119 protein-coding genes and 1 tRNA gene (2 of these 120 running past the window's edge) are annotated in these 108,267 nt (G+C 71.0%); 67 read left to right on the forward strand and 53 right to left on the reverse strand.

The features are described from left to right. Positions 1 to 196: the start of a RidA family protein gene (locus KZ820_RS11695; RefSeq protein WP_183922007.1), read on the reverse strand. It extends 275 nt beyond the left edge of the window; the window shows 196 of its 471 coding nt (coding positions 1-196); the start codon lies at positions 194 to 196; its stop codon lies off the left edge, out of view. A gap of 238 nt (positions 197 to 434) precedes the next feature. Between KZ820_RS11695 and KZ820_RS11700 the strand changes: the two genes are divergently transcribed. Continuing rightward, a complete protein-coding gene (locus tag KZ820_RS11700; RefSeq protein WP_219748786.1) occupies positions 435 to 2,789 on the forward strand; it encodes an endo-beta-N-acetylglucosaminidase in 2,355 nt (784 codons plus the stop codon). 62 nt (positions 2,790 to 2,851) lie between these two features. Continuing rightward, entirely contained in the window at positions 2,852 to 5,716 is a 2,865-nt protein-coding gene (locus KZ820_RS11705; protein WP_219748787.1) for a TonB-dependent receptor, read from the forward strand. Positions 5,717 to 5,747: 31 nt separating this feature from the next. Here the strand turns inward: KZ820_RS11705 and KZ820_RS11710 are convergent, their stop codons facing one another. Beyond that, positions 5,748 to 6,395: an HAD family hydrolase gene (locus KZ820_RS11710; RefSeq protein ID WP_219748788.1), complete on the reverse strand. Its 648-nt coding sequence runs from the start codon at positions 6,393 to 6,395 to the stop codon at positions 5,748 to 5,750. After that, complete coding sequence (locus KZ820_RS11715) at positions 6,392 to 6,673, reverse strand: DUF3572 family protein (RefSeq protein WP_219748789.1); 282 nt, start codon at positions 6,671 to 6,673, stop codon at positions 6,392 to 6,394. The genes KZ820_RS11710 and KZ820_RS11715 overlap by 4 nt, the downstream gene beginning before the upstream one ends. 32 nt (positions 6,674 to 6,705) lie before the next feature. On the opposite strand from KZ820_RS11715, the gene KZ820_RS11720 reads away from it, so the two are divergent. Further along, a complete protein-coding gene (locus KZ820_RS11720) occupies positions 6,706 to 7,068 on the forward strand; it encodes a response regulator (protein WP_219748790.1) in 363 nt (120 codons plus the stop codon). Between the two features lie 196 nt (positions 7,069 to 7,264). Here the strand turns inward: KZ820_RS11720 and KZ820_RS11725 are convergent, their stop codons facing one another. The 4 genes from KZ820_RS11725 to KZ820_RS11740 all read right to left on the reverse strand — a co-directional run bounded on the left by KZ820_RS11725 (position 7,265) and on the right by KZ820_RS11740 (position 11,898). After that, positions 7,265 to 8,212: a 50S ribosomal protein L11 methyltransferase gene (locus KZ820_RS11725; RefSeq protein WP_219748791.1), complete on the reverse strand. Its 948-nt coding sequence runs from the start codon at positions 8,210 to 8,212 to the stop codon at positions 7,265 to 7,267. Continuing rightward, the gene (locus tag KZ820_RS11730; protein WP_219748792.1) at positions 8,202 to 8,897 is read right to left on the reverse strand and encodes an SDR family NAD(P)-dependent oxidoreductase; all 696 of its coding nucleotides are present in this window, start codon (positions 8,895 to 8,897) and stop codon (positions 8,202 to 8,204) included. The genes KZ820_RS11725 and KZ820_RS11730 overlap by 11 nt, the downstream gene beginning before the upstream one ends. Positions 8,898 to 9,164: 267 nt before the next feature. Beyond that, on the reverse strand, positions 9,165 to 10,514 hold the full coding sequence (locus tag KZ820_RS11735; RefSeq protein WP_219748793.1) for a methyl-accepting chemotaxis protein: 1,350 nt from the start codon (positions 10,512 to 10,514) through the stop codon (positions 9,165 to 9,167). A 28-nt stretch (positions 10,515 to 10,542) separates the two neighbouring features. Continuing rightward, on the reverse strand, positions 10,543 to 11,898 hold the full coding sequence (locus KZ820_RS11740) for a methyl-accepting chemotaxis protein (RefSeq protein WP_258048106.1): 1,356 nt from the start codon (positions 11,896 to 11,898) through the stop codon (positions 10,543 to 10,545). A 182-nt stretch (positions 11,899 to 12,080) separates the two neighbouring features. Here KZ820_RS11740 and sdhC point away from each other — a divergent pair, with 182 nt between their 5' ends. The 3 genes from sdhC to sdhA are packed head-to-tail and all read left to right on the forward strand — an operon-like array spanning position 12,081 to position 14,689. Further along, positions 12,081 to 12,509 (forward strand): succinate dehydrogenase, cytochrome b556 subunit, encoded by a 429-nt coding sequence (gene sdhC / locus KZ820_RS11745; protein WP_219748794.1) that lies wholly within the window; start codon positions 12,081 to 12,083, stop codon positions 12,507 to 12,509. Further along, the gene (gene sdhD / locus KZ820_RS11750; protein ID WP_183921998.1) at positions 12,510 to 12,887 is read left to right on the forward strand and encodes a succinate dehydrogenase, hydrophobic membrane anchor protein; all 378 of its coding nucleotides are present in this window, start codon (positions 12,510 to 12,512) and stop codon (positions 12,885 to 12,887) included. It abuts the gene before it with no gap. After that, complete coding sequence (gene sdhA, locus KZ820_RS11755) at positions 12,887 to 14,689, forward strand: succinate dehydrogenase flavoprotein subunit (RefSeq protein WP_219748795.1); 1,803 nt, start codon at positions 12,887 to 12,889, stop codon at positions 14,687 to 14,689. The genes sdhD and sdhA overlap by 1 nt, the downstream gene beginning before the upstream one ends. Here the strand turns inward: sdhA and KZ820_RS11760 are convergent, their stop codons facing one another. Together KZ820_RS11760 and KZ820_RS11765 are read right to left on the reverse strand one after the other, a co-directional pair. After that, entirely contained in the window at positions 14,690 to 15,013 is a 324-nt protein-coding gene (locus tag KZ820_RS11760; protein WP_219748796.1) for a DUF5615 family PIN-like protein, read from the reverse strand. It lies immediately after the preceding gene. Continuing rightward, on the reverse strand, positions 15,010 to 15,243 hold the full coding sequence (locus tag KZ820_RS11765) for a DUF433 domain-containing protein (RefSeq protein ID WP_219748797.1): 234 nt from the start codon (positions 15,241 to 15,243) through the stop codon (positions 15,010 to 15,012). The genes KZ820_RS11760 and KZ820_RS11765 overlap by 4 nt, the downstream gene beginning before the upstream one ends. A 101-nt stretch (positions 15,244 to 15,344) precedes the next feature. Here KZ820_RS11765 and KZ820_RS11770 point away from each other — a divergent pair, with 101 nt between their 5' ends. Further along, positions 15,345 to 15,914 carry an ATP-dependent Clp protease proteolytic subunit gene (locus tag KZ820_RS11770; protein WP_219748798.1) on the forward strand — a complete coding sequence of 190 codons (570 nt, stop codon included), beginning with the start codon at positions 15,345 to 15,347 and terminating at the stop codon, positions 15,912 to 15,914. A 48-nt stretch (positions 15,915 to 15,962) separates the two neighbouring features. On the opposite strand, the gene KZ820_RS11775 is transcribed toward KZ820_RS11770, so the two are convergent. Beyond that, positions 15,963 to 16,562 carry a DnaJ domain-containing protein gene (locus tag KZ820_RS11775; protein WP_219748799.1) on the reverse strand — a complete coding sequence of 200 codons (600 nt, stop codon included), beginning with the start codon at positions 16,560 to 16,562 and terminating at the stop codon, positions 15,963 to 15,965. A 44-nt stretch (positions 16,563 to 16,606) separates the two neighbouring features. Here KZ820_RS11775 and KZ820_RS11780 point away from each other — a divergent pair, with 44 nt between their 5' ends. Both KZ820_RS11780 and KZ820_RS11785 read left to right on the forward strand, forming a co-directional pair. After that, on the forward strand, positions 16,607 to 16,897 hold the full coding sequence (locus KZ820_RS11780; protein ID WP_219748800.1) for a BolA family protein: 291 nt from the start codon (positions 16,607 to 16,609) through the stop codon (positions 16,895 to 16,897). Beyond that, positions 16,894 to 17,604: a glutathione S-transferase gene (locus tag KZ820_RS11785; protein WP_219748801.1), complete on the forward strand. Its 711-nt coding sequence runs from the start codon at positions 16,894 to 16,896 to the stop codon at positions 17,602 to 17,604. The genes KZ820_RS11780 and KZ820_RS11785 overlap by 4 nt, the downstream gene beginning before the upstream one ends. Positions 17,605 to 17,638: 34 nt before the next feature. Here KZ820_RS11785 and KZ820_RS22205 read toward each other — a convergent pair whose 3' ends face one another. After that, complete coding sequence (locus tag KZ820_RS22205) at positions 17,639 to 19,525, reverse strand: DUF3597 domain-containing protein (RefSeq protein WP_308462206.1); 1,887 nt, start codon at positions 19,523 to 19,525, stop codon at positions 17,639 to 17,641. Positions 19,526 to 19,660: 135 nt separating this feature from the next. On the opposite strand from KZ820_RS22205, the gene KZ820_RS11795 reads away from it, so the two are divergent. The 3 genes from KZ820_RS11795 (at position 19,661) to KZ820_RS11805 (ending at position 20,739) form a co-directional block, all read left to right on the forward strand. Beyond that, positions 19,661 to 19,933: a BrnT family toxin gene (locus tag KZ820_RS11795; protein WP_183945828.1), complete on the forward strand. Its 273-nt coding sequence runs from the start codon at positions 19,661 to 19,663 to the stop codon at positions 19,931 to 19,933. After that, positions 19,893 to 20,192, forward strand: a complete 300-nt coding sequence (locus KZ820_RS11800; protein ID WP_219748802.1) for a BrnA antitoxin family protein — start codon at positions 19,893 to 19,895, stop codon at positions 20,190 to 20,192. Before KZ820_RS11795 ends, KZ820_RS11800 begins: the two co-directional genes overlap by 41 nt. Before the next feature lie 67 nt (positions 20,193 to 20,259). Continuing rightward, positions 20,260 to 20,739 carry a hypothetical protein gene (locus tag KZ820_RS11805; protein ID WP_219748803.1) on the forward strand — a complete coding sequence of 160 codons (480 nt, stop codon included), beginning with the start codon at positions 20,260 to 20,262 and terminating at the stop codon, positions 20,737 to 20,739. 100 nt (positions 20,740 to 20,839) lie between these two features. Here the strand turns inward: KZ820_RS11805 and relB are convergent, their stop codons facing one another. The 4 genes from relB to uvrA form a co-directional block, all read right to left on the reverse strand. Beyond that, positions 20,840 to 21,016, reverse strand: coding sequence for a type II toxin-antitoxin system RelB family antitoxin (relB, locus tag KZ820_RS11810; RefSeq protein WP_219748804.1), 177 nt, complete (start codon positions 21,014 to 21,016; stop codon positions 20,840 to 20,842). A 340-nt stretch (positions 21,017 to 21,356) separates the two neighbouring features. After that, on the reverse strand, positions 21,357 to 21,557 hold the full coding sequence (locus tag KZ820_RS11815; protein WP_219748929.1) for a hypothetical protein: 201 nt from the start codon (positions 21,555 to 21,557) through the stop codon (positions 21,357 to 21,359). Continuing rightward, entirely contained in the window at positions 21,532 to 22,077 is a 546-nt protein-coding gene (locus KZ820_RS11820) for a hypothetical protein (protein ID WP_219748805.1), read from the reverse strand. The genes KZ820_RS11815 and KZ820_RS11820 overlap by 26 nt, the downstream gene beginning before the upstream one ends. After that, a complete protein-coding gene (gene uvrA / locus KZ820_RS11825; protein WP_219748806.1) occupies positions 22,077 to 24,998 on the reverse strand; it encodes an excinuclease ABC subunit UvrA in 2,922 nt (973 codons plus the stop codon). The genes KZ820_RS11820 and uvrA overlap by 1 nt, the downstream gene beginning before the upstream one ends. Before the next feature lie 122 nt (positions 24,999 to 25,120). Here uvrA and KZ820_RS11830 point away from each other — a divergent pair, with 122 nt between their 5' ends. The 3 genes from KZ820_RS11830 to KZ820_RS11840 are packed head-to-tail and all read left to right on the forward strand — an operon-like array spanning position 25,121 to position 26,568. Next, positions 25,121 to 25,603, forward strand: coding sequence for a hypothetical protein (locus tag KZ820_RS11830; protein WP_219748807.1), 483 nt, complete (start codon positions 25,121 to 25,123; stop codon positions 25,601 to 25,603). Positions 25,604 to 25,620: 17 nt separating this feature from the next. Continuing rightward, complete coding sequence (locus KZ820_RS11835; RefSeq protein WP_219748808.1) at positions 25,621 to 26,085, forward strand: energy transducer TonB; 465 nt, start codon at positions 25,621 to 25,623, stop codon at positions 26,083 to 26,085. A 45-nt stretch (positions 26,086 to 26,130) separates the two neighbouring features. Further along, positions 26,131 to 26,568 (forward strand): hypothetical protein, encoded by a 438-nt coding sequence (locus KZ820_RS11840; RefSeq protein WP_219748809.1) that lies wholly within the window; start codon positions 26,131 to 26,133, stop codon positions 26,566 to 26,568. Between the two features lie 10 nt (positions 26,569 to 26,578). Here the strand turns inward: KZ820_RS11840 and KZ820_RS11845 are convergent, their stop codons facing one another. Further along, positions 26,579 to 27,310, reverse strand: a complete 732-nt coding sequence (locus KZ820_RS11845) for a DUF5131 family protein (RefSeq protein WP_219748810.1) — start codon at positions 27,308 to 27,310, stop codon at positions 26,579 to 26,581. A 143-nt stretch (positions 27,311 to 27,453) separates the two neighbouring features. Here KZ820_RS11845 and tcmP point away from each other — a divergent pair, with 143 nt between their 5' ends. The 8 genes from tcmP to KZ820_RS11885 all read left to right on the forward strand — a co-directional run bounded on the left by tcmP (position 27,454) and on the right by KZ820_RS11885 (position 36,384). Beyond that, the gene (gene tcmP / locus KZ820_RS11850; RefSeq protein WP_219748811.1) at positions 27,454 to 28,398 is read left to right on the forward strand and encodes a three-Cys-motif partner protein TcmP; all 945 of its coding nucleotides are present in this window, start codon (positions 27,454 to 27,456) and stop codon (positions 28,396 to 28,398) included. A 51-nt stretch (positions 28,399 to 28,449) separates the two neighbouring features. Then, positions 28,450 to 29,118, forward strand: a complete 669-nt coding sequence (gene rpiA, locus KZ820_RS11855; RefSeq protein ID WP_219748812.1) for a ribose-5-phosphate isomerase RpiA — start codon at positions 28,450 to 28,452, stop codon at positions 29,116 to 29,118. Between the two features lie 139 nt (positions 29,119 to 29,257). After that, positions 29,258 to 31,339, forward strand: a complete 2,082-nt coding sequence (tkt, locus tag KZ820_RS11860; RefSeq protein WP_219748813.1) for a transketolase — start codon at positions 29,258 to 29,260, stop codon at positions 31,337 to 31,339. A 230-nt stretch (positions 31,340 to 31,569) separates the two neighbouring features. Next, a complete protein-coding gene (gene tal, locus KZ820_RS11865; protein ID WP_219748814.1) occupies positions 31,570 to 32,679 on the forward strand; it encodes a transaldolase in 1,110 nt (369 codons plus the stop codon). 568 nt (positions 32,680 to 33,247) lie between these two features. Then, positions 33,248 to 33,631: a response regulator gene (locus KZ820_RS11870; RefSeq protein WP_219748815.1), complete on the forward strand. Its 384-nt coding sequence runs from the start codon at positions 33,248 to 33,250 to the stop codon at positions 33,629 to 33,631. 267 nt (positions 33,632 to 33,898) lie between these two features. Continuing rightward, a complete protein-coding gene (gene gorA / locus KZ820_RS11875; RefSeq protein ID WP_219748816.1) occupies positions 33,899 to 35,248 on the forward strand; it encodes a glutathione-disulfide reductase in 1,350 nt (449 codons plus the stop codon). Positions 35,249 to 35,338: 90 nt separating this feature from the next. Then, on the forward strand, positions 35,339 to 35,803 hold the full coding sequence (locus KZ820_RS11880; protein ID WP_219748817.1) for a nuclear transport factor 2 family protein: 465 nt from the start codon (positions 35,339 to 35,341) through the stop codon (positions 35,801 to 35,803). Then, complete coding sequence (locus KZ820_RS11885) at positions 35,746 to 36,384, forward strand: TetR/AcrR family transcriptional regulator (RefSeq protein WP_258048107.1); 639 nt, start codon at positions 35,746 to 35,748, stop codon at positions 36,382 to 36,384. Before KZ820_RS11880 ends, KZ820_RS11885 begins: the two co-directional genes overlap by 58 nt. On the opposite strand, the gene KZ820_RS11890 is transcribed toward KZ820_RS11885, so the two are convergent. The 6 genes from KZ820_RS11890 to KZ820_RS11915 all read right to left on the reverse strand — a co-directional run bounded on the left by KZ820_RS11890 (position 36,381) and on the right by KZ820_RS11915 (position 40,446). Continuing rightward, a complete protein-coding gene (locus tag KZ820_RS11890) occupies positions 36,381 to 36,836 on the reverse strand; it encodes a hypothetical protein (protein ID WP_219748818.1) in 456 nt (151 codons plus the stop codon). The two genes, KZ820_RS11885 and KZ820_RS11890, sit on opposite strands and share 4 nt — an antisense overlap. Continuing rightward, positions 36,833 to 37,630, reverse strand: coding sequence for an FAD:protein FMN transferase (locus KZ820_RS11895; RefSeq protein ID WP_219748819.1), 798 nt, complete (start codon positions 37,628 to 37,630; stop codon positions 36,833 to 36,835). The genes KZ820_RS11890 and KZ820_RS11895 overlap by 4 nt, the downstream gene beginning before the upstream one ends. Beyond that, a complete protein-coding gene (locus tag KZ820_RS11900; protein ID WP_219748820.1) occupies positions 37,617 to 38,138 on the reverse strand; it encodes an FMN-binding protein in 522 nt (173 codons plus the stop codon). Before KZ820_RS11900 ends, KZ820_RS11895 begins: the two co-directional genes overlap by 14 nt. Positions 38,139 to 38,149: 11 nt before the next feature. Next, a complete protein-coding gene (locus tag KZ820_RS11905) occupies positions 38,150 to 39,049 on the reverse strand; it encodes a DUF6662 family protein (protein WP_219748821.1) in 900 nt (299 codons plus the stop codon). A 284-nt stretch (positions 39,050 to 39,333) separates the two neighbouring features. Then, positions 39,334 to 39,789: a vgr related protein gene (locus tag KZ820_RS11910; protein ID WP_219748822.1), complete on the reverse strand. Its 456-nt coding sequence runs from the start codon at positions 39,787 to 39,789 to the stop codon at positions 39,334 to 39,336. Positions 39,790 to 39,990: 201 nt separating this feature from the next. Next, positions 39,991 to 40,446: a copper chaperone PCu(A)C gene (locus tag KZ820_RS11915; protein ID WP_219748823.1), complete on the reverse strand. Its 456-nt coding sequence runs from the start codon at positions 40,444 to 40,446 to the stop codon at positions 39,991 to 39,993. A 99-nt stretch (positions 40,447 to 40,545) separates the two neighbouring features. Between KZ820_RS11915 and KZ820_RS11920 the strand changes: the two genes are divergently transcribed. Continuing rightward, complete coding sequence (locus KZ820_RS11920; protein WP_219748824.1) at positions 40,546 to 42,327, forward strand: ABC-F family ATP-binding cassette domain-containing protein; 1,782 nt, start codon at positions 40,546 to 40,548, stop codon at positions 42,325 to 42,327. Between the two features lie 296 nt (positions 42,328 to 42,623). Here KZ820_RS11920 and KZ820_RS11925 read toward each other — a convergent pair whose 3' ends face one another. From KZ820_RS11925 to KZ820_RS11940, 4 genes are all read right to left on the reverse strand, one after another. Further along, positions 42,624 to 43,325, reverse strand: a complete 702-nt coding sequence (locus tag KZ820_RS11925; protein ID WP_308462207.1) for a DUF2490 domain-containing protein — start codon at positions 43,323 to 43,325, stop codon at positions 42,624 to 42,626. Between the two features lie 202 nt (positions 43,326 to 43,527). Then, the gene (locus tag KZ820_RS11930) at positions 43,528 to 44,154 is read right to left on the reverse strand and encodes an opacity protein (RefSeq protein WP_219748826.1); all 627 of its coding nucleotides are present in this window, start codon (positions 44,152 to 44,154) and stop codon (positions 43,528 to 43,530) included. Positions 44,155 to 44,611: 457 nt separating this feature from the next. Then, the gene (locus tag KZ820_RS11935) at positions 44,612 to 45,310 is read right to left on the reverse strand and encodes a hypothetical protein (RefSeq protein ID WP_219748827.1); all 699 of its coding nucleotides are present in this window, start codon (positions 45,308 to 45,310) and stop codon (positions 44,612 to 44,614) included. Further along, entirely contained in the window at positions 45,307 to 46,512 is a 1,206-nt protein-coding gene (locus KZ820_RS11940; protein ID WP_219748828.1) for a toxic anion resistance protein, read from the reverse strand. Before KZ820_RS11940 ends, KZ820_RS11935 begins: the two co-directional genes overlap by 4 nt. Before the next feature lie 202 nt (positions 46,513 to 46,714). On the opposite strand from KZ820_RS11940, the gene KZ820_RS11945 reads away from it, so the two are divergent. From KZ820_RS11945 to KZ820_RS11975, 7 genes are all read left to right on the forward strand, one after another. Next, entirely contained in the window at positions 46,715 to 46,888 is a 174-nt protein-coding gene (locus tag KZ820_RS11945; protein ID WP_219748829.1) for a hypothetical protein, read from the forward strand. A gap of 6 nt (positions 46,889 to 46,894) precedes the next feature. Then, on the forward strand, positions 46,895 to 47,632 hold the full coding sequence (locus KZ820_RS11950) for a hypothetical protein (RefSeq protein ID WP_219748830.1): 738 nt from the start codon (positions 46,895 to 46,897) through the stop codon (positions 47,630 to 47,632). A gap of 117 nt (positions 47,633 to 47,749) precedes the next feature. Continuing rightward, positions 47,750 to 49,573: a translational GTPase TypA gene (typA, locus tag KZ820_RS11955; RefSeq protein ID WP_219748831.1), complete on the forward strand. Its 1,824-nt coding sequence runs from the start codon at positions 47,750 to 47,752 to the stop codon at positions 49,571 to 49,573. A 311-nt stretch (positions 49,574 to 49,884) separates the two neighbouring features. Beyond that, entirely contained in the window at positions 49,885 to 51,675 is a 1,791-nt protein-coding gene (locus tag KZ820_RS11960) for a PAS domain-containing protein (RefSeq protein WP_219748832.1), read from the forward strand. A 258-nt stretch (positions 51,676 to 51,933) separates the two neighbouring features. Next, the gene (locus KZ820_RS11965; protein WP_219748833.1) at positions 51,934 to 54,465 is read left to right on the forward strand and encodes a sensor domain-containing phosphodiesterase; all 2,532 of its coding nucleotides are present in this window, start codon (positions 51,934 to 51,936) and stop codon (positions 54,463 to 54,465) included. Positions 54,466 to 54,563: 98 nt separating this feature from the next. Next, positions 54,564 to 55,028, forward strand: a complete 465-nt coding sequence (locus tag KZ820_RS11970; protein WP_219748834.1) for a DUF805 domain-containing protein — start codon at positions 54,564 to 54,566, stop codon at positions 55,026 to 55,028. Between the two features lie 21 nt (positions 55,029 to 55,049). After that, the gene (locus KZ820_RS11975) at positions 55,050 to 55,475 is read left to right on the forward strand and encodes a DUF805 domain-containing protein (protein WP_219748835.1); all 426 of its coding nucleotides are present in this window, start codon (positions 55,050 to 55,052) and stop codon (positions 55,473 to 55,475) included. Positions 55,476 to 55,702: 227 nt separating this feature from the next. Here the strand turns inward: KZ820_RS11975 and KZ820_RS11980 are convergent, their stop codons facing one another. Both KZ820_RS11980 and KZ820_RS11985 read right to left on the reverse strand, forming a co-directional pair. Then, on the reverse strand, positions 55,703 to 56,653 hold the full coding sequence (locus tag KZ820_RS11980) for an aldo/keto reductase (protein WP_219748836.1): 951 nt from the start codon (positions 56,651 to 56,653) through the stop codon (positions 55,703 to 55,705). A gap of 67 nt (positions 56,654 to 56,720) precedes the next feature. Continuing rightward, positions 56,721 to 57,047: a hypothetical protein gene (locus KZ820_RS11985; RefSeq protein WP_219748837.1), complete on the reverse strand. Its 327-nt coding sequence runs from the start codon at positions 57,045 to 57,047 to the stop codon at positions 56,721 to 56,723. Positions 57,048 to 57,402: 355 nt separating this feature from the next. Between KZ820_RS11985 and KZ820_RS11990 the strand changes: the two genes are divergently transcribed. The 5 genes from KZ820_RS11990 to KZ820_RS12010 all read left to right on the forward strand — a co-directional run bounded on the left by KZ820_RS11990 (position 57,403) and on the right by KZ820_RS12010 (position 66,765). After that, positions 57,403 to 58,353, forward strand: a complete 951-nt coding sequence (locus KZ820_RS11990; RefSeq protein WP_219748838.1) for an ArsR/SmtB family transcription factor — start codon at positions 57,403 to 57,405, stop codon at positions 58,351 to 58,353. After that, positions 58,350 to 59,291, forward strand: coding sequence for a methylenetetrahydrofolate reductase [NAD(P)H] (metF, locus tag KZ820_RS11995; RefSeq protein ID WP_219748839.1), 942 nt, complete (start codon positions 58,350 to 58,352; stop codon positions 59,289 to 59,291). Before KZ820_RS11990 ends, metF begins: the two co-directional genes overlap by 4 nt. A gap of 157 nt (positions 59,292 to 59,448) precedes the next feature. Next, positions 59,449 to 60,495 (forward strand): homocysteine S-methyltransferase family protein, encoded by a 1,047-nt coding sequence (locus KZ820_RS12000; protein WP_183945858.1) that lies wholly within the window; start codon positions 59,449 to 59,451, stop codon positions 60,493 to 60,495. Between the two features lie 191 nt (positions 60,496 to 60,686). Continuing rightward, positions 60,687 to 63,380, forward strand: a complete 2,694-nt coding sequence (gene metH, locus KZ820_RS12005) for a methionine synthase (protein ID WP_219748840.1) — start codon at positions 60,687 to 60,689, stop codon at positions 63,378 to 63,380. A gap of 106 nt (positions 63,381 to 63,486) precedes the next feature. Then, positions 63,487 to 66,765 (forward strand): autotransporter domain-containing protein, encoded by a 3,279-nt coding sequence (locus KZ820_RS12010; protein ID WP_219748841.1) that lies wholly within the window; start codon positions 63,487 to 63,489, stop codon positions 66,763 to 66,765. 184 nt (positions 66,766 to 66,949) lie between these two features. Here the strand turns inward: KZ820_RS12010 and KZ820_RS12015 are convergent, their stop codons facing one another. Then, complete coding sequence (locus KZ820_RS12015; protein WP_219748842.1) at positions 66,950 to 67,096, reverse strand: DUF2256 domain-containing protein; 147 nt, start codon at positions 67,094 to 67,096, stop codon at positions 66,950 to 66,952. Between the two features lie 111 nt (positions 67,097 to 67,207). On the opposite strand from KZ820_RS12015, the gene KZ820_RS12020 reads away from it, so the two are divergent. From KZ820_RS12020 to KZ820_RS12030, 3 genes are all read left to right on the forward strand, one after another. Next, complete coding sequence (locus KZ820_RS12020) at positions 67,208 to 68,269, forward strand: glycoside hydrolase family 26 protein (protein WP_219748843.1); 1,062 nt, start codon at positions 67,208 to 67,210, stop codon at positions 68,267 to 68,269. Positions 68,270 to 68,379: 110 nt separating this feature from the next. Continuing rightward, complete coding sequence (locus KZ820_RS12025; RefSeq protein ID WP_219748844.1) at positions 68,380 to 68,868, forward strand: hypothetical protein; 489 nt, start codon at positions 68,380 to 68,382, stop codon at positions 68,866 to 68,868. 230 nt (positions 68,869 to 69,098) lie between these two features. Next, positions 69,099 to 69,596, forward strand: coding sequence for a glycine zipper 2TM domain-containing protein (locus KZ820_RS12030; RefSeq protein WP_219748845.1), 498 nt, complete (start codon positions 69,099 to 69,101; stop codon positions 69,594 to 69,596). Between the two features lie 249 nt (positions 69,597 to 69,845). Here KZ820_RS12030 and KZ820_RS12035 read toward each other — a convergent pair whose 3' ends face one another. Continuing rightward, positions 69,846 to 70,745 (reverse strand): Gfo/Idh/MocA family protein, encoded by a 900-nt coding sequence (locus KZ820_RS12035; RefSeq protein WP_219748846.1) that lies wholly within the window; start codon positions 70,743 to 70,745, stop codon positions 69,846 to 69,848. A gap of 100 nt (positions 70,746 to 70,845) precedes the next feature. Further along, entirely contained in the window at positions 70,846 to 71,226 is a 381-nt protein-coding gene (locus KZ820_RS12040; RefSeq protein ID WP_219748847.1) for a hypothetical protein, read from the reverse strand. 138 nt (positions 71,227 to 71,364) lie between these two features. Between KZ820_RS12040 and KZ820_RS12045 the strand changes: the two genes are divergently transcribed. The 3 genes from KZ820_RS12045 to KZ820_RS12055 all read left to right on the forward strand — a co-directional run bounded on the left by KZ820_RS12045 (position 71,365) and on the right by KZ820_RS12055 (position 74,680). After that, positions 71,365 to 73,149, forward strand: a complete 1,785-nt coding sequence (locus tag KZ820_RS12045) for a YbhB/YbcL family Raf kinase inhibitor-like protein (RefSeq protein ID WP_219748848.1) — start codon at positions 71,365 to 71,367, stop codon at positions 73,147 to 73,149. Further along, positions 73,146 to 73,436 carry a hypothetical protein gene (locus KZ820_RS12050; RefSeq protein ID WP_219748849.1) on the forward strand — a complete coding sequence of 97 codons (291 nt, stop codon included), beginning with the start codon at positions 73,146 to 73,148 and terminating at the stop codon, positions 73,434 to 73,436. Before KZ820_RS12045 ends, KZ820_RS12050 begins: the two co-directional genes overlap by 4 nt. A 221-nt stretch (positions 73,437 to 73,657) precedes the next feature. Next, positions 73,658 to 74,680 carry an alpha/beta fold hydrolase gene (locus KZ820_RS12055; protein ID WP_219748850.1) on the forward strand — a complete coding sequence of 341 codons (1,023 nt, stop codon included), beginning with the start codon at positions 73,658 to 73,660 and terminating at the stop codon, positions 74,678 to 74,680. A gap of 94 nt (positions 74,681 to 74,774) precedes the next feature. Here KZ820_RS12055 and KZ820_RS12060 read toward each other — a convergent pair. Together KZ820_RS12060 and folK are read right to left on the reverse strand one after the other, a co-directional pair. Continuing rightward, positions 74,775 to 74,850 (reverse strand) — tRNA-Lys (locus KZ820_RS12060). Next, the gene (gene folK / locus KZ820_RS12065) at positions 74,851 to 75,351 is read right to left on the reverse strand and encodes a 2-amino-4-hydroxy-6-hydroxymethyldihydropteridine diphosphokinase (RefSeq protein WP_219748851.1); all 501 of its coding nucleotides are present in this window, start codon (positions 75,349 to 75,351) and stop codon (positions 74,851 to 74,853) included. A gap of 23 nt (positions 75,352 to 75,374) precedes the next feature. Here folK and KZ820_RS12070 point away from each other — a divergent pair, with 23 nt between their 5' ends. Continuing rightward, complete coding sequence (locus tag KZ820_RS12070) at positions 75,375 to 76,025, forward strand: uracil-DNA glycosylase (protein ID WP_219748852.1); 651 nt, start codon at positions 75,375 to 75,377, stop codon at positions 76,023 to 76,025. 210 nt (positions 76,026 to 76,235) lie between these two features. Here KZ820_RS12070 and KZ820_RS12075 read toward each other — a convergent pair whose 3' ends face one another. The 3 genes from KZ820_RS12075 to KZ820_RS12085 form a co-directional block, all read right to left on the reverse strand. Then, positions 76,236 to 76,859 (reverse strand): phosphatase PAP2 family protein, encoded by a 624-nt coding sequence (locus KZ820_RS12075; RefSeq protein WP_219748853.1) that lies wholly within the window; start codon positions 76,857 to 76,859, stop codon positions 76,236 to 76,238. A gap of 500 nt (positions 76,860 to 77,359) precedes the next feature. Then, complete coding sequence (locus tag KZ820_RS12080; protein WP_219748923.1) at positions 77,360 to 78,031, reverse strand: FadR/GntR family transcriptional regulator; 672 nt, start codon at positions 78,029 to 78,031, stop codon at positions 77,360 to 77,362. An 86-nt stretch (positions 78,032 to 78,117) separates the two neighbouring features. Next, entirely contained in the window at positions 78,118 to 79,500 is a 1,383-nt protein-coding gene (locus KZ820_RS12085; protein WP_219748924.1) for a glycoside hydrolase family 27 protein, read from the reverse strand. A 385-nt stretch (positions 79,501 to 79,885) separates the two neighbouring features. On the opposite strand from KZ820_RS12085, the gene KZ820_RS12090 reads away from it, so the two are divergent. Beyond that, positions 79,886 to 82,780, forward strand: coding sequence for a TonB-dependent receptor (locus tag KZ820_RS12090; protein ID WP_219748854.1), 2,895 nt, complete (start codon positions 79,886 to 79,888; stop codon positions 82,778 to 82,780). A 39-nt stretch (positions 82,781 to 82,819) separates the two neighbouring features. Here KZ820_RS12090 and KZ820_RS12095 read toward each other — a convergent pair whose 3' ends face one another. Then, positions 82,820 to 83,041 carry a hypothetical protein gene (locus KZ820_RS12095; RefSeq protein ID WP_219748855.1) on the reverse strand — a complete coding sequence of 74 codons (222 nt, stop codon included), beginning with the start codon at positions 83,039 to 83,041 and terminating at the stop codon, positions 82,820 to 82,822. A gap of 238 nt (positions 83,042 to 83,279) precedes the next feature. On the opposite strand from KZ820_RS12095, the gene KZ820_RS12100 reads away from it, so the two are divergent. Next, on the forward strand, positions 83,280 to 83,840 hold the full coding sequence (locus KZ820_RS12100; protein ID WP_219748856.1) for a hypothetical protein: 561 nt from the start codon (positions 83,280 to 83,282) through the stop codon (positions 83,838 to 83,840). Here KZ820_RS12100 and KZ820_RS12105 read toward each other — a convergent pair. Further along, positions 83,810 to 85,054 carry an SAM-dependent methyltransferase gene (locus tag KZ820_RS12105; RefSeq protein WP_219748857.1) on the reverse strand — a complete coding sequence of 415 codons (1,245 nt, stop codon included), beginning with the start codon at positions 85,052 to 85,054 and terminating at the stop codon, positions 83,810 to 83,812. The genes KZ820_RS12100 and KZ820_RS12105 overlap by 31 nt on opposite strands. A 157-nt stretch (positions 85,055 to 85,211) precedes the next feature. Between KZ820_RS12105 and KZ820_RS12110 the strand changes: the two genes are divergently transcribed. The 12 genes from KZ820_RS12110 to KZ820_RS12165 all read left to right on the forward strand — a co-directional run bounded on the left by KZ820_RS12110 (position 85,212) and on the right by KZ820_RS12165 (position 93,349). Further along, a complete protein-coding gene (locus tag KZ820_RS12110) occupies positions 85,212 to 86,030 on the forward strand; it encodes a chromate resistance protein ChrB domain-containing protein (protein ID WP_219748858.1) in 819 nt (272 codons plus the stop codon). After that, positions 86,027 to 87,418 carry a chromate efflux transporter gene (chrA, locus tag KZ820_RS12115; RefSeq protein ID WP_308462208.1) on the forward strand — a complete coding sequence of 464 codons (1,392 nt, stop codon included), beginning with the start codon at positions 86,027 to 86,029 and terminating at the stop codon, positions 87,416 to 87,418. The genes KZ820_RS12110 and chrA overlap by 4 nt, the downstream gene beginning before the upstream one ends. Next, complete coding sequence (locus tag KZ820_RS12120) at positions 87,415 to 88,113, forward strand: DUF2490 domain-containing protein (RefSeq protein ID WP_219748859.1); 699 nt, start codon at positions 87,415 to 87,417, stop codon at positions 88,111 to 88,113. Before chrA ends, KZ820_RS12120 begins: the two co-directional genes overlap by 4 nt. 101 nt (positions 88,114 to 88,214) lie before the next feature. Then, complete coding sequence (locus tag KZ820_RS12125; protein WP_219748860.1) at positions 88,215 to 88,691, forward strand: cupin domain-containing protein; 477 nt, start codon at positions 88,215 to 88,217, stop codon at positions 88,689 to 88,691. Between the two features lie 52 nt (positions 88,692 to 88,743). Next, positions 88,744 to 89,319 carry a YkgJ family cysteine cluster protein gene (locus tag KZ820_RS12130; protein WP_219748861.1) on the forward strand — a complete coding sequence of 192 codons (576 nt, stop codon included), beginning with the start codon at positions 88,744 to 88,746 and terminating at the stop codon, positions 89,317 to 89,319. A gap of 172 nt (positions 89,320 to 89,491) precedes the next feature. Continuing rightward, positions 89,492 to 89,947: a globin domain-containing protein gene (locus KZ820_RS12135; RefSeq protein WP_219748862.1), complete on the forward strand. Its 456-nt coding sequence runs from the start codon at positions 89,492 to 89,494 to the stop codon at positions 89,945 to 89,947. A gap of 47 nt (positions 89,948 to 89,994) precedes the next feature. Continuing rightward, positions 89,995 to 90,276 (forward strand): DUF427 domain-containing protein, encoded by a 282-nt coding sequence (locus KZ820_RS12140; protein ID WP_219748863.1) that lies wholly within the window; start codon positions 89,995 to 89,997, stop codon positions 90,274 to 90,276. Between the two features lie 91 nt (positions 90,277 to 90,367). After that, positions 90,368 to 91,246 carry a polysaccharide deacetylase family protein gene (locus KZ820_RS12145; RefSeq protein ID WP_219748864.1) on the forward strand — a complete coding sequence of 293 codons (879 nt, stop codon included), beginning with the start codon at positions 90,368 to 90,370 and terminating at the stop codon, positions 91,244 to 91,246. 161 nt (positions 91,247 to 91,407) lie between these two features. Then, positions 91,408 to 91,602 (forward strand): hypothetical protein, encoded by a 195-nt coding sequence (locus KZ820_RS12150; protein ID WP_219748865.1) that lies wholly within the window; start codon positions 91,408 to 91,410, stop codon positions 91,600 to 91,602. 111 nt (positions 91,603 to 91,713) lie between these two features. Continuing rightward, the gene (locus KZ820_RS12155) at positions 91,714 to 92,181 is read left to right on the forward strand and encodes a PilZ domain-containing protein (RefSeq protein ID WP_219748866.1); all 468 of its coding nucleotides are present in this window, start codon (positions 91,714 to 91,716) and stop codon (positions 92,179 to 92,181) included. 54 nt (positions 92,182 to 92,235) lie between these two features. Beyond that, positions 92,236 to 93,009, forward strand: a complete 774-nt coding sequence (locus tag KZ820_RS12160; RefSeq protein ID WP_219748867.1) for a TrbG/VirB9 family P-type conjugative transfer protein — start codon at positions 92,236 to 92,238, stop codon at positions 93,007 to 93,009. Continuing rightward, positions 92,984 to 93,349: a TrbC/VirB2 family protein gene (locus KZ820_RS12165; protein ID WP_219748868.1), complete on the forward strand. Its 366-nt coding sequence runs from the start codon at positions 92,984 to 92,986 to the stop codon at positions 93,347 to 93,349. The genes KZ820_RS12160 and KZ820_RS12165 overlap by 26 nt, the downstream gene beginning before the upstream one ends. Before the next feature lie 240 nt (positions 93,350 to 93,589). Here the strand turns inward: KZ820_RS12165 and KZ820_RS12170 are convergent, their stop codons facing one another. Then, positions 93,590 to 94,342 carry a ZIP family metal transporter gene (locus tag KZ820_RS12170; protein ID WP_219748869.1) on the reverse strand — a complete coding sequence of 251 codons (753 nt, stop codon included), beginning with the start codon at positions 94,340 to 94,342 and terminating at the stop codon, positions 93,590 to 93,592. A gap of 302 nt (positions 94,343 to 94,644) precedes the next feature. Then, the gene (locus tag KZ820_RS12175; protein WP_219748870.1) at positions 94,645 to 95,565 is read right to left on the reverse strand and encodes a calcium-binding protein; all 921 of its coding nucleotides are present in this window, start codon (positions 95,563 to 95,565) and stop codon (positions 94,645 to 94,647) included. A gap of 309 nt (positions 95,566 to 95,874) precedes the next feature. Between KZ820_RS12175 and KZ820_RS12180 the strand changes: the two genes are divergently transcribed. After that, positions 95,875 to 96,405 carry a PEPxxWA-CTERM sorting domain-containing protein gene (locus tag KZ820_RS12180; protein WP_219748926.1) on the forward strand — a complete coding sequence of 177 codons (531 nt, stop codon included), beginning with the start codon at positions 95,875 to 95,877 and terminating at the stop codon, positions 96,403 to 96,405. Between the two features lie 125 nt (positions 96,406 to 96,530). On the opposite strand, the gene KZ820_RS12185 is transcribed toward KZ820_RS12180, so the two are convergent. Continuing rightward, entirely contained in the window at positions 96,531 to 97,049 is a 519-nt protein-coding gene (locus KZ820_RS12185; RefSeq protein WP_219748871.1) for a hypothetical protein, read from the reverse strand. Between the two features lie 54 nt (positions 97,050 to 97,103). On the opposite strand from KZ820_RS12185, the gene KZ820_RS12190 reads away from it, so the two are divergent. From KZ820_RS12190 to KZ820_RS12200, 3 genes are all read left to right on the forward strand, one after another. After that, positions 97,104 to 97,349 carry a DEAD/DEAH box helicase family protein gene (locus KZ820_RS12190; RefSeq protein ID WP_219748872.1) on the forward strand — a complete coding sequence of 82 codons (246 nt, stop codon included), beginning with the start codon at positions 97,104 to 97,106 and terminating at the stop codon, positions 97,347 to 97,349. 238 nt (positions 97,350 to 97,587) lie between these two features. Beyond that, entirely contained in the window at positions 97,588 to 97,977 is a 390-nt protein-coding gene (locus tag KZ820_RS12195; RefSeq protein WP_219748873.1) for a response regulator, read from the forward strand. 90 nt (positions 97,978 to 98,067) lie between these two features. Continuing rightward, a complete protein-coding gene (locus KZ820_RS12200; RefSeq protein ID WP_219748874.1) occupies positions 98,068 to 98,241 on the forward strand; it encodes a hypothetical protein in 174 nt (57 codons plus the stop codon). On the opposite strand, the gene KZ820_RS12205 is transcribed toward KZ820_RS12200, so the two are convergent. Together KZ820_RS12205 and KZ820_RS12210 are read right to left on the reverse strand one after the other, a co-directional pair. Further along, positions 98,238 to 98,456, reverse strand: a complete 219-nt coding sequence (locus tag KZ820_RS12205) for a hypothetical protein (protein WP_219748875.1) — start codon at positions 98,454 to 98,456, stop codon at positions 98,238 to 98,240. The genes KZ820_RS12200 and KZ820_RS12205 overlap by 4 nt on opposite strands. Positions 98,457 to 98,507: 51 nt before the next feature. Beyond that, complete coding sequence (locus KZ820_RS12210) at positions 98,508 to 98,861, reverse strand: hypothetical protein (protein WP_219748876.1); 354 nt, start codon at positions 98,859 to 98,861, stop codon at positions 98,508 to 98,510. A gap of 447 nt (positions 98,862 to 99,308) precedes the next feature. Between KZ820_RS12210 and KZ820_RS22320 the strand changes: the two genes are divergently transcribed. Both KZ820_RS22320 and KZ820_RS12220 read left to right on the forward strand, forming a co-directional pair. Next, entirely contained in the window at positions 99,309 to 99,575 is a 267-nt protein-coding gene (locus KZ820_RS22320) for a helix-turn-helix domain-containing protein (RefSeq protein WP_373369023.1), read from the forward strand. A 121-nt stretch (positions 99,576 to 99,696) separates the two neighbouring features. Then, positions 99,697 to 99,858: a hypothetical protein gene (locus tag KZ820_RS12220; protein WP_219748878.1), complete on the forward strand. Its 162-nt coding sequence runs from the start codon at positions 99,697 to 99,699 to the stop codon at positions 99,856 to 99,858. A gap of 376 nt (positions 99,859 to 100,234) precedes the next feature. On the opposite strand, the gene trmB is transcribed toward KZ820_RS12220, so the two are convergent. Continuing rightward, a complete protein-coding gene (trmB, locus tag KZ820_RS12225; protein ID WP_219748879.1) occupies positions 100,235 to 100,915 on the reverse strand; it encodes a tRNA (guanine(46)-N(7))-methyltransferase TrmB in 681 nt (226 codons plus the stop codon). Between the two features lie 54 nt (positions 100,916 to 100,969). Between trmB and KZ820_RS12230 the strand changes: the two genes are divergently transcribed. Next, the gene (locus tag KZ820_RS12230) at positions 100,970 to 101,752 is read left to right on the forward strand and encodes a hypothetical protein (RefSeq protein ID WP_219748880.1); all 783 of its coding nucleotides are present in this window, start codon (positions 100,970 to 100,972) and stop codon (positions 101,750 to 101,752) included. Between the two features lie 183 nt (positions 101,753 to 101,935). Here KZ820_RS12230 and KZ820_RS12235 read toward each other — a convergent pair whose 3' ends face one another. The 7 genes from KZ820_RS12235 to KZ820_RS12265 all read right to left on the reverse strand — a co-directional run bounded on the left by KZ820_RS12235 (position 101,936) and on the right by KZ820_RS12265 (position 106,092). Next, positions 101,936 to 102,370 carry a response regulator transcription factor gene (locus KZ820_RS12235; protein ID WP_219748881.1) on the reverse strand — a complete coding sequence of 145 codons (435 nt, stop codon included), beginning with the start codon at positions 102,368 to 102,370 and terminating at the stop codon, positions 101,936 to 101,938. Between the two features lie 88 nt (positions 102,371 to 102,458). Beyond that, positions 102,459 to 102,761, reverse strand: coding sequence for a polyhydroxyalkanoic acid system family protein (locus KZ820_RS12240; RefSeq protein ID WP_219748882.1), 303 nt, complete (start codon positions 102,759 to 102,761; stop codon positions 102,459 to 102,461). Beyond that, positions 102,758 to 103,204 (reverse strand): VOC family protein, encoded by a 447-nt coding sequence (locus KZ820_RS12245; RefSeq protein WP_219748883.1) that lies wholly within the window; start codon positions 103,202 to 103,204, stop codon positions 102,758 to 102,760. Before KZ820_RS12245 ends, KZ820_RS12240 begins: the two co-directional genes overlap by 4 nt. 85 nt (positions 103,205 to 103,289) lie before the next feature. After that, positions 103,290 to 104,903: a cisplatin damage response ATP-dependent DNA ligase gene (locus KZ820_RS12250; protein WP_219748884.1), complete on the reverse strand. Its 1,614-nt coding sequence runs from the start codon at positions 104,901 to 104,903 to the stop codon at positions 103,290 to 103,292. A gap of 32 nt (positions 104,904 to 104,935) precedes the next feature. Further along, complete coding sequence (locus KZ820_RS12255) at positions 104,936 to 105,121, reverse strand: DUF1328 family protein (protein ID WP_183921926.1); 186 nt, start codon at positions 105,119 to 105,121, stop codon at positions 104,936 to 104,938. Positions 105,122 to 105,150: 29 nt separating this feature from the next. Further along, the gene (locus tag KZ820_RS12260; protein WP_183921925.1) at positions 105,151 to 105,648 is read right to left on the reverse strand and encodes a Dps family protein; all 498 of its coding nucleotides are present in this window, start codon (positions 105,646 to 105,648) and stop codon (positions 105,151 to 105,153) included. A gap of 135 nt (positions 105,649 to 105,783) precedes the next feature. After that, entirely contained in the window at positions 105,784 to 106,092 is a 309-nt protein-coding gene (locus KZ820_RS12265) for a hypothetical protein (RefSeq protein ID WP_183921924.1), read from the reverse strand. 175 nt (positions 106,093 to 106,267) lie between these two features. Here KZ820_RS12265 and rpmG point away from each other — a divergent pair, with 175 nt between their 5' ends. Continuing rightward, positions 106,268 to 106,435 (forward strand): 50S ribosomal protein L33, encoded by a 168-nt coding sequence (gene rpmG / locus KZ820_RS12270; protein ID WP_022687989.1) that lies wholly within the window; start codon positions 106,268 to 106,270, stop codon positions 106,433 to 106,435. Positions 106,436 to 106,583: 148 nt separating this feature from the next. Here the strand turns inward: rpmG and KZ820_RS12275 are convergent, their stop codons facing one another. Next, on the reverse strand, positions 106,584 to 106,721 hold the full coding sequence (locus tag KZ820_RS12275) for a hypothetical protein (RefSeq protein ID WP_219748885.1): 138 nt from the start codon (positions 106,719 to 106,721) through the stop codon (positions 106,584 to 106,586). 11 nt (positions 106,722 to 106,732) lie between these two features. Next, the gene (locus KZ820_RS12280) at positions 106,733 to 107,101 is read right to left on the reverse strand and encodes a PRC-barrel domain-containing protein (protein ID WP_183945535.1); all 369 of its coding nucleotides are present in this window, start codon (positions 107,099 to 107,101) and stop codon (positions 106,733 to 106,735) included. Positions 107,102 to 107,205: 104 nt separating this feature from the next. On the opposite strand from KZ820_RS12280, the gene KZ820_RS12285 reads away from it, so the two are divergent. Both KZ820_RS12285 and KZ820_RS12290 read left to right on the forward strand, forming a co-directional pair. Further along, complete coding sequence (locus KZ820_RS12285; protein ID WP_308462209.1) at positions 107,206 to 107,748, forward strand: hypothetical protein; 543 nt, start codon at positions 107,206 to 107,208, stop codon at positions 107,746 to 107,748. A 438-nt stretch (positions 107,749 to 108,186) separates the two neighbouring features. Next, positions 108,187 to 108,267, forward strand: partial view of a class I SAM-dependent methyltransferase gene (locus KZ820_RS12290; protein WP_219748886.1) — the 5' portion only. Its footprint extends 624 nt past the window's final position; only the first 81 of its 705 coding nucleotides appear in the window; its start codon is at positions 108,187 to 108,189; its stop codon lies off the right edge, out of view.

A 108,267-nucleotide genomic window follows, 5' to 3' on the forward strand; every position in this document is an offset into this window, starting at 1 on the left:
CGTCCTGCCCCTGCTCCAGGCTGACGTCGTCGCCGAGCCGGCCGGTGACGACCGCGCCGTCCTTGAAGGGCAGCTGGCCCGAGACGTGGAGGAACCCGCCCGCCGCGACGACGGGGACATAGGCGGCCACCGGGGCGGCGGCCTGGGGCAGCGTCAGGCCGAGCTCGGCGAGCGCGCGGTCGATACGATCGGTCATGCGCTTCCCCTGCGGCGCGCGCCCGCGCGGGTCAAGTCGGCGCCGGTCGGGTCCGGGTCGATGCCGCATCACGCCCAACGCCGCGCCGCATCGCGCCGTGCGAAATTTCTCGCGGCGCGCCGCGGCCGGCACGCCGCCCTTTCTATCATGGGCTCAGTTCGAGTGAGCACGTCCCGGTCCGGCAGCGCGCAGCATGATGCCGGCCAGCGAAGGGGCGGCCGGGAGGGGGTGACGGAACATGGCAGACCAATCCTCGACTGATTCCGCCGTCGCTGTCGCGCACGGTACCGCAGCGATCGCCCGCCGCGAGGTCGTCCTCGCCGGCCTGGGCCTCCTCTCCAGCGCGAGCCTCGCCGCGGTGCTCGGCGGCGGGCGCGACAGCGAGGTTGCGGCCGCTGGCACCGAGGCGGTTGCCGCGATCGAGCGGCGGCCGCCGGGCGCGGGGTCGGTATCGCCCGGCGCGGTGTCGGGTGCGGCGCCGATCCTGCCGATGCTGCCGGGGAGCACGGCGGACGCCTTCGCGCGGCTGATGGCCTATGACCCGGCGGCCGACCCGGACGCGGCCTATTTCCGCTCGGCCGTGCCGCTCGCGCCGCGGATCGCGCCGTTCGCCGCGACACAGGCGCACCCGCGGCTCGACCCGCGCGCCGGCGCCGCGACGCTGGCCACCACCAACCGCACGATCGCGCCCGACGCGCCCGACGTCTGGCGCGCGGTGCGACATGCGACCACCCCGGCGGGTGGCGTCCAGGTGGCGCGGCGGCTGGGTGTGCACGACATCGTGGTGCAATGGGGCGGCACCGGGATCGTCCCCAACCCGGCGCTGACCGACGCGGCGCATCGCAACGGCGCGCTCTGCCTCGGGACGATCTGGCAGCCCGACGCGCGATTGTTCGACGGCAGCGTGGTGCCGGTCGAGCGCGTCGCGGAGAAGCTGGTCGCGCTGGCGCGCTACTTCGGGTTCGACGGCTATTTCGTCAATCACGAGCTCGGCTCGGCGCAGGCCAAGGCGCAGGTCGCCGGGCTCATGGCGGCGATGCACGCGGTGGCGCGGCGCGCGCGCGTCGCGCCGTTCCACCTCCAGCATTACGACGGGCACGGTGACCTCAGGGACCTGTTCGCGCCCGACGCGAGCGGCGCCCCCGCCGCCGACACCGTGATGATCGACCAGGGCTGGAGCGGCTATAACGGACCGGGCGGCTGCTGCACGAGCTGGCCCGCCGACCCGGCGACGCTGGCGGCGGGGGCGAGCGCCTTCCAGCGCACCCCCGCGGACGTCTTCTTCGGGCTGCAGCTCTATCCCGGACCGGGCTTCATCGGCGCCGCGGCGCCGCGCGTGATCAGCCCGGACGGGGGCAGCGGCCGGGAGGGTGGCACCGCGGGCGGCGGGCTCCAGCTCTACTCGGTCGACGACGGCTGCCTCAACCTGTGGCGCGCACGCCAGGCGGGGCGCGGCGCCGCCTTCCTCGACGCGGCCGCCGACGTCGCGACGGTCGAGCGGCTGGTCTACAGCGGCCAGACGCAGAACCCGGCACTGTCGAACGCGCCGAGCGCCGCGCAGCAGGCGGTGTACGACAGCGGGCGGCTCAGCTGGGGCGACACCACCCTCTACCGCCTGTCCGAATGGGCGACGACCGACGGCACGCTCGCGCGCTTCAGCCCCGACCAGGCCGACCTGCCGATCACCTACGGCGTGGCCAATTTCATCGCCGAGCGCTCCGTGATCGGGGCGGCACCGTTCGCGACGCACTTCAACGAGGGCGAGGGCCAGGCCTTCTTCGTCGAGGGGCGACGCGTCAGCGATACAGCGTGGTTCAACCTCGGCATCCAGGACGTGCTGCCGACCTGGCAATGGTGGCGCGCGCCGTTCGAAGGGCTGACCGATCGCGCCGCGGAGGCGCCCGGTCTGCTGGAGGTCGGCCTCGACCAGGCGATCGCCTATGACGGCGGCTCGTCGCTGCGGGTGTACGGCCTGCTCGGCGTCGGCGCGGCGACGCGGGTCCATCTGTTCAAGACCGACATCGCGGTTGCGGGCGCGACCGCGGTCGAGCTCGTGACGCTCGCCCGCGCGGCGGATCGCGCGCGCACCCGGCTCGGCCTGATCTTCGCCGACCGGCCCGACCGGCCGGAGTGGCTGCCGCTGCCGCCCGGCTGGCCCGCCGCGGGCGAGGGCGGCTGGACGCTCAGCCGGCTCGATCTCGGCCGCTTCTCCGGCCGCCGCATGGCGAGCATCCTGCTCGGGTTCGAGCCCGGTGACGGCGGCGCCGCGCCGCTCGACCTGCGCGTCGGACGCTTCGCGATCACCGGCGAGGAACTGGTCTCGCTCGCGCCGCCGCGCGGGCTGCGGCTCGACCGCCGCGTCACCGACGCCGCGACCGGCGCGATCGGGCTCGGGCTGCGCTGGGAGGACGACGGCCGCTTCGACGTCTTCCGCGTCGACGCGCAGGGCGGCGCGCGCCGCTGGCTCGGGCGCATCGACGGCCGGTGCTTCTACGCTCCCGCCGCGCTGCCGGCGGGGACCGAGTCGGCGATCATCGAGGTGCAGGCGATCGGCGACGGCCGGCGCGGCGGCGCGGCGCGGCTCCGCGTCTGATCCGGGGGGATCGCGGCCCGACGCGCGCGCCGGGCCACCTATCAACGAGAGGGGAGAAGAGAATGACCATCCTGCGGCGGCTCGCGCTTCTGGCGAGCGTTTCCACGCTGACCCTGCTGCCGGCCGCCGCTTCGGCGCAGCAGCCCGCCGGGCCGGCGGCGGGCGGCGCACCTTCCCCGCAGGGCGACGAGGCCGCCGCGCAGGAGATCGTCGTCACCGGCATCCGCGCCAGCCTTGCCTCGGCGCTCTCCGCCAAGCGGCTCGCGCCCAACGTGATCGACAGCATCTCCGCCGAGGACGCGGGCAAGTTCCCCGAGGTGAACGTGGCCGAGTCGCTCCAGCGCGTGCCCGGCGTGCAGGTGGTGCGCGGCTTCGGCCTGGGGCAGCAGATCGCCGCGCGCGGGCTGGGGCCCGACTTCACCAACGTGCTGCTCGACGGGCGCACGCTGCCGTCCGACACCGGCGCCTGGTCGGCCGACGGCGGCGGGCGCGGGCGCAGCTTCAACTTCGACGTGCTGCCCGCCGACATGATCTCGCGCATCGACGTCAACAAGACGATGCTGCCCGGCCTGACCGAGGGCGGCATCGGCGCCACCGTCAACATCCTCACCCCGCGCCCGCTGACGATCGGCAAGAGCTATGGCGCGCTGTCGCTCGGCGGCATGGCGGTGGAGCGCGCCCACACCGTACGCCCCAATGTCAGCGGGCTGTATTCCTGGGTTAGTCCGGCCAGAACCGTGGGCGTGCTGGTGTCCGGCTCCTACGCCGACTTCCGCATGTCGGGGGATTATGCGCGCATCAACCAATGGGATGCCGCCGCCTTCCACGTCGTGCGCGGCGGCGCCGCCGCGCCGGTGGTCACCTCGGAGCAGCTCAACGGCCCGCGGCAGGCGAGCTACGGCACCTATGACGGTGGCACGAAACGCTATTTCGGTAGCGTGGCGCTCCAGGTCGCGCCGAGCGACCGGCTGACGCTGAGCGCCGACGGCTTCTACACGCGGCTCGACCAGAAAATCGGCGACTCGATCGTCAACCTCGTGTTCGGCAACACGATCATCGACCCGACGGTGGACCGCGACGGCATCGTCACCGCCGGCACCTATCCCGGCCAGGCGTTCCTGAACGCCCCCGCGGTCGCCGCCGCGCTGGCGGGAAGCCAGGTGGCGCAGCCGCAGAACCTGTCGGTGATCCGCTCGCGCGACCGGCTCGCCGAGAGCTATGACCTCGGCCTCAACGCGGCGTGGCGGCCGAGCGACGCGCTGACGATCACCGCCGACGTCTCCCACGGCCGCGCCACCGGCGACAAGCGCTTCGATCCCTATGTGCTGATCGGCAACTACGCCGCCAACAACGTCAGCTACGCGTTCAAGCAGGGCAACCCGCAGATCGCGACGAGCGACACGGTCTTCACCGATCCCGCGCGGATCCGGCTCGGCTATTCGGGCAATTGGGGGCAGACGGTCGACGATCGCCTCACGGAGGCGCAGCTGGGCGCGCGCTGGCGCCCGGGCGGGTCGGTGATCGGCGCGATCAGCGTCGGGGCGGACTATCAGGACCGTACCAAGGGGCAGGACAATGACAGCTCGCGCTCCGATCCCTACGACACGCTGACCTTCCCGGTCGACCCATCGCTGCTGCGGCCGATGACTCTGGGGGACGACTTCCTGCGCGGTGCGGTCAAGCCGCCGAGCCGCCAGTTCTTCGGCTATGATCCGCACCGGCTGATCGCGTGGCTGTCGCAGCCCGCGCAGCTCGACCGGCGCGGCCAATATAGCAGCAGCTACCTGCCGACGCGCGCCGCCGATGGGACGACCAGCTGCACCGGCAATTGCGCGCTGATCGAGTCCGACCCCAAGATGCCGGGCGGCCCGCTCGCGCTGGTGTACGATCCCGGCGGCAGCTTCGCGACGCGCGAGCGGGTCGCCGCCGGCTATGCCGACGCGACGCTGGGCGCGGGCGCGCTGTCGGGCAATGTCGGCGCGCGCCTCGTTCACGTCGACACCGAGTCGCGGGGATACGGCGCCACCGTCACCGCGATCACGCTGCCGTCGGGCGGCACCAATTACGTGTTCACCTATTCGCCCGCCGGCCCGCAGGCGCAGGGCGCGCGCTACACCGCGGTGCTGCCCTCGGCGAACCTGAGCTACGAGATCACCCCCGAGCTGCTGCTGCGCGGCGCGGTGGGGCGGGCGCTGAGCCGCGCCGACCTCAACGACCTGCGATACGGCGAGTCATGGAGCGGGCAGGCCGGGCGGCTGACGCTGGGGCTGGGCAACCCGGCGCTCAAGCCGCAGTTCGCGACCAATTACGACCTGTCGCTTGAATATTATCTCTCGAAGGTGAGCTACGTCTCGGTCGCCGGCTTCCGCAAGGATCTGTCCGATCTGTTCCAGTCGCGCACCACGCAGGTGACGCTGCCGCTCGCGCCCGAGCGAGTCTTCGTCACCCAGACGGTCAATCTCGCGCGCGGGCGGGTCGACGGCGTCGAGGTGGCGGCGCAATATACGCTGGACGATCGCTTCGGCTGGCTCTCCGGCCTGGGCGCCAGCGCCAATTACACGCATGTCGACGCGAGGACGCGCGATGCCGCGGGCGCGTGCGGCTTCACCGGCATCTCGCCCGACTCGTACAATGCCAGCGGCTTCTACGATAACGGTCGGCTCGAGCTGCGCGCCTCGTACAACTGGCGGTCGCGCTGGACGATGGCGTGCGACTGGAACGGCCCCGGAGTCGACCAGGTCCATGCGGCCTACGGCCAGGTCGATCTCGCGCTGCGCTACGATTTCAATCCGGCGCTGCAGCTGTTCGCCGACGTCACCAACCTCGCCGATGCCGACAATCTGATCTACGGTGGGGTGGAATCGCGCTTCATCGAGCGCGGCATCTCCTATCGCCGTGTCAACGCCGGGGCGCGGCTGCGGTTCTGACGGGCGGGGCGGCGGCGCGCGACCACGATGGTCAGGCCCGTGCCGCCGCCTCCGCCGCCGCCGCGGGCTCACCCGCGGCGAAGCGCGCGTCGATCCAGGCCTCCGCCGCGCGCCAGTCGTCGATCCGCGCGTGCGCCAGCGGCGCGGCGGGCACGCCCGCGGCGAGCGCGGGCTCGGCGATCATGTGGAGCCGCCACACGCCGGGCGCGTGCTTCGCCACCGATTCGTGGTGGTGCGGCAGGTCGTCGACGAAGACGGTGACCGGGTCGCCGTGTTCCGCCACCAGCCGCGCCACCGGGGCGCCCTTGCCGCCCTGGTTGCACTCGACCCGATGCGCGATCCCGAAGCGTTCGAGCTGTTCGACGCGGTGGGTGCGGCACTGGTCCTCGAGGTTGGTGAGGATGACGATGTCGGCGCGCTCGGCCAGCCGCGCCAGCGCCTCGCCGGCGTGGGGCACGAGCGTCTGGCGCGCCATCTCGGCGGGGAAGAAGCCGCCGAGATAGCCGAACATCTCTTCCTGGGTCAGCGGCGCCCCGCCGCGCCGGCGCATGTTCTTGGCCAGTTCCCAGCTGTCATAGCGGAACTCGATGTCGTGCGCTTCGTCGAGCCAGGTGGCGAAGTGGCGCACCATGTGGAGTAAGACCTCGTCGCAGTCGCTGATCAGCAGCGGTCGGGTCATCGTGGCGCTTCCTCCAATCGGGCGCGCGCCGCGACCAGCGCGGCCGGGGTGGTACCGGTCGCCGCGGCGCAGGCGAGAAGATCGGGTTCGTGCGCCTCGAGGAAGGCGAGGCACGCGGCCAGCACGGCAGGGTCGCGCAGCCGCGCGCGCAGATCGTCGGGCGCGAGCCCCGTCACGCCGATCAGTCGCTCGGCGCGCAACGGTTCGTTAAGCGTCCAGGCGAGAGCGTCGAGCGCGATCGTGGCCGCGTCGGGCTGGTTTGGATCGGTTCGGACCATTATCTATCTGGCGTCAGAGGAGAAAGCGGCGCGTGGCCAAGCGGGTGCTCGTTGTCGAGGACAATGAACTCAATCTCAAGCTGTTCTGTGACCTGTTGCGGGCGCACGACTTCGCGGTCGAGCCGGTGCGCGACGGGCGCGAGGCGGTGGAGCGCACCCGCGCCTTCATGCCCGACCTGATCGTGATGGACATCCAGATGCCGCACGTGACCGGCTATGAGCTGATCCTCGAGCTCAAGGCCGACGCGGCGCTGCGGCATATCCCGGTGATGGCGGTGACCGCTTATGCTGGGCGCGAGGACGAGGAGCGGATCCGTGCCGCGGGGGCGGACGCTTACATCTCCAAGCCGATCACCTTGGCGCGCTTCATCACCGCGGTGGGGGCGTTGGTGTGAGCAGCGCGGCGGTGGCGCCCGCGCGCGGCTGAACGACGGCCTCTGCCTCTTCCTTGTTCCCCGGCGGAAGCCGGGGCCCAGGTGGGAAGGCGGCGGTGTGTCTCACCAGCGTCCCCCAACTGGGCCCCGGCTTTCGCCGGGGAACAGGCTTGTTGGGAAAGGTCGAGTTCCACGACCGTCCGCAATCACTTTCACCCTACAGATCGAGCGCCCAGCCGTCGCGCCCGCGCGGGTCGGGCGCGCGTTCGGGGACGTAGCGGGTCGCCCCCGCCGCCAGCCGCAGGATCGTCCAGTCGCCGCGGCGGTCGACCGCCTCCAGCGCGCAGCCGCAGCGCTCGAAGGCGGCCACCACCTCGGCGCGCTGCGTCTCGAGCAGCCCGGCGAGCACGATCGCGGCGCGCGGCGCGGCGATCGCCGCCACCTCGGGCGCCATCGAGATCAGCGGGCCGGCGAGGATGTTGGCGATCACCAGGTCATAGGGCGCGCGCGCCGCGATCGCCTCGGAGAGCGCGCCGTCCGCCACCACCAGCGCGATGCCGTCGACGTCGTTGGCCACCATGTTCTCGCGCGTCACCGCGATCGCGGCGGGGTCGATGTCGGTCGCGGTCACCTGCGCCGTTGGCCAGAGATGCCGTGCGGCGAAGGCGAGCAGCCCGGTGCCGGTGCCGAGGTCGATGACGTCGCTCACCGTCCGGTCGGCCAGCGAGTCGAGCATCGCGAGGCAGCCCGAGGTGGTGGCGTGATGTCCCGTGCCGAACGCCTGGCCCGCGTCGATCAGGAAGGCGCGGCCGCCCGGCGGCGGCTCCACGGGATGCGCGCTGGTGTGGACGACGAAGCGCCCCTCGCTGATCGGCTCCAGCCCGGCCTGGCTGAGCGTCACCCAGTCCTGCGCGGTGAGCGGGGTGACCGCTGGCTCGGCCGCCGCCGCGCTCGGCACCAGCGCGCGCAGCGCGGCGAGCATCGCGGCGTCGGGCTCGTGCTCCATATAGGCGTCGAGCCGCCAGCGCTCGCGGTCGTCCTCGACCTCCTCGCTCGTCATCAGCACCGCGTCGATCGCGAGATCGTCGGCGGCGTCGATCGCCTCGGCCTCGGCGCGGGTGCAGGGCAGGGTGACGCGCCAGCTGTCGATCGCGTCAGCGGACATAGCTGGCCCCGTTCACGTCGAGCACCGCCCCGGTCATCGAGGGCGGCGCCTCGAGCGCGAGGAAGCGCGCCACCGCCGCCACTTCCTCGGGCTGGGCGACGCGGCCGAGCGGGATGTCGGCGAGCAGCTTGTCGCCGCCGCGGCTGGCGAGATAATCGTCCGCCATGCCGGTCATGGTGAAGCCGGGGCAGATCGCGAAGGCCAGGATGTCCTCGCGGGCATAGCCGCGCGCGATCGTCTTGGTCATCGCCACCATGCCCGCCTTGGCGGCGGCATAATGCCAGTGCGCCGGGCTGTCGCCGCGATAGGCGGCGCGGCTGGCGACGTTGACCAGCCGCCCGCCGCGCCCGCCGTGCTGCCAGTGACGCACCGCCAGCCGGCTGAGCTCGGCCGCGGCGGTGAGGTTGATCCGCAGCGTGCGCTCCCAGCCCGCGACCCAGTCGTCTGTGTCGAGTGGGTTGGCCTCGAACACGCCGGCGTTGTTGATCAGCACGTCGACGCGGCCGCCGAGCCGGTCGAGCGCGGCGTCCCACAGGCGCGCGGGGGCGGCGGGGTCGGCGAAGTCGGCGGCGAGGCCGCTCGCGGTGGCGTGGCGCGCGAGCGCGACGTCGGGGGTGGCGTCGAGCGCGGCGGCGATGGCGGCGCCGATGCCGCGGCTCGCGCCGGTGAGGAGGATGTTGACCATGCGCGCCGCGATAGGACGGAAGCGGGGGGCGGGGCCAGAGGGTTGCGCGGGCGGAAGTGAGCCGGTTTGCCTCGAAGCGCTCTCGCCACGAGCGGGCGGTGCTTCGAGACGCCGCTTCGACGGGCTCGGCGGCTCCTCAGCACGAACGGCGGGATATTCTTTCGTTCGCGGCTCGGCGGCTCCTCAGCGGTGGGGTTTGTTGTCCCGTTCGCGCTGAGGAGAGGCTGAGCCCGTCGAAGCCTCGTCTCGAAGCGTTATCGCCCGCCGTTACCCTTCGCTCGCGGAGAAGCTATCCGCCGAGGCGCGCAGCGTGTCGAAGCGATCGCCGATCTGCTCGAAGGCGTGGCCGAGCGAGACGATCTCGCCGGTGACGTCGTTGGTATCCTCGCGGATCGCCGCGATCGTGTGCGACATCGAGTCGGCCGCGAGCGCGGTCTCGTCCACCGCGGCGGTGATCGCGGTGACGGTCTGCGCCTGCAGCTGCATCGCCGCGGTCACCTGCACCGCCGAGCGCCGCACCTTGCCCACCGTGTCCTTGATCGAGGCGGAGGTGTCGACGGTGACTCGCGTGGCGGCCTGGATCGCGGCGATCTTGGCGGCGATGTCGTCGGTGGCGCGCGCGGTCTGGTTGGCGAGGCTCTTCACCTCCTGCGCCACCACCGCGAAGCCGCGCCCCGCGTCGCCCGCGCGCGCCGCCTCGATCGTGGCGTTGAGCGCGAGCAGGTTGGTCTGTCCCGCGATGTCGCGGATGAGCCCCAGGATCGACTCGATCGACTTGGCATGGTCGCTCAGCGCCGCGCTGGCGCTCACCGCGTCCTCGGCCTGGGCGTTGGCGTCCTCCAGCGTGGTGGTACAGGCGCGCATGTCGCTCTGCACCGAGTCGATCGCGCGGATCAGCCCGGCCGCGGTCGCGGCGGCGTCGCGCATCGCCAGCGCCGACTGTTCCGCCGCGGTGGCGACCTCGCTGGTCTTGTCGAGCATGCCGCGGGTCGAGCCCGCCGCGGCGCGCGCCTTCTCGCGCACGATCTGGCCGCGCGCGGCGATCGCGCCGATGCCGTCGCTGATGCTCGAGCGGAACGCCGCCGAGCGCTCGGCGCGCGCGGAGCGGATCGCGTCGAGCGAGAGCTCGCCCAGCCGCGACGCCATCAGGTCCGATTCCATCATCGCCAGCCGCAGCACGACGTTGCTGAGCCGCTCGAGGCGCGTCGCGTCGCCGGCGCAGCCGGCGCCGAGCAGCGCCAGCGTGTGGCCGTGCGCGCGGGTCAGCGCGGCGAGCAGCAGCGTGAGAGGGATGCCGTTGGCCTGCGAGACGTCGACCTGGCCGACCACCATCGCGTGCCAGCGGTCGCTGAACGGCTCGGTGTAGCGCAGCCGCATGTAATGGGTGGCGCGGCCGAGCTGGTCGGCGAGCCGTTCCGGAGGGATGTCCCGCGTCGCCGCGGGCAGCGTCGGCAGCGCCAGCAGATGGTCCCAGAAGGTGCGCGCGACCTCGCGCCACCCGTCGGCGGCGTCGAGCAAAGCGGCGATCTCGCGGCACGCCGGCAGGATGCCGCCGTCCCAGTCGAAGTCGCCGACGCGATCGGCCAGGCCGCGCTCGTCGTGGTGGACCATCCGCATGACGCTCACTCGGGCCGAAGGAAGGGGATCAGGCCGCGACCTTGCTCGCGAACTCGCCGGCATGACCGTCGAGCGCGCCGAGCCGGCCGGCGAGCGAGTCGAAGCCGACGCCGAGCCGGTCGATCTCGGTCGCCACCGTCTCGGTGTCCTCGCGGATCGCCGCGATCGTGTGCGACATCGAGTCGGCCGCGAGCGCGGTCTCGTCCACCGCGGCGGTGATCGCGGTGACGGTCTGCGCCTGCGACTCCATCGCGTGGCGGATCCGCGTCGCCGAATCCTGCACCTCGGCGACGGTGGTGCGGATCGAGGCCGAGGTGTCGACGGTGACTCGCGTGGCGGCCTGGATCGCGGCGATCTTGGCGGCGATGTCGTCGGTGGCGCGCGCGGTCTGGCTGGCGAGGCTCTTCACCTCCTGCGCCACCACCGCGAAGCCGCGCCCCGCGTCGCCCGCACGCGCCGCCTCGATCGTGGCGTTGAGCGCGAGCAGGTTGGTCTGCCCCGCGATGTCGCGGATGAGCCCCAGGATCGACTCGATCGACTTCGCGTGATCGCTCAGCGCGCCCGAGACGTTGACCGCGTCACCCGCCTGGCCGGCGGCGCGGGTCGCGATGTCGGCGGCGACCTCGACCTCGGCGCGCGCGTCCTCGATCGCGCGGATCAGCCCGGCCGCGGTCGAGGCGGCGTCGCGCATCGCGACCGCGGACTGTTCCGCCGCGGCGGCGACCTCGCTGGTCTTGCCGAGCATGCCGCGCGCCGCCGACGAGGCGTGCGAGGCCTGGGCGCGCAGGTCGTCGCCCTCGCGCGTGGTGTCCTCCACCGTCACCGCGATGCCGTCGCGGAACTCGGCGGCGAGCCGGTCGCGCGCCACCTGCGCGCGATGCTCACGGTACGAAGCGTACATCTCCACCGTGATCTCGCCTTCCAGCGCGGAGAGCCGCATCAGCGTGTCGACCATCTCCGGCAGCCGCGGGTCGTCGCGCGCCACCGTCGCCATCAGCACCTCCAGCGCGGCGCGGTCGCTGGCGCTGATCATCGAGAGCAACGCCATCGGGGTGACCTCGGCGGCATAGGCGCCGGCGACCGAGCGCTCGATCGACTCGATCCAGGCGCGCTCGCGCGTGCGCAGGAAGCGGTTCTCGAGGAAGATGCAGCCGAGCTCGATCATCCGTTCGCTCTCGTGCTGTGCCCAGGAACGGCGATCGGCGAAGCAGCGCTGCCACTGCTCCCAATAGGCTTGCGCGATCTCGCGGGCGCGCGGTGACAGCGCCTCCCACACGTCGCGCGATGCCTGGGCCAGCCGCCCGTCGACGTCGAACACGCGGAAGCGGGCGGTGAGGTCGAAGGCGGCGGCGACCGATCCGATCGGCGGCAGGTCGTGGGACAAGGAGCGGCTCCCGCTGGTGTCAGAGTCGCGACCGTAGCTACCGCTCCCGGGTTAACAGTGGGTTAGGCAACCACCGTTGATTCCCCCGGTGAACCCGGCACCAAGCTTGCATCGGCGCGCCGCTGGACGCATAGGCAGCGCCAAATCTGTCCGTCGTTTTCGTCACCCGAGGAACCCAGCGCTTGGCCTCCAAACCCGCCCGCCCGCGCAGCCCGCATCTGTTCAGCGGCCCGCTGCGGCTGCACTATCGCTGGACCCCGGCGATGACCGCCTCGATCTTCCACCGCGTCACCGGGGACGGGATGGCGACGGTCGGCACGCTGCTGCTGGTGTGGTGGCTCGCCGCGATCGCCGCGGGGCCGCAGGCTTACGGAGTGTTCCTCGACGTGTTCACCACGTCGAGCGGCGCGCTGAACCCGCTCGGCTGGATCGTCGGCGTCGGACTGACCTGGTCGCTGTTCCAGCACATGATGAGCGGCATCCGCCACCTCATCCTCGACACCGGCGCGGCGTTCGAGCTGAAGGTCAACCGCACGCTGGCGGTGCTCACCTTCGTGCTGTCGGTGCTGCTCACCGCGGGCTTCTGGTTTCTCCTCGTGGGGATCAAGTAAATGACGACCGAGATCGGCCGCGTCCGCGGGCTGGGCAGCGCGCACGCCGGCGCGCATCACTGGTGGCACCACAAGATCACCGCCGGCACCAATTTCCTGCTGCTGGTGTGGTTCCTGGCTTCGATCGCCATGCTGCCGTCCTATGACCACACGACGGTGCGGCTGTGGCTCTCCTCGGCCTGGGCGGCGGTGCCGATGGCGCTGCTGATCGCCTCGGTCTTCTACCACTTCCGCCTCGGGCTGCAGACGGTGATCGAGGATTACTCGCACAAAGAGAACCGCTTCGTGCTGACGATCCTGCTCAACGTGTTCACCGCCGCGACCGCCGGGGTCGCCATCTTCTCGATCCTCAAGGTCGCCTTCGGAGCCGCCGCCTGATGTCCGACGCGTATAAGATCATCGACCACACCTATGACGCGGTGGTCGTCGGCGCGGGCGGCTCGGGGCTGCGCGCGACCATGGGGATCGCCGAGAGCGGGCTGAAGACCGCCTGCATCACCAAGGTGTTCCCGACGCGGTCGCACACCGTCGCGGCGCAGGGCGGGATCGCCGCTTCGCTCGGCAACAACTCGCCCGACCATTGGTCGTGGCACATGTTCGACACCGTCAAGGGCTCCGACTGGCTCGGCGACCAGGACGCGATCGAATATATGGTGCGCGAGGCGCCCGCCGCGGTCTACGAGCTGGAGCACGCCGGCGTGCCGTTCAGCCGCAACGACAACGGCACGATCTACCAGCGCCCGTTCGGCGGTCACATGCAGAACATGGGCGAGGGTCCGCCGGTGCAGCGCACCTGCGCCGCCGCGGACCGCACCGGCCACGCCATGCTCCACGCGTTGTACCAGCAAAGCCTGAAGTATGACGCGGACTTCTACGTCGAATATTTCGCGCTCGACCTGATCATGGAGAACGGCGCCTGCCGCGGCGTGATCGCCCTGTGCATGGAGGACGGCTCGATCCACCGCTTCCGCGCGCACGCGGTGGTGCTCGCCACCGGGGGCGGTGGCCGCGTCTACCAGTCGGCCACCTCGGCGCACACCTGCACCGGCGACGGCAACGGCATGGCGCTGCGCGCCGGCCTGCCGCTGCAGGACATGGAGTTCGTCCAGTTCCACCCGACCGGCATCTACGGCGCGGGCGTGCTGATCACCGAGGGTGCGCGCGGCGAGGGCGGTTACCTCACCAACTCCGAGGGCGAGCGCTTCATGGAGCGCTACGCCCCCAGCGCCAAGGACCTCGCCAGCCGCGACGTGGTGGCACGCTCGATGGCGATGGAGATGCGCGAGGGCCGCGGCGTCGGCAAGGAGAAGGACCATATCTTCCTCCACCTCGACCATATCGACCCCAAGGTGCTGCACGAGCGGCTGCCCGGCATCACCGAGACGGGCAAGATCTTCGCCGGCGTCGACCTGACGCGCCAGCCGCTGCCGGTGACGCCGACGGTCCATTACAACATGGGCGGCGTGCCGTGTAACTATCACGGCGAGGTCGTGCGGCTGCGCGACGGCGACCCCGATTCGGTCGTCCCCGGCCTGTTCGCGGTGGGCGAGGCGGCGTGCGTCTCGGTCCATGGCGCCAATCGGCTCGGCTCCAACTCGCTGATCGACCTCGTCGTGTTCGGCCGCGCCACCGGGTTGCGGCTGAAGGAGACGCTCAAGCCCAACACGCCGCACAATCCTCTGCCCAAGGGCTCGGAGGAGATGGCGCTGAGTCGGCTCGACCATTTCCGCCACGCGTCGGGCAGCACCCCGACCGCGCAGCTGCGCGGCGAGATGCAGCGGACGATGCAGCGCCACTGCGCGGTGTTCCGCGACTCGGCGCTGCTGGCCGAGGGCGTCGAGAAGATCGAGAAGGTCTATCAGGGCGTGCAGGACGTCGGCGTGACCGACCGCTCGCTGATCTGGAACACCGATCTGGTGGAGACGCTCGAGCTCGACAACCTCATCGGCCAGGCGGTGGTGACGATGAAGAGCGCGGCCAATCGCAAGGAGAGCCGCGGCGCGCACATGCACGAGGACTTCCCCGAGCGCGACGACGCTAACTGGATGAAGCACACGATCACGACGTTCGAGGGCTGGGGCGGCAAGAGCGGCGCCACCGCGATCGATTATCGCCCGGTGCACGACTACACGCTCACCGACGACGTCGACTACATCAAGCCCAAGAAGCGCGTCTACTGATCAGCGGCCCTCGACCAGACGCTCGCCGGCGGCGAGCGCTTGGTCGATCATCGGCCAAGGCGGTGTCAGCCACGCCTCCAGGCCGCGGTTGCTCGCATTGCCGACACGCAGCCACAGCAGAACGAAGCGATCGGGCAGGCGTAGGTAGCGGAAGTCCTCGTCCTTGGTGACAAGTACCGCCTTCAGCGGTTCGGTCGCCCGCGCTATCGCCGCATCGGCCGCAGCGGCGAGGCTGAGGTCGATAACATGGTGAGCGACATGGTCACGCGCTCGGCGGAAGTCGCACAGTCGCGGTGGCAGCTGCGCGTCGACCAGAAAGATCATCCCGCCACGGTGACGACCGGGTGGTCCGCGTTCCGGGCGGCGAAGGCGAGCGCGGCGGCGACATCCTGGGCACTCATATAAGGGAAGTCGGCGACGATCTCGGCGATGCTCGCCCCGTCCGCGAGCATGTCGAGCACGTCGCTGACCCGCACGCGCGTCCCCGCGTTGACGGGTCGTCCGCCGCAGACCGCCGGATCGACGCTGACGCGCGGGTGGACGAGCGAGGTCATGGCCACGAAGATCGGCCGCCGCCCCCGCCCGGTCAAGCGATCCAGCGACTTTCCCGACCCGCGATAGGGAACCCTCATCCTCCCCGTCGCTTACCGCCGCCATGACCGACAGCAACGCGGCGCGCTACCCGCTCCTCGCCATCCCGCACATCCAGCTCCACGGCACCGTGGACGACATGATGTATGCGCGGTTCAAAGAGCAGCTCGCCGCCGTGCCCGCCGAGGGGCCGATCGTCGTCTCGCTCACCACGCTTGGCGGCGACCCCGAGATGGCGCGCGCGATGGGCGACTCGATCCGCCTGCTGCGCGAGTACACCGGCCGCGAGGCGCTGTTCCTCGGCAAGGTCGCGGTCTATTCCGCCGGCGCCACCTTCATGTCGGCCTTCCCGGTCGAGTGCCGCTTTCTCACGCGCAACTCGCGGCTGATGATCCACGAGCGCAGTATGACGAGCACGCTCCAGCTCTCCGGCCCGCTCCACACGATCCCGCCGATCCTCAAGGCCAAGCTCAACGAGATCGCGGATTCGATCCGCATCCAGGAGGAGGGTTTCGCCGATTTGGTCCGCGGCAGCCAGGTGACGCTGGACGAGCTCAAGAAGCGTGCACCCGACAATTGGTATATCGAGGCGAACGAGGCACGCGACCTCGGACTGGTCCTCGACGTCATATGAGATCCTCGCGGCGTCGTCAGCCCCCGCGCTGACCCACCGCGGCGCGCCTCACGCGAACGCGGGCGCCTGGCGGAGCTGGTGATAGGCGCTGATCACCTTGGCCAGCATCGCCTCCTGGCTGCGGTCGCCGCCGTTGCGATCGGGATGGTAGCGCCGCACCAGCTCGGAGTAGCGGCGGCGCAGCGCGGCGCGGTCGGCGTCCGCCGCCAGACCCAGCGTCTCCAGGTTGCGCCGGTCCTCGCCCGACAGCGGCTTGCCATCCGTTCGCTCGGGCGCGGCGGTGCGGCGGAAACGCGCGCCGATCGCGTCGAGCGGGTCGGCGAAATCGGCCCAGCGCGGGCCCTGGTCGCCGCTGCCGGCACGCGCGAACGCCCGCGTCTCGCGCTCCCACCCCGCCAGCGGTCGCTGCGCGTGGTGGATCTCCTCCGCGGTCATCCCGTCGAAGTAATTGTACCCCGCGTTGAACGCGCGGATATGGTCGAGGCAGAACCAGCGGAAGCGCGGCGGCCCCTCGCCATGGCCCGCGCCCTCGAGCGGGGGCGCGCGGAACTCGCCGGCCTCGGTGCAGCCGGGGTGGACACAGGCCTGCGCCGCGCCCTCGACGCGACCGTGGAACCGGGTATGGGGTCGATCCTTGCTGGGCTTCACCTGACTGCCGTCGCTTCCGGGACAAAGGACTGTATATGGGAGCGATGACCGACGCTTCCACCGGGCCGATCGCGGCCGAGATCACCGCCCGTCTCACCGCGGCGCTCGCCCCGTCGCGGCTCGAGGTGATCAACGAGAGCGCGCAGCATCGCGGCCACGCCGGCGACGACGGCAGCGGCGAGAGCCACTTCCGCGTGCTCGTGGAGAGTCCCGCCTTCGCCGGCCGCTCTCGGGTCGAGCGCCAGCGGCTGGTCAACCGCGCGCTCGCCGAGCTGCTCGCCGACCATGTCCACGCGCTCGCGATCCGCGCCACCGCGCCGGGCGAGCCGGCGTGAGCGGCTACCGGCTCTGGTACTGGCCGACGCTCCAGGGCCGCGGCGAGTTCGTCCGGCTCGCGCTGGAAGCGGGCGGGATCGCCTATGAGGACAGCGCGCGGGTGCACGGCGTCGAGGCGATGCTCGCCGACATGGCCGCGCACGCGCCCTTCGCCCCGTTCGCGCCGCCCTACCTGGTGGCGGAGGGGCGCGCGGTCGCGCAGGTCGCCGACATCCTGCTCTACCTCGGCGACCGCCACGGGCTGGCGCCGGGCGACGACGCGATGCGCTATGGGCTCCACCAGCTCCAGCTCACCGTCGCCGACTTCGTCGCCGAGGCGCACAACGTCCACCACCCCGTCGCGGCCATGGCCTATTACGAGGAACAGAAGCCCGAGGCGGCGCGCGCCGCGGCCCAGTTCCGCGACGAGCGTATCCCCAAATTCCTCGATCACTTCGAGGCGGCGACCCGCGCCGTCGCGGGCGAGTGGGTAGCGGGCGGGCGCTGGAGCTATGTCGACACCTCGCTGTTCCAGGTGGTCGCGGGGCTGCGCTACGCCTTCCCGCGGCGGATGGCGACGCTGGCGCCGCATTACCCCGGGCTGGTCGCGCTGCACGACCGCGTCGCCGCGCTGCCCGGGGTGACGGCCTATCTCGCCAGCGAGCGGCGGCTGCCGTTCAGCGAGGAGGGCATCTTTCGCCACTATCCCGAGCTCGACGGCGACTGAGCCGAGCCTCCCCTAGCAGGGAAGGATTTCAGCCTCACCCCCGCAGCGAGTCGGGGACGATGCCGCCGCTCTGCTCCAGCGCGCGCATCACCGCGCGGTGCAGCCAGATGTTCATCTCGGCCGAACCGTCGAGCTGGCCGGTATAGCCGAGCTCGGTGGCGAGCTCCTTGCGGTTGGACAGGCTCGAGTCGATGTCGAGCAGCTTCATCAGGTCGACGATCGAGGTGCGCCAGTTGAGGTCGGGGTTGCCCTTCGCCTGCGCGGTGGCGGTCAGCACCTGCTCGACGTCGACCGGGGCGGCCGGGGCGGCGGGCGTCGCCGGCGCGGCCGGGGCGGCGGGAGCGGCCGGAGCCGCGGGCGTGGCCGGCGTCGCGGGTGTGGCCGGGGTCGCCGGGGTGGCGGGCGAGTCCTTGTGGCCGCCGAACTGGCCGCCGAGCGGGCCCTTGTCGCCGAAGATCGCGCTCTTGATCGCGCCGAAGATGCTCATGGTACCAACTCCCATCAGGTCCTGCTCGTCCCCGGCAACGTCGCGTCGCCACGAAGGTTCACCCGCGCACTCCGCCAGCAGCGCCTCCGCCTCGGCCTTGCCCTCCTCGTAGCTGCCCCAATGGTCGGGATCGATCTCCTCCGGGGTCGGCGGCGTGCGCGCCGCCACGCGGATGCGGCGGATCAGCTCGACCTGGGTCGCGCTGTAAGGCTCGCCGCCGCGGCGACGGTCCCACGCGCCCGCGGCCTGCTCGTCGCGCGTGCTCCGCGAGGTCGGCGGCGCCGGCACGCCCGCGCGCGCGGCGGCGGCGGTGAACCAGGCGTCGCGTGCGTCGAACAAGGCGTCATATTCGTCGTCGTCGTAGCGATCGGGGTTGGGGCCCATCGCGCGCGCCTCGGCCGGGGTGAGCGCGCGCGCATAGGCGCGATCGCCCGGCAGGCCCTGCTCCGTGCCGAAGAAGGCGTAGGGCGGCGGGAAGCGCGTGCGCCAGTCGCGCGCCGCCTCGTCCCACCACACCGGCGCGCCCGAATGTTGCGAATGTTGAGCCTCGGGCGAGTTCTCGGCCGGCGCCGGATCGGGGGCGGGCGGGGCGAGCATGACCAGCCCGGCCGCCTCGGCGCGCGCCCATTGCGCCGCGCTCCACTCGTGACGCGCCGCGGCGTCGAGGTCGGCGACGTCGACGTCCTCGGCGCGCGCGGCGCCGACGCGCTGGAACCGGTCCGCCGCGGCGAGCGCGAGGATCGGCGCGAGCTCGCGCGCGAGCGCGTCGGCGGCGGCGGGGTCGGGCGAGGCCGTGGCAGCGCCGTCGGGCGCGGTGCAGTCGGCGGAGGCGGTGCCGGCGAGCAGATCGCGCAGCGCGCCGCTGCGCCGCGCCAGGAACAGCCCGGCGCGCGCGGCGCCGCCCTCCGCCGCGACGCAGTCGAGGAAGGCGTCGAACTCCTGCGCCACCAGCCGCGCCGCCTGCGCGTCCGCCGCGGGCGCGGACTCGACCTGGCGGTCGAGCCGGTGGAGCAGCCCGAGCGCGAGCCGGTTGTCGTGGCGGTGGCGCGTGACGGTGCTGCCGTCGGCGCGGACAAGGGTCTCGGTCTGGCCCTCGAGCGCGCGCACCATCAGCGTTTCGGCGACGGCCTCGCGCGCGACCAGCGTGGCGGCGCGCCAGCCGAGCGCGAAGGCGCTGCCCTTGGCCGAGCGGCGGAAGGCGAAGGCCGAGGTGGCGGAGAGCCCCACGCGCGCGGCGGCGCGCTCGACGCCATGGCCTTCCGCGATCGCCTCGAGGAAGGCGCGCTGGCGCTCGGCGGACCAGCCGTCGGCGCGGCGCGAGGCGGTGAACGGGGCGGCGAGCGGGTCGGTGGCGGGGTCGGTGGTGGGGGCGGGGGGCGTCTCAGCCCGGCGGGCGGGGGCGGTGATGCCTTCCATCGGCGACATGACGGTCATGGGCGCGGCTCGCTGCGGCTGGTGGAGAGGCGAGGGTGCGCGGTGTTGGAGGGTGTAGGACAGAGACGCCGCAATGGGTCGGCGAAAGACGCGCAGGTGGGCTTGTCGGCAGTTATGTAGCTACATAATGTAGGGATGGAGATCAGCTTCGATCCGGAGAAGCGTGCCGCCACGCTGAGGGAACGCGGACTCGATTTCGCCGACGCCGCCCGGGTGTTCGACGCGCCGAAGTTCGAGTTCGAAGATGACCGCTTCGATTATCCGGAGGTGCGCTGGTCGACGATCGGGCTGCTGGATGACCGAATGGTCGTGGTGATCTGGACCGAGGCCGAAAGTGGCCGTCGTGTCCTGTCGATGAGGAAGGCCAATGAGCGAGAACAAGCACGATATCGCGGCAAGCTCGCTTGATCCGGCGGATGACGCGCCGGAGTGGACGGACGAGATGTTCGAGATCGCCGAGTTCTCGATCGGCGGCAAGGTCATCCGCCCGGCGACGGGCTATCTCGGCCCGAACGGCGTGGTGCGCGGGCGCCCTCCGCTGCGCGCGCGCGCCAAGCAGCAGGTGACGCTGCGGCTCGACCCCGACGTGGTCGAGCGCTTCCGCGCCGATGGGCCGGGGTGGCAGGGACGGATCAACGAGGCGCTGCGGAAGGCGGTGGGGCTGTGATGTCGAACTGCAGCGTCCGCTCGGCCGACCCGTCGTTCGGCAGAATAGTGCGTGCGCGGGGCTGATGGTGGGTGAGCTGAGACGCTACGAGATCTTCGCCGACTATTTCCAGTTCTACCTTTGGGACGGGCGCTACCATCCCGACGATCTCGGCGTCTTCACCGATGAGGAATGCGCGCGGCACGTCAAGGTGGCGCCGCACGTGGTCCTCATCATGCCAGTCCGCAACATGACAGTGCCGGTCCTACTCGACCTATGCGACGCTGCGCCAGCCGATCCCGATCCCATCGAGTGGGATCATGTTGTCGACGTCAGCCTGGCGCTACCGTCGGGCGAGCTGGAGCTAGAAGGTTGGCAGGAAGAGCCGATCGACCGGATCCCGGTCGCGCCGGGCAGCTATCGTGTTCGGGTCTGCATGGCCGGTCTCGACACGCTGAGCGAGAACGGGCTCGAAGGCGACGACCATTATCGACTGACGCTCTGGCCCGCGCCCGAGGCGCCAATCGTCGTCTGGAAACAGCATGCGCCGCTGCCGGATCGATCGTGATCGCGGCGACGCGTTCTCCGTCGAGCGTGTGGTCCGGCCGATATAATCGGACATAGCGAGCCGGTCGGCGTGGCATCGTACGCTCAGACGAGTGGGAGCATCATCTCCCGCGATGCCGCTCGATGATCGCCCGCGCCATCGCCATCACTTCCTCATGCGGGATGCCCGGCTCGGTCGAGGCCATCGCCTTCTCGACCTTGGCGCGGAACCACGCGTCATAGGCGGCGGCCTCGTCGTGCGGCGACACGGTGACCGTGTCGGCTGGTAGCTTCGGCATCACCGCATCATACAGGACGGCGGCGATGCGCGGAAGCGCGCTCGCCGTTCGGCCGCGGCGCATGGCCCCAGGGTGGGGATCGTTGCGAAATGTGCTCCTGCGGAAGCAGGAACCTAGGGTTCACACGCTGCAAGATGTTGCTCTGCTCGGCCCTGGGTTCCGGCGTTCGCCGGAACACGGTCATCAAACCCGTAAGTTGCACAATCTCGCCACGATCCCAGATCGGCGAGGCTCGAGCAGTTCGCTCGGCGAACGAAGCGCCGACCCGCGCTGGGCGATCGCCGCTCCGCTCGCGCCAAGCAGCAGATGACGCTGCGGCTCGACCCCCGTGATGACGTGTCTACCAGTCTGCCCCGAGCTGATGAAGCGCCTCAAGGAGCGCCCGTTTGCTCGTCGATCGTCGGTTGCCGGCGTTTCGCGGCATGTCCGGCTCGCCGAGCTCTTCCCGTCGCACCGACAGACGGGACACGAGATCGTCGTGCGCGATCACACGACCCTGCCAGTCGGCCGCGATGTCAGTCTTCGAGGTCGGCGACGCCATGATCGTCTCCCGCTTCGCGGCGGATACGCTCTTCCAGATAGACTCGATCGAGGTCGGGATGAAGCCGGAACAAGGTTCGCGCCTGGAGCAGCATCTCGGGTGCGGTCCCGGAGACATATTGGCCCATGCGGTCGGCGATCAGGTCCTCCACCGGGATGATCGCGAAGGCGGCCTCGGGTGCCAGCCCGCTGACCAAGAGCAAGCGGCTCCGATCATTGGCGCCGCCGAACGGCGTTGCGGCCACTACCTCGACCCCCAGCCGGAGGTCGGGATGGAGCCAGCCTAGCGTATGACCCACTCCCGCTGGCCTGACGAACCCGAGCCGTACCAGCTCCTCCTCGAGCTCGGCCTGGACCGGCGACGTGAGGTCGAGATCACCGGTCATCAGCGCGCTACCGGAGAAATATTCGGCGGCGGCCCCACCGACGAGGATCGGCCGCGGCAGGCCGCGCGCCCGCATCGCCTCATTCACTCGCGCGAGCAACGCCAACGCGCGCAGCAGCTCGGGCCGGTGCGGCATTACTCCGCCGCCTCGGCCTCCGCCTTCACCCCGGCCCCGCGCTTCCCCAGCAGCGGCTTGAGATACCGCCCGGTGAAGCTCCTTTTCTCCTTCACCACCTCCTCGGGCGTGCCGACCGCGACGATCTCGCCGCCCTTGACGCCGCCCTCGGGTCCCAGGTCGATGATCCAGTCGGCGGTCTTGATCACGTCGAGGTTGTGCTCGATCACCACCACGGTGTTGCCCTGCTCCACCAGCGCATGCAGCACCTCGAGCAATTTGCGCACGTCCTCGAAGTGCAGCCCCGTCGTCGGCTCGTCGAGGATGTACAGCGTGTTCCCCGTCGCGCGGCGCGACAGTTCCTTGGCGAGCTTCACCCGCTGCGCCTCGCCGCCCGAGAGCGTCGTCGCCTGCTGCCCGACCTTGACGTAGCCCAGCCCGACCTCGACCAGCATCGCCATCTTGTCGCGGATCGGCGGCACGTTGGCGAAGAAGCCCGCGGCGTCCTCCACCGTCATGTCGAGCACGTCGGCGATCGAGTGGCCCTTGAACTTCACCTCCAGCGTCTCGCGGTTGTAGCGCGCGCCGTGGCACACGTCGCAGGTGACGTAGACGTCGGGGAGGAAGTGCATCTCGATCTTGAGCACGCCGTCGCCCTGGCACGCCTCGCAGCGCCCGCCCTTGACGTTGAAGCTGAACCGCCCCGGCTTGTAGCCGCGCGCCAGTGACTCAGGGAGTCCGGCGAACCAGTCGCGGATCTGGGTGAAGGCGCCGGTGTAGGTCGCCGGGTTCGAGCGCGGGGTGCGGCCGATCGGCGACTGGTCGATGTCGATCACCTTGTCGAGATGCTGCAGCCCGGTGATCTTGTCGTGCTTGCCCGCCAGCACGCGCGCGCCGTTGAGCTGGCGCGCCGCCCCCGCGAACAGGGTGTCGATGGTGAAGCTCGACTTGCCCGAGCCCGACACGCCGGTCACGCAGGTGAAGGTGCCGAGCGGGATCGAGGCGGTCACCCCGGTGAGGTTGTTGGCGCGCGCATTGTGCACCGTCAGCTTCTTGCCCGAGCCCTTGCGGCGCTTGGCCGGCACGGGCACCGCGCGCACGCCGTTGAGATAGTCGGCGGTGACCGATCCCTCGCTCGCCAGCAGCTCGGGCAGCGTGCCCTGCGCCACCACCTGGCCGCCGCGCACGCCCGCGCCCGGCCCCATGTCGATGACATAGTCGGCGGTGCGGATCGCGTCCTCGTCGTGCTCGACCACCAGCACGGTGTTGCCGAGATCGCGCAGCCGGCGCAGCGTGGCGAGCAGCATGTCGTTGTCGCGCTGGTGCAGCCCGATCGAGGGCTCGTCGAGCACGTACAGCACGCCCGACAACCCGCTGCCGATCTGCGAGGCGAGGCGGATGCGCTGGCTCTCGCCGCCCGACAGCGTGCCCGAGGTGCGATCGAGGTTGAGATAGTCGAGCCCGACATTGTTGAGGAAGCCGAGCCGCTCGATGATCTCCTTGAGGATCCGCTCGGCGATCGCGCGCTGCTGGTCGCCGAGATGGTTCGGCAGGTCGGTGAAGAAGGCGAGCGCGTCGACCACGCTCAGCCGGGTGGCGTGGCTGATGTCCTCGCCCGCGATCTTGACCGCGAGCGCCTCGGGCTTGAGCCGCGCGCCGTGGCAGGTCTCGCACGGCTGCGACGACTGGTATTTGGCGAGCTCCTCCTTGATCCACGCGCTCTCGGTGGAGAGCATGCGGCGGTTGAGGTTGCCGATCACGCCCTCGAACGGCTTCTTGACGTCGTAGCTCTTCTTGCCGTCGATGAAGGTCAGCGTCACCGGCTGCCCTTCCGTGCCGTAGAGGATCTTGTCCGCCACCTCGGGGTGGAGCTCGCCCCAGGGCGTGTCGAGCGAGAAGCCGAGCTCGCGCGCCAGGCTCGCCATCACCTGCATGTAATAGGGCGAGGGCGGGTTGCTCTTCGCCCAGGGCACCACCGCGCCCTTCTTGATGCTGAGCTCGTGGTTGGGGACGATCAGGTCCTCGTCGAACACCAGTTTCTCGCCGAGCCCGTCGCACGCCGGGCAGGCGCCCTGCGGGGCGTTGAACGAGAACAAGCGCGGCTCGATCTCGGCGATGGTGAAGCCGCTGACCGGGCAGGCGAACTTCTCGGAGAAGACGATCCGCCCCGGCGGCGCGTGATCGCCCAGCACGACGCTCTCGGGCGTGCGCGGCTCGACCGGATCGGCCGGGTCGACATAGGCGAGCCCGTCGGCGAGCTTGAGCGCGGTCTCGAAACTGTCGGCGAGCCGCGTCGCGACGTCCTCGCGCACGACCAGGCGATCGACCACCACCTCGATGTCATGCTTGTACTTCTTGTCGAGCGCGGGGGCCTCGTCGATCTCATGCACCGCGCCGTCGATGCGGACGCGGGTGAAGCCCGCCTTCTGCCACTCGGCCAGCTCCTTGCGATACTCGCCCTTGCGCCCGCGCACGACCGGCGCGAGCAGGTACAGCCGCGTCCCCTCGGGCAGCGCCATCACGCGATCGACCATCTGGCTGACCGTCTGCGCCGCGATCGGCAGCCCGGTGGCGGGCGAGTAGGGCACGCCGACGCGCGCCCACAGCAGGCGCATGTAATCGTAGATCTCGGTGACGGTGGCGACGGTCGAGCGCGGGTTGCGGCTCGTCGTCTTCTGCTCGATCGAGATCGCGGGGGAGAGGCCCTCGATATGATCGACGTCGGGCTTCTGCATCAGCTCGAGGAACTGGCGCGCATAGGCCGAGAGCGACTCGACGTAGCGGCGCTGGCCCTCGGCGTAGATCGTGTCGAACGCCAGGCTCGACTTGCCCGAGCCCGACAGGCCCGTGATCACGGTGAGCGTGTCGCGCGGGATGTCGACCGACACGTCCTTGAGATTGTGCTCGCGCGCGCCGCGGACGGAGAGGGTGGTAAGGGCCATGCGGTTGTTTGTTCCAGATTTGTTCGGGCAGGTCCAGCGCCGGGCGCTTGCCCGCGCGATGTGGGACGCTAGGCTGCGGGCGACAAGGCGCGCCGGAGCACGCGCCGGCACGGGAGCGGGCGATGCAACAGGCTGGGCGGCAGGCCGAGCGGCGGGGCGGGCGTGAGCGCGGGCGAGCGGCGCGCCGCGGGGTGACCGCGACGCGCGCGCTGGCCGGCGCGGCGCTGCTGGGGAGCGCGCTCGCGCTCGCCGCCGCGGCGCCGCCCGACCCTGCGCCGCTCGCGCCGCAGGGCAAATGGGTGGTCAATTACGGCGAGCGCGGCTGCGCGATGGCGCGCGCCTTCGGCCCGGCGAGCGCGCCGGTGATCGTGGCGTGGCGCTCGCTGCCGTTCAGCGACCGCGTCGAGCTCAGCGTGCAGCGCCGCCTCGGCCAGCGCGGGCTGCGCCGCGGCGTGCTCCGGATCGCGGTGGAGGGGCGCGGCGACGAGACCAGCTACGAGGCGTTCAACGGCACCGGCGACAAGCGTCGCACGCTGCGCGGCTGGACCAGCCCGGCGCTGTTCGCGGACCTGCCCGAGCGCGCGGTGCTGACGCTCACCCCCTGAGCGAGCCCGCGCTGGCGGTGTCGCTGGTCGGCACCGCGCGCGCGCTCGCCGCGCTGGCGCGCTGCAACGACGATATCGCGAAGACCTGGGGCATCGCACCGGGCGAGCGCGAGGCGGTGGCGACCGAGGCGCAGCCGCGCGGCGACCCGACGCGCTTCGTCGGCCCCGCGGATTACGCCAAGGCGGCGGTGGCGCGCGGCGAGCTTGGCACCTCGGCGCAGCTGTGGACGATCGACACCGACGGGCGCGTCAGCGCGTGCCGCACCGTGATCCCGAGCGGCAGCGAGGCGCTCGACAAGGCCGGCTGCGACGCGGCGCGGCTGCGCGCGCGGTTCACCCCCGCGATGGGGCGCGACGGCCGGCCGATGACGAGCCACACCACCCAGGTGATCAAATGGGAGCTGCGCGGCGCCTGGCAGGACGATCCCGCCTATCGCGCCTATGTGCGCCAGCGCCGCGAGGCCGCGCGCGCCGAGGGTTGATCGCCCGCGCCCGTGTCTTACCTCTGTGGCACACAGGAGGTGCGCATGGGCAAGAAGAAGGGTGCGGACGGCAAGGGTTCCGGCGGGGGCTCGGGCGGGCGCGCCGGCAAGGACGCGGGCAAAAGCACGGGCCGGTCGGCGAAGCTGCCCAAGGAGCTGTTCGGCGTGAAGCTGCCCAAGGAGCTGCGCCGCCAGGGCGAGGCGTGGATCGAGCGCGCCCAGTCGCCCGCGGGCCAGCAGGCGATCGCGAGCGCGCTGACCGCGGTGGCGGGCGTCGCCGCGAGCGCGGTCGCGGCCAAGGCGGCGGAGAAGGCCGCGAAGAGCGCGGCGCCGGCGGGAGGCGCGGGCGAGGCGCAAGGTGCGGGCGCGGGGGCCGCGGCGGCGGGCGCCGGCGGTGGCCAGCGCACGCGCGAGCAGGAGATCGGGGACGCGGTGACGCGGGTGGCGACGGCGTTCTTCGGTGGGTTGAAGGGGCGGGGGTGAGTGGCTTGAACTAAGCCACAGAAGCCGTGGGCATCTCGTTCCACTCCCGTCCGTCAAGTTCTCGGCCACCTGACTTTGGCCGGAAACCACCCCACTGCTTGAAAAAGAACGGTACTGATTGCCTTGAACACTCGTCGCGGACCTCACGCGCCCAATCGATGTGCATTGGGCGCGCACGCGCGCCACTTTCCCCACCGGCGATGACCCAATGGATGCCTTCAAGGTTCATCGCGCCAACAGCGCCGATCAAGGGTTCAATCGAAAGGAACCTGACTGCCTCCGGAGATTGGCGAAGGTGCTCAATACGCGACTTGGCCTCGGCGCTCTCTACAGAAACTCCGATCCAAATATGCGACGGGACCGCAGCTGCTTGGTAGCGCTGCTTTAGATAGTCCCTCAGCAACGATGATCGCTTTGTAAGAACTTGAAAGGTATGCCAATCAGCCCTTTCCATGGTGGTGAAGACACCATCGATGAAATCTTTTGGAATGGCTTTGTGAAAAAGATCGCTCATCGAATTCACGAAAATCATGCGCGGGCGACGCCACGCGAACGGCTGCTCTAAGCGCTCCGGGCGCAACTGTAAGTCGAAGCCATTTTCAAAGGGATGGCCGGGAACCCCTCGGAATCTCTCGGCGAAGCGGGCAGCATAGCAATTTTCACAACCGGCCGTGATCTTTGTGCATCCGGTCACGGGATTCCACGTCGAATCGGTCCATTCAATTGCACTATCGTGTGCCACGCTACTTCCATCCTCAGCGGAACATCGGTAGAACAATGCCACTTACCGAATCGCGATGCAAGGGCAGATCGGCTTGCAGCTGCCTACTGTCCTGGAGCTTGCAACCATAGTAGCTGCAAACACGAGCTCGTGGAGCTTTGCTGATGACATTTGATGACCGGGTTGAGCATAGCTTTGGTGGTAGCTGGACTGAGGTCAAACTAAACGCAGTAGCTGATTACCTACAGTTTTTTACCACGGCGTTGCGTAACGTCCCTAAGCCAGAAGATCCCTTTGAGACTTGGTACGTAGACGCTTTCGCTGGAACCGGCGATCGAACCGTCGAGATTGAAACTGGCGGCCTTTTTGAAGGTAGTTACGGTTTGGTCGAGCGTGGTCGGCTCGAGGGCTCCGCGCGGCGAGCGCTAGCCGTCGATCCACCTTTCAAGCATCTTGTTTTGATTGAGAAAAATGCTCGACGCTTCTCTGCTTTGTCCAGAATCAGGGACGAGTACCCTGAGCGAGACGTAAGATGCCTTCGTGGCGACGCCAACGTTGAGCTTCGGCGTCTCTTCGCTGAGGGGCCGTGGATCGATCGAAGAAGGGCAAGCTTGCAGCGAGCAGTTGTTTTTCTGGACCCGTACGGCATGTCTGTGGAGTGGTCGACGTTGCGCTTGTTGGCCGATACGAGGCGTGCGGATGTCTGGTATCTTTTCCCTCTCCATGCGGCGCTTAGGCAGCTAAGTCACAATCACTCTGCGCTGGATCGGGGTAAGCGCGAGGCTCTAAACGAGGTTTTCGGTACGGCTGACTGGGAAGATCACTTCTATCGGTTCAAAGCACAGCATGGCGATCTTTTTAGTTTCGCTCCCGATCCCTCGCTGAACCGTCTGGCTGACGCTGAGAAGGTCGAGGAGTTCGTTGCGGAGCGATTGCGTTCTATATTCAGCTTTGTGTCTATGCCCATCCCGCTGCTTGCCAAGCGCAAGCTTAGAATGTTTTCGCTCTTTCTCTTGAGTGGCAATCCAAGTGAGAAGGCGATCTCTCTGATCAAAAAGGGCGTCGACGCGCAGGTGAAGAAGTATGGAGGCGGCCGCTTTCGGACATAGCTGAGCTTATCAATCTTGGCCGTCCGTTCCGCTGCGGATATTGAGTTCCCCATGCCCAACGACAAACGCCTCGCCGCCGAAGCCGCCGTCGCCGAGGTCACCCCCGGCCTCCTGGTCGGCCTCGGCACCGGCTCCACCGTCGCCTATTTCATCGACGCGCTCGCCGCGCGCGTCCGTGACGGGCTCGCGATCCGCGCCGTCGCCACCAGCCTCGCCAGCGCCGAGCGCGCGCGCGCCGCGGGCATCGCGATCGACGACTTCGCCGATGTCGCCCACGTCGACCTCATCGTCGACGGCGCCGACGAGCTCGACCCGCATTTCTACGCCATCAAGGGCGCGGGCGGCGCGCTGCTGCGCGAGAAGATCGTCGCCGCCGCCTCGGCGCGGATGGTGGTGATCGCGGACTCCTCCAAGCAGGTCGCCGCGATCGGCGCCGCCAAGCTGCCCGTCGAGGTGATCCCCTTCGCGCGCGCCTTCGTCGCCGCGCGGCTCGCCGCGCTGGGCGCCGCCACCATCCAGCGCGACTCGCTCACCGACAACGGCAACCTCATCCTCGACGCGCGCTTCGCGACCTTCCCCGAGCCGCGCGACCTCGCCCGCGCGCTCGACGCCACCCCCGGCGTGATGGGGCACGGCCTGTTCCTCGACGAGGTCGACGCGGCGTACGTGGCGCAGGGCGGCGTCGTTACGCGACTGGAACGCGCGGCGACGAGGCGTTAAGGATGCGGTGAATCGGGCAACCGGCGGTGCGCCGGTGCGTTCGATCGCGCGAGGTCCGGGGCGGTGACGTGCCCGGCGCGCGCCGTTCTTCTCACGGTGTGACCTAACCTGTTGCGACGACACGAAGCGAGGGGCTGACATGACTGATACCGCTACCATCAACGCGGACGTCCACGAGGACGGCAGCCCCGAGCGGCTCCAGATCGACACGATCCGCACCCTGTCGATGGACGCGGTGCAGAAGGCCAACTCGGGCCATCCCGGCACGCCGATGGCGCTCGCGCCCGTCGGCTGGACGCTGTGGACCAAATTCCTCCGCTACGACCCGCGCCACGCCGACTGGCCCAACCGCGACCGCTTCGTGCTGTCGGTCGGCCACGCCTCGATGCTGCTCTACTCCTTGCTGTATCTCGCCGGGGTCGAGGAGATCGACGCGGAGGGCAACAAGACCGGCCAGCCCGCGATCAGCCTGACCGACATCGAGCAGTTCCGCCAGCTCAACTCCAAGACGCCGGGTCACCCCGAGTATCGCCACACCACCGGCGTGGAGACCACCACCGGCCCGCTCGGCGCGGGCTGCGGCAACTCGGTCGGCATGGCGATCGCCGAGCGCTGGCTCGCGGCGCGCTACAACCGCCCGGGCTACGACCTGTTCTCGCACGACGTCTACGCTCTGTGCGGCGACGGCGACATGATGGAGGGCGTCGCGGCCGAGGCGGCGAGCCTCGCCGGGCACCTGAAGCTCAGCAACCTGTGCTGGATCTACGACAGCAACCATATCTCGATCGAGGGCGGCACCGATCTCGCGTTCGACGAGGACGTCGGCGCGCGCTTCCAGGCCTATGGCTGGAACGTGATCCACGTCGACGACGCCAATGACGTGGCCGCGCTGACCAACGCGATCGAGACCTTCAAGGCGACCGACGACCGGCCGACCTTCATCGTCGTCCACTCCGTGATCGGCTGGGGCAGCCCGCGCGCCGGCACCGAGAAGGCGCACGGCGAGCCGCTCGGCGCCGAGAACGTCGCCAAGACCAAGGAGGCCTATGGCTGGCCGGTCGACAAGGACTTCTACGTCCCCGCGGGCGTGAAGGAGGCGTTCGGCGAGGCGGTGGCGTCGCGCGGGGCCGCGGCGCGCGACGAATGGGTCGCGCTGTTCGACCGTTATCGCGCCGAGTTCCCCGAGCAGGCGGGCGAGCTCGACCTGCTGCTCAAGGACGAGCTGCCCGAGGGCTGGGACAGCGAGATCCCGACCTTCGACGCCGACGCCAAGGGCGTGGCGAGCCGCGACGCGGGCGGCAAGGTGCTCAACGCGATCGTCAAGAAGGTGCCGTGGCTGGTCGGCGGCTCGGCCGACCTCGCGCCCTCGACCAAGACCGACGTGAAGGGCGCGCCCTCGTTCGAGGCGAGCAACTATGGCGGGACCAACTTCCACTTCGGCGTGCGCGAGCATGCGATGGGCGCGGTGGTCAACGGCATGGCGCTGTCGCACCTGCGCGCCTACGGCTCCACCTTCCTGGTGTTCCTCGATTACATGCGCGCGCCGGTGCGGCTGGCGGCGATCATGGAGATCGGCGCGGTCTACGTCTTCACGCACGATTCGATCGGTGTCGGCGAGGACGGCCCGACCCACCAGCCGATCGAGCATCTCGCGACGATGCGCGCGATCCCGGGGCTCGACACGATCCGCCCGGGCGACGCCAACGAGGTGGCGGCGGCGTGGCGCGCGGTGATGAAGTCCGCCGACCACCCCACCGCGCTGGTGCTGTCGCGCCAGGCGCTGCCGACGCTCGACCGCTCCACGTACGCCAGCGCGGACGGGGTCGAGCAGGGCGCCTATGTGCTGGCGGACTCGGCCGAGGGTGGCACGCCCGACGTGATCCTGATCGCGACCGGCTCGGAGGTGAGCCTCGCGGTCGCCGCCTATGAGCAGCTCACGGGCGAGGGCGTGAAGGCGCGCGTCGTCTCGATGCCGAGCTGGTTCCGCTACGAGCGCCAGGACGCCGCCTACAAGGAGAGCGTGCTCCCCAAGGCGGTGACCGCGCGCGTCGCGATCGAGATGGCGGGCTCGCTCGGCTGGGACCGCTATGTCGGCCTCGAGGGGCGGCAGATCACCATGTCGACCTTCGGCGCCTCGGCCCCGCTGGCGAAGCTGCAGGACAAGTTCGGCTTCACCGTGGAGAATGTCGTCAAGGTCGCCAAGGAGGCGATGGGGCGGTAATTCGGGGCGGGCGTCGACCACCGCGCCCGCTTGACTGCCACCACGGCGAAAACCGGGGTCCAGTTGGGGGACGATGGTGGGACTCACGGCGGCCTTCCCACCTGGACCCCGGCGTTCGCCGGGGTGGTGGATGGGGAGGGAGCGAAGCCGCCGTCCCGCCCGCACAGGCTTATTCTACGCCCCCGCCGCCCCTATATCGGCGGGACGCGCGACGAGATGGAGGAAGGCGAGTGAGCAAGCTACAGGACCTCAGCAAGGCGGGCACCGCGGTGTGGCTCGACTTCGTCGACCGCAAGTTCCTCGAGCAGGGCGGGCTGCAGAAGCTGGTCGATAACGACGGGCTGACCGGCGTCACCTCCAACCCGACGATCTTCGAGAAGGCGATGGGCGCGGGCGACGCCTATGACGACGGCTTCGCCGCGTTCGACCGCGCCAACCCCGGCGCCGAGCCGATGGCGCGCTACGAGGCGCAGGCGATCAAGGACATCCAGGCGGCGTGCGACACGCTGCTGCCGGTCTACCAGCGGCTGAACGCGGCGGACGGCTATGTCAGCCTCGAGGTCTCGCCCTATCTCGCGCTCAAGGGCCCCGAGACCGCCGAGGAGGCCGAGCGGCTGTGGCAGGCGGTCGATCGCCCCAACCTCATGATCAAGATCCCCGGCACCGACGACGGCGTCCGCGCGATCCGCGACACGATCGCCAAGGGGATCAATGTCAACGTCACCCTGCTGTTCGGCGTCGAGGCCTATAAGAAGGTCGCCTACGCCTATGTCGAGGGGCTCGAGGAGCGCGTCGGCAAGGGCTTGTCGATCGACAGGATCGCCAGCGTCGCCAGCTTCTTCGTCAGCCGCATCGACAGCAAGATCGACGACAAGATCGACGCCGGCGTCGGCGGCGACGAGGCCAAGGCGCTCAAGGGCAAGGTCGCGATCGCCAACGCCAAGCTGGCCTATGCCTGGTACGAGGAGTTCATCGCCTCGGAGCGCTGGCAGAAGCTCGCCGCCAAGGGCGCGCGCCCGCAGCGGCTGCTCTGGGCCTCGACCGGCACCAAGAACCCGGACTACCCCGACACGCTCTACGTCGACCAGCTGATCGGGCCCGACACGGTCAACACCATGCCCCCCAAGACGATGGACGCCTTCCGCGAGCGCGGCACCGTGGCGCAGACGCTCCAGCAGGACGTCGACGACGCGCGCCACGTGATCGCCGAGCAGGCGCGGCTCGGGCTCGACCTCGACGCGGTGACCAAGGAGCTGGTCGACGAGGGCGTGGCGAGCTTCTCCAAGTCGTTCGACGACTTGCTCGCGGTGATCAAGTCGAAGCAGCCCGCCGCGGCGTGATGCCGGGGTGAGCGGGGAGGGGAGCGGCGGACGCGGTAGCGGCCGGCGCTCCCCTGCGGACGGCGGACGATCGCGGCCGGCGCTGCTCTCCCGGCAGCGGCATCTCGCGGGCGAGCGCTAAATCGCCGCTCGCGCCTCCGTGCTTTTTCTCCCTTCCTCGCCGAAGCCCCGTCATCCCCGCCCCTTCCCGTCGTCCCCGCGGAGGCGGCGATCCAGACGCGCCGACGGCGCGCCCCCCTTCGACAGCTCCGTGCGTCTGGATCCCTGCCTGCGCAGGGATGACGAGGCTGGCGCTGCGACGCCTCCCCCACTCCCCCGAATCATGACGATCGCCTTGGCCGCGCACGTCCGAGCCCTGGGCCTTCGACGCCGCAGCCGCAGCCCACCCCCGCTCCCCCCCGCCGGAACTGCGGACTCCGCGCCACACCCGCGCTTGTAAATTACCGTCGCGTCAAGTTCGGAGCGGCGGCGCTCCTGTCCCGCCTTGACACGCGCCTAGCCAGCGGCAAGACATCGTCGAGTGGATGACTTTATACGATGAACGGTGTCGCACGGGGCTTTGCACGGGATGTCTGACGACCAGCGCGCGCCAGTGATCCTGGTGGTGGACGACGAGCCGCTGGTGCGCAGCACCGTGTGCGAGCAACTCCAGAGCACCGGCTACAGCGTCCACACCGCCGCCTCGGGCGACGAGGCCTATGACATGATCAGCGAGGGCGTGCATTTCGACGTGCTGCTCACCGACGTGCGCATGCCCGGCACGATCGATGGCTTCGGGCTGGTGCGTCGCGTGCTCGCGCTGCTGCCGGGCGCACGCACGATCGTGATGTCGGGCTTCGTCGGCGACGACCATCTCGAGACCCGCGCCGCCGATCGCTTCATCGGCAAGCCCTTCACCATGGCGCGGCTGCAGCGCGAGCTGAGCGACCTGCTCACCTCGGGAGCGTGCTGAGCGCGCACCCCTTTCCTGAGCGTGCGTGCGGCCCCATCTGACGGCGCATCCCTGCTCGGCAGAAGGTTATCGGATCGCTGATAGGCGCCTGCGCACGCAGGAGCCCAGAGCCGCGAGGATCTCGCTCCGTTATCCTGGGCTCCTGCGTCCGCAGGAGCACGGTTGAGCTTGGTGGGGCCGGCGTCTAGCAGCGCCGGGACCGCAGCGCGCCGCATCGACGCCACGGCGCGCGCTTCCGTCTTCCCGCGTCCACGGAGCCGCCGACCCATGCCCGACTACGATTACGACCTCTTCGTCATCGGTGCCGGCTCCGGCGGCACGCGCGCGGCGCGCGTCGCCGCCGCGCACGGCGCCAAGGTCGCGGTGGCGGAGGAATATCGCGTCGGCGGCACCTGCGTGATCCGCGGCTGCGTGCCCAAGAAGCTGCTCGTCTACGGCGCGCATTTCGCCGAGGACCTGCGCGACGCGCGCCACTTCGGCTGGGACGTGCCGAGCGACTGCGCGTTCGACTGGCAGCGACTGCGCGACAACGTGCTGCGCGAGGTCGATCGTATCAACGGCGCCTATACCCACACGCTGGAGAACGCCGGCGCCGAGATCATCCACCAGCGCGCCACCGTCTCCGGCCCCAACGAGGTGACGCTCGGCGACGGCACCACGCGCAGCGCGAAGACGATCCTTATCGCGGTCGGCGCGCATCCCGCGGTGCCGTCCTGCCCCGGCCACGAGCACGGCATCACCTCGAACGAGGCGTTTCACCTCGACGCTCTGCCCAAGCGCGTGCTGATCGCGGGCGCGGGCTATATCGCCAACGAGTTCGCGGGCGTGTTCCACCAGCTCGGCGCGCACGTCATCCTGATGAACCGCACCAAGGAGATCTTGCGCGGCTACGACCTGCAGATCCGCGATCGGCTGCTCCAGATCAGCATGATGAAGGGGCTGGAGTTCCGCTTCGACGCCACCTTCGAGGGCATCGAGAAGATGGACGACGGCTGCCTCAAGGTCAGCATGAGCGGGCACGAGCCCGCGATCGTCGATCTCGTGATGTTCGCCACCGGGCGCCGCCCCAACACCGCCGGGCTGGGGCTCGAGTCCGCCGGGGTCGAGCTCGACGAACAGGGCGCGGTGAAGGTAGACGACGACAATCGCTCGACCTGCCCCTCGATCTTCGCGGTGGGCGACGTGACCAACCGCATCCAGCTCACCCCGATCGCGATCCGCGAGGGCCAGGCCTTCGCCGACCGGCTGTACGGCGGCAAGGACACGCGCGTCGACTATGACAACGTGCCCTCCGCGGTGTTCAGCCACCCCCCGATCGCGGGCGTGGGACTGACCGAAAGCCAGGCGCGCCAGCAGCTCGGCTCGGTGAAGGTCTATTCCTCGGACTTCCGGCCGATGAAGAACGTGCTGGCGGGGCGCGACGAGCGCGCGCTGTACAAGATGGTGTGCGACGGCGAGACCGACCGCGTCGTCGGCATCCACATGATCGGGCCCGACGTGCCCGAGATCATCCAGGCCGCCGCGGTGGCGGTGAAGGCGGGGCTGACCAAGGCGCAGTTCGACGCCACCGTGGCGCTCCACCCGACCATGGCGGAGGAGCTGGTGCTGCTGCGGTGAGAGGGCGGGGCGCCGCGCCCCCCGCTCAGGCCATTGACACGACGCAGGCTCGCTTGTACCGATCGGTACAACTTAGCGAGGAGATAGCCGATGTCCCGCCCACCCGTTCCCCCGTTCACCGCCGACACCGCGGCGCGGAAGGCCCGTCTCGCCGAGGATGCATGGAACAGCCGCAATCCCGTGACGGTATCGCTGGCCTACACGCCCGATAGTGTCTGGCGGAACCGCAGCGAGTTCCTGACGGGGCGCGAGGCGATCGTCGCCTTTCTCGCACGCAAATGGGAGCGGGAGCTCGACTATCGCCTTATCAAGGAAGTGTGGGCGCATGACGGGAACCGGATCGCGGTCCGCTTCGCGTATGAGTGGCGCGACGCCGCCGGGCAATGGTACCGCGCCTATGGCAACGAGAATTGGGCGTTCGACGGCGACGGTCTGATGACGCGCCGCATCGCCTCGATAAACGACCGCCCGATCGCGCCGGAAGAGCGCAAGTTCCATTGGCCGCTGGGACGGCGCCCGGACGATCATCCCTCGCTCAGCGAGCTCGACCTCTGACCGCGAAGCGCACCCTCAGCGATCGCGCCAGCGCCCTCCCGGCGCTGGCGGAGGCATTCCGCGAGCATGGCTTTGAGGGGGCCAGCCTGACCATCCTCTCGCAGGCGACCGGCCTCGGAAAAGGCAGCCTCTACAACTTCTTCCCCGGCGGGAAGGAGGAGATGCTGGCTGCGGTGCTCGCCGACATCCACGCCTGGTTCGCGACTCATCTGTTTGATCCGCTCGAGCGATCCGACGATCCGAGAGCGGCAATCCGGTCGATGATCGAGCAGGTGACCGCCTACTTCCGTTCCGGCCAGCGCGTGTGCCTCGTCGGCTCGATCAGTCTGGGCGCGTCGGGAGGCGGCTTCTCCCACCGGGTGAGCGCCTATTTCGCACGGTGGATCACGGCCTTGGCGGAATGTCTCGAACGCGGACGGGTGGCGCCGACGGCGGCGCGCGCGTTCGCCGAGGAGACGGTCTGCGCGATCCAGGGGGCGATCATCCTGTCGCGGGCGCTCGGTGACGAGGCGATCTTCGGCTCGATCGTTGGTCGCCAGGAGAAGGTGCTGCTCGACGCCATGGCGGCGAACCGATCCTAACCGTCTGAGCTGGCGAGGCGCCGCGTCCGTGCTCTCACGCCGCCGGCCCTCCGCCGCCACCGATGCGCCACGAACAGCGGCAGCGCCGCGAGCCCCACCGCCCAATGCGCCAGCGCCACCGCGGCATGCGCGTCCTCGTCGGCGAGGTAGTAGAGCAGGTCGCCGCTGAGCGCGAGCGCGACCGCGGTGCCGAACAGCGCGCCGCCCGACCAGCGCCGCCGCCGCGCGCGCCAGCCCGGGACGACGTGGAGGCCGTAGAGCAGCCCGAGCAGCGCCACCGTCGCGGTCGCCGCCACGGCGTGCGCGCGCAGCGCCCAGGGCTCGGCCGCGCTCGGCTCGGGGCCGAAGGCGCCGGCGCGCTGGCCCCAATGATGCAGCACCAGCCACGCCGCGCCGCTCGCCCACAGCAGCGCCAGCACCGCCTGGGCGAGACGACGCAGCCCGCGCGTCACGCCACGATCTCCTGCCAGGCGCGGCCGGGGCGGTGGAGGAAGGCGCGCGCGCGCAGCCGTGCGACCAGCGGCCCCGCCGCCGCGCCGCGCGCCAGCACCACCTTCGTCAGCGCGTCCGCCACCGCGCAGCGGGGCGCGGCGACGCTGGCGAAACCGGGTGGCAGCGGCGCGCCGGTGACCGGATCGCGATGCTGCGGCGCGCCGCGGTCCGCGGTCGCGGCGACGACGTCGCTGCTGGCGAGCGCACCGTCAGCGATCAGCACCGCGACCGGCGGCGCGGCGTGGCGCGGCGCCAGCGCGACCCACTCGTCCGACCCGAAACTGCGCAGGTCGCCGCCGGCGTTGACCGTGGCCGACGCCACGCCGGCGCGGCGCAGCGCGGCGATCGCGCGATCGACCGCATAGCCCTTGGCGATCCCGCCGAGGTCGAGCCGCAGCGGCCGCGTCACCGCCACCGCGCCGCGCGCGACGCGCAGGTCGCGCCATGACGCCGCGCGCGGCGCCCCCGCCGGCGCTGGCACGACCGGGTCGAACGCGCCGTCGCTGGCGCGTGCCAGCGCCAGCGCGAGCCACAGGCAGCGCGCGGTGAGCGGATCCACCGGCGCGCGCTCGCCCGCGCCGAGCCGCGCCACCGCGGCGATATCGCTGTCGTCGCGATAGGCGCTCAGCCGCGCCTCGACCGCGGCGACCGCGGCGAAGGCGGACTCGACCGCCCGCTCCAGTTCGTCCGCCCCCTCGGCGCGCACCGCGACGAGCGTGCCGAGCAGCGGGCGCGCGCGCTCAATGCGGCGCAAAGACGATCCGGTCGGTGGCGAGCAGCCGGCGCACGCCGTCGGCGACGTGGCGCGCCGAGAGCGTGCCGCCCGAGTTGTTGCGGATGTCCTGCCCCAGCGCGAGCGGCGCGCCGTCGCGCTTGCCGGTGAACTGCGCGCGCCACGCCGGGTCGCGCACCTGCCCGCCATAGCTCTCGCGATAGTCGAGGATCTCGAGCGCGCGCACCGCGCCGGCGGGATCGAGCGCGAGCGCGAGCGTGATGTTCTCGTGCTTGCCCAGCACCTGGTCGACGATCAGCCGCGCGCCGTCTGGCGCGCGCCAGCTGTGCACGGTGCGGGAATGAACGCTCACCCCCGAGCGCGCGCTGATCGCCGCCGCCTGCGCGTCGGTCAGCACGCGGTCATCGCGCACCAGCGCGACGCCGGGGAAGAGCGCGGCCCTGGCCTGGTCGACCGTCATAAAGGTGGTCGCCCAGGCCGGGCTCGCCAGCACCGGCGCGGCGGCGAGCAGGACGAAGCGGCAGCGCATCCTCGCGGGCCTCAGAAGGGGATGCCGTATTTCAGCGTCAACTCGTCGCGCTCGTGGCTGCGCAGGAAGAGGTGGCGGCCGATGTCGCGCCCGTCCTCGTCATAGCCCGGGTTGCCCGCGACCTGGTGGAGCCAGCCGAGCGTCGCCCAGCCGTGCTGCCCGGCAAAGTGGAGCGACGGCCCGACCCAGTAGACCGAATGCTCGTGATGGGTGAAGTTGCCGTATTCATTGTGGTTGCGTCCCTCGACCCCGAGGTAGACCTTGGGCGCGACGCGCGCGGTGACGCCCAGCTCGTTGTTCCAGTCGAGCTCGCTGTTGGTGTCGTCGCGCCCGGCGAAGCGGATCGACTCGGCCTCGAGCACGAGGTTGTACGCGACGATCACGCGGTCCTCGGCGAAGTTCTTCTGGACGATCGCGCGCGTCTCCAGCTCGAACGTGCCCGGCGCGTAGCGCAGCCCATTGTGGAGATCGCGGAAGTCGTACTCGGGCTCGAGGTAGAGCGCGAGGCCCCAGCCGCCCTTGTTCTTGTACGGGCTGAGCGCGCGATAGACGAACTCGGCCGAGACGCTCTGCGGCGAGAAACGATGGCGCGTGAAGCCGGTGTCGGCGCTCGGGTCGTCGTCGTCGGGCGCGCCGGTGGCGTGCATCCGGTTCGAGTTGACGTAGAGCGACGCTTGCAGATCGTCGGTGACGCCGACCTCCAGCTCGCTGCGGAAGTCGGTGGCGTCGTAATGGCCGAAGCGGCGCCCGGCGCGCTCGCGCACCACCTGCTCGACCTCGACATGGCCCTTGGGCGTGAGATCGGTGGTGTAGAGCCGCGAGAACATGCCCTCGCCGGCGCGGGCGGGCGCGGCGGCGAGGCACGCGCCGGCGAGCAGCGCGGCGCCGAGCGCGCGCGCGTGAGATGTCATACGGAAGGTCCCCCCGTGTCGGTTCTTGCGATCGGCTCGCATGTATTCGGGGGAGGGCGAGGGTCACAAGCGACGGCTGACCCGGGGTGGGGAGCGGGGGCCTGCTGCGTGGCGGGCGAGAGGCTCGGCGCCGCTTCTCCTTTCCTCCGTCATCCTGAACTCGTTTCAGGATCCACCGGCCCGCGGGCGCCGCCGCGCCTGAATGTGCGGCACCGTGGATCCTGAAACGAGTTCAGGATGACGGCAGTGTGCGGCGGTGCGACGCACGGCCGCGCCGCGTCCCCTCATCCCGTCCCGAACGGCAGGATCGTCTCGTAGCGCGCCAGCTCGGGTGCCCCCGCGACGGTGGCGCCGCGGCGCAGCAGGAAGGCGTGGCGGACGATCTCGGCCTGCTGCTCCAGCCCGTAGCGCTCGAGCGGCCAGCCGGGGTGGATGGTGTAATGGTAGCGGCAGAAGGGATGGCGCGCGAGCGGCAGGCACACGCCGCGCTGGTGCTGCCACACGTGGCACAGCTCGTGGACGAACAGCCCCTGCAGCCCGAGCGGCGCGGCGGCGAAATCGTCGCGCCACAGCTCGCCCCTGGGGTGGAAGTGGATCGTGCCGCGCGGCGCCATCACCACGTCGCGCGGCTGGAAGAAGGCCCATCGGCGTCGCGCCAGCCGCACCGGCGCATAGTCGATCGAGTCGCCGTAGACCGAGCGCGCGAGATCGATCTCGCCGGGGGTGAGTGGGCGGGTCATGCGCGAGTGAGACGGGCGAGGCGGAGGTTAAGGCGCACGATCCACCTTTTCCGTTCCCCGGCGAAGGCCGGGGCCCAGCTGGGAAGGCCGTGGTGAGACTCACCAACCTTCCCCACCTGGGCCCCGGCCTCCGCCGGGGCACTGCGGGAGGCGGCGCCGACACCCGCCCTCACGCGCAACGACGCGTCGCCCACCGCGCCCTCACTCCGGCGCGGCATCGCCCGCCGCGATCACGCGCGCGTCGGCGCGCAAAGCGCTGCCGTCGGCGAAGCGCAACGTCAGCGGCAGCGTGCTCCCCGGCGCGACTCCGGCGGGCAGGCCGAACAGCATGACGTGCTGCGCGCCCGGCGCGAAGGCGACGCTGCCGCGCGCGGGCACGCGCACGCTCGGCAGCGAGTCCATCGTCGCCATGCCGTTCCCGGTCATCCGGCTGGTGTGGAGCTCGGCGCGCGCCGCGCCCGGCGCCTCCACCTGCACCAAGGTGGCGTCCGCGGCGCCGCCGTGCAGCAGGAAATAGCCCGCCGCCGGCCGCCCCGGCACCGCCGCGAGCCGGACATAGGCGTCCCCGACCGCGGGCGCGCTCGGCTGCGCCGAGCAGGCGGCGAGCGATGCGGCCGCGAGCAGCGGCGCGGCGAAGGTCCATCGGCGTGCGGTCACTCTGGTCTCCTCGGCCGTGCGGTGTAGGTGTCGCGGCCCCGGCCGGCAAGCATCGCCCCCGCCATTGCCAGCCGCGCCCCCGCCACCTAGGTCCGCGCGATGGCCGCACCCATCCTCTCCTACGAAGACCTCGGGCTGGTGCAGGGCGCCGGCTGGCTGTTCCGCCACCTCGACCTGTTCATCGGCGAGCGCGACCGGCTCGCGCTGATCGGGCGCAACGGCGCCGGCAAGTCCACCCTGCTCAAGCTGATCGCGGGCGCGATCGACAGCGACGAGGGGCGCCGCACGATCGTGCCCGGCACCAAGGTGGTGATGCTCGAGCAGGACCCGAACCTCGCCGGCTTCGCCACGCTGGCCGACTATGTCCTCTCCGGCGAGCACCCGCCGCAACCCTATGAGGCGGAGGCGATCGCGGGTCAGCTCGGCATCGACCTCACGCGCGAGGCGCGATCCGCCTCGGGCGGCGAGCGCCGCCGCGCCGCGATCGTCCGCGCGCTCGCGCTCGACCCCGACGTGCTGCTGCTCGACGAGCCGACCAATCACCTCGACGTCGCTGCGATCGAGTGGCTGGAGGACTGGCTCAAGCGCTTCAAGGGCGCCTTCGTCGTGATCAGCCACGACCGCACCTTCCTCACCCGGCTGACGCGCCAGACCCTGTGGCTCGATCGCGGCGAGCTGCGCCGCGCCGAGGTCGGGTTCGGCGGCTTCGAGGCCTGGACCGAGCAGGTCTATGCCGAGGAGGAACGCAACGCCGCGCGGCTCGACGCCAAGCTCAAGATCGAGGAGCATTGGCTCCAGCGCGGCGTCACCGGGCGGCGCCGTCGCAACCAGGGCCGGCTCGCCAAGCTCAAGGAGATGCGCGCCGAGCGCGCCGCGATGACCGGCCCGCAGGGCGCCGCCGCGCTGTCGATCGCGAGCGACGACGTGAAGACCAAGGTGGTGATCGACGTCGAGCACGTCTCGAAGAGCTACGGCGAGCGCGCGATCATCCGCGACCTGAGCTTACGCGTCGCGCGCGGCGACCGGATCGGCATCGTCGGGCGCAACGGCGCGGGCAAGACCACGCTGCTGCGGCTGCTCACCGGCGAGATCGAGCCGGACGCGGGCACGATCCGCCGCGCCAAGACGCTCGACGGCATCGTCATCGACCAGCAGCGCAGCCTGATGGCGCCCGAGAAGACCGTGCGCGACGTCGTCGCCGACGGCGGCGAGTGGATCGACGTGCTCGGCACGCGCAAGCACCTTCACGGCTATCTCAAGGAGTTCCTGTTCGATCCCTCGCTCGCCGAGGCCAAGGTCGGGACGCTCTCGGGCGGCGAACGCTCGCGGCTGCTGCTGGCGCGCGAGTTCGCGCGGCGCTCCAACCTGCTGGTGCTCGACGAGCCGACCAACGACCTCGACCTCGAGACGCTCGACCTGCTCCAGGAAGTGATCGCGGATTACGAGGGCACGGTGCTGATCGTCAGCCACGACCGCGACTTCCTCGACCGCACCGTGACGGTGACCCTGGGGCTCGACGGCTCGGGCCATGTCGACGTCGTCGCGGGCGGCTACGAGGATTGGGAGCGGCAGCGGCGCCCGCGCGTCGAGGCGGCGCGCAAGCCAGCGGCGAAACCGGCGGCCGCGGCACCGCCGCCACCGCCGCCGGCGCGGACCAAGCTCAGCTACAAGGACCAGCGCGACTATGAGCTGCTGCCGAAGCGGATCGAGGAGATCGACGCGACGATCGCGCGCGACGAGGCGGCGATGGCGGATCCGGGGCTGTACGCGCGCGACGCGGCGGCGTTCGACCGGCTGAGCAAGGGCATCGCCGCGCTGCGCGACGAGAAGGAGGCGGCCGAGCTGCGCTGGCTCGAGCTGGCCGAGAAGGTCGAGGGCTGAGGGGAGGCGGCCGAGGGGGTGATCCGGTGCTTTCGGGAAGGGGTAAGTCCGCGACTAGCCTGCGTCATTCCGACCTGGGGCGTCCATCGGAACAGGTTTGAGCCGGGGATCAGAAGCCCGGGCCGATAGGGCGGACCATACTCGTTCGGTCTCCCCCTCCCCTTCAGGGAAGGGGTGGGGTGGGGCGCTCCCACAGGCGGCACGCTCGTTGGAAGGCCCCACCCCCGGCCCCTCCCCTAAAGGGGAGGGGTGCCGCGTCAAACGCAGGAAGAGCTGCCGGCCGTGCCCCCACCGCCTCAGTCGTGCAGGATCGGGCCGAGCGCGTTGATGGTCAGCTGCAGGCTCAGCGCATGTTCCATCTGCGGCCGCGCGCCTCCCAGCCCGAAGCGATATTGGTTGAGATAGCCGATATCGAGCATCACCTTGCGGCGGACGAAGGGCAGGGTGACGCCCGCCATGTTGCGCATCCGCTCATAGCCCGAGCGCTGGCCCCAGGCGGTGCTGTTGGGGACGATGAAGCTCTCGTGGCTGGCGTAGAGCGCGTAGCCGCGCGATCCCAGCGGGTGATTGTAGCGTGCCAGCGGACGGACGCGGACACCGATCTCGCTGCCGCCGGGGTTTAAGCGCTCGTCCACCCGCAGCCGCCCGAGCAGCCGCCCGCGGGTCAGCACCACCTGCTGGCGCAGCCGGTTCTCGTGCACCGTCGGCCCGGTGGCGCTGTACAGCCCGACGTAGCGGTAGCCGACGCCCAGCTCGATCGCGGAGCTGAGCTTGTAGCCGAGCAGCCCGCCGACCTCGGTCTGGGTCAGTCCCTCGATGCGATCGCCCCAGCGTCCGATCTGCTCGAGCGTGACTCGCACCTCCGGCGTCAGCGGCACGACGAGGTTCACCTGCTCCCACAGCTGGCGGTCCTCGACCTGCGCGGCGGCGGGCGCGGCGCAGAGGAGCAGGGCGGCGAGCGGCGCCGAGAGCAGCACCGCCGCGCGACGAGATGGCACCACCGAACCGTTCCTCCCCCGGATGAGCCGCGCGGCGCTACACGCGCCGGCGCCCGCTTGCCAGGGGAGAGCCGCGCGGCTGCGCCGATGCGGAACACAGGAAAGGGCGAGGCCGTCGCCGGCCCCGCCCTCTCTCTCCCCCGCACGGGACGCCACTGGTGCGGTCGGTCGCGCTAGGCTCCCTTCGCGACCGAGACCGGGATCAGAAGTGCGCCACGATGCCGAGCGTCGGGCGGAAGCTGTTGGTCCAGCCGAAGGTCGAGACCTCGCCGCGCAGGCGGATGCCCGAGTTGCCCGTCAGGCCGCCGAGACCGATCTCCTTCGGGCCGACCTCGAAGCCGATGCCGTAGGTGACGTCGTGGAAGTCACGATCGGTGTTCACGCGCTTGTCGAAATTGACCCACTGGTAGCCGACCTTGCCGTAGATCAGGCCGCTCTCGCCGGCGCGCAGGCCGAAGCGGCCGGCGGCGCCGTACTGCCAGTCGATGTCGCCCGAGATGCCCTTCGCGACATTGCCCTCGGCGCCGACGAAGAAGGCGCCGAGCGGCACGTTGGCACCGACCAGGCCCTCGACCAGCGAGCCGTTCAGCTTGTTCCGGTTCGGCGCACCCGCGACGCTGTCGGTCTGGAACTCCTCCCAGCCGCCGCGCACCGCGACATAGGGCTCGAAGCCGAACGCCTTGCTGCCGTCGGGCGCCTGCGCGGTCGAGCTGTCGACCGGGGCGCTGGTGGGCGCACTGGTGTCGGTCGCGGTGGCGTCCTGCGCCAGCGAGGGGGTGGCGACGAACGCGGCGGACGCGGCGACGGCCGCAAGAACGAGCTTACGCATACGGGTTCCTCAAGATCAGTTTCGTTGTCCGGTGTATGACGCCGCAGGCGCCCGGACCGGGGACCCACTGAACCGCGCGCGTCCGGCTTGGTTGCTGCGAAATCGTGCTGCGATGCGACGTGATCCCGAGGTGTGGCCGAAGTGACACGCTTTCTGTCGGGAAGATGAACGCGACCGCGCCATTGTGGCGGAGATCGGGCGGCGATGCGGCGGGCGCGCCGCGGTAGCGGCGGGCGTGAGGCGGGGGTGGTACGGGCTTCGCGGCGGCTCGGAGGGTCGCGCGCGGCCCGGGCGGGGGCCGCTCACCCCACCGCCGATATCGCCGCGCGGGCGGGGATTCATAGACGCTGACGTCGCGCCTCTCTCACTAAGGTCCGCGCTGGATCCCCGCCTCCGCGGGCATGACGATGGAAGGAGGGGGGCAGCCGGCTGAAGCGACCGGCCCGCTCAGCCCCGCTTACTCCGCCTCGTACTTGATCTCCAGGTAGCGCCGCTTGGTCGCCAGCGCGTCGAGGTCGCCCTGCGCGAGTTGCTCGCTCGTGGCCGCCAGCTCGCGCTCGATCACGCCGAGCCCCTCGACCAGCTGCTGGTCCGGGGTGCGGCCGCCGCGCGCGGTGCGGCGCAGGTCCGGCGGGACGCGCGCATAGTCGCGCACGAAGTCGGGGAGCTGCTCGCCGATCAGCCGGCGCATGTCGGCCGCGGCGGGGGAGCCCTCGTCGAGCGCGGCGAGCTGGACGCCGAGCGTGTCGAGCCTTTGCTCGATGCGGTCGACCACCGCCAGCGCGGGCGCGGGCAGCGCGGGGCGCTGCGCGTCGAGCCAGCGCGCGGTCTGCGCCGGCAGCGCCTTCAGCTCGGAGCGCGCCAGCCGCTCGGGCGTCGGCACCGGGGTCGCGGGCGCGAAGGCGATCGCCAGCGTCGCCGCCAGCATCACCATGATCGCCGCCACGCCGCCGAACAGCCCGACGCCGAGCAGCGCCGCCGCCAGCAGGATCGCGCCGTTCACCGCCGCGATCAGCGCCAGCCGCGCCTTCGCCCCACCGCGCCCGCGGCGGGCGCGGCGCTGCACCGTCAGCACGCCGCGCCCGCTCACCCGGTCCGCCGCGGCGCGCGCGCCGGCGATCGCGGCGTCCGTGTCGTGGCTCGGCGGCAGCGTCACAGCGCCTCCAGCTTGAACTGCTCGGCCGGACTGGCGAGGCTGTTGCGCGCCGCGCCCTCGGCGCGTGCTATATAGCCGCGCGACTTGTCGACCTCGCGCCCGAGCGTCTCCACCGTGCTCTTCATCGTGTCGAGCGACTTGAGCTTGAACGTGTCGATCGCGTCCATCGTGTCGTAGATGTTCTGGAAGGCGCGCTGCAGCGTCTCCAGCGGGATGGTCGAGGCCGCGGCCTGCTCGTGGATCGCGGCGGTGTTCTGGCGCAGCAGCTTGCCGGTCGAGTCGATCAGCCCCGCGGTGGTGGCGTTGAGCTGGGTGACCTGCTCCAGCACCAGCTTCTGGTTGGTCAGCGCCTGCGCCACCGTGACCGCGGTGCGCAGCGCCGCCACGGTGGTGGTGCTGGCGCGGTCGACGCCCTTGATCAGCTCGACGTTGTTCTTCTTGACCAGGTCGAGCGCGAGATAGCCCTGCACCGTCACCGCCATCTGGGTGAGCAGGTCCTGCGTGCGCTGGCGCGCGTAGAACAAGGCGGTCTCGCGGATCGCCTTGGCCTTGGCGGGATCGGTGGCGTCGAGCTCGTTGGCCTTGTCCTCCAGGCGCGCGTCCATCGCGCGCGCGAGGTGGATCATCTGCTCGAGCCGTCCCATCGAGGCCCACAGGTTGGCGCGCTCGGTGTCGATCGCGGCATTGTCCATCAGCAGCTCGTCCTTGCCCGAGCCGAGGCTGCGCAGGATCGCGGCGATGTGCGTCTGGCTGCTCTTATAGCCGTCGAAATAGTCGCGCATCTTAGAGCCGAACGGGATCACGCCGAACAGCTTCTGCGGCTTGGAGAGATTGCCGCGGCGGCCGGGATCGAGTTGCTCGACGGTGCGGCGCAGCTCGGCGAGGTCCTTGCCGACGCCGGCCTCCTTGTCCATCGCGCGCACCGGGCGATCGAGGAAGCGGTTGGACTGGCCCGCGGCGTCGCGGATCTCTTTCTGTCCCATCGCGGTGATCGCGTCGACGCGCTTGCCGAACTCGGGTGAGTTGACGTCCTCGGCGAGCAGCTGGTCGACGAAGGCGTCGACGCGCTTCTCCAGCTCGCTGCGCGTGCCGGGGTCGACGGGCACGAGCCCGGCGGCGCGCTCGCTGGAGACCGCGGGGACGGGGTCGGGCGGGGTCAGCGTCAGCGCCGGCTCGGTGTCGGTACCGGGGGAGGTCGCCATGCTCGTCTCCTTCGTGCGTCGCGCGCTCTTGTCTCGCGGTGGCGCGCGCTGTTCAAGTGTGTTGTGTATGTAAGACGGTGCGGCGGGCTTGTCGAGGTGGTGGGGCGTGGATCTCACCGCCGTGGCGGGTAGCCCAGAGCGGCGTCGCCCCCTTCCTCGCGCCGCGTGTCTAGCTTACCTTGAGGGTGCGAGGGGCGGCGACATGCGGGTGAATTCGGACGAGGCGATCCGGCGCGGGATGCTGGTGCACCGGCGCTACGGCAGCTGGAACGCGGTTCGCGCGGCGATCGCCGAACGCGAGCGGACATCGCTTTATAGCCAGGCCGCTGAGCCACAGATGAGCGAACCGCGAAGTTCCGCGCAGCGACGCGGCTGATCTCGTGTGAACTGGGGCTATCCGCTCCTCGGCACGCTCGTTCTTCTGTTCCCTGGCCTCTGCGCGTGGCTGGGACTGCGCAGCGGTAGCCGAATCGACTATCTCAGCCCCTTGCCCGACCGGCCGAACTCGACCTCTACCCTTTTCGTCATCCTCGCCGGCGCGCTACTCGCGCACGTGGTCGGTGCGGGCCTGTTCGCGGTACAAGAGCTTTATTGCCGTCGCGCGCCTTGCCTGCGCCTGCCCGTCGATCCGAACGTCTACAAGGCCATGCTACGGCATGACCAAGTGTTCGCCGGCACCAGCACAGCGATCGCGCTCGCGCTGCTGTTCTTCACGCTGCTCGGTCTCCTCAGTGCCGCATCGTTTCAACGGGTCGCGCGATCGGTGCCCCTGTCAGCGGTGATGCGCCCAGAGCTCCACGGCTGGGTCCGCATGATCGCCGCCGGTACGGCCGACCCCGACAGGCTGGTGATCGCCTCGGTGCTCACGAGGACCGGACACAATGGTCGCTTCGCCGGCTATGAAGGCATCGTGCACCAGTTCACGCTCGACGAGGATGAGGTGGTGGCCATGATCGTCCTCGCCGAGGCAGATCGCTTCCTCATCGAGATCGGCGACACCGCCGCGTCGCGACATCATGTCGAGGACCGGTCGATGTCGCTGGTCCAGCTACAGCAGGCGGAGATCGCGAACGTCGCCTTCGACGTGATCGACCTGCGGGCGCTGCGCCAGCCCGCCTGACCCGTCCCGCCCGCGTGCACCATGCTGCGGCCGCGAAGGCTGGCGCCAGCGCGCGCTTTCGGCTATGCGCGCCGGCGACATCGCCTGCGGCCGCCGCGGGCCACCTCAGGAATCCGTATGAACCTGCGCAACATCGCCATCATCGCGCACGTCGATCATGGCAAGACGACCCTCGTCGACCAGCTCTTCCGCCAGTCGGGCACGTTCCGCGACAACCAGCGCGTCGAGGAGCGCGCGATGGACTCGAACGATCTCGAGAAGGAGCGCGGGATCACCATCCTCGCCAAGCCGACCTCGATCGTGTGGAACGACACGCGCATCAACATCGTCGACACCCCCGGCCACGCCGACTTCGGCGGCGAGGTGGAGCGCATCCTCTCGATGGTCGACGGCGTGATCCTGCTGGTCGATTCGTCCGAGGGCGCGATGCCGCAGACCAAGTTCGTCACCGGCAAGGCGCTGGCGCTCGGCCTGCGCCCGATCGTGGTGGTCAACAAGATCGACCGCGCCGACGAGCGCACCCAGGAAGTGCTCGACGAGGTGTTCGACCTGTTCGTCTCGCTCGAGGCGAACGACGAGCAGCTCGACTTCCCCGTGCTCTTCGCCTCGGGGCGCAACGGCTATGCCTCGACCGACCCGACCGCGCGCGAGGGCACGCTGACCCCGCTGTTCGAGAAGATCGTCGAGCACGTCCCCGCCCCCAAGGTCGACCTCGACGCGCCCTTCACCTTCCTGGTGACGCTGCTCGACCGCGACAATTTCCTCGGCCGCATCCTGACTGGCCGGGTCAACTCGGGCGTGGTCAAGCTCAACCAGCCGATCCACGCGCTCGACAATGACGGCAACGTTGTCGAGGCGGGGCGCGCCTCCAAGCTGATGTCGTTCCACGGGCTGGAGCGCGTGCCGGTCGAGGAAGCGCGCGCGGGCGAGATCATCAGTCTCGCCGGCCTCACCGTCGCCACCGTGGCGAACACGATCGCCGACACTTCGGTGAGCGAGCCGCTCCACGCCCAGCCGATCGACCCGCCGACGCTGTCGATGCGCTTCGCGGTGAACGACTCGCCGATGGCGGGGCGCGAGGGCAGCAAGGTGACCAGCCGCATGATCCGCGACCGGCTGCTGCGCGAGGCCGAGTCGAACGTCGCGATCAAGGTGACCGAGGCGGCCGATCGCGACAGCTTCGAGGTGGCGGGCCGCGGCGAGCTCCAGCTCGGCGTGCTGATCGAGACGATGCGCCGCGAGGGCTTCGAGCTCGGCATCAGCCGCCCGCGCGTGCTGTTCGGCGAGGACGAGGACGGCAAGAAGACCGAGCCGTACGAGACCGTGATCATCGACGTGGACGAGGAATATTCGGGCACGGTCGTCGAGAAGATGAACCTGCGCAAGGCCGAGCTGACCGACATGCGCCCCTCGGGCGGCGGCAAGACCCGCATCACCTTCTCCGCGCCGAGCCGCGGCATGATCGGCTATCACGGCGAGTTCCTGTCGGACACGCGGGGCACCGGCATCATGAACCGGCTGTTCGAGAAGTACGGTCCGCACAAGGGCGCGATCGAGGGCCGCAAGAACGGCGTGCTGATCTCCAACGGCGCGGGCGAGGCGCAGGGCTATGCGCTGGGCCCGCTCGAGGACCGCGGCATCCTCTTCGTCGGCCACGGCGAGGCGCTGTACGAGGGCATGATCATCGGTGAGAACGCCAAGACGGACGACCTCGAGGTCAATCCGATGAAGGCGAAGCAGCTCACCAACTTCCGCGCCTCGGGCGGCAAGGACGACGCGATCCGCCTGACCCCGCCGAAGAAGATGACGCTGGAGCAGGCGATCGCCTATATCGACGACGACGAGATGGTGGAGGTGACGCCCAAGTCGATCCGCCTGCGCAAGCGCTACCTCGACCCGCACGAGCGCAAGCGCGCCAGCCGCGCCAAGGTCGCGGCGTAAGGGGAGGGGGCGTTTCGCCCCCTCCGTCGCTTGTCGCACTGGAACGGGCGACGAACACCTCGATCCTCCCCTCTCAGGGGAGGTGTCAGGCCGTAGGGCCGACGGAGGGGTGACTCGGCCGGTGAGGGACGAGTGACTCACCCCTGGCGATACCCCTCCGTCAGCGCTGCGCGCTGCCACCTCCCCCTCGCAGCGCTGCGCGCTGCCACCTCCCCCTCGCAGGGGATGATGTGCGGGCGCTTGCCGAGGCTAAAGCCCACCTAGGTTACCGCCATCTTCCGCGCCGCCGGCAAACCGGCTAACGCGGCAGAATGTCCGCCGATTCTGTCCCCTCCGATCCGTCCAGCCACGATGACGTGGATCCCACGGGGCTCGCCGCCGGCAAGCAGGCCGAGGGCACGATGGACACCGGCGCCAACGAGCCGATCGAGCGCAGCGGTCTGCATCACTGGCGCGAGAGCACGATCACCGATCCTGACCTGAACGACCGCGGCGGCGTCTTCTTCGCCGCGATCGAGATGACGCGGATGCCGATGATCCTCACCGATCCCAACCTGGACGACAATCCCATCGTCTTCGCCAACAAGGCGTTCCTCGACCTGACCGGCTACGAGGAAGAGGAGATCCTGGGGCGCAACTGCCGCTTCCTCCAGGGCTCGCAGACCGATCGCAACGCGGTGGCGGAGCTGCGCCACGCGGTCGAGAACAAGTCCGCGGTGGCGCTTGAGCTGCTCAACTATCGCCGCGACGGCACGCCCTTCTGGAACGCGGTGTTCGTCGGCCCGGTCTACGACACGGGCGGGACGCTGCGCTATTTCTTCGCCAGCCAGCTCGACGTCACGCGCCGGCGCAACACCGAGCAGTCCTACCGGCAGGCGCAGAAGATGGAGTCGATCGGCCAGCTCACCGCGGGGCTGGCGCACGACTTCAACAACCTGCTCCAGGTGGTCAACGGCAACCTCGAGCTGGTCGCCACCGCCAAGGATCCCGCGCGCGCGCAGCGCTACGTCGCCGCGGCGCAGTCGGCGGCCGAGCGCGGCGCCAAGCTGACCCGCCAGCTGCTCGCCTTCGCGCGCAAGACCCGGCTGGAGCCGCGCCCGCTCGACCTGACCCAGCTCGTCTCCGAGTTCAGCGACCTGATCGAGAGCTCGGTCAACAAGCAGGTCGAGATCCATCTCAGCCTGCGGCGCGGGCTCGCGCCGGTGGTGGTCGATCCCGACCAGCTCGAGATGGCGCTGCTCAACATCGTCAACAACGCGCGCGACGCCATGCCCGACGGCGGGCTGGTGACGATCGCGACCCGACCGCTCAAGCTCCAGCCGGTCGAGAATGGTGACGGCACCGGCGGCACCGCGCTGCGCGACGGGGTCGAGCTCGCCGCGGGCGACTATGTCGTGCTCGAGGTGCAGGACGAGGGTCATGGCATGTCGCCCGAGGTGATCGAGCGCGCCACCGAGCCCTTCTTCACCACCAAGGGCGTCGGCAGCGGCACCGGGCTGGGGCTGGCGATGGCGAGCGGCTTCGTGCGCCAGTCGGGCGGGCGGCTCGAGATCGAGAGCAGGCCGGGTGAGGGCACCACCGTGCGCATGCTCTTCCCGAGCGGCCACGCCGAGAAGCGGGAGCCGGCCGCGCCCGAGCCGCACGTCGCCGCCAGCGCGATCGTCGATCCCGACACCGCGCGGCACATCCTGGTGGTGGAGGACAGCGACGAGGTGCTCGCGATCGCGCGCGAGATCCTCGAGAGCGCGGGCTATCACGTCTCCACCGCGGCCAACGGCGAGCAGGCGCTGCGGCTGTTCGACGAGATCCACCCGCGGGATCGAGTCGACCTGCTGTTCACCGACCTGGTGATGCCGGGCGGGATGAACGGGCTGGTGCTGGCCGACGCGGTGGTCGAGCGCGACGCGTCGGTCTCGGTGCTGATGACGACCGGCTACAACGAGGAGCTGGTGATCAACGGCCCGCGCGCGCGCGCCACCGACGTGCTGAGCAAGCCCTATCGCCGCGCCGAGCTGCTCGACCGCGTCAGCCAGGCGCTCAACCGCCGCGGTGAGCGCGGCAGCCGGCGCCGACGCTCGGATTTCGGCGCCGCGCAGGTCTGACTCGCGCGACCGTCGCAGTCGCGGGCTTGATCGTGATCAATCTAGCGGCGCGTCATCGCCGTTACGCCGCTCGCCGGCGGCGCTCATCGCGGCCAGCGTTGGTATAAACGGCTTAACGCTGAGCGTTCAGGATAGGGCTTGCTTTGGTTGCTTCACGGAAACTCCGTGAAATCCTGTAAATTACTCATTTCGACGAGACGTGGGCCGAACCGCGGCGGCGCTATTGGTTTCGTAAACTGTTGCTGGCACGACTCGCCCATGAACGCGGCTTCGTCCCTCCATGCCAAGCGCGAGCGCGAGCGACTCGGGGCGCTCGCGCGGCTCCAGACCCTCGACACGCTGGCGGAGCCGATCTTCGAACGGGTCACGCGCGTCGCCGCGCTGGTGATGGGCGTGCCGTACAGCGCGGTGACGCTGCTCGACCAGCACCACGCGCGGTTCACGTCGCATTTCGGCCTCCCCTCGTGCGAGCTGCCGCGCGACGATTCGCTCTGCGCGCATACCCTGGCCTCGACCGAGCTGATGGAGGTGCTCGACCTCGCCGGGGATCCGCGCTTCGTCGATCACCCGATGGTGGCGGGGCATCCGGGGCTGCGCTTCTACGCCGGCGCCCCGCTGGTCACCTCGGACGGGCATCATCTCGGCTCGCTCAACGTGCTCGACTCGCGCCGCCGCGCGCGCCTGTCGCTCACCGAACGCGAGGCGCTGATCGCGCTCGCGCAGATCACGGTGGAGCTGATCGAGACGCGGTTGGCGCGGTCCGCCGGCGAGATCGCGCGGCAGATGGTGGAGAGCGCGCCGGTGGCGGTGCTGTACGCCGACATCACGGGGAAGATCATCTACGCCAACGCGCTCACCGCGGCGATGCTGGGGACGCACCCGCTCGAGCTGATCGGCCGGCCGGCGGAGTCGCTGCTGCCGCGCTGGCACGAGGAGGTGGCGACGCTCGCGCAGGATACCGGCGCCAGCACGCATCACGCCAGCGAGGCGCGCCACGCCGCGGGGTGGACGATCCCGGTCGAGCTGACGCTGTCGAGCTGCAAGCTCGGCGAGCAGATCGGCGGCTATGGCATCGTGATGCGCGACGAGAGCGCGCAGCGCGCACTGGAGCGCGAGAATGCCGAGGCGCACGCCTTCCTCGACACGATCATCGACCATCTGCCCGCGATGCTGTTCGTCAAGGACAGCGCGACCGGGCGCTACCTGCTGACCAACCGCGCCGGCGAGGAGCTGATGGGGCGGCCGCGCGAGGAGATGATCGGGCGCACCGCGCGCGAGCTCTATCCCGCGTGCGGCAGCGCCTATGAGGAGCAGGACCGCGCCGCGCTGGCGAGCCCCAGGTCGGAGCAGCGCTTCGAGAATGAGTTCACCCGCCCCGACGGGCGGCGCGTCAGCCTGCGCACCACGCGGATCGTGCTCGACGGCCCGGACCGGCCCGCGCAATATCTGCTCGGCCTGTCCGAGGACGTCACCGAGGTGCGCCGCGCCGAGGCGGAGATCCTGCGGCTGGCGCATTTCGATTCGCTCACCGGGCTGGTCAACCGCCACAGCTACGTCGACCGGCTCAACGAGCTGATGGCGTCGGGCACCGAGCTGGCGCTGCTCGCGATCGATCTCGATCGCTTCAAGTCGGTCAACGACCAGTTCGGCCATGTCACCGGCGACCTGGTGCTCGCCGCGGTGGGCGAGCGGCTCCAAGGGCTGATCGAGCCGACCGACCTGGTCGCGCGCGCCGGCGGCGACGAGTTCATCGTGCTGGTGATCGGCGACGCCCCCGCCGCGCGCGCGCGCGCCGTGGCGGAGGCGGTGGTCGCGGCGATGGCGCAGCCGTTCCCGACCCCGATGGGCACCGCGCATCTCGGCGCCAGTGTCGGCATCGTGCTGGCGCCGACCCATGCCGCCACCACCTCCGAGCTGCGCCACTGCGGCGACGTCGCGCTGTATCAGGCGAAGAGCAGCGGGCGCGGCGCGATCTGCTTCTACCACCCGTCGCTGGACGAGGCCGCGCGCGACCGTCGCGCGCTCGAGCTCGACCTGCGCGCGGCGATGGAGCGCGGCGAGATCACGCTGATGTACCAGCCGGTGCTCCGGGTCGACACCGGCGCGATGGCGAGCGCCGAGGCGCTGGCGCGCTGGACCCACCCGACGCGCGGCCCGATCCGCCCCGACCTGTTCATCGCCATCGCCGAGGAGAGCGGGCTGATCGTCCCGCTCGGCCGCATGCTGCTGCGCCAGGCCTGCGTCGACGCCGCCAGCTGGCCCGATCACCTGGCGGTCGCGGTGAACCTCTCGCCGGTGCAGTTCCACGCCGGCGACGTCTACGACACGGTGATCGCGGCGCTGGCGGACAGCGGGCTGCCGCCGCACCGGCTCAAGCTGGAGGTGACCGAGAACGTCGTGATGCACGACGTCGAGCGCACCTTCGTCGAGCTGGAGCGGCTGCGCGCCGCCGGGATCAAGATCCTGATGGACGATTTCGGCACCGGCTATTCGTCGCTCAGCTATTTCGAGCGCTTCCCGTTCGACAAGGTAAAGATCGACCAGTCGTTCGTGCGCGGCCTCGACACGTCGCGCGCGGCGGGGGCGATCATCAAGGCGATCGTCGGCCTCGGCGAGGCGCTCGGCATGGCGATCGTGGCCGAGGGCGTGGAGACGTGCGCGCAGCGCGACGCGCTGGTGCTGGCGGGCTGTACGCACCTCCAGGGCTATCTGTTCAGCCGCCCGGTGAGCTCGGCCACCATCGCCGCGTTGGGGGCCGCCGGCCCCGGCGCGCGCTCGCTCGCCGCCTGAGCCGCGCCGCTACATTTCGTCGAGCGCGCGACACGCCCGGTCGTGCCGCGCGCCTATGATGCCCTCAGGGCTCGCCGCGCGGCGGGAGGGGGGTGCGAGTGGACGAGTGGATCCGGCCGTGGCGGCTGTACGCGGACTTCGGCGGACGCGCGACGCGGCGCGACTATTGGTTCTTTCACCTCGGCGCGGCGGGCGTGCTGGTCGCGGTGGGCACCTTGTCGCGGCTGGTCGAGGATTCGCTCGCCTGGCTGATCGCGGCGCTGCGGCTGGGTGAGAGCAACGCCGCCGCGCTGCTGCTGTTCGCGGTCATGCTGATGCCGCTGCTGGCGGTGCCGATCCTGCTGGTGCCGAGTCTGGCGGTGAGTGCGCGCCGGCTGCGCGACCTCGGCCGCTCGCCGCGCTGGCTGCTGCTGCTGGCCGTGCCGTTCGGCGCCGTCGCGCTGCTCGCGCTGCTCGGGCTCGGCCGCGGGGTCGCGGCCGGCGTCGCAACATCGCCGCCCCCGCCGGTCGCGCTCGGCGCCGACGTCTACGAACTCGCCGAGCACGCGCGCCTTCCCGCCTGAGTCACGACGATGGAGGTTCCGATGCTGCCCGCTTATGTCACACGACCCTTCCGGCTCTACGCGGTGTTCCGCGGGCGGTCGACGCGGCGCGAATATTGGTGCTTCGCGGCGGTGGCGCTGATGGGGATGCTGGTCGCTCTCGCCGTCGCCGAGGCGCTGGAGCGTGCGCTTCCCCTCGGCATCGCCACGAAGGACCTGATGGTGCTCCTTTACCTGCCCGTCGTGGTGGCGCTGGGCGTCCCCGGATTGGCGGTGAAGGTCCGCCGACTGCACGATATCGGCCTGTCGGGCTGGTGGCTGCTGATCGGCTTCGTGCCGCTCGTCGGCGGTCTCATCGACCTGTTCTTCGGCCTCAAGCCCGGCGACGCCGGCGAGAACCGCTTCGGCGCCGATCCGCGCGCCACCGGGCCGGCCGCTGACGCACCCGCGGACGTGGCGGCGGGCTGACCTCGGCCGCATGGCTACGCGAACCATCCTCTCCTGAGGAGATGCTCGCGAGACGCGTGTCATCCCGGGCTCGCTGCGGGATCGATCGCGCCGCGAGGGCCTAAGCCATTGCTTCTGCCGAGCTATGGATCCCGGCTCCAGGCCGGGATGACGGTGGGAGGCGCCAGCACAATGAGGCAACCATCCCCTGGCGGGCGAGGATCAGCTGGCCTCGCCGCGCCCCTCTCTCACGCCCCCGCGTCGGTGAGCCGCTCGAGCTGGTCGGGCGAGAGCGTCAGCGCGATCGCGCCGAGCAGCTCCTCGATTTGTCGCGCCGAGGTGGCACTCGCGATCGGCGCGGTGACGCCCGGCTGTGCGATCAGCCATGCCAGCGCGACCTGCGCCAAGGTCGCGCCGGTCTCCTCCGCGACCGAGTCGAGCGCGGCCAGCACCGTGGCGCCCTTGCCCTCGAGCAGCTCGCCCATCTTCGCCCCGCGCACGCTCTGGGAGAGGTCGTCGCGCGTGCGGTACTTGCCGGTGAGGAAGCCCGAGGCGAGGCCGTAATAGGGCACCACCCCGATATTCTCGGTGACGCAATAATCCTGCAGCTCGCCCTCGAACTTGTGGCGGCTGACGAGATTATACTCGGGCTGGAGCACCTGATAGTGCGGCAGCCCGGCGGCGCGCGCGCCTTCCACCGCCGATTTCAGCCGGGCGGCGTGGAAGTTGGAGGCGCCGAGCACGCGCACCTTGCCCGCCTCGACCAGCCGGGCGAACGCCTCGGCGACCGCCTCCTGCGGCTGCGCCTCGTCGTCGCGATGCGCGAAATAGAGGTCGATCCGGTCGGTGCCGAGCCGCCGCAGCGATGCCTCGCACGCCGCCGCGATCCGCGACGGCGCCAGCGCCTCGCCGCCCTCGCCGGGCAGCATGCCGACCTTGGTGGCGATCAGCACGTGGTCGCGCTGGCCGCTGGCGCGAAGCCACTCGCCGATGATCGTCTCGGACTCACCGCCGCGATGGCCGTCGACCCAGGCGGAATAGACGTCGGCGGTATCGATCATCGTGCCCCCGCCCGCGACGAAGGCGTCGAGCACCGCGAAGCTGGCAGCGCGATCGGCGGTCCAGCCGAACACGTTGCCGCCCAGCACCAGCGGCGCGATCTTGAGGTCGGAGGCGCCGAGGCGGCGGAGGTCGGTCATGCGGTCGTCCCGGGCGGGTGATCGCCGCCGCGCGCGACGGGCGCGGCGGCGACGGGGTCGGTCAGGCTCAGTTGTCGCGCAGCTTCTCGCCCGCGCGCACCATCGCGTTGCCGGTCGCGTCGGCGGCGCGGTCGCCGGTGTTGCTGAGCGCGTCGCCGGTGCGATCGCCCGCGTTGCGGAGCGCCGCGCCGGTGCGGTCGAGGCTGTTCTCGGCCGAGTTGAGCGCACGGTCGGTGGCGGCATCGACGTCGTCGACCGCGTTCGAGGTGGTGGCGGCGGTGTCGGCGGCCATCGTGTTCGCCGCCGCGGCGGACTGGTCCTGCGCCTTCTCGCTGCAGGCCGCGAGGCCCAGCGCGGTGGTGGCGGCGAGGGCGGCGATCAGCGTGCGCTTCATGGACATGATTCCCCTGTCGTTACGCCGGCACAATAGCCGGGGATGGGGCGCGAACGCGGCAGCGGGGGGAAAGGGTCCAAGGGCGCGGGTCCAAGCGAAGGGATGGGACGCTGCTCCCTCCCCTTCAGGAGCACGGGGTCGGCCATGCCCCCGGCATGGCCTGAACAGCGCGGGGCGCTGTTCACCCCGAGCTGGCCGGGGTGGGGCCTGTCCACGAGCGCGGCGTTCGCGGAGAGCCCCCACCCCCAACCCCTCCCCTGAAGGGGAGGGGAGATGAACCCCCGAACCTCCGTTTCCCCATCCCGCCATCCATCGTTTGACCTCATATAAAGATATCTTTATATCTGCTCGCCGGATGAAACACGCCCTCGCCATCTTCAGCGCGCTCGCCGACCCGTCGCGGCTGCGCATCGTCGCGCTGCTCGGCGCGATGGAGCTGTCGGTCGGCGAGCTGGCGCAGGTGCTGGGGCAGAGCCAGCCGCGCGTGTCGCGCCACGTCAAGATCCTGTGCGACGCCGGTCTGGCCGAGCGGCGCAAGGAGGGCAGCTGGGTGTTCGTCGCGCTCGGCGACCGCGCGCGGCTCGCGCCCGTGCTCGCCGCGCTCGACTCGCTCGGCGTCACCGAGGAGGCCGCGGCGGATCTCGCGCGGCTGGCGGCGGTGCGCGCCGACCGCGCCGCCGCGGCGGCGGGCTGGTTCGAGGCCAACGCCGCCGAGTGGGACGCGATCCGCTCGCTCCACGTCGCCGAGGAGCAGGTCGAGGCGGCGATGCGCGACGTGCTCGCCGACGCGCCGCTCGGCCGGCTGATCGACATCGGCACCGGCACCGGGCGGATGATCGAGCTGTTCGCGCCCGCCGCCACGCACGCGCTCGGCATCGACAAGAGCAGCGAGATGCTGCGGCTGGCGCGCGCCAAGCTGGGCGAGCAGGGGCTCGCCAACGCCGAGCTGCGCCAGGCCGATCTGTACGCGCTGCCGCTCGGCGACGGCGCGGCGGACGTCGCGATCCTGCACCACGTGCTGCATTTCGCGCAGCAGCCCGGCGCCGCGATCGCCGAGGCGGCGCGCGTGCTGGCGACGGGCGGGCGGCTGCTGATCGCGGACTTCGCGCCGCATGACCGCGAGGAGCTGCGCGCGCGCGACGCGCACACGCGGCTGGGCTTCGCCGACGCGCAGATCGAGCGCTGGTTCGCCGCCGCCGGGCTGCTGCCGGCGCGGACCGAGACGCTCGAGGGCGGCGAACTGACGGTGAAATTGTGGCTCGGCCGGAAGGCCGGCGAGCCGTGGCGAGAGGTGAAGGCGGCATGACATTCTCGGTCAACCAGCTCGAGGAAGCGCGCCGCGCGCTGGACGCGCCGCTCTACGCCGACGTCGGCGGCGACGTGGACGTCAGCTTCGAGTTCTCGCCGCCCAAGAGCGAGAAGTCGGAAGAGACCTTGTGGCAGTCGATCGAGACGCTCTGCCCGCTCGGCCCGCGCTTCCTCTCGGTCACCTATGGCGCGGGCGGGTCGACGCGCGATCGCACCCACGCCACCGTCGCGCGGATCGCGCGCGAGACAGCGGTGCCCGCCGCGGCGCATCTCACCTGCGTCGAGGCGACGCGCGAGGAGATCGACGCGGTGGCGCAGGAATATTGGGCCGCGGGGGTGCGCCACATCGTCGCGCTGCGCGGCGACCCGCCCGCGGGCGCGGCGGACTATGCGCCGCATCCCGGCGGCTATGAGAATGCCGCCGCGCTGGTGGCGGGGCTGCGCCGGCTGCACCCGTTCGAGATCTCGGTGGCGGCCTATCCCGAGTGCCACCCCAGCTCGGCCGATCTGGCGGGCGACCTCGACAATCTCAAGCGCAAGCTCGACGCCGGCGCCAACCGCGCGATCACGCAGTTCTTCTTCGAGGCGGAGACCTTCTTCCGCTACCGCGACGCGGCGGCGGCGGCAGGGATCACGGCCGAGATCGTCCCCGGCATCATGCCGATCGGCAGCTTCGCGGGCGTGCAGCGGATGGCGGCGATGTGCCGCACCGACGTGCCGGGCTGGCTGGTGCGGCTGTTCGAGGGGCTCGACGATCTGCCCGCCGCGCGCCAGCTGGTGGCGGCGACGGTGGCGGCCGAACTGTGCCGCAAGCTCTACGCCGGCGGGGTGAAGCAGCTCCACTTCTACACGATGAACAAGGCCGAGCTGAGCTACGCGATCTGCCACCTGCTGGGGGTGCGGGCGGCACCGCGGCGAGCGGCAGCGGCGGCGTGAGCGCAGCGCGGGCCGGCCTCTCACCCGTCATCCCGGCGCAGGCCGGGATCCGTGGTGCCGCGCGCGCCACGGCCACGGTGCACGCGGCCCGCTCGACCCCGGCCTTCGCCGGGGTGACGGATGCTCTGTAAACGATGACGACCGGCAGGACCTTATCATGACCCCACGTGACACCTTCCTCGCCGAGGCGGCGAAGCGGATCCTGATCACCGACGGCGCCTTCGGCACCGAGATCCAGAACTGGAAGCTCTCCGAGGCGGACTATGCCGGTGCGCTGACGCTGGGCCACGACCAGAAGGGCAACAACGACATCCTCGCGCTGACCAAGCCCGAGGTTCCCGAGTCGATCCACCGCGCCTATTTCGAGGCGGGGGCGGACATCGCCGAGACCAACACCTTCTCCGCCAACCGCATCAGCCAGGCCGACTACGGCGCCGAGGGGCTGGTGCGCGAGATCAACGTCGAGAGCGCGCGCCTCGCCCGCCGCCTCGCCGACGAGTTCCAGGCGAAGGACGGGCGCCCGCGCTTCGTCGCCGGCGCGATCGGGCCGACCAACAAGACGCTGTCGCTCAGCCCCGACGTCAACGATCCCGGCTACCGCGAGATCGACTTCGATTACCTCAAGGACGTCTATCGCGAGCAGATCGACGCGCTGGTCGAGGGCGGCGCCGACTTCGTGCTGATCGAGACGGTGTTCGACACGCTCAACGCCAAGGCCGGGGTGATGGCGGCGATCGAGGCGGGCGAGGCGCTCGGGCGCGACCTGCCGATCATGCTGTCGATGACGCTGACCGATCTCTCCGGGCGCAACCTCTCGGGGCATACGGTGGAGGCGTTCTGGCACGCGATCCGCCATGCCAGGCCGCTGACGATCGGGCTCAACTGCTCGTTCGGCGCGGAGCAGCTGCGCCCGCACGTGCGCACGCTGAGCGCGATCTGCGACACGCTGATCATGGTCTATCCCAACGCCGGCCTGCCCAACGAGCTCGGCGCCTATGACGAGGCGCCCGCGACCACCGCGGGGCTGGTGGCGGAATGGGCCGAGGCGGGGCAGGTCAACGTGCTGGGCGGCTGCTGCGGCTCGACCCCGGCGCATATCGCCGCCATCGCCGAGCGCGTCCGCGGCGTCGCCCCGCGCGCGATCCCCGCGCCGCCGGTGCAGACGCGGCTCGCCGGGCTGGAGCCGTTCACCATGGCAGCGTGACGTACGGCGCTCCCTCCCCTTCAGGGGAGGGCCGGGGTGGGGCGTCGGCGTCTCACCGAGACCGGCGCGCCCGAAGAACCGCCCCACCCCAATCCAGCGGCAGGGTGGTTAGGCCCCCGGCCTAACCAAAAACACGCTGGGCGTGTTTTAACCTGCCGCTCCTGAAAGGGAGAGGGGCTAGAGAGAATGACATGACCGCATCCTCCACCCGCTTCGTCAACGTCGGCGAGCGCACCAACGTCACCGGCTCGGCGGCGTTCAAGAAGATGATCATGGCGGGCGACTATACGCGCGCGGTCGAGGTCGCGCGCCAGCAGGTCGAGAACGGCGCGCAGGTGGTCGACGTCAACATGGACGAGGGGCTGCTCGACGCGCACCACGCCATGACCACCTTCCTCAAGCTGATCGCCGCCGAGCCCGATATCGCGCGCGTGCCGATCATGATCGACAGCTCGAAGTGGAGCGTGATCGAGGCCGGGCTCAAGTGCGTCTCGGGCAAGCCGATCGTCAACTCGATCAGCATGAAGGAGGGCGAGGACCAGTTCCTCCACCACGCCCGCCTGTGCCGCAACTACGGCGCCGCGGTGGTGGTGATGGCATTCGACGAGGTCGGTCAGGCCGACACCCAGGCGCGCAAGGTCGAGATCTGCGCGCGTGCCTATGACCTGCTCACCGGCATCGGTTTTCCGCCCGAGGACATCATCTTCGATCCCAACGTGTTCGCGGTCGCCACGGGGATCGAGGAGCACAACAATTACGCGGTCGACTTCATCGAGGCGTGTCGCGAGATCAAGGCGCGCTGCCCGCACGTCCATATCTCGGGCGGGCTCTCCAACCTGAGCTTCTCGTTCCGCGGCAACGAGCCGGTGCGCCGCGCGATGCACTCGGTGTTCCTGTACCACGCCATCCCCGCGGGCATGGACATGGCGATCGTCAACGCCGGCCAGCTCGACGTGTACGACGCGATCGACCCCGAGCTGCGCACCGCCTGCGAGGACGTGATCCTCAACCGCGACCCCGAGGCGGGCGAGCGGCTGGTCGCGCTGGCCGAGCGCTTCCGCGGCACCGACGCGGTGGCCGAGAAGGCGGCGCAGGAGTGGCGCGGCTGGGACGTGGTCAAGCGGCTCGAGCACGCGCTGGTGAAGGGGATCGACGCGCACGTCGTGGACGACACCGAGGAGGCGCGCGCCGAGATCGCCGCGCGCGGCGGTCGCCCGATCGAGGTGATCGAGGGCCCGCTGATGCAGGGCATGAACGTGGTCGGCGACCTGTTCGGCTCGGGCAAGATGTTCCTGCCGCAGGTGGTGAAGAGCGCGCGCGTGATGAAGAAGGCGGTGGCGCACCTGCTGCCGTACATCGAGGCGGAGAAGGCCGCGGGCGGCGCCGAGCAGCGCGGCAAGGGCCGGATGGTGATCGCCACGGTGAAGGGCGACGTCCACGACATCGGCAAGAACATCGTCGGCGTCGTGCTCCAGTGCAACGGCTTCGAGGTGATCGACCTCGGCGTGATGGTGCCCTGGTCCAAGATCCTCGAGACCGCGCGCGAGCAGGACGCCGACATGATCGGCCTCTCCGGGCTGATCACCCCCTCGCTCGACGAGATGGTGACCGTGGCGGAGGAGATGCAGCGCGCCGGCATGACGATGCCGCTGATGATCGGCGGCGCCACCACCTCGAAGGTGCATACCGCGCTGCGCATCGCGCCGGCGTACACCGGCCCGGTGGTGCACGTGCTCGACGCCAGCCGCGCGGTCGGCGTGGCCACCGCTCTGGTGTCGGAGACGCAGGCGGAGGGCTTCGTCGCCGGCGTCGCGGCGGAATATCAGGCGGTGCGCGACGCGCGCGAGGGCAAGGGCGCCAACGCGCTGCTGCCGCTGGAGGAAGCGCGCAAGCGCGGCTTCGCGGCGGACATGGCGCTCAAGGCGCCCCCGGCGAAGAAGCCCGGCGTCCACGTCTACGACGCCTGGGACCTCGCCGATCTCGCCGACTATATCGACTGGACGCCCTTCTTCCGCGCCTGGGAACTGGCGGGCAATTACCCCGCGATCCTCGACGACGCGGTGGTGGGCGAGAGCGCGCGCTCGCTCTACGCCGACGCGCGCGCGATGCTCGACCGCATCGTCGCGGAGAAATGGCTCACCGCGCGCGGCGTCGCGGGGCTGTGGCCGTGCCACCGCCACGACGACGACGTGTGGGTGCACGACCGCCACAGCGTCGACACGCGCTCGCCCGACGGCGGCAGCGTGCCCGCCGGCATGCACACCCCCGACCTCGACCGTCGCAACGAGCATTCGACGCGGCTGCCGTTCCTGCGCCAGCAGATCGCCAAGCGCGAGGGGCGGGCGAACATGTGCCTCGCCGACTTCGTCGACCCCGCGGGCGACTGGATCGGCGGCTTCGCGGTCGGCATCCACGGCATCGACCCCCATCTCGCGCGCTACAAGCAGGACAACGACGACTATAACGACATCCTGCTCAAGGCGCTGGCGGACCGGCTGGCGGAGGCGTTCGCCGAGCGGCTCCACGCGCACGTGCGCACCGATCTATGGGGCTATGCCCCCGACGAGCAGCTCACCAACGAGGCGATGATCCGCGAGCAGTATCGCGGCATCCGCCCCGCGCCGGGCTATCCCGCCTGCCCCGAGCACAGCCTCAAGCGCACGTTGTTCGACCTGCTCGAGGCGGAGAAGAACGTCGGGCTCGAGCTGACCGAGAGCTACGCCATGCTGCCGACCGCGGCGGTGAGCGGCTTCTATTTCGGCCACGCCCAGGCGGAATATTTCGGCGTGGCGCGGATCGGCGAGGATCAGGTGGCGGATTACGCGCAGCGGCTCGGCGTCGACGTGCGGCAGGCGACACGGCTGCTGCGGCCGAACCTGGATTGAGCGCGCGGGCGCCCCATAGCGGGTAGGTAAACGGGCGCGCCGCCCGGCGCGCGACGCCGCTCCTTCTATCCTTCGTCCTGACAACGGGGCATCGGAAGGAAGACGGATGCGAGCAGCCGGTGCGCGGAGCGGGCGCGCGCTCCTCTTGCTGGGCACGGCGCTGATCGCGGGGCCGGTCACGGCGCAGGTGAGTTCCCAGGCGGCGGCGCGTCGGTTCGGCGGCGCGCCCGACATCGCCGTGGTCGATGCCGTCACGCCCGACGGGGCGGTTGATCCGGCCGACATCAACGGCGTGGGGCAGATCGTGATCGATCACGGCTGGGCCAGCGGCTATTGCACCGGGACGCTGATCGACCCGCGAACGGTCCTCTTCGCCTCGCACTGCGTGAACGGGGACGGGGGCGACACGCCGCAGGACGCGTGGCGCTATGGCAGCGCCGCGGGGCAGATGCCGGTCGCCTTCGCGCTCAAGGCGAACAACGAGGCCGGCGTTCACCGATGGGTGACGACGGGTGAGGGGCAGCACCGGACCGACCCGAGCAACGCGATCTTCTCGCTCAATCAGGTCGTCTATCATCCCGGTGCGGTGAGCATGGGGATGGATCTCGCCGACGTGCAGGCGGACATCGCGATCGGGTCGCTCGACGCGCCCGCGAAGGGCATCCCGACCCGGACGTTGCTGTTCTCGCCCTTGCCCGCGCCCGCCGCGATCGATGCGGCGACCGGGACGGGCTACCACGTGAATGTCACCGGCTATGGCGTTCACGGCGACGGCGGTAGCGGTTATGCCGGGTTCGACCTGCGCCGGCGCTCGGCCGAGAACATGATCGGGCTGCTCACCTCGCTCGACGAGGTCGAGGCCGAGCTCGGCATGCCGCGCGAGGGCCTGCACCAGAACCTCTACTTCCTCGACTTCGACGATCCGCGGCGGCGCGCCACGGGCGACATCAACGTCTTCCGCGATGACGCGCTGCCGGGTGAGGGCGTGCCCGGGTTCGGCGACTCGGGTGGGCCGCTGATCCTCGATCGCCGCTACGCCGAGAAGACCGTCATCGGCGTGCTCTCGGCCGGGCGCTGGCCCGACGACATGCCGCCGGGCAGCTACGGCACCTTCGCTTTCTATCAGCCGCTCTATCTCTACTGGGACTATATCGTCGCCAGCAATCCCTACCGCTACGTCGGCGCGCTGGCGGGCGACGGGCGGTGGAGCGACCCCGCGCACTGGCAGACGCGGGTCGATCCCGCGTATCGCGTGATCGCGGGCGACGGGCTGGTCAACGCGCTGCCGGACGCGTCGGGTGCCGGGGTGGCGCCCGACGCGCATCGGTTCGGCCAGATCTGCGATCAGGAGCCCGCGCTCGGCGTGGATCGCTGCTACGACGTGCGCACGCACGTCCGCTACGACCATGATCGTGCAGCGGGCGTCGCGGGCGATCCGCTCTACCGCGCGGGAAGGCACGCCCGAGCCGCCCCGCTCCCCGCCCCGACGCTCGCCAACGGCCTGCCCGGGGCGACCGGCTTCGTGCCCGACAACGTCGACCCAGATGCGGCCACCCGCCGCAGCGCGCGCTATTTCGACGTGACGCTGTCCGCCCCCGGCACCACCACGCTCGACACCAGCGCCACGGTCGACAAGGTCACCGTCTCGGGCAGCGGGGCGCGGCTGTCGGTCGCGCCGGAGGGCCATCTCACCAGCCTGATCGAGGTCGACCAGCTCGCCGGCTTCGTCCATGTCGACGGCACGCTGACCACGCCGGGCGACTATCTGCTCGTCGCCGGCCGGCTCTCGGGCAGCGGGCGGATCGAGACGCCCTATCTCACCAGCGCGGCCGGCGTGATCGTGCCGGGGCAGGTGGGCACGATCGGCACGCTGCACGTCGGCGGCAATCTGGTGCTCGCGTCGAAGAGCCTGCTGCTGATCGGCGTCGGCGCGGCGGGCGCCGCCGACCGGGTCGCGGTGGAGGGCAAGGCGAACCTCGGCGGCACGGTCGCGCTCGCGCCGGTGGCGGGGCATCGCGTCCGCGCCGGCGACGTCTACACGATCCTGACCGCCGATGACGGCCTCACCGCCCGCTTCGACTCGGCGGCGCGGCTGAGCGCGATCCTCGCGCCGACCTTGCTCTACGACCACACGAGCGTGCGGGCGCGCGTCGACGCCGGGCGCTACGCCGACGTGGTCGCGTCGACGCGCGCGCAGCGCGGTTATGCCACCCTGCTGGATCGCGCGCGGCCGCACGCGGCGGCGCTCGCCGGCGTCTATGGCGTGCTGGACCTGCAGGACGCGCCGACGATCCAGCACACGCTGGAGGCGCTGGCGCCGCGCGCCGAGGGCCTCGACCGCGCGCTTGGCGCGCTCGCGCTCGACACGATGGCGCGCTTCTATCGCGCCAGGCTCGCCGCCGCCGACCCGCGGCGCGGGGCGGCGGGCGCGGGGCAGCTGACGCTCGCGGGCGAGCCGATCCAGCTCGCCGCGGCCGAGGCGGCGCGCCTACCGGGCCAGCCGCCGATCGCGAGCGACACCGCCGCCACCGTCGCGGCGCCGACGCGCCTGCCCGACAGCGTCGCGGCCTATCTCGCGGGGGGCTATCTCGACGGCAGCGCCGCCGCGACCCGCACCGCGCTCGCGCCGCGCGGCCGCGATCCGCTGTCGGGCTGGTATCTCGCCGGCGGGCTGGAGAGCGCGGTCGACGATCGTGCGCTGGTCGGGCTGGGCCTCTCGTTCACCCGCGTGACCGGCAGCACCGCGGTGGCGGGGCAGAGCGCCGAGGGCGAGCTGTACCAGGGCACGCTCTACGGCAAGCTCGCCGCCGCCAACGGATTGTACCTCGACACGCAGGAGAGCGCCGGGCTGTGGCGCCATGCCACCCGACGCACCGCCGACCTGATCGGCAGCGCCACCACGCTGCGCAGCCGCGATCACGCGCTCGCTTATGGTGCGGAGGTCGGTGCCGGGCACGACGGCGCGGTGGGAAGGCTGCGGGTCGGGCCGCGCGTGGCGCTGCGCGCGAGTGCGCTCGATCTGGGGCCGGTGAGCGAGACCGGCGGCGCCGCGGCGCTGCGGCTCGATCGCCGTCGCTACGCCAGCGTGCAGGGACGCGCCGGCGTGGCGCTGTCCGGCGGGGGCACGGTGCGGCCGTGGGCGTCGGTCTATGTGGTGCACGACTTCCGCGATCCGTCGCCGCTGCTCGGCGCCTCGTTCGCCGCGGTGCCGGACACCGACGTCGCCTTCGCGCTGCCCGGGCGCGACCGCGACTGGGGCGAACTCGGCGCAGGCATCGCGCTCGATACCGGGCATGCGACGCTGACGCTCGGCGCCGATACCACGCTTCGGCGGCAGGACGTGCGCGATCAGGCGTACCGCGCCTCGGTACGGGTGCGTTTCTAGAATCCTGTCCATCCGAGTCGAGACCTGCTTCCGCGCATGCGGGAGCCCAACGCCTCGAACGCCGTTACCGCGGCGCCGGGCTTCGGCGTCCACCGGAGCACGCCTCAGCGTCGATGAAGCGGCCGCGGCGCGCCGCGGCGGCGATCGTCAGACCCGTCGGCGCCACGCGGCCGCTCCGCGCGGCTCACGCCTCGCGCGTACCCACCCCGCGGCAGCGGTCGGAGCAGTAGCGCACCTGCTCCCAGTCGCGCGCCCATTTCTTGCGCCACGCGAACGGGCGGTGGCAGCTCGCGCAGATCTTCTCGGGCAGGTGCGGTTTGCGATGCGCCATGCGGCACCAACACGCGAGCGCGCGCGGCGCTCCGCGGCGGTGCTAACCGGATGACAACTTCGCTCCTTTACCAGCCGGCGCACCGCTTCCCGAGAGTGATCGCGCGCCGCCATGACCCAGATCCGTTCCCTCGCGCCGCTCGCCGCGGTGTTCCTGCTCGCCGGCTGCGGCGGCGGCAGTGGCCAGACCGGCGCCGCCAGCGCGGTGACGGTCGTGCCCTCCGCCGCGCCGGTCGCCACCCCCGCGCCGACGCCGTCGCCGACGGCGACCCAGACGCCGACGCCCGCTCCCGCGCCGACCCCCACGCCGGCGACGGTCGCGATCCCGCCCGCGGCGGCGCCCAGCTTCCAGTCGGTGGTCTATGTCGGCAACGACGTGCCCGACCTCGCCGCCTATGAGGCGTGGCTCGGCCGGCCGACCGACGGCGTGCAATTGTTCAGCGGGCGCAACGGCTGGGCCGACTGGTCCGACTCGATCGGCTGGCTCGCCGACCGCTGGAAAGGGGTCGCGCGGACGCGTTACTGGTCGATCCCGCTGTTCGCCGAGGGCGGTACGCTCGCCGCCGCGGCGGCGGGCGACTATGACTCGCGCTGGCGCGGCGCCGCGGCGACCTTGCTCGCCGCCAGCCCGGGCGACTCGACCATCGCGGTGCGCACCGGCTGGGAGTTCAACGGCGACTGGCAACCCTGGGCGGCCAAGGGCAAGGAGGCCGACTATCGCGCCGCCTATCGCCGCTTCGTCGCCAGCTTCCGCGCGGTGTCGGACCGCTTCCGCTTCGAATGGACCCCCAACGTCGGCGACTTCGGCACCAACCCCGAGGACAGCTATCCCGGCGACGACGTCGTCGACCTGATCGGCATGGACTTCTACTACAATCACGAGTGGGACCCGGCCGACCCGGTCGCCGCCTTCAACTACAAGGTGTCGGAGCGCTACGGCCTGGCCTGGCACCAGGACTTCGCGGCGCGCCACGGCAAGCCGACAGCCTACGCCGAATGGGGCGTCAGCCGCGATTCGGACGCGCCCTACGTCACGCTCGCGCTCGCCTGGTTCGCCGCGCACCAGGTGGTCTACGCGTCCTACTGGAACTCGAACGCGGCCTATGCGGGCAAGCTGAGCGAGGGCCAATATCCCGCGGTGGCCAGCGCCTATCGCGTGCTGGGCGCGCGGTGACGGCGAGCAAGCGGTTGGAAAAACGTTGATCCTTTCGCCGGGCCGGTTGCGCTCGGGGCGGCGCCGCGGCTAAGCGCGCGCCGCTCCCTTTCTGGGAGCAAGGGGGATCCATGCGTTCATATCGTCTCGCGGCACTCGCCGCCGCGCTCACGTGCCTCTCCGCCCCGGCGGCGGCGCAGCTCACCGCCGAGGCCAATGGCGCGCGCGCCGAGGACCATTGGGGCGGCGAGCTCGGCGTCGGCTATGGCCTGGGGATGGCCGGCTTCAAGCTCACGCCGATGGTCGGCGCCTTCCTCTACGCCGGCGACACGGACCGCTACGTCCGCGACGACAACGGCGGCAACGCGCGCTGCCGTGACAGCGCGACCGGGCGCTACGCCGACGACGACCGTTGCGACAACACGGTGGTGAAGCCCTATGCCAAGCTCGAGGCCACCTATGCCGTCCCGTTGGTCGCGACGCTGGGCGCGGGGCTGCGCGTGAGCGAGGCGGACACCACGCCGTACGGCACGGTGGCGTTCACGCTCGCGCCGCTGGTGAAGCTCAAGGGCAACGTCGGCGACGGTTATTACGCGCTCGGGCTACGCGTCGGGCTCTGATCACCCTTTCGGGCCAGTGTGCCGGCGGTGCGACGTCGCCCCGCGTCGCGGTCCCGGCGAAGGTCGCGCGCGCCGTCAGTGACTTGCGGGCTGAACCCGCGCGACGCGCGTGGGCGCGGCTGAACCGCGGCTAACGCGCGCATTCAGCCCGCGCTCAAGCGCCGGCTTCTATCACGATCCTCGTCGCGGCCCATCGGGGCACGGCGGGGTGAGGGACAGGAGCTGGAGTGATGCTGGGGAAATTCTCGGTCGCCATGGGATCGGTCGCGCTGGCGGTGGCGGCGCTCACCCCGGTGGCGGCGCAGGCACAGCGCTACCACGAGCGCGAGGTCTACGAGCGCGACTATGACACGCGCGACGACGACCAGCGCCGCTACGACGACGACGGCTACCGCGACCATGCGCGCGCCTATCGCCGCGCCTACCGCGACGGCTGGAACCGCGAGCCCGCCTATGGCTACGACGACCGCGACCGCGGCTATGAGCGCTACGAGCGTCGCGTCTACGACGACCGCGGCCGCTACGACGACCGCCGCTATCGCTACGGCGGACGATGCCAGAGCGGCACCACCGGCTCGATCGTCGGCGCGATCGCGGGCGGGCTGCTCGGCCGCACGATCGACCGCGGCGGCGACCGTACGCTGGGCACGGTGCTCGGCGCCGGCGCGGGCGCGCTCGCGGGCAATGCGGTGGAGCGCGCCGACAACGGCGACTACTGCCGGCGGTGAGGCGGGGAAGGGGAGGAGCGGGGTGCACCGCCCCGCTGCCTTTCTCCTTCGGCCGATGCGAGCCCCCTCTACTAGCCCTACCGTCATCCCGGACGGGGTCCGGGATCCACGGGTCCGCGTACCTGTCAGGCGTTGCTCACGCGGAAGGCTGGATCCCGGACCACGTCCGGGAAGACGCAAGATGAAGGGCGGCAGGGAAGGTGTTCCGCTCGCTTTCGCGGAGACGGCCGGAGGTACCTTGCCACCAGCTCACCCCGCCGCCTCGGCGTGGCGCACGATCTCCTCGCACAGCGCGTGCGTCCGCAGGATCGCGTCGGCGTCGACCGGGCGGCGCTCGCGCGCGGCGGTGAGGAAGGCGTCGCACATCGCCTCGAAGCCGCGCTGACGCGCCACCGCGGTCCAGTCGCCGCGCCGCCGTCGCTGCTGCGTCCCGGCCGTGTCGATCCGCTCGGCGAGGTCGAGCACAACGTGGCGCTCGCCCGCGCCGATCACGTCGAGCCGCTCCTCGTCGAGCCCGCTGTCACGGTGCATCAGGCCGATCGCGCCGAAGCCGTCGCCCGCCAGCGTGAGCGTGACCGCGTGGAGCAGCCCGTCCGCCACCTGCGTCTCGATCGCGTGCCGCCGCACCGCGCCGGGCACGAGGAAGAGCAGCGTGTCGACGACGTGGATGAAGTCGTCGAACACCACCCGCCGCGCGTGATCGGGCTGGCGATGGCGGTGCTTCTCCAGCGTGATCAGCGTGCCGCGGCCGCGCAGCGCGGCGTAATCGGGGGCGAAGCGGCGATTGAAGCCGAGCACGAGCGGCGTGTCGCGGCGGCGCGCCCGGTCCACCAGCGCCTCCGCCGCGGCGAGCGTGTCGGCGAGCGGCTTGTCGACGAAGGTGGCGACGCCGCGATCGAGCAGCGCCGCCACCAGTTCCGGGTGCGCGGGCGTGGCGGCGTGGACGAAGGCGGCGTCGAAGCGCGTGGCGGCGAGCGCCGCGTCGAGGCTGGCGTGGTGATGCGGCAGACGGTGCTGGCGCGCGACCTGGTCGCGCACCGCGGGATCGCGCGTGGCGACGTGCAGCTCGATGTCGCCGCGTGCCGCCAGCACGGGCAGGTACGCCTTGCGGGCGATGTCGCCCAGTCCCACCATCAGCACGCGCATCATCGTCTCCGCCGGTCGCGACCGTGCCGTAGCAAGCGACCGGCGCGAGCGGCAGATGGCGCGTGCGGGCGGGCGAAAGTCCTTCTCCCGCCCGCCGCGCGGCTCACTTCCTGGTGCGCGCGCGCTTCGGCGCCGCGGCGGCGGCGGTGTCCTCCTCCTCGTCGGGCTGTTCCTCGCCCGCCTCGGTCAGCGCCTCGCCGAGCGCCTTGAGCTTGTCCTGCTGCTTGTCGGCCTTGTCCGCGATCTTGGTCGTCGCGGCGCCGAGGCGGTGGAGCAGGTCGTGCACGCGGTCGGCGTCGGGCTCGTCCTTCTCCAGCTGCTTGCGCAGCGAGGCGAGGTCGCGGAGGATGCCCTTGGCGCCGGGCGTGTCGACCTCGGCCAGCGCGGCCTCCCAGTCCTCCACCATCGTCGCACCCTTGGCGGGCTTGGTGCTCTCCAGCCCGCGGTTGATCGCGTTCATCGTTCCGGCGAATTTGACGGCCATGGGGCTTCCTTCTCATCGCCGGGTCAGTCCGGCGCTCGTCAACGACGCGTGCGCGGAAAAGAACCCAAGTCTTTCAACTAAATCAGCCGGAGCCGCGGGCGCCGCGACGCATTATGCCTGTGTCGCCACCGGGAGACGATGATGAAGGCCGCGCTGCTCGCTTATGCCCTGTTCCTCCCGCTGAGCGCGGCGGCGCAGAGCAGCCCCGAGGACGATGACAAGCGCCCGGTCGCCGCGCATTTCTACGAGCTCACCCCGCGCACGCCCGGCGCCGACTTCGCCGCCGCGCTGCGCGTGCCGCGCGGCTATCGCGTCGCGACGTGGGCGAGCGACCTCGGCAACGCGCGGATGCTCGCGGTCGCGCCCGACGGCTCGGTGTACGTCAGCCGCCGCTCCGAGGCCGACATCATCCGCCTGGTCGACGCCGACGGTGACGGTCGCGCCGACGGCCCGCCGACCGTGATCGTCAACCGGCCGGGACTGCACGGGCTGACGATCCACGGCGGGCAGCTCTATTTCATGACCGCGCACGAGGTGTTCCGCGCGCCGCTCCGGCCCGACGGCGGGATCGGTGCGGTGGAGACGCTGATCGACGACCTGCCCGACGCCGGGCAGCACCTCAACCGCACGCTCGCGGTCGGCCCCGACGAGATGCTGTACATCAGCGTCGGCTCGACCTGTAACGCGTGCGACGAGTCGAGCCAGGAGAATGCGACGCTGCTGCGCGCCAGCCTCGACGGCAAGCGCCGCTCGGTGTGGGCCTCGGGGTTGCGCAACACGATCGGTTTCGGCTGGCACCCGCGCACCGGCGCCTTGTGGGGCTGGGACCAGGGGATCGACTGGCTCGGCAACGACATGCAGCGCGAGGAGATCAACCTGATCGAGCGCGGCCACCGCTACGGCTGGCCCTATGTGTTCGAGGACGGGAAGCGCAACCCGCAGGACGAGCCGCCCGGCGGGCTCACCGCGGCGCGCTGGGCCGCCGCCTCGACCGCACCGACGCTGATGCACGTCGCGCACTCGGCCGGGATGCAATGGGCCTTCCACCCGGGCGGCGGCTTCGGCCCCGACGCCGCCGGCGACGCCTTCGTCGCGCTGCGCGGCAGCTGGAACCGCAAACCCGCCTCGGGCTACGAGCTCGCCCGCGTGCGCTTCGACGCCGCCGGGCGCCCGACGCGCGTGGAGAGCTTCGTCAGCGGCTTCATGAGCCGCGACGGCACCAGCCAATATGGCCGCCCGTGCGGCGTGGCGGTGCTGCGCGACGGCTCGCTGCTGCTCTCCGACGACGCCAACGGCATCCTCTACCGCATCAGCTACGACGGCGCGGCGGGGCAGGCCGCGCCGCTGGCGCCGCCGGCGGGGCCGATGCGCGAGCAGGCGGCGCGCGGCACCGACGTGCCGCTCGCGCTGGCGCGGCCCGAGACCGCGGCGCGCGGCGCGACCTTCAAGGTGACCGCCGACGCCTTCGCCGACCAGGGCATGATCCCGCGCGAGCACAGCGAGTACGGCCTCGGCATCTCGCCCGCGCTGCGCTGGGGCGCGGTGCCCGGCGCGGCGAGCTACGCGATCCTGGTCGAGGATCCCGACGGCTCGGCCAAGCCGGTGGTGCACTGGCTGGCGTGGAACATCCCGGCGGGCACGCGCGCGCTGCCCGCGGGGCTGCAGGAGCGCGATCGGCTCAGCGGCGGCGCGCTGGAGGGCATGATGCAGGGCGCGACGACGCGCGGCACGGTCGGCTGGTACGGCCCGCGCCCGCCGAAGGGGGATCGACCGCACCCCTACCACTTCCAGGTGCTGGCGCTCGACCGCGCGCTCGACCTGCCGCTCGGCGCGACGCGCGACCAGCTGCTCGCCGCGGCGGCCGGGCACGTGCTCGCGCGCGGCGAGACGGTGGGGCGCTACGCCGAGGCGGCGGCGCGATGACCGAGGACGCCGCGCGCGCGCTCCTGCGCGACGATCAGCCCCCCGCCGCGGGCGGTCTCCTCCGCGCGTTGTGGCACGGCGCGCGCGGCGAGTGGGACGCGGCGCACGCGATCGCGCAGGACGATCCGAGCGCCGCGGGTGCCTGGGTCCACGCCTGGCTCCACCGCGTCGAGGGCGACGACGCCAACGCGGGCTATTGGTACCGCCGCGCTCGCCGCCCCGTCGCCGCGGGGCCGACCGACGCCGAGGCGCGCGCGATCACCGCGGCGCTGCTAGGCGAGAGGTAGGCCATTCGACCGATCCTCCCCTGCAAGGGGAGGTGGCAGGCCGTAGGCCTGACGAAGGGGTGTCCACGTCGGCGACGTCGCGCCCCCTCACGCCGCGCGTCACCCCTCCGTCAGCGCTGCGCGCTGCCACCTCCCCTTGCAGGGGAGGATCGTAAGCCTCTTGATTATCGGTACAAGCTAGCACCAGCGGATATCCCGCCGCGCCCGGCGGTTCACTCGGCATGCCCCGCCTCCCCCTCGCCGCCGCGCTCTGCCTCGCTCCCGCCGCCGCGGTCCTCCCCGCGACCGCGTCCGCGCGCGACGTCGCGCTCGGCGCCGACCTCGAGCGCTTCGCCTATCCCGCGCCGGTGCACTGGTTCGCCGCCGAGTCGCAGGGCGCGCGCGTGCGGATGGCCTATCTCGACGTGCCGCCGTCCGCCGCGCCCAACGGCCGCACGGTGGTGCTGCTCCACGGCAAGAACTTCTGCGCCGCCACCTGGTACGACACCGCGCGACGCCTCGCCGCGGCGGGCTATCGCGTGATCGCGCCCGACCAGATCGGCTTCTGCAAGTCCTCCAAGCCAGCGGGCTATCAGTATAGCTTCCATACCATGGCGGCGCTGACGCATGGGCTGCTGGAGCGCGCGGGCGCGGGGCGGGTCGTGCTCGTCGGCCATTCCACCGGCGGCGTGCTCGCCGTGCGCTTCGCGTTGCTCTATCCCGACCGGGTCGAGCGGCTGGTGCTGGTGAACCCGCTCGGGCTCAACGACACGCTCGCCGAGAGCGTGCCCTACACCGACCTCGGTGCGCTGCGCGCGGAGGAAGCGAAGACCAGCGCGGCGACGATCAAGGCCTATCAGCTCCGCAACTATTATCACGGCGACTGGCGCCCCGGCTACGATCGCTGGGTGGCGATGCTGGCGGGGCAATATGCCGGCGCCGACGGCGACCGGGTGCGCGACGCGCAGGCGCGCCTGTCCGACATGATCCAGACCCAGCCGGTCGCCGCCGAGCTGCCGCGGCTGACGGTCCCGACCGTGCTGCTGATCGGGCAGCGCGACCGCACCGCCTTCCGCGCTGGCTCGGCGCCGCCCGAGCGACGCGCCGCGGTGCGCACGGTGCCGCAGGCGGCGGAGCAGGCGGTGGCGCGCATCCCGGGCGCGCGGCTGGTGCGGCTCGACGCGCTCGGCCATGCGCCGCAGGTGGAGGATCCGGACGCCTTCGGGGCGGCATTGCGGGACGCGATCGCGCCGATCGAGCGCTGAGCGGGCGGCGCCGGCGTGGCGCCGCGACGCTGTCGCCGCCGGCGTGCCAGACCGCGACACGGCGAGCGGCGGGGGACGAAAAGGGAGTGCCGCGTGGTGGGTCCGCCGGGGCTCGAACCCGGGACCTCTCGATTAAAAGTCGCTTGCTCTACCGACTGAGCTACGGACCCTCACGCGGTGCGCGCCGGCCTAGGCACCGCGCGCGGCTTGGTCAACCGGGCATGGAGCTGGCGCAGCGTCCGCCCGCTCGCCGGGTCGCGCCAGCGCGGTGCCAGCGCGGCGGCGGGCGCCAGCACGAAAGCACGCGCGCGATAGGCGGGGTGCGGGATCGTCAGCCGCGGCGAGCGCCACCGCCCGCCCGACCACAGGATCACGTCGAGGTCGATCACGCGCGCGCCCCAGCGCCGGCCGCGGCGCCGCCCGAACGCGCGCTCGATCGCCTTGAGCCGCGCCAGCAGCGCCTCGGGTGCCTCGTCGCTCGCGATCAGCGCCGCACTGTTGGCGAAGGTGCGGCTCGACGGGCCGAGCGGCGCGCTGGCACAAATCGGCGCCGCGGTGCCGCCGAGCAGCGCCAGCGCCGCCGCCACTTCCGCGCGCGGCGCGCCGTGACGACCGCGCCGGTTGCTGCCGACGCCGATGAGATAGCGCTGCGCGTCGCTTGTCCGCTCCATGCCGCTGCGCCTATCGCACCGCGATGGACTTGGCACCCTCTCCGCTCGCCGCGACCGAGCCGCCGCGCGACTGCCCGCGCTGCCCGCGCCTCGTGGCGCTGCGCGAGCGGCTGCGCGTCGAGCAGCCCGACTGGTGGAACGCACCCGTGCCCGCACTGGGCGAAGCGGCGGCGTGGCTGGTGATCGTCGGGCTCGCGCCCGGCCGCACCGGCGCCAACCGCACCGGTCTCGCCTTCACCGGCGACGCCGCGGGCGCGCTGCTCTTCGCGACGCTGGCGCGCCTCGGCCTGGCGAGCCCCGATCCGGACGGCGGCGCGCCGACGCTGGCGGGCGCGCTGATCCTCAACGCGGTGCGCTGCCTGCCGCCCGAGAACAAGCCGACGCCCGAGGAGGCGCGCGCGTGCCGCCCCTTCCTCGCCGCGGGGGCGGCGGCGCTGCCCGCGGTGCGCGTGTACGTCGCGCTGGGGCAGCTGGCGCACCAGTCGACGATCAAGGCGCTCGGTGGGCGGCTGCCGAAGGCACGCTTCGCACACGGCGCCGAGCACCGCCTGCCCGACGGGCGCGTGGTGATCGATAGCTACCACTGCTCGCGCTACAACCAGCAGACCGGGCGGCTGACCCCGGCGATGCTCGAGGCGGTGTTCGCGCGCGCGGTCGCGCTACGCGAGGGCTGAGGGGAGGCCCGTCGCGAGGGCGGGCCGTGGTGTCGCGGACGCGGGAACCCAGGCCCGAGCAGAGCAGTCGTGAGTGGCGAGCGCTTCCTTCATCCTCCGGCAAACGGCCGAACTCAGCGACATGGCTTCCTCTTGCCGGGCGCTACCCGGGAAGACGTCTCCACTCGATGTCACAGCTACCTCCCGCGCGCGCGGCAGCACCGACGCCGCTCAGCTCGGGTGCGCCTCCGTCTCGGCCTCGGCGCGCGCCTCGACCCGGCGTTCGACCGCGCCGCCCGCCGCCGCCATCGCCCAGCTCGCCAGCCGTTCGGAGAGCCAGCCGATCGCCGCGCCCGCGACGACGTCGCTGACGTAATGCGCGCCGCGCGTCACCTGGAGCGCGCCCGCCGCCCCCGCGGCGAGCCGCGCCGGCACGGCCGCGCCGGGCAATTCGTGGCGCACCGCCTCGGCGATCGCCACCGCGCCGGCGGTGTGACCGGACGGGAAGGCGTTGCGCGTCGTGTCGTCGGTGCCATGGCCTTTCTCCACCGTCGGCCGATCGCCCGCTTCGTTGGGGCGGACGCGGTCGACGCTCGCCTTCATCACCGTCTTGAGACCGGTGGCGAGCAGGTGGCTGGTGACCATCCGCGCGCCGCTGCGCGCGATCGCCGGCCGGCGCAGCACCGCCCCGAGCGCGAGCGTGCCGAGCCCGAGTGCGAGCAGCGGCGGCTCGTCGGTCGCCTTGGCGAGCGGGGTGAGCGCGCGCACCGCGTCGCTGCCGGCGAGCGCGCGCGCCGGGGCGAGTGCGTCATGCTCGCGCTTCGCCGCCTTCTTGACCGCCTTCTTCTTGCCCATCACGCCGTTCCCGCTCCTGTGTGTCGCGGGCGCCAACGGTCGCGCGAGGGCAGGGGTTGCGGCCCGGCCCCGCCCTACCGGCGTTATCTTGCAAACGTCTCGGGATCCGTGGTGCCGCGTCCGCATCGGCGCGGCACCCGCGGCCGGTAGGCCCATGTCCGTGATGCTCATCGTCGCGGAGGCGGCGCGTCCTGCCCGTCGTCACCGGCGCGACGCGAACTTCGAGGTGGCGCGAGGGCCGCGGAACACCGCAGGTGCAGGCCCGCCCCTTGTGGGTCCGCACCGGTGTATCCTCGAACGGGTTCGGGATGGCGGCAGATGGCGAACGAGGGGCCTGCCCTCACGCGCGCGCTACAGCGCGGCGGTAAAGGGCCGTGCGTCGTGGTGAACCAAGGGAGTTCCGCACGGCCCAGTATCGCCTCGCGGCGACGATCCCATTCATAATGGAGCGAGCCGCTCGAGTCAGACACATTTCGGACGTAATCGTGCCGAAGTGAGACTCACCCCTCGATCGCGTCGGTGAGCGCCGCGCGCGTGTCGGCGAGTGCGAGGTCGACCAGCCGGCGCATCGCCGCCGCCGCCTGGACGGTGTCGCCGTCGGCGATCGCGTCATACACAGCGGCATGTTCGGGGATCGGATCGCGCGGCAGCGCGCGGTCGCGCTGCTTGAGCTGGGTGGTCCAGGCCACCGCCGCGGTGATCCCCGCCGACAGCGTCACCAGCGCGTCGTTGCGCGAGGCGGCGAGGATCGCGCCGTGGAAGTCGCGGTCGGCGGTGAGCCCCGCCTCGGTCGACAGCGTGTGCCGCCGCATCCGCCCCAGCGCGTCCTTGAGCGCCTTGAGATCCTCCCGGTCGCGGCGCTCGGCGGCGAAGGCGGCGGCGGCGGGCTCCACCACCGAGCGCAGCTCGAACAGGCTGCGCAGCAGCGCCATGTCGGGTTTGTCGGCGAAGGCCCAGGCGAGCACGTCGGGGTCGAGCATGTTCCAGCGCCGCCGCGGCAGCACGCGCGTGCCGGTCTTGGGGCGGCTCTCCACCAGCCCCTTGGCGATCAACCCCTGCACCGCCTCGCGATAGGCGCCGCGCGAGACGCCGTTGGTCTCGGCGAAGACGACCTCGCCGGGCAGCACGTCGCCCGGCGCATATTCGCCCGAGAGGATCGCGCGCCCCAGCATGTTGCCGATCGCGCCGCGCCAGCGCCGTCCGGTCGACTGCAGCGCGGCCTCCTGACCGGGTAGCTCGTTCACCGCTCTCTCCTCCGTCACGCCGCGGACAGCCGATACAGGCCCGCGCCGTGCGAGGCGAGCGTGCGCGCGAGCCGCCCGCTCGCGCTGCCGTCGTCGTGCCCCGACCACAGGTCGCGCACGCGCACCGCGCCGGTGAGGCCCAGCTCGCGCAGCGGCAACGCCACCTCCTTCGCCTTGTCGGTGGTGTTGAACAGAGCGACATAATGGTCGCGGCTGCCCTCGGGCCGCGCCGACCAGATCCGCGTGCCGTCGGCGATGAAGTGCGGGCGATTGTCGGTGCTCGCCTGGTTCACCGCCAGCACCTCGCGGTTGGTGAGCAGCGCCAGCGTCGGCGCGTCGAGGTGGCGCAGGTCGCCGCCCATGATCAGCGGCGAGCGCGCGATCGACCATAGCGTCATCAGCGTGCGCTGCTCGTCGGGGGTGAACTTGGTGTCGCGCTTGCCCAGAGCGAGCCGGCCGAGCGGCAGCATGTCGGCGTCGGGCCAGCCGCCGGGGCGGCGCCACTGATTCCAATTCTCGAGCCGGGTGAACTGCGCCTCCAGCATCGCCCATTCGTCCCAGAAATCGTCGCTGATCCGCCACATCTGCGCGAAGTCGCGGACGTGCGCGCCGCGCGCCACCGGGGTCTCGCCGGGCGAGAGGCTGAGCGTGATCGGGCGGCCGCAGCGCTGGATCGCGCGATGCGCCGCCTCGATCTCGGGCGCGTGCGAGTCGTACGGGCGGCTCATGTCGTCCATCTTGACGAAGTCGACGCCCCAGGAGGCGTAGAGCGCGAAGACGCTGTCGTAATAGGCCTGGGCGCCGGGCTTGCTCATGTCGACGCCGTACATGTCGGGGTTCCACGGGCAGATGCTCGACGTGTCGGCGACGTCGGCGGCGCGCAGCCTGGTGCCGAACACGGGCAGGTTGCGCTTCACCGCCTCGCGCGGGATGCCGCGCATCACGTGGATGCCGAAGCGCATCCCCATCGCGTGCACCGCCGCGGCGAGCCGGGTGAAGCCCGAGCCGTCCGCACTCGAGGGGAAGCGGTTGGACGCGGGGATGACGCGGCCGTTCGCGTCGAGCGTCGGTGTGGCGATCTTGTTGTATTCGTAGCTGGTGGCGTTGGGCTCATACCATTGGATGTCGACGGTGAAGACGTCGTAGCCGAACGGCAGCAGCTTCTCGCGCATGATCGCCGCGGTCTCGCGCGCCTGCGCCTCGGTGATCGTGGTGGCGAAGCTGTTCCAGCTGTTCCACCCCATCGGCGGCCGCGGTGCGAGCGCGGCCCCGGAACCCTTGGGCGCGTCGGCCGCCGCCGGCACCTGCTGCGCCGTCGCCGGCAGCGCGGTCACGGCGGCACCGCCGAGCCCCGCCGCGAGCATCGCGCGCCGGCTGAGTCGCACCTCGTCCATCATCCTCTCCTCCCGCTCGCGCGGCGGCTGGCCGGTGACCGGCTCCCTGCCCACGATCTCGCGGCCGAGCGTATCAATACTCAAACAATTGTCGAGAGTGTTCGCGAGGGGCGATCGGCGCCGGCATAGGAGCGGCGGCCGCAGGTCGCTGGAAGGGGGCTCCCGCAGGCGTTGCGCTTCGTGGAGTGTCCCCTCCGCGACCGACCCGCTGCCGGCGATCCTCCTCCCCCGGGCGAGGAGGATGTGTCCGCTTCTCGCCCCCGGCAGGTCCCAGCGACCGTCGTCTGAATTGACCGAAGCGGGTAACCCGGATCGCTTGACACCCCACTACTCATACAAGATGATCAATCGGGCGAGGGCAGAAGACCCCGCACATCGGGAGAGGATCATGAGAGCTCGTCTGCTCGCGGGCGCGGCGCTGTTCGCCTGCGCCGCGTCGCCAGTGATGGCGCAATCGTCAAACGCCAACTCGGTCGCCCCCACCGGCACGCCCCAGGCGGACACGCCCGCCGAGCCGCAGGGCCCGTCCGAGACGCCGCCCGGCGCGGCGCCGCAGGACGGGGTCGAGGACATCGTCGTCACCGGCATCCGCAGCAGCCTGCGCTCCTCGCTCGCCACCAAGCGCAACGCCGAGAACATCGTCGATTCGATCACCGCCGAGGACACCGGCAAGTTCCCCGACACCAACATCGCCGACTCGCTCCAGCGCATCACCGGCGTGGCGATCGATCGCTCGGGCGGCGAGGGCCAGTTCATCACCGTCCGCGGCCTCGGCCCCGAGTTCAACACCGTGCTGGTCAACGGCCGCATCATGGCGACCGACAATCCGGGGCGCGAATTCTCGTTCGACGTGCTGTCGTCCAACCTCATCCAGCGCGTCGACGTCTACAAGACCTCGCTGCCACAGCTCCAGGAAGGCGGCATCGGCGCGACCGTCAACGTCGTCACCGCGCGACCGCTCGACGGGCGCGCCGGCTTCCACGCCACCCTCGCGGCGGGCGGCATCTATGACTCGCTCGCCGACAAGGTGAGCCCCGACTTCTCGGGCATCGTCTCCTGGACCAACCCCGACAAGACCTTCGGCGCCCTGCTCTCGGCCTCCTACACCAACCGCAAGAGCCAGCTCGACTCGGCGCGGATCGGCGGCTGGATCCTGGGGTCGCAGGGCTTGATCGACGGCACCGCCAGCTCGACCGGCCTGACTACCGACGCGCTCGTCGACAGCCCGAACGACATCCACATCCCGCGCGAGTATAATTTCGACCGCGAGGAAGACACGCGCGAGCGGATCAACGTCGCGGGCTCGATCCAGGGGCAGCTGACCGACCGGCTGCTGCTGACGGTCGACGGCATCTACTCGCAGTTCAACGTGTCGCAGTACACGCGGCGCTACGGTGACTTCTTCACCGAGCGCTTCGTCGGCGTCGAGACCGACGCGAACAACACCGTCACCGGCTTCAACCGCCCCGGCTCCAACTTCCTCGCCGCGAACCCCGGGCTGCTCGAGCCGGTGCCCGGCGTGTCCGACACGCGCGTGACGCGGCAGCAGAACGACAATATCGTCTGGACCAGCCAGCGCGAGACCGAGAGCTACCAGGTCGGCGCCAACCTCGCCTGGGACGTCTCCGACCAGCTCAAGCTCAAGCTCGACGCCTCCACCACCAAGGCGACGCAGCGCAACCCGTACAAGTTCGTCGTCGTCGGCTCGCTGGCGCAGACGTCGGTGCGGTTCGATCTCAACCCGGAGAACGACCTGCCGGGCCTCACCAACCTCGGCCCGATCACCGACGCCAGCCTGCTGCGCGCGCATTTCGCGCAGAACGACCTCACGCGCGTGAGCGACAAGGGCAGCGAGTTCCACGCGGACGGCGAGTGGACCGCAGACCGCGGCATCCTGCAATCGCTGATGTTCGGCGCCTCCTACAACCAGCGCCGCAAGGTGCGCACCCGCTCGGACAATTCGGACACGGTCTGCACCTATTGCGGCTATGACATCCCGATCCCGTCCAACCTCGTCCAGGCCTATTCGCTCGGCAACTTCCTGCCCGGCGCCTCGGGCAGCGACGCGCTGCCGAAGGACTTCTTCACCTTCAACCAGGAGGACATCTTCGCCTTCCTGTCCGATCCCGCCAACCTCGTGCGCCCGCGCCAGGGGCGCACCGCGGAGGAGCAGGCGGCCGAGGCGGCGCGCGTCGAGGCGCTGGCGGGCGGTCCCTATGGCCGGCGTGACCGGCCCAACGCGCGGCTCGACGTCGAGGAGAAGGTGGTCGCGGCCTATCTCAACGCCAATTTCAAGGGCGACGAATGGTCCGGCAACATCGGCGGGCGCTTCGTCAGCACGCGGCTGCGCTCGGCCGGGTTCGGGCAGCAGATCGTGCGCATCTTCGTCAACCCGGGCGACGACAATCTGAACTTCGTCTACACCGACCCGCAGGCGATCAGCGTCCGCAACAGCTACACCGATTTCCTGCCCTCGGCGAACATCAAATATGCGATCACGCCGAAGATGCTCGCGCGCGCCGCGGTGTCGAAGACGGTGACCCGGCCGACGCTCACCTCGCTCGGCGTCGACAACAGCTACGGCGGGCGGCTGACCAACGCGACCTCTAGCGGCGGCAACCCGGCGCTGCGCCCGTTCAAGTCGACCAACTATGACGTCTCGCTCGAATATTACATCACCGACGTGAGCTACGTCAGCGTCTCGGGCTTCTACAAGGCGTTCACCGACTTTCTCGAGAGCCAGACGCTGCCGGTGACGATCGCCGGCTTCGACTTCCTCGACACGCGCACGCGCAACGGCCAGAGCGGCTCGATCGCGGGCGTCGAGGTCGGCGGCCAGTACACGTTCGACCGGCTGCTGCCCGGCGCGCTCGGCGGCTTCGGCGTCGCCGGCAATTACACCTATGTGTCGAGCAACGTCGAGCGGGCGGAGGGCAGCGGCACCAACGCCAACAATTGCGGCTACAACGGCCTGTCGCCGCACTCCGCCAACGGCAGCCTGTTCTACGAGAAATACGGGCTCCAGGCGCGCGCCTCGTACAACTGGCGCTCGTCGTTCCTGCGCCAGTGTTTCGGCGCGGCGTCACGGCCCGAGAACCGCGCCGCCTACGGCCAGCTCGACATGAGCGTCTCCTACGACGTCACGCCGGTGTTCCAGGTGTACGCGCAGGGGGTCAATCTCACCAACCAGTACGTCCACGATTACTCGGTGATCGAGGACCGGCTGCTGATGCTGCAGAACACCGGCTCGCGCTACCTGTTCGGCGTGCGCGCCCGCTTCTGACCTCTTCGGTCCTCCCCGCCCTGCGGGGAGGACCTTCGCTCAGCCGCGCGTCTTGATCACCGTCTTCTGCGCGCGCGCCTGCTTGGCATAGTGATGGTGCGCCACCGCGCAGCCGGCCGCGGCGCCGAGCACCGCATGGCCCTTGCCGACGAAATGACCCGCCACGCCGCCCGCCGCCGCGCCGCGCACACAGCCCTTGGCGAGCGCGGGCGAGGCCGTGGCCAGCACCAGCGGGACCGCGAGAAGAGAGAGCATCCGCATGAAAACCTCCGTCGTTCAGTGATGCCCTGTTGTACGCGCCGCCGGCCGCGGTGTTGCGTTAAACTTCGGTCATGTCGCGGCAGCCTTCGCCGGGGTCAGGGCAGCCCGACGCGCCCCCGGCGAGGCGCCGGCCGGCGGCGATCCGTCGCCGCGTCGCGGCGCGGCGCGTGACGCTCGATCCGTTGACCTCTCGGTAAGGTTCGCGGCCTAGCTGGCGCTGCGGGGCACGGAGGCGCATTTGGCAATCTTGGACTCACTCGCCGGCTTCATCGACAATAATGGCCTGGCGGAGGCCTTCGCCGCCAAGGCGGAGGATCCCGCCAAGGCACGCCGCCCGCTGCTCGACGGCATCCGCCGCGCGCGCGAGCAGTTCGCCGCACGCGCGGGAGACGGCGCGCGCGTCGGCAGTCGCTGGTGGCAGGTGCAGAACGGCGTGGTCGCGCTCACCGTCAAGATCGGCGGCGACGTGCTGCCGCTCAACGGCGCCGCCACCAATCACCTGCCCGAGGGCGTGTTCGCCGCCTTCCTCGACGCGCTCGAGCGGGCGGTCGAGGCGGGCGAGCTCGACGAGGCGCTGCGCGCGCGCCAGGCCGAGCGCGCGCGCCCGGCGCGCGGCGCGGAGCCGGCGCAGCGCCAGCGCGTCCCCGGTCGCCACCCCAGCAACGACCGCGAGGACTGGGACAGCCTCACCTGGGCCGAGCGGCAGAAGGTCAGCGCCTTCTACCGCGAGGGCCGCAACCCCGACGGCAGCGTCATCGCCACCGCCGGCTACAAGCCCGACGCGCCGATCGCGGGCTGAGCAGCGCGCTGAGCACCGGGCGGCATCATATAGTCGCGCGTGAGCGGCAGCGCCTCGCGGCGGCGGGTGAGCTGGATCTGATAGTTGAGGTGCCCGTCGTGGCGGAAGGCGACCAGCGCGCCCGCCAGGTAGAAGCGCCACATGCGATAGAAGCGCGCGTCGTAGAGCGCCTCGATCGCCTCGCGCGCGGCCTCGACGCGCGCGAGCCACCGGTCGATCGTCAGCGCGTAATGCAGGCGTAGCGTCTCGACGTCGGTCACCCATAGCCGCGCGTCCTCGATCGCGGGGGTGATCTGGCTGAGCGCGGGGACGTAGCCGCCGGGGAAGATGTAGCGCGCCAGCCAGCGGTCGGTCGCGGCGGGGCCGTCGGCGCGGCCGATGGTGTGGAGCAGCATCACTCCGTCCTCGGCGAGCAGCGCGCGGCAGTGGCGGAAGAAGGCGCCATAGTGCGGCGGCCCGACATGCTCGAACATGCCGACCGACACGATCCGGTCGAACGTTCCGCGCACGTCGCGATAGTCGAGCAGCTCGAAGCGGACATGGTTCGCCACCCCGGCTTCCTCCGCGCGCCGCCGCGCCACCGCGAGCTGCTGCTCGGAGAGGGTGATCCCCAGCACCTCGACGCCGGCGACGCGGTGCAGGTAGAGCGCCAGACCGCCCCAGCCGCAGCCGATGTCGAGCACGCGGTCGCCCGCGCGCAGCGCGAGCTTGTCGGTGATGTGGCGCAGCTTGGCCGCCTGCGCCTGCTCCAGCGTGGCGTCGGGCGCGTCGAAATAGGCGCAGCTGTAGTGCAGGTCGGGATCGAGGAAGAGCGCGTACAGCTCGGTCGAGAGGTCGTAATGGTGCGCGACGTTGCGGCGCGCGCGGCGGCGCCAGTTGATCCCGGTGAGCAGCGCGCTGCGCCGCCACGGCCGCCACCAGCGCAGGTCGGCGGCGGCGTCGTCGTCCCAGTGGGTGTTGCGCCCGATCAGGTCGAGGAAGCCGCGTATATCGTCGCCGTCGATCACCATGCGCCCGTCGACATAGGCCTCGCCCAGCGCCAGCGCCGGGTCAAGCGCGGCGCGGCGCGGCGTCGCACGGTCGCGGAACCGGATCGTCGCGTCGGGCGCGGCGGGCGCGGGCTCGCCGAAGCGGTGCGTGCGCCCGGCGGCATCGACCACCACGAGCACGCCGCGCCGGATCAGCCGGCGCAGCAGGAAAGCGAGCAGCCGCATCGCCGCAGGCTAGCCGAGACGCGGCGCGCTGCCAACGCGGCGCGCGGCTTGACAGCGCGCGACGGCGGTGGCTGATTGCGCGCCATGGGGGCTGCGACCTCCCCATGAGGCGTCAGCCGAAGGTTCGCGTCCTGCATCATCCTGCCGAGGACGCACCGTGCCCGCTCTTCACGCCATCTCCCCCGACACGCTCGCCCGGCTCGTCGCGCTGCCCGGCGCCCCGGCGATCCTCGACCTGCGCGACGCGCCCGCCGCGACCCTCCCCGGCGCGCGCGTGCTCGGCGTCGCGACGCGACCGACCGCGCCGGCCGGCCGCGCGGTCGTGGTGGTGGACGAGGCGGGCGGTGCCGCCGCGGCCGCGGCGGTCGCGCTGCTGCGGAGCGACGGCGTCCGCGCCGAGCGGCTGGAGGGCGGCTTCGCGGCCTGGGCGAGCGCGGGACTGCCGACGGTGGCGCTGGCGCATCTGCCGCCGCGCCACGACGACGGCCGCACCTGGTGGGTCACGCGCGCGCGGCCCAAGGTGGACCGGATCGCCTGCCCCTGGCTGATCCGCCGCTTCATCGATCCGGACGCGCGCTTCCTCTACGTCGCGCCGGGCGAGGTGCTGGCGGTCGCGGCGGCCGAGCGCGCCGAGCCGTTCGACGTCGCGGGCGAGGGCGTGGTGTGGACGCACCGCGGCGAGCGCTGCAGCTTCGACGCGCTGGTCGACGGCTTCGGGCTCGTCGGCCACGCGCCGCTCGCGCGGCTGGCCGCGATCGTGCGCGGCGCCGACACCGACCGGCTCGATCTCGCGCCGGAAGCGGCGGGGCTGCTCGCGCTGTCGCTCGGCCTGTCGCGGCTGCACGACGACGACCACGCGCAGCTCGAGGCGGGGCTGACGCTCTACGACGCGCTGTATCGCTGGTGCCGCGACGCGCAGGGCGAGCGCCACGACGCGCGCTCGCACCGGCCCGCGCACGCCGCGGTGACCGCGTGAGCGCGCGCGTTCCCGCTGCGGCCGGGCGCCCCGCGCCGGTGACGCTGCGCGCCGCGACCCGCATATGGTGGCGTATCGCGCTGCTCTCGTTCGGCGGCCCGGCGGGGCAGATCGCGGTGATGCACCGCATCCTGGTCGACGAGCAGCGCTGGATCGGCGAGCAGCGGTTCCTCCACGCGCTCAACTATTGCATGCTGCTGCCCGGCCCCGAGGCGCAGCAGCTCGCCACCTACGTCGGCTGGCTGATGCACCGCACGCGCGGCGGCATCGTCGCGGGCGTGCTGTTCGTGCTGCCCGGCGCGGCCGCGATCATGGCGCTGAGCTGGGTCTATGTCCTCTACGGCCGCGTCGGCATCGTCGCCGCTTTGTTCTACGGGCTCAAGGCCGCGGTGCTCGCGGTGGTGCTGCAGGCGGTGGCGCGGATCGGCACGCGCGCGCTGCGCAGCACGCCGGCGCGGCTGCTCGCCGCGCTCGCCTTCGTGCTGATCTTCTTTCTCGGCGCGCCGTTCCCGCTGATCGTGCTGGGCGCCGGCCTGATCGGCTGGTGGTCGGCGCGGCGCGGCGGCACCGCCTTCCGCCCGGGCGGCCACGGTGGATCGGGCGGCGCGGGGGTGGCCGACGCCGACACGCTGCTGGGCGAGGACCTGCCCGCGCACGCGCGCCCGGGCTGGCGCACGACGCTGCGCACGGCGTCGCTGTGGCTCGCTTTGTGGCTGGTGCCGGTGGTGGCGCTGCGCGTCGCGCGCGGCCCCGACGACGTGTTCGCGCGCGTCGCCACCTTCTTCGCGACGATGGCGACGGTGACCTTCGGCGGCGCCTATGCGGTGCTCGCCTATGTCGCGCAGCAGGCGGTCGAGCATTACGGCTGGCTGGCCCCGCGCGAGATGCTCGACGGGCTCGGCCTCGCCGAGACCACCCCCGGGCCGCTGATCATGGTGCTCCAGTTCGTCGGCTTCCTCGCCGCCTATCGCGATCCCGGCGGGATGGCGCCGCTGCTCGCCGCGACTCTGGGCGGGCTGCTCGCCACCTGGGTGACGTTCGCGCCGTGCTTCCTGTGGATCTTCCTCGGCGCGCCCTTCATCGAGCGGCTGCGCGGCAACGCCGCGGTCGGCGGCGCGCTGGCGGCGATCACCGCCGCGGTGGTCGGCGTCGTGCTCAACCTCGCCTTGTGGTTCGCGCTGCACACGCTGTTCCGCGCCACCGTGGCCGTGCGCGCGGGGCCGGTGCGCTTCGACGCGCCGGTGCTCGCGACCCTCGACCCGTATGCGCTGGCGCTGGCGCTCGCCGCCGCGGTCGCGCTGTTCCGCACGCGCGCGGGCGTGATCGCGACGCTGCTGGCGAGCGCGCTCGGCGGCCTCGCGCTTCACCTCGCCGGAGTATTGCCATGAGATCCTCTCCTCTCGCCCACGCCGTCCTCGCAGCGCTCACGGGGGCGATCGGGCTCGTCGCCGCGACGCCCGCACGCGCCGAGGACGACGCCCAGGCCTGGGCCGCGGTGATCGCCTCGGGGCCGGTGCGCGGCGACCTGTTCCTGTGGCTCGAGGGGCAGGCGCGCGCCACCGACGAGGTGGGCGGTGGCAGCCAGCTGATCCTGCGCCCCGCGATCGGCGCGCGGATCGGGCGCGACGCGCATGCGGTGGCGGGCTACGCCTTCGTCCGCACCGACCCGGCGGGGGGCACGCTCAGCCGCGAGCACCGGCCGTGGCAGCAGGTGCAGTTCGCGCCGGTCCGCCACCGCGACGGCACGCCGCTGCTGATCAGCCGCACCCGGCTGGAGCAGCGCATGGTCGAGGGGCGCGACGGCACCAGCTGGCGCCTGCGCCAGTTCGTCCGGCTGCAGCTGCCGGTGCGCGGCGGGAGCCCGGTGCAGCTGGTCGGCACCACCGAGGGCTTCGTCAACCTCAACGCGACCCGCTGGGGCGTGCGCGACGGCGTCGACCAGTGGCGCACCTTCGTCGGCGTGGGCTTCCCGGTGCTGCCGCGCGCGCGGCTCGAGCCCGGCTATCTCAACCAGCGGATCGTCCGGACGGGCGAGGACCGCGTCAACCACGTGCTGAGCGCGACCTTGTTCGTCCGGCTCTGATCGCGGGCGGTGCAAGGCCTCTGGCGGGCGGCGCGCGAGACCCCTGGCGCGGTGCGCGCGCGGGTGCGACAAGCGGCACCAGGATAGAGGAGAGGTCAGCGATGCGGCGGATCATCGGGACGATCGCCATGGCCGCGGCTTGTGCGCTGCTCGTCGGCGCCAGCCCGCCGGGCACGACCGAGGTGGCGAGCGGCGCGGCGGTGCGGGCGCAGGTCGCGGCGATGCTCGCCGAGATGCGCCCCGACCAGGGCTTCCTGTGGCGCCCGCTGGTGCGCGACGGCGCGCGCGTCGCCGCGATCGAGGTGTGGAAGAAGCCCGGTCGCCCCGCGGTGCACCCGGCCGAGGCGGAATATGCGACGGTGCTGGAGGGCGCGGGCACGCTGGTGTCGGGCGGCACGCTCGTCGCGCCGGTCACGCGCCCCAACGGCATGATCGAGGGCGAGCGGATCGCGGGCGGCACCACGCGCGCGCTGGCGCCGGGCGACGTGCTGCTGATCCCCGCGGGCGTGCCGCACTGGTTCGGGATCACGGGCGATCGCCTGGTGCTGCTCGGCACCAAGCTGCCGGCGGAGCGCTAGGGTCGTCGCCGCCCCCCTTGCGCCGCGTCGCGCCGGGCGGCACGGGGCGGCGATGCACGCCGACACCGACCTGGAGACCGCGCTGCTCGGCCCGCTGCTGGCGGAGCGGACGTGCGGCGACTGCACCGTCTGCTGTACCGTGCTCAAGGTCGCCTCGCCCGATTTCAGCAAGCCGGCTGACACGCCGTGCGCGCACCTCGGCGCGGGCGGCTGCACCATCCACGCGGTGCGCCCGCGCATCTGCCGCGACTGGTATTGCGGCTGGCGGCGCGTCGCCGCCATGCCGGATGCGGCGCGGCCCGACCGCTCCGGGCTGCTCGTCTCGCTCGGCTTCGAGCGCGCGCCGCGCAACTGCCTCGAGGGGGTCGCGATCACGGTGCGGCGGCTCGAGGGCAGCAGCGCGATCGAGGACGGCACCGCCGCCGCGGTGCTCGATGCTTTGTGCGACCGCCTCGTCCCGGTGTGGTTCAGCGACGGCGCGCGCAAGATGCTGATGCACCCCGAGGCCGAGGTCGCCGGCCACGTGCTCGCCGGCACGCCTCCGCCAGCGCCGCTCGCCGCGGAAGTGGCGGCGTGGCGCGCGCGCTACGCCGCGTTCGCGGCGGCGCCGCCGGACGAGGCGCCCTAACCGTCTAGGCCGCTCGGCATCGCTTTGGCCGAGTTGGAAATTTTCTCCTCACCCACGTTACTGATCGAGTCGATCGGGCGGTGTAGCGTGGCGCCATGCTGGAGCCGAGCTGCCCGATCACGCGCGACCCGCCGGGCGTCCCCCGCGGCCGCGCGCACCGGTCCGGCCGGCGATGAGCGCGCCGGTCGCGCTGTCGCCCGCGCAGGTGGTGCTGGTACGCGCCAGCTACGCCGCCATCACGCGGCTGGAGCAGGATTACTCGGCGCGCTTCTATCACCGGCTGCTGGAGCGCCATCCCTTCACCCGCGCGCTGTTCCCCGACGACCTGACGCGCCAGATCAGCGTGTTCCGCCTCACCGTCGACGCGCTGATCGCGCAGCTCGACCAGCCCGAGGCCCAACCCGGGGCGGCGCGCGCCGCGCTGGCCGAGCTCGGCCAGCGCCACGTCGGCTACGGCGTGCTGACGCACCATTACGCCTATGTCGGCGAGGTGCTGCTCGACACCTTCGCCGAGATGGCGGGCGACGGCTTCGACGCCGCGACCCGCACCGCCTGGGAGGCGCTCTACGCCGCCGTGGCGCAGGCGATGCTCGACCCGCCCGTTCCCGCGGCCGAGCGCAAGCCTTGACGGTGACGACCGGCGTGCCGACCTAGGTCGTCGACGGGAGACAGCGGATGGTCGAGGCTCGGTGGAACGGCGCGCTGATCGCGCGCAGCGACGACACCGTCGTGGTGGAGGGGAACCATTATTTCCCCGCCGAGGCGGTGGACGCCGCGCTGCTGCGCCCGAGCGACACGACCTCGATCTGCCCGTGGAAGGGCGTCGCGCACTACCACAGCCTCAGCGTCGACGGCGCCGACAACATCGACGCTGCCTGGTATTATCCCGATCCCAAGCCCGAGGCGGCGGCGATCCGCGATCGCATCGCCTTCTGGAAGGGCGTCACGGTCGGCTGACCCGCGACGGCGTCGCGTCGGCGGCGCGCGCAGGCGAACACGGGCGGTCAAGCACCACGCGCCACGACGCCTACTCGCGCGTTGGCGGCGCATGAGCCATCACCACGACCGCTATGCCTATCGCCCGATCGTCGATCGCCCCGTCTACGACTGGCCCGGCGGCCGCCGGCTCGCGATCTATCTGGGCGTCAACCACGAGGTGTTCCGCTTCGGTGAGGGGCTGGGTGCGCAGCTCGCCCCGGCGCAGGGCGAGCCCGACGTGCTCAACTACGCCTGGCGCGACTATGGCAATCGCGTTGGCGCGTGGCGCCTGTTCGACCTGTTCGATCGACTGGAGCTGCGCACCACCGCGCTGCTCAACGCCGAGGTGCTCGATCTCTGCCCCGGTCTCGCCGAGGCCTGTCGTGACCGCGGGGACGAGATCGCGGCGCACGGTGCCAGCAACGCGCAGGCGCAGGGCGAGATGGGGCGTCGCGGCGAGGCGGCGATGATCGCGCGGGTGACCGAGCGGCTGGCCGCGCTCGGCGTGACCCCGACCGGATGGCTCGGCCCGTGGATCTCCGAGAGCGAGCGCACCCCCGACCTGCTCGCACGCCACGGCTATCGCTACGTGCTCGACTGGGCGCACGACGACCAGCCGACGCGGCTCTCGACCCGCCACGGCGGATTGCTCTCCATCCCTTACTCGCAGGAGATCAACGACATCCCCGCGATCGTCGCGCGCCACCAGGAGGCCGAGACCTTCGCCGCGATGATCCGCGCCGCGGTGGCGCAGCTGCTCTCCGAGTGCGACCGCCGCCCGCTGGTGCTCGGCATCGCGCTCCACCCCTACATCATGGGGCAGCCACACCGCACGCCCGCGCTCGCGCGCGTGCTGACCGAGCTGCGCGAGGCCGACGATCCGCGCATCTGGTGGACGACCGCGGGCGCGATCGCGGCGCATGTCGAGGCGAACGACCTGGCGGCGTGAGCGCCGCGTCGGCGTCCGGCGACATACGCCCCGCATTGATCCGCGCTCCCGCCGCGCGCGGCGAAGCTAGGTCGCTGTCGGCACGCGATGATTTAGGTTGAGTGGGCGTTAACTAAGCGTAGCATCATCGGCGCCCGATGATCGGGCGGGAGGATGGTCCGATGCGTTCGCTCTCTTTCGTCGTCGCTGCCGCCGCGCTGCTCGCGGGCACCGCGCCCGCGCTCGCCGCGCCGTGCAAGGATCCCAAGACCGGCAAGTTCGTCAAATGCGCCACCGCCCCGGCCAAGGCGACCAAGTGCAAGAACGCCAAGGGCCAGTTCGCCAAATGCGGCACGCCCGGCGCCAAGCCGGTCTGAGCACGACGCTGACGGCCGGGCCGCGCCGTCCGTTCCGGCCGGCATCTCGACGTAAACTACGGAATGTTAAGGTAAGGAGTTCAGCCCTATTCCATAGCGGATAGGAGAGAGATGATCGAGGTCGCCGCCCGAGTTTATCGCACGCGTCGCGCCGGTGAGCGGTACGACACGGACGCGCCGACGACGCTGCGCGGCGCGTCGCAGGTGCCGCTCGACGTGGTGGTCGACCAGATCTCGCTCTCGGGCTGCCATATCGTCACGCCCGAGGAGGTGAGCGTCGGCGAGCTGATCTCGCTCGGCATCGCGGGGCTGGGGCGGGTCGAGGCGCTGGTCGTGCGCCGCACCCGCACCGGCTACGGCTGCGCCTTCATCAGCCACGTGCCCCCCAGCCTGCTCGCGCGCGTCGGCGAGGACACGCCGGTGGTGGCGCTGTCCGACGACCGGCCGCTCCACGTCTTCGACGCAGACGCCGACGTGCCCGACGTCGAGAAGCTGCCGATCCGCACGCGCTTCCTGCTGATCGCCGGCTTCTGCGCGCTGAGCTGGATCGCGATCATCACCTTCATCGCCGCGATCTGAGGCGCGCGCGCGACGCGTCTATAAGAGAGAGAGCGGCGCGATCGGGACGAGGCGGTGGGGCGAGGGGCGGGGATCGGTGGGCGAGCCGGCGGCGGCCTCGGCCGCACGCTGCGCTGCGCCGTCGCGCTGGCATTCGCCGCGCCCGTCGGCGCGCAGACCGGCGACTCGCGGATCCAGTCGATCGCTTACCGCGACGACCAGGTCGTCCGAGTCCGCGCCGCGCCGGGCTATCAGGTGACGATCGAGCTCGCCTCCGACGAGCGGGTCGGCACCATCGCGCTGGGCGACGGCGCGGCCTGGCAGGTGACCGCGAACAAGGCGGGCAACCTGCTGCTCGTGAAGCCGCTCCAGCTCGACGCGCCGACCAACATGACGGTGGCCACCGACGTGCGGCGCTATCATTTCGAGCTGGTCGGCGTGGCGGAGCCCGGCGGTGACCTGCCCTTCGCGATCCGCTTCCGCTACCCGGCCGGGCCGGGCGCCGGCGGGTTGCCGGGCGGCAGTGTCGCGGCGACGGGGCCGATGATCGCGGACTATCGGCTGAGCGGCCAACGCGCGCTCTACCCGACGGCGATCAGCGACGACGGCACCCGCACCTTCATCGAATGGCCCGCGGACGGGCCGCTGCCCGCGGTCTATCGCCGCGACCGCGGCACCGAGACGCTGCTCAACGGCAACATGCGCGGCACGTTCTTCGTGCTGGACGAAGTGGTCGCCGAGCTGGTCTTCCGGCTCGACCGGCAGCGCGCGCGCGCGGCGCGGCTGCCGCCCGCCGCCGCTCCCTCCGGCCCGGCGCGACACGATGATCGTCACCCCGCCGCTCGCTGACCCGGCGCCGGGCGCACCGCTGGCGGACGCGGCCGCATGGGTCGGCGCGGTCGCGACCGGCGAGCTCGCCGCCGGCGCGGCGACGCTGGCGGTCGCCGCGCTCGGGCTGCTGCTGCTGCAGGGGCGGCTGCCGCTGCGTCGCGCGGGGCGCGCGCTGCTCGGCTGTTTCCTGATCTTCGGTGCCGGCCCGGTCGCGGCGGGGCTGCTGCGCGCCGCCGCGGCGGCGCCCGAGCGCGAGGCGGTCGTGGACCTCACGGCCGCACCGCCCCCGCGGCTCGCCGCGCCCGCGCAGCCCGAGGAATACGACCCTTACGCCGGCGCCGCGGTGCCGGTGCGGTGAGACGCGCCGTCGAGGGCAAGGGGGTCCCACACGCGATACATGGCGCCGCTATCGAGCGCGGGCGCGGCCGTCCGGAAGCGGGAACCGGCCCATCGATAGGGCTGCGCCTGCATGCCGCGCTGCCCGCCGATCTCGATGCTGTAACAGCGTCGTTGCCAGAGCCGCGCGCTTCAAGGCCGGAAGCCTTACGTCAGCTGCTTCGCAGCGCGAAGAAAGGACGAGCAAGCCTCGCTACCGCGATCAGCCCCCGCTTTTCGACAGCACGAAGGCGGCGAGGAAGCCGACAACCGCGATCAGCCCGGAATAGTCGTGCGTGGCCTCTGTCGCCTCCGGGATCATCGTGTCGACCAGCATAGCCAGGATCGCACCGGCGGCCACAGCGGTCACAGCAGCGATGACGTCCGGACTGCTACCCGCGAGCGCGACGTTGCCGACCAACGCAGCGATCGCTGAGGCAAGCGCGATCCCGCCCCACACGCCGAAGATGTACGCCGCGCCGCGGCCAGACGCCTTCATGCCGGCCGCGCTCGACAATCCTTCGGGCACATTCGACAGGAAGACCGCGCCGACGGTGACCGCGCTGACGCCGCTTCCGCCGAGTAGACTCACGCCGATCACCACTGACTCTGGGATGCCGTCGAGCAGCGCACCTATGGCGATGGCAGCGCCAGAGTTGCTCTGCGCGTCAGGCTGGCTCTCGTCCGGGTTCGAGCCTGAGCGCTTGCGATGCCGAGCGCCGCGCCGGGAGACGATGATGTTCGCAGCGGTGTAGACGATCGCTCCGCCGAGGAAGCCGGCGGCGGTGGAGTCAAAGCCACCTCGCTCGAAGGCCTCATCCATCAGGTCGAAGGCGACGGCAGAGATCAGCACGCCAGAGCCGATCGCCATGATGGATGCGATCAGTCGCTGCGGCAGCGAGGCGACGTACGCGATCGCGGCGCCGAGGACGAGCGCGGAGCCCCCGACCAGACCCCAGAAGAAGGCTTCCCACATACTGGCACGCGCCCGCTCGCAGAGGATGACAGCCGCCGAACGATGAGCACGCGCAGAAGGCTCCGGCGTCGGAAAGTCTCTGATCTAGAGAAACTTACACATTCGCTTCGGAGGGCGCTCGTATCTGCCCGCATGATTGGCGCCGGTTAGTGCTTGGCGGGACGATGCGTGGTGACGCGCAACCTGCCGGTTAGTGGCGGTGACGGTAGCGGAGGCTTCCAGACCGCTGCGCGCTGTCGCCTGGCGCTATCCCCAACGCCGCACCGCCCATGTTATCGCGGCGACCGGGCGCCGTTTCGCTGCTAGGTCCACCAGGAGAAGAGGCTGAAGTCAGCGGCTGTGAAGGCGAACGGCTTGGAGGGATCGGTGAGTATCTCTATCGCATCCTTCGGCGCGCCGCCGAACTGCGACATATCGATAGTGACCATGCCGGTTGTCGCGTCCCGGGAGGTCGCCGCTAGCACCTTGTCGAAGGTCGCGTACGTGAAATGCCAAAGATCGATCTTGTCCTCGCCTTGAACGAAATCGATGATCCGATCACGATTGTCGCCGTACGAGAACGTGAAGACGTCGGCTCCTCCGCCTCCCACCAGGCGATCTTTACCCGCCCCGCCACCGATGACGTCGATTCCCGCGCCGCCCCAGAGCTGATCCGAGCCACCGCCGCCGTAAAGGACATTGCCATAGTTGCCGCCTTGGATCACGTCATTGCCGTTGCCTCCGGCAAACCCGGCGATCTCGATGCCAGTGATGATCGTGCCATCCGCCAGCGTCTGCACCCTATCAGGTGACGTGAAATCGATCTTCAATCCGATCGCGCTGTTCGTGCGGTTTATGCTCGCAGTGTCGATACCGGAGCCGCCGTCTAGCAGCCCGGGGCTGATGCTCCAAAGTGTGTCGTTTCCGGCGCCGCCAAGCAGCCGATCGAAGCTCGTATCTGAAAAGTTGCCGTCCGATCCAATGAGGTAGTCGTCACCGTCATCGCCCGAAAGGATGTCAGCGCCAAACCCGCCTGTGATCGAGTCATTGCCCTCTCCGCCAAAGAGGTGATCATCACCTGCATCACCGTTGATGTAGTCGACGTCGGCGCCACCAAGAATGAAGTCGTTGCCATCACCGCCGGACAGGTAGTCGACCCCCGCTCCGCCGTATATGTCGTCGTCACCGCTTCCGCCGCGTAGCTCATCGCTGTAGATCGTGCCGATCATGACTTTGCCGATCATCGCTTTCCTCCCCGCCCAGGTTACCGGCTACTCAGCAGTCGCCGAATCGGCGCGAGGACGTTAGAAGATGCCACTCAGCTCGAAAGCGTGTCAAAGCGGGTAACTCGTTCGCTACCCTTATTTGCGGCAGAGTAGGGAGTTTCTCACAACTGAGAGAATGAGCGCTGCCGACTTGCTGTGCGACGCTGTGGCAAGGAGGCGTCTGACTCGCCCAACTGTAAGCTTTGTACGTTGGCGCACCGAGCCGGGCGTGAGACAAACGCCGGATTGCTTGGGGCCTCTAGAGGATTGCCTGTGAGACATCGCTTGATGCAGCTTGCTTTTGCGAGCGCCGCTTTTCTGCCGGGCGTGTCGAGCGCGACCGTTTTTGAGCGGACCATCAGCGTGACGGCGACGCGTTTCACGTCGTTTGAAAACACGATCTCGCCGTACGACGAGCTGTCACTGCTGCTCACCGTGATCGTCGACACTGAGAGAGGGCTCGTCAGCTCGGCGATCGACTCGTCGACGCTCGGATACCCGCTTCAGGTCAGTTACGTCGGTTCCTTCTACGACTACCTTCAGGTAGCGACCACGCCGGTGTCGCCGTTCGGCCTCTACGTTCGCCCAGGCTTGAGTGAATTCGGCTTCACCTTGACCGGCCTAGGTTCGGGCAATCTCGGCCCTGGGAGGGTCAGCTACAGCACGTCCGACTCATCGGCAGTCTGGTACGCAGATAGCGTTGACGTGAAGCTGGTCTCTGCTGCCGTGCCTGAACCCGCCTCGTGGGCGATGATGATCCTTGGCTTCGCGGCGATCGGCTACGCGATGCGCCGTAAGACGGTGCTGCGCTTCGTCTGACACCCGGGTTATGGACGATGCAGGCCGATGGAGCGATCCGGCAGCCTCCATGGGAGCGGAACGGGCACGCACGATGGCGTGCCCGATCGCTCGATCAGGCCTTCTCAAGCCTAGTCGAGCGCGGCTCACCGAAATTCCGCCCAGACCGGATGCCCGGCGTCGACCAGCTTGGTGACGATCCACCGCATCGCCTGTAGCGCCGGCCCGTGAGGCTTGCCGCGGCCGGTCTCCGCCGCGATCCAGAAGGTCACCAGCAGCTCGCGGTCAGGCAGGTAGGGGCGTAGCACGCGCAGGGCCAACCGGGTCGCGGGCACGCAGACGTCCTCGTCCCGCGCGCGTCGGCTCGCGTCATCGAGCACGGCCAGCGCCAGGTTCATCAGCAAGGCCTGCGACCGGCGCGCCCGCCGCGCCATGTCCTCCTGCCCGAACGGCACGCCGTCCACCCGCGTGTCGTTCGCCCCGCACGCATGGCACTGCATGCCGTGCCGCACCGTCTCCCACTCCATGGAGAGCCGGCGGAAGCGGCGGTCGATGATCAGCTCCTCCAGGTCGTGCTGCTTCACCGCCTTGCACGCCCGGCAGGTCACGCGCACCGCCCCCTCGACTCGACGAAGATCCTGCAGCGTTTTCGGGGAGCCGACCATGCCCGCAGCATACGGAACAGGGCGTGAACAAAAAGGCTGGTACGACTCGCTGGCTTGCGTCATCTGGAGGCGATGAGTGCCCGCGAGAACCTCATCCGAGTCGCCGCCGAGCGCGGCGAGAGCCTGACGCACCTGTCCGTGAAGGTCGGTCGCAGCCCCGGCTACCTGTCCCGCTTCATCAGCCGCGGATCGCCGCGGCGGCTGCCCGATGTCGAGCGGCGGCACCTCGCCATCGTGCTGGAGGTCGACGAACGGCTGCTAGGTGCGCGCGACCCGTGGGCGCCGGGAGAGCCGGCATGATGCACGATCAACTGCCTCACGCTCGAGCCGTGAGAGGCGCTGGCCCTGGCCACAAGGCTTCTGAACGCGGTCTTGGACGCGGAAGAGGGCAATGATCTTGGCTTGGTGGAGAGGCCGTGAGCGTTCGCGAGCATGGCTCGGCGGTGCGCGAGCAAGTCCAGCCTAAGCGGACACGAAATCCTTTGACGACCAGGGCGCTCGCCAGCCTTAGTAGATAAGATGACGAGGAGAGCTAGCCGTGGCTGAGGAAGCTGCGTTCATCCTTTTGGTCGAGGACGACCCTGACATAAGCGCCATAGCGGTGATGGCCTTGCACCTTGATCCAAATCTTACAGTTACGTCGATGCGAACTGGCGCTGACGCGCTTCACCACCTTCAGCATGCGCCGAAACCGGACCTTATATTAACTGACAACAACCTCCCGGATATGGAGGGTGTCGCCCTGGCTCGGGCGATCAGGCGAGCCATGAGCGAGCCGCCCCCGATCGCATTCTTCACGTCATCGGTGCGCGCCGTTGACATCGGGCGCTACGCAGCCGCCGGGGCTGTCGGGACCATCGCCAAGCCCTTCGATCCGATCGGGTTGGCCGCGCAGGTTCAGGTGCTTCTCCGTTCGACTTTGGCCTAAGTCGCGGCATCGAAAAGCCGCCAGGCTCGTAGGGGCTTCGTTCAGCATCGCATGCTAGCAGCTGCCGCTCCCACGACGAAAGGCTCCGACATGAACGACCGGCCGGACCTAGAGGAAGCATTCAGCGCTGCCTTTCACGAGGCGTTCGGCGGCCGCGCGGTCGAGGTGGCGGAGAGCCAGCGCGACCAGGCTGACGGCATCGTTCGAGCGCGCTGGCAGCAGGTGATCGACGTGATCTTGCCGTTCGCCGCTCTACCAGCTTAGGCGGCAAGCCTGCGATCGACGGCCTCTCCGATCTCGTCCCAGCGCTTGGCCGTGGCGAGATCATGCGCGCGAATGGCCGCTATGATCTGATCGACGACCTGCTGGCGCGCGCGCGACCCGTGTCGCGCACCGAGGGCTGCCGCTGTCTGCTCGATGTCATTGTCGTTTGAGGAATGCACTCGGCCAAGATGGTCACCCAGCGTGAGCGGCGCCACTGCCAAGTTGCCCAGGTGATCCCTCCACGGGACGTCGGGACACCATGCCTGTCAGCTGCCCGCGCGCTGCGCTGACGCCGCGAGCTGATCGAGCTTCCACAGGCTGATCTCCAGGAGGAGGCCGCGTTGGCTCTTGCCGAACGCGCTGAGCGGGACACGCGCTTGGCTATGCGCCGTCCTCACGACAGCCTCGCGACCAGTGACGTAGGCGATGGTGCCGATCGGGGGCCCGTAGATGCTGCTCACCTTGGCACCCACGACGATGTCCGCCGCCGTCGCTGGCGCGGCTGGCAGGAAGCGGGGCTCGCTGGCGCGACCCGCGTAGCTCCACGGGCTTGGCCCGTACGAACCCGAAGACGTTGAGGGAAGCGGCGGCAGCGGCTGCGGCGTCGAGGACTGAGCCATGGCAGCTCCGGTCAGCGCGGTGGAAGCTGCGAACGAGACGAGGTAAGCTCGGCTATACATAGCACCCCCTGCTTCAGCAGATCGCCTGTGCCGGGATGGTCGCACCGCCCTTCGAGTCGGGCAAGCCAGTGCGTGGGGTCATCGTGCTGGGCGAGGGTTAGCTCGTCACGGCCAGCACACGAATGTGACAATCCTTTGCTGGGCGGCTCATCTGCTCTGCGATTGATTAACCCACGTTGGCAGAGCGCATCCGACGAGCCGAAGTCTCGTACCTGCGCATAGGTGCCTCGCGTGCGCCTCGAACGGAGATCTCAGCGTGCAACTATCTACAATGCTTCCCACTGCTTACGATGTATCAGCATCATCGCACATGGCGGTAGTCGCGGCAGCGACATACGGTAGGCTGAGCGTTGCGCAATGAGCATAGACCATCAGATCGAGGGCACAATGGCCCATGCGCAGCGCGCTGCCATTCAGTCGGCGCTACGTCTTTCGGGGTACAACCTCAGTGCAGCGGCTGAGCGCCTTCGGATAGGCAGAACAACACTGTACCGTCTCATCGACCAGTATGAAATTAAGTTCGATGAGGAGGCTCGCCGGTCGGGTGCGCCCCGTCGGAGGCGCTCTGTCGCGAAGTCCCAGCCTCGAGTGACGCTGGTCGACGGCAACTGGTACCTCGTGGAGCAGCGCGACTCCGCAGCGAGACGGGCTTAGCGTCAGCGTCGCCTCGCGGACCCTCGTTCCCACTCCGGGGCAACAGGCACTAGAAAAGCTCGCGCGGCCCGGCACTTGCTCCCGCAAATCCCGTTGATGCGACGTGACTGACGATCGCATAGTGGCCGTGGCGCTCTTGACCCAGCGCGACCTGAACGTCCTGGGACAGGGCTTCAGGCAGAGCTACCGCGTGCACGGCACGGAGGGGTTTGAGGACCTGCTGGCTGAACTTGACGACATCGAGCCGATCGAGGTGGCGCAGGAGCGTAGCGGCGAGCGCTGACGGCCCAAACGTCTCTCGCCTTCGTCATGTCGAGCAAGCCGGTTCTGATCGAGCGATCAGGGACGGCGTCTGAGGCAGCTGTGCCCGCGCCAGTGGCGCTCCCACTTCAGCACCGTCCCGCTCGCGACCATGGCGCAGGAGACATCACCCGCGGCGAGGTGCACCGGGCAGCTGGTCTCAGGCCCTTGTCGTTGCCGAGGAGGGCGCGGACCGCCGCAGGCCGACCCCTTTTCGTTTCTGAGCTTCGGCGCCCGCGCACAAGGGGCGCGGCCTGCGCAGTGGTGAGAAGCTGCTGCATCTGTCCTCTCTCCTTCCCACGTCTTGCGGGAACTCACGTTCGGCATCGCCGAGGGATGGGACGAACGTCTCGATGGTGTCAGACGCGAATGTACCTGAAATACCAGACCTCATGCCCCTGGCGCCGCGCCTTGCGCTCGTAGCGCGTCTCGGGCCAGTCGGCCGGGCGCTCGAGGAAGTCGGCGGAGGACGTCGCGGTCCAGCTGAAGTCGCGGCGCTGGTCCATGATCATCATCGCCCAGCGGCAGTAGGTCGGGTCGTCGGTGCCGAGCCGGAACTCGGCGCCCGGCTTGAGCTTGCGCGCGATCAGGTCGAGCGGGCCGTGGTTCATCATGCGCCGCTTGGCGTGGCGCGCCTTGGGCCAGGGATCGGGGTGGAGCAGATAGACCCGCTCGAGCGACTCGTCGGGCAGCCGTTCCACCGCCTCGAGCGCGTCGCCCATGTGGATCCGCACGTTGCCGAGCGCTCGGTCGCGCACGTGGCCGAGCGCGCCGACCACGCCGTTGAGGAAGGGCTCGCAGCCGATGAAGCCGGTGCCCGACGCCGCCTCCGCCTGCGCGGCGAGATGCTCGCCCGCGCCGAAGCCGATCTCGAGCTGGAGCGGGCGGTCGTCGCCGAACAGCACGCGCGAGTCGAGCGCGCCGCTCTCGGGCAGCGCGAGGCGGGGCAGCAGCTCCTCCACCAGCGCGGCCTGGCCGGCGCGCAGCGCATGGCCCTGGCGGCGGCCGTAGAGTCGCCGGATCGTTGTGGGATCGTTCATGCAGCGCCGCCTATCGCCTCGCGCGCCAAAACGAAACGCGGGAAACGGAGGACGATGATGCGGGCCTGGTGGATCGGCGCGATGACGGCAGGGATCACGGCGGGCGCGGTGGCGCTGCCAACGGCGGGCGTGGCGCAGCTGCGCGCGCTCGGCGCGGTGTCGATGCAGCGCGTCGACGGCGCGTGGAAGCCCGCCGCCTTCCTGTGCGACTCGACCGACCGCGACTGGGCGATCGCCATGTCCCCGCCCGACCGCGACGGCCAGGTGACGCTCACCAGCTACGCCAAGCCCGGGCTGGCGACGCATCGCGCGACGGTGCGCGTCGGCCAGGGGGACGCGGGCATGGGGCACGTCTGGTACGCGCTGACCAACGCCGCGGGACGCGAGGTCGGCGCGGTCGAGACGATCAACCCGCAGATGGTCGAACCCGGCGCGACCACGCCGACGGTGGTGTCGCTGCGCTACGGCCCCACCACCAGCCAGTGCCGCTTCGCCGCGCAGACGCGCGTGCTGGGGGTCACCGCCAAGCGCTCGATCCAGGTCACCGGCGACGCGCGCGGCGGCTATCGCTACTCCAGCTACAACCACGATGCCGAGCTCGGCGCGGTCGACGTGCCCTGGGGTGGCCGCGGCACGCGCGCCTCGCTGACGATCGACGGCGGCCGCGTGATCGACTCCTCGCGCGAGCGGCGCACCTATCAGTTCGAGCGCGACGGCTTCGTCTATCGCGTGATCGCCTCGCTCGAGCCGGCGCAGGGCGGCGGCGCGGTGCAGGTGTGGCGCGACGGGCGACTGCTGCTGGAAGAGCCGTTCGCGGCCTATACCGCGGCGGGGTGATGGGGCGCGCGCGCGCCAGTGGCTGAACCCGATCCGGCATCCACCGGCCCGCCCGCGACGGCGCTCGGGCGACGCGGCTTGGTGGGTGTCGAGCCGAGTGCAGGACGACGGCACATGTGGGGGGGGGGCAGCGTCGGTGCCCGTCGGCGCGGCGGGGGATAGGCGGGCGCCCGATGGCGGATCTCAGCGCCCCGGCGCGCGCCGACCGAAGCTGCCCGGTGCGACGCGGCGTAGCGGTGCCACCGCCGGCGGGAACTTCTCCAGCAGCCGCTGCACGCGATAGACCACCTCCTCCGGGTCGCACGGCTTCTTGAGATAGTCGTTGCACCCGGCGAAATAGGCGAGCTGCACGTCCTGGTCGTTGCGCCGCCCGGTCAGCATCAGCACCGGCAGGTCGAACAATTGTGGCGACTTGCGCAGTTCCTGCAGCAGCAGCACGCCGCTCAGCTCGGGCATGCTGCAGTCGAGCACGACCAGATCGGGCCGGCGCGCCTTGATCGCGCGCAGCGCGTCGCGGCTGTCGGTCAGCGCGCCCGCGGTGTGTCCGGCCGCGCGCAGCGCGTCGCACACCAGCTCGCCCCAGATGTCGTCGTCGTCGGCGACGATGATATGCGCCATGGCCCCGTGGTCTCCGAGAAGACGCGCGGGATGCCATCAAATGGCGAACGCCCGGTTAACGATGCGGTGGGCAGCCGTGGCGCCGCCCTCAGGAGAGCAGTTTCGGCCAGTCCTTCTGGAGCTTCTCGCGCAGCGGCTCGGCGAACATGGCGAGCAGCCCGGGCAGCTCGAACACCGCGTGGACGTTGCTGTCCGCCACGTCGAGCCGCACGCCGACGCGCTGCCCCATGCCCTCGACGGTGAAGTGGAGCGTGTCGCCGTCCCAGCGATGCTCGGTGACGTGGCCGCCGGGGACATAGCCGGCGAGCTTGCCGAACCCACCCTCGATCCGCTGCTTGGCGCCGTCGCGGCCGAGCTGGTGCGGCAGGTCGACCTCGACCGGGCGGCTCATGCGACCGCCTCCGGCACGCGCGCGGACGTGGCGAAGAGCTGCGAGTCGTCGGCGAAGGCCTTGAACTCCAGCGCGTTACCGCTGGGATCGCGGAAGAACATGGTGGCCTGCTCGCCCGGTTGGCCCTGGAAGCGGACGTGCGGCGCGATGCCGAAGCGCACCCCCGCCGCCTCGACGCGCGCGGCGAGCGCCTGCCAGTCCGCCATCGTCAGCACGATGCCGAAGTGCGGCACGGGCACGTCATGGCCGTCGACCGGGTTGGTCACCGCCACCGGCCTCGCGGCGGGATCGAGGTGCGCGACGATCTGGTGGCCGCCGAAGTCGAAGTCGATCCAGGACTCGCTCGAGCGTCCCTCGGCGCAGCCCAGCACGCCGCCGTAGAAGGCGCGCGCTTCGGCGAGGTCGTGGACCGGGAAGGCGAGGTGGAAGGGGCGCAGGGTCATGGTGAAGCTGTACCTCATGCGGCGCGGCCGGGGGAAGGGGCGAGCGGGTCGCATGGCCGCGCGCGCTCGGCGAACGGGATGACGCTCACGTCACCAGCTTGCGCAGCGCCGCCAGCGTGTCGGCCTCGGCGGCGGGCTTGTCGGTGCGGATCCGCGCGATACGCGGGAAGCGCATCGCCAGCCCGGACTTGTGCCGCTTGGACTCATGGATCGAGTCGAACGCCACCTCGAGCACCAGCGACTTCTCCACCTCGCGCACCGGACCGAAGCGGTTGAGCGTGTGCTGGCGCACGAAGCGGTCGAGCTGCGCGATCTCCTGGTCGGTGATGCCCTGATAGGCCTTGCCCACCGGCAGCAGCTCGCCCTCCCCGGCCTGCTCGCCCGTCCAGCAGCCGAACGTATAGTCGCTGTACCAGCTCGAGCGCCGGCCGTTGCCGCGCTGCGCGTACATCATCACGCAGTCGGCGGTGAGCGGGTCGCGCTTCCATTTGTACCACAGCCCGGCGCGGCGCCCCGCGACATAGGGCGAGTCGCGGCGCTTGAGCATCACGCCCTCGATCGCGGCGTCGCGCGCGCCGGCGCGGATCCCCTCCAGCGCGGTGAAATCCGCCGCCGCGATCACGCTGCTGACGTCGAAGCGGGTCGGGTCGAGCCGGGCCGCGAACGCCTCCAGCCGCGCGCGCCGCTCGGTCCAGGGCAAAGCACGCAGGTCCTCGGCGCCGTCGAACAGGATGTCGTAGAGCCGGACGAAGGCGGGCGCTTCCTCCAGCATCTTGGCCGAGACGACCTTGCGCCCGAGCCGCTGCTGCAGCGCGTTGAAGCTGCCCGCGCCCTCGCCCTCGCCCTCGCCCAGCCGCGCCCCCTGCGCGTCGCCACGCACCATCAGCTCGCCGTCGACCACGCCATAGGTCGCGAAGGCCGCGGCCACGTCGGGGAAGGCGGCGGTGACGTCGTCGCCGGTGCGGCTGTAGAGCCGCGTCGCACCGGCGACGTGGACGAGCTGGACGCGGATGCCGTCCCACTTCCACTCCGCGGCATAGTCGGCGAGGTCGACGCGCAGGTCCTCGAGCGGATGCGCCAGCATGAACGGGCGGAACACCGGCACGTCCGCCGGGGTCGGCTGCTCGCCGGTGCCCTCGGCCCAGGCGAACAACGTGGGGTAGGGCGGGGCGAGCCCGTGCCACACCTCTTCCACCGCCTCGACGTCGAGCCCGAACGCGTCCGCCAGCGCCTGTTTCGCGAGCCGGGCGGAGACGCCGACGCGCAGCGCGCCGGTGGCCAATTTGAGGAGCGCGAACCGTTCCTCGGCGTCGAGCCGGTCGAGCATGGCCGCGAGCGCGGCGGGCGCGTCCGAGCGCGAGAGGTGCATGAGCCGGTCGACCACCGTGCCGACGGTCAGCGGCGTGACGTCGGTCGGCGGCACGTCCGGCACCGGCCAGAGCAGCGCCACGGTCTCGGCGGTGTCGCCGACATAGTCGCGGCTCATCCGGAACAGCACCGGGTCGACGCGCGACTCGATCAGCGCGCGGATCAGCGCCGGCTTGACCGCTGGCAGGTCGAGGTCACCGGTCAGCGCCGCCATCGCCCAGCCGCGGTCGGGATCGGGCGTGGCGCGGAGATAGTCGCCGATCAGCTTGAGCTTGGCGTTGCGCCCGCGGGTGTAGATCAGCGAGTCGAGGAGCGCGGCGAAGGCGTGCATGCGGCGCTAACGCTCCACCCCGGCCGCGCGCCTCAGTCCAGCGTGTCCTTCACTTTCTTCCCCGCGGTGATGCCGAGCACGAGGAAGATCAGGAACAGCGCCAGCGCGATGAAGAACAGGATCTTGGCGATGCCGACGAAGGCGCCGCCGATGCCGCCGAAGCCGAGCGCGCCGAGCAGCAGCCCGACGACGAGGAAGATCACGGCCAGTTTCAGCATCGCTCGGCTCCTTCTACGATCGGCGGGGGTCAGGCCTTGCGGCTGGCCTCGAACAGGAACCAGGCGCGCTCTTCGGCCTGGTCGGTCCAGTCGTCGACGATGCCGCTGGTGGCATTGTCCTTGGCCTCTTCGGCGGCTTCCTTGACGTCGCGAAAGCGCTGGACGAGCGTGAGATTGTCGTCGCGCAGCTCGGCCAGCATCTGCTCGGGCGCGACGAAATCGGCGTCATTGTCGCGAATCGAGCTGCGTCGCGCGATGTCGCCGATCGAGCGCAGCGTGGTGTTGCCGGTCTTGCGCACGCGCTCGGCGATCGCGTCGGTGGCGCCGAGGATCTGCGCCGCCTGGTCGTCGAGCAGCAGGTGATAGTCGCGGAAGTGCGGCCCTGAGACGTGCCAGTGGAAGTTCTTGGTCTTGAGGTACAGCGCGTAGCTGTCGGCGAGCGCGGCATTGAGCGCGTCGGCGACGCTGCGGGTGTCGTTGCGCGCGAGGTCGGTGGGGGTATCGAGCGCGGGATTGGTATCGGCCACGAGCGGCTCCGTCGTTTCACTGATCGGGAGCGAAACGATGTGGGGCGCGAATGGGTCCGGTCAAGGCAAGGGAGAGAGTCGTGCGATACAGATCCTCCCCGCCGTGCAGGGAGGATCAAGAAGGTCGCCTGCGCCCTACGCCGCCAGCCGCACGGCGCAAGCGGCGGCGAAGGCGCGCGAGGTCGCCTCGTCCTGCGCGCCGCTCGCCACCGCCTCGCCGAGCAGGCCGAGCCAGTCGTGGACCAGCACGCCGCGCTCGCCGCGGCCGATCGCGGTGCCGAGCGACTGCGCCACCGTCACCACGGGCAGCAGCCGGTGCTGCTCGGCGGCGACGCGGATGCCGTCGAGCTCGGGCGCGAGCCGCGCCGGCCCGGCGCGCCAGTCGATCGCGGCGATGCGCCGCGCCAGATGCGCCTTGATCGCGAGGATATCCATGTCGTCCATGCGCGTGATCCCGGTCGGGTGAGTCCCGATCCGTGCATCCTGCGCCCGCCTCCCTTACCTTATGCTTAATGCCGCGCCGCGCTTGACTCCGCGCGCCACATGCGCCAAGCACCCGCGTCTGACGCGGCGAGGCGAGCTTCGCCGCTTTCTTGTTTCATTCGCTTAGGAACCGGTCATGGCCAAGCCGACCACCGTCAAGATCAAGCTCGTCAGCTCGGCTGACACCGGCTTCTTCTACGTCACCAAGAAGAACCCGCGCACGAAGACCGAGAAGCTGAGCTTCAACAAGTACGATCCCGTCGTGCGCAAGCACGTCGCGTTCAAGGAAGCCAAGATCAAGTAAGCGCCGCGGGCGGCGCGGCCGCCCGTCGCCGGTTGATCGCGGGAGCCGCGGGCATCGTGCCGGCGGCTCTTTTCGCGTGGGTGCGGCCTCGCGCTCGGTCCTCTGGGCCTCATGCTCCCGCGTGCGCGGGAGCACCGGCCCGCGCTCCCTAACGCTGCTCCCCGCTCGGCTCGGCGTCGATCGTCTGCGGCGGCCGCGGGTGCTTGCCGTGCTCCGGCGCGTCCGGATCGGTCAGCAGTTCCTCGACGGTCTCTTCCACCGCGTCGTCGCGGTCCGGCTCGGGCATCGATCCTCTCCTCACTCGGCGGCGAGATTCTCGCCGCGCACCTGGTAGTAACTGGCGACGCGATCGGCATAGGCCTGGTCGAACACCGGCGCATTATTGGCCCAGCTCGGGCCGCCTTCGAGCAGGCGGCGGTCGATCGTCACGACGTAGCGGTCACGCACCGGATCGAACTGCAGCAGCGCGAAGGGCAGGGGATAGAAGCTCTTGCCCATCCCGAGGAAGCCGCCGAGGCTGAGCACCGCGTGGGTGGCGCGCCCCGATGCCTTGTGCACCATGAAGGCGTGGACCGCGCCGAGATGGTCGCCGTCGCGGCTGTCCACCTTCATCGTCTCCGCCAGGTTGGACTGGACGAGGATCTGGGTGGGCGCGTCGTCGGCCATCGGTGACTCCATCAACAAACGTTATCAGCCGAGAACCGCCCGCGCCACGCCGCGGTTCCGCGCGCGGTTGAGCGCGCCCGTCGCTTCCGGCATAGGCCCCGGTCGTGGCTCGATACTTTCCCTCGCGCGCGCGCCTCGCGCCGCTCACCGCCGTGCTGACCTTCGCCGCCGGCTGCGTGCCGCAGGTGACCCCGCCGCCGCCCGCCCCCGCGCCGACCCCTGCGCCCGCGCCGCCCCCGCCCGCGGCGCCCGCGCCCGCGCCGCTCGCGGCGGAGTGGCAGGACTGGCCGCGCACGCCGGGGACGTGGCGCTACACGCGCGACGCCGGCGGCACGGTCGCCAGCTTCGGCACCGGCGCGACGGCGGTCGCCACCGCGCGCTGCGACCGCGCCGCGCGCACGGTGACGCTGACCCGGGTCGGCGGCGTCGCTGCGCCCGTCACGGTGCGCACCAGCGCGACGACGCGGACGCTGCCCGCGACCGCGGTGGCGGGCGGCGCGGGGGTGGTGCTCGCGGCGAGCGACCGGCTGCTCGACGCGATGGTGTTCAGCCGCGGCCGCTTCACGCTGGAGCAGCCGGGCAGCGCGCCGCTGGTGCTGCCGCCCTGGGCCGAGCTGGCGCGCGTGATCGAGGATTGCCGCGGGTAAGGGGCTGCGCCTTATCCTCCTCTCGCAGGGGAGGATCCTTCCGGCGCGGCTCCCGGACCCGAAAACCGAGCGTGCGAGAATCGTACATTCCGCCCCGCAACACAAGACTTGTATCCGAGTCGCGCGCGGCTCACATTGATCGTGCGGTTCGCGAGGGCCGCGCTCGTTATCAACCAGCGAAAGGAGGTGATCCGATGTCTCATGGTTCAGCAATGGGGTCGGTTCAGTTCGTTCGGGGGACGCGCTTCTGACGGTACGGTCTGCCTCGGGGGGTATCCTCCCCCAGACAACGAGGTAGGTCATTCTGTCGGAGGCCTGCATGGTCTCCCGGGCTGGAGCTCTCCGGCCGCTGACCATGTTTAGGGGTTGTCGGGCGCCGCTTCGGCCGGGTCCGGCAACCTCTTCTCATATCTGGCATCGGTGAGAAGGGGAGCGGGGTTGGGCAGGCTCGCACGGTTCGGTCAGGCGGCGCGGCGGCTCGGCGCGATCGTCGCCGACGAGGGGCCGCTCGAGGCGGCG

It is taken from the genome of Sphingomonas citri (assembly GCF_019429485.1).
Classification (GTDB): Bacteria; Pseudomonadota; Alphaproteobacteria; order Sphingomonadales; family Sphingomonadaceae; genus Sphingomonas; species Sphingomonas citri.

Coding starts and splice junctions, on each gene's coding strand:
- KZ820_RS12175 (WP_219748870.1), bottom strand. CDS start 95,565: ATGATCGGCAAAGTCATGATCGGCACGATCTACAGCGATGAGCTACGC.
- KZ820_RS12185 (WP_219748871.1), bottom strand. CDS start 97,049: ATGGTCGGCTCCCCGAAAACGCTGCAGGATCTTCGTCGAGTCGAGGGG.
- KZ820_RS11725 (WP_219748791.1), bottom strand. CDS start 8,212: ATGTCCGCTGACGCGATCGACAGCTGGCGCGTCACCCTGCCCTGCACC.
- KZ820_RS11900 (WP_219748820.1), bottom strand. CDS start 38,138: ATGCGCTGCCGCTTCGTCCTGCTCGCCGCCGCGCCGGTGCTGGCGAGC.
- KZ820_RS11730 (WP_219748792.1), bottom strand. CDS start 8,897: ATGGTCAACATCCTCCTCACCGGCGCGAGCCGCGGCATCGGCGCCGCC.
- relB (WP_219748804.1), bottom strand. CDS start 21,016: ATGCCGAAGCTACCAGCCGACACGGTCACCGTGTCGCCGCACGACGAG.
- KZ820_RS12020 (WP_219748843.1), top strand. CDS start 67,208: ATGACCCAGATCCGTTCCCTCGCGCCGCTCGCCGCGGTGTTCCTGCTC.
- KZ820_RS12080 (WP_219748923.1), bottom strand. CDS start 78,031: ATGCTGGGGCGCGCGATCCTCTCGGGCGAATATGCGCCGGGCGACGTG.
- KZ820_RS12150 (WP_219748865.1), top strand. CDS start 91,408: ATGCGTTCGCTCTCTTTCGTCGTCGCTGCCGCCGCGCTGCTCGCGGGC.
- KZ820_RS11705 (WP_219748787.1), top strand. CDS start 2,852: ATGACCATCCTGCGGCGGCTCGCGCTTCTGGCGAGCGTTTCCACGCTG.
- KZ820_RS11965 (WP_219748833.1), top strand. CDS start 51,934: ATGAACGCGGCTTCGTCCCTCCATGCCAAGCGCGAGCGCGAGCGACTC.
- KZ820_RS11735 (WP_219748793.1), bottom strand. CDS start 10,514: ATGCGGATGGTCCACCACGACGAGCGCGGCCTGGCCGATCGCGTCGGC.
- KZ820_RS11920 (WP_219748824.1), top strand. CDS start 40,546: ATGGCCGCACCCATCCTCTCCTACGAAGACCTCGGGCTGGTGCAGGGC.
- KZ820_RS11770 (WP_219748798.1), top strand. CDS start 15,345: ATGACCGACAGCAACGCGGCGCGCTACCCGCTCCTCGCCATCCCGCAC.
- KZ820_RS11795 (WP_183945828.1), top strand. CDS start 19,661: ATGGAGATCAGCTTCGATCCGGAGAAGCGTGCCGCCACGCTGAGGGAA.
- KZ820_RS12165 (WP_219748868.1), top strand. CDS start 92,984: ATGATCGTCACCCCGCCGCTCGCTGACCCGGCGCCGGGCGCACCGCTG.
- KZ820_RS11945 (WP_219748829.1), top strand. CDS start 46,715: ATGCGGGTGAATTCGGACGAGGCGATCCGGCGCGGGATGCTGGTGCAC.
- KZ820_RS11760 (WP_219748796.1), bottom strand. CDS start 15,013: ATGATCTTTCTGGTCGACGCGCAGCTGCCACCGCGACTGTGCGACTTC.
- metH (WP_219748840.1), top strand. CDS start 60,687: ATGACCGCATCCTCCACCCGCTTCGTCAACGTCGGCGAGCGCACCAAC.
- KZ820_RS12055 (WP_219748850.1), top strand. CDS start 73,658: ATGCCCCGCCTCCCCCTCGCCGCCGCGCTCTGCCTCGCTCCCGCCGCC.
- KZ820_RS12280 (WP_183945535.1), bottom strand. CDS start 107,101: ATGGCCGACGACGCGCCCACCCAGATCCTCGTCCAGTCCAACCTGGCG.
- KZ820_RS12275 (WP_219748885.1), bottom strand. CDS start 106,721: ATGCCCGAGCCGGACCGCGACGACGCGGTGGAAGAGACCGTCGAGGAA.
- KZ820_RS11800 (WP_219748802.1), top strand. CDS start 19,893: ATGAGCGAGAACAAGCACGATATCGCGGCAAGCTCGCTTGATCCGGCG.
- folK (WP_219748851.1), bottom strand. CDS start 75,351: ATGGAGCGGACAAGCGACGCGCAGCGCTATCTCATCGGCGTCGGCAGC.
- KZ820_RS11905 (WP_219748821.1), bottom strand. CDS start 39,049: ATGACATCTCACGCGCGCGCGCTCGGCGCCGCGCTGCTCGCCGGCGCG.
- rpmG (WP_022687989.1), top strand. CDS start 106,268: ATGGCCAAGCCGACCACCGTCAAGATCAAGCTCGTCAGCTCGGCTGAC.
- KZ820_RS11710 (WP_219748788.1), bottom strand. CDS start 6,395: ATGACCCGACCGCTGCTGATCAGCGACTGCGACGAGGTCTTACTCCAC.
- KZ820_RS11985 (WP_219748837.1), bottom strand. CDS start 57,047: ATGAAGCGCACGCTGATCGCCGCCCTCGCCGCCACCACCGCGCTGGGC.
- KZ820_RS11840 (WP_219748809.1), top strand. CDS start 26,131: ATGGGCAAGAAGAAGGGTGCGGACGGCAAGGGTTCCGGCGGGGGCTCG.
- KZ820_RS11815 (WP_219748929.1), bottom strand. CDS start 21,557: ATGGCGTCGCCGACCTCGAAGACTGACATCGCGGCCGACTGGCAGGGT.
- KZ820_RS11880 (WP_219748817.1), top strand. CDS start 35,339: ATGTCCCGCCCACCCGTTCCCCCGTTCACCGCCGACACCGCGGCGCGG.
- KZ820_RS11765 (WP_219748797.1), bottom strand. CDS start 15,243: ATGACCTCGCTCGTCCACCCGCGCGTCAGCGTCGATCCGGCGGTCTGC.
- KZ820_RS11990 (WP_219748838.1), top strand. CDS start 57,403: ATGAAACACGCCCTCGCCATCTTCAGCGCGCTCGCCGACCCGTCGCGG.
- sdhD (WP_183921998.1), top strand. CDS start 12,510: ATGACGACCGAGATCGGCCGCGTCCGCGGGCTGGGCAGCGCGCACGCC.
- KZ820_RS12070 (WP_219748852.1), top strand. CDS start 75,375: ATGGACTTGGCACCCTCTCCGCTCGCCGCGACCGAGCCGCCGCGCGAC.
- KZ820_RS22320 (WP_373369023.1), top strand. CDS start 99,309: ATGGCCCATGCGCAGCGCGCTGCCATTCAGTCGGCGCTACGTCTTTCG.
- KZ820_RS11870 (WP_219748815.1), top strand. CDS start 33,248: ATGTCTGACGACCAGCGCGCGCCAGTGATCCTGGTGGTGGACGACGAG.
- tcmP (WP_219748811.1), top strand. CDS start 27,454: ATGACATTTGATGACCGGGTTGAGCATAGCTTTGGTGGTAGCTGGACT.
- KZ820_RS12255 (WP_183921926.1), bottom strand. CDS start 105,121: ATGCTGAAACTGGCCGTGATCTTCCTCGTCGTCGGGCTGCTGCTCGGC.
- KZ820_RS12095 (WP_219748855.1), bottom strand. CDS start 83,041: ATGCGGATGCTCTCTCTTCTCGCGGTCCCGCTGGTGCTGGCCACGGCC.
- KZ820_RS12140 (WP_219748863.1), top strand. CDS start 89,995: ATGGTCGAGGCTCGGTGGAACGGCGCGCTGATCGCGCGCAGCGACGAC.
- uvrA (WP_219748806.1), bottom strand. CDS start 24,998: ATGGCCCTTACCACCCTCTCCGTCCGCGGCGCGCGCGAGCACAATCTC.
- KZ820_RS12045 (WP_219748848.1), top strand. CDS start 71,365: ATGATGAAGGCCGCGCTGCTCGCTTATGCCCTGTTCCTCCCGCTGAGC.
- KZ820_RS12125 (WP_219748860.1), top strand. CDS start 88,215: ATGCGGCGGATCATCGGGACGATCGCCATGGCCGCGGCTTGTGCGCTG.
- typA (WP_219748831.1), top strand. CDS start 47,750: ATGAACCTGCGCAACATCGCCATCATCGCGCACGTCGATCATGGCAAG.
- KZ820_RS12025 (WP_219748844.1), top strand. CDS start 68,380: ATGCGTTCATATCGTCTCGCGGCACTCGCCGCCGCGCTCACGTGCCTC.
- KZ820_RS11980 (WP_219748836.1), bottom strand. CDS start 56,653: ATGACCGACCTCCGCCGCCTCGGCGCCTCCGACCTCAAGATCGCGCCG.
- sdhA (WP_219748795.1), top strand. CDS start 12,887: ATGTCCGACGCGTATAAGATCATCGACCACACCTATGACGCGGTGGTC.
- KZ820_RS11940 (WP_219748828.1), bottom strand. CDS start 46,512: ATGGCGACCTCCCCCGGTACCGACACCGAGCCGGCGCTGACGCTGACC.
- metF (WP_219748839.1), top strand. CDS start 58,350: ATGACATTCTCGGTCAACCAGCTCGAGGAAGCGCGCCGCGCGCTGGAC.
- KZ820_RS12170 (WP_219748869.1), bottom strand. CDS start 94,342: ATGTGGGAAGCCTTCTTCTGGGGTCTGGTCGGGGGCTCCGCGCTCGTC.
- KZ820_RS12050 (WP_219748849.1), top strand. CDS start 73,146: ATGACCGAGGACGCCGCGCGCGCGCTCCTGCGCGACGATCAGCCCCCC.
- KZ820_RS12035 (WP_219748846.1), bottom strand. CDS start 70,745: ATGATGCGCGTGCTGATGGTGGGACTGGGCGACATCGCCCGCAAGGCG.
- KZ820_RS11930 (WP_219748826.1), bottom strand. CDS start 44,154: ATGCGTAAGCTCGTTCTTGCGGCCGTCGCCGCGTCCGCCGCGTTCGTC.
- KZ820_RS12145 (WP_219748864.1), top strand. CDS start 90,368: ATGAGCCATCACCACGACCGCTATGCCTATCGCCCGATCGTCGATCGC.
- KZ820_RS12000 (WP_183945858.1), top strand. CDS start 59,449: ATGACCCCACGTGACACCTTCCTCGCCGAGGCGGCGAAGCGGATCCTG.
- KZ820_RS12245 (WP_219748883.1), bottom strand. CDS start 103,204: ATGACCCTGCGCCCCTTCCACCTCGCCTTCCCGGTCCACGACCTCGCC.
- KZ820_RS11830 (WP_219748807.1), top strand. CDS start 25,121: ATGCAACAGGCTGGGCGGCAGGCCGAGCGGCGGGGCGGGCGTGAGCGC.
- KZ820_RS12265 (WP_183921924.1), bottom strand. CDS start 106,092: ATGGACGACATGGATATCCTCGCGATCAAGGCGCATCTGGCGCGGCGC.
- KZ820_RS12075 (WP_219748853.1), bottom strand. CDS start 76,859: ATGGGCAAGAAGAAGGCGGTCAAGAAGGCGGCGAAGCGCGAGCATGAC.
- KZ820_RS12250 (WP_219748884.1), bottom strand. CDS start 104,903: ATGCACGCCTTCGCCGCGCTCCTCGACTCGCTGATCTACACCCGCGGG.
- KZ820_RS12240 (WP_219748882.1), bottom strand. CDS start 102,761: ATGAGCCGCCCGGTCGAGGTCGACCTGCCGCACCAGCTCGGCCGCGAC.
- KZ820_RS12180 (WP_219748926.1), top strand. CDS start 95,875: ATGCAGCTTGCTTTTGCGAGCGCCGCTTTTCTGCCGGGCGTGTCGAGC.
- tkt (WP_219748813.1), top strand. CDS start 29,258: ATGACTGATACCGCTACCATCAACGCGGACGTCCACGAGGACGGCAGC.
- KZ820_RS11910 (WP_219748822.1), bottom strand. CDS start 39,789: ATGACCCGCCCACTCACCCCCGGCGAGATCGATCTCGCGCGCTCGGTC.
- KZ820_RS11975 (WP_219748835.1), top strand. CDS start 55,050: ATGCTGCCCGCTTATGTCACACGACCCTTCCGGCTCTACGCGGTGTTC.
- KZ820_RS12130 (WP_219748861.1), top strand. CDS start 88,744: ATGCACGCCGACACCGACCTGGAGACCGCGCTGCTCGGCCCGCTGCTG.
- KZ820_RS22205 (WP_308462206.1), bottom strand. CDS start 19,525: ATGACCGTCATGTCGCCGATGGAAGGCATCACCGCCCCCGCCCGCCGG.
- KZ820_RS12090 (WP_219748854.1), top strand. CDS start 79,886: ATGAGAGCTCGTCTGCTCGCGGGCGCGGCGCTGTTCGCCTGCGCCGCG.
- KZ820_RS12085 (WP_219748924.1), bottom strand. CDS start 79,500: ATGATGGACGAGGTGCGACTCAGCCGGCGCGCGATGCTCGCGGCGGGG.
- KZ820_RS12030 (WP_219748845.1), top strand. CDS start 69,099: ATGCTGGGGAAATTCTCGGTCGCCATGGGATCGGTCGCGCTGGCGGTG.
- KZ820_RS12105 (WP_219748857.1), bottom strand. CDS start 85,054: ATGCGGCTGCTCGCTTTCCTGCTGCGCCGGCTGATCCGGCGCGGCGTG.
- KZ820_RS12155 (WP_219748866.1), top strand. CDS start 91,714: ATGATCGAGGTCGCCGCCCGAGTTTATCGCACGCGTCGCGCCGGTGAG.
- KZ820_RS12230 (WP_219748880.1), top strand. CDS start 100,970: ATGATGCGGGCCTGGTGGATCGGCGCGATGACGGCAGGGATCACGGCG.
- KZ820_RS11715 (WP_219748789.1), bottom strand. CDS start 6,673: ATGGTCCGAACCGATCCAAACCAGCCCGACGCGGCCACGATCGCGCTC.
- rpiA (WP_219748812.1), top strand. CDS start 28,450: ATGCCCAACGACAAACGCCTCGCCGCCGAAGCCGCCGTCGCCGAGGTC.
- KZ820_RS11780 (WP_219748800.1), top strand. CDS start 16,607: ATGACCGACGCTTCCACCGGGCCGATCGCGGCCGAGATCACCGCCCGT.
- KZ820_RS11700 (WP_219748786.1), top strand. CDS start 435: ATGGCAGACCAATCCTCGACTGATTCCGCCGTCGCTGTCGCGCACGGT.
- KZ820_RS12010 (WP_219748841.1), top strand. CDS start 63,487: ATGCGAGCAGCCGGTGCGCGGAGCGGGCGCGCGCTCCTCTTGCTGGGC.
- KZ820_RS12210 (WP_219748876.1), bottom strand. CDS start 98,861: ATGGCTCAGTCCTCGACGCCGCAGCCGCTGCCGCCGCTTCCCTCAACG.
- KZ820_RS11960 (WP_219748832.1), top strand. CDS start 49,885: ATGTCCGCCGATTCTGTCCCCTCCGATCCGTCCAGCCACGATGACGTG.
- trmB (WP_219748879.1), bottom strand. CDS start 100,915: ATGAACGATCCCACAACGATCCGGCGACTCTACGGCCGCCGCCAGGGC.
- KZ820_RS12135 (WP_219748862.1), top strand. CDS start 89,492: ATGAGCGCGCCGGTCGCGCTGTCGCCCGCGCAGGTGGTGCTGGTACGC.
- KZ820_RS12015 (WP_219748842.1), bottom strand. CDS start 67,096: ATGGCGCATCGCAAACCGCACCTGCCCGAGAAGATCTGCGCGAGCTGC.
- KZ820_RS11820 (WP_219748805.1), bottom strand. CDS start 22,077: ATGCCGCACCGGCCCGAGCTGCTGCGCGCGTTGGCGTTGCTCGCGCGA.
- KZ820_RS12120 (WP_219748859.1), top strand. CDS start 87,415: ATGAGATCCTCTCCTCTCGCCCACGCCGTCCTCGCAGCGCTCACGGGG.
- gorA (WP_219748816.1), top strand. CDS start 33,899: ATGCCCGACTACGATTACGACCTCTTCGTCATCGGTGCCGGCTCCGGC.
- KZ820_RS12040 (WP_219748847.1), bottom strand. CDS start 71,226: ATGGCCGTCAAATTCGCCGGAACGATGAACGCGATCAACCGCGGGCTG.
- KZ820_RS12200 (WP_219748874.1), top strand. CDS start 98,068: ATGAACGACCGGCCGGACCTAGAGGAAGCATTCAGCGCTGCCTTTCAC.
- KZ820_RS12235 (WP_219748881.1), bottom strand. CDS start 102,370: ATGGCGCATATCATCGTCGCCGACGACGACGACATCTGGGGCGAGCTG.